Source organism: Streptomyces sp. NPDC029151 (genome assembly GCF_055564315.1).
Window position 1 is genome coordinate 113,432 of record NZ_JBVHWQ010000010.1, and the last position, 113,945, is coordinate 227,376.

100 protein-coding genes, 2 pseudogenes and 1 riboswitch (2 of these 103 running past the window's edge) are annotated in these 113,945 nt (G+C 74.4%); of the genes and pseudogenes, 52 read left to right on the forward strand and 50 right to left on the reverse strand.

The annotated features are described in order from the left end of the window. From ACZ4VF_RS31175 to ACZ4VF_RS31195, 5 genes are all read right to left on the reverse strand, one after another. Positions 1-1,071, reverse strand: partial view of a FecCD family ABC transporter permease gene (locus ACZ4VF_RS31175; RefSeq protein ID WP_467930170.1) — the 5' portion only. 6 nt of this gene lie to the left of the window's left edge; only the first 1,071 of its 1,077 coding nucleotides appear in the window; its start codon is at positions 1,069-1,071; its stop codon lies off the left edge, out of view. Positions 1,072-1,160: 89 nt separating this feature from the next. Continuing rightward, a riboswitch (cobalamin riboswitch) is annotated at positions 1,161-1,306 on the reverse strand. A 10-nt stretch (positions 1,307-1,316) separates the two neighbouring features. Then, positions 1,317-2,459: an XdhC family protein gene (locus tag ACZ4VF_RS31180; protein WP_467930172.1), complete on the reverse strand. Its 1,143-nt coding sequence runs from the start codon at positions 2,457-2,459 to the stop codon at positions 1,317-1,319. Next, positions 2,452-4,599: a xanthine dehydrogenase family protein molybdopterin-binding subunit gene (locus ACZ4VF_RS31185; protein ID WP_467930173.1), complete on the reverse strand. Its 2,148-nt coding sequence runs from the start codon at positions 4,597-4,599 to the stop codon at positions 2,452-2,454. The genes ACZ4VF_RS31180 and ACZ4VF_RS31185 overlap by 8 nt, the downstream gene beginning before the upstream one ends. Further along, the gene (locus ACZ4VF_RS31190; protein WP_467930174.1) at positions 4,596-5,588 is read right to left on the reverse strand and encodes an FAD binding domain-containing protein; all 993 of its coding nucleotides are present in this window, start codon (positions 5,586-5,588) and stop codon (positions 4,596-4,598) included. Before ACZ4VF_RS31190 ends, ACZ4VF_RS31185 begins: the two co-directional genes overlap by 4 nt. Continuing rightward, the gene (locus tag ACZ4VF_RS31195) at positions 5,585-6,166 is read right to left on the reverse strand and encodes a (2Fe-2S)-binding protein (protein ID WP_467930175.1); all 582 of its coding nucleotides are present in this window, start codon (positions 6,164-6,166) and stop codon (positions 5,585-5,587) included. The genes ACZ4VF_RS31190 and ACZ4VF_RS31195 overlap by 4 nt, the downstream gene beginning before the upstream one ends. Before the next feature lie 265 nt (positions 6,167-6,431). On the opposite strand from ACZ4VF_RS31195, the gene ACZ4VF_RS31200 reads away from it, so the two are divergent. The 3 genes from ACZ4VF_RS31200 (at position 6,432) to ACZ4VF_RS31210 (ending at position 8,825) form a co-directional block, all read left to right on the forward strand. Continuing rightward, positions 6,432-7,010, forward strand: coding sequence for a TetR/AcrR family transcriptional regulator (locus tag ACZ4VF_RS31200; protein WP_467930177.1), 579 nt, complete (start codon positions 6,432-6,434; stop codon positions 7,008-7,010). Further along, positions 6,914-7,483, forward strand: a complete 570-nt coding sequence (locus ACZ4VF_RS31205) for a YgaP-like transmembrane domain (RefSeq protein ID WP_467930178.1) — start codon at positions 6,914-6,916, stop codon at positions 7,481-7,483. The genes ACZ4VF_RS31200 and ACZ4VF_RS31205 overlap by 97 nt, the downstream gene beginning before the upstream one ends. Before the next feature lie 328 nt (positions 7,484-7,811). Next, positions 7,812-8,825 carry a sporulation protein gene (locus tag ACZ4VF_RS31210; protein ID WP_467930179.1) on the forward strand — a complete coding sequence of 338 codons (1,014 nt, stop codon included), beginning with the start codon at positions 7,812-7,814 and terminating at the stop codon, positions 8,823-8,825. Positions 8,826-8,847: 22 nt separating this feature from the next. Here ACZ4VF_RS31210 and ACZ4VF_RS31215 read toward each other — a convergent pair whose 3' ends face one another. The 3 genes from ACZ4VF_RS31215 to ACZ4VF_RS31225 all read right to left on the reverse strand — a co-directional run bounded on the left by ACZ4VF_RS31215 (position 8,848) and on the right by ACZ4VF_RS31225 (position 11,113). Continuing rightward, positions 8,848-9,501, reverse strand: coding sequence for a hypothetical protein (locus tag ACZ4VF_RS31215; RefSeq protein WP_467930181.1), 654 nt, complete (start codon positions 9,499-9,501; stop codon positions 8,848-8,850). Positions 9,502-9,737: 236 nt separating this feature from the next. Next, positions 9,738-10,661, reverse strand: coding sequence for a phosphotransferase (locus tag ACZ4VF_RS31220; protein ID WP_467930182.1), 924 nt, complete (start codon positions 10,659-10,661; stop codon positions 9,738-9,740). A gap of 161 nt (positions 10,662-10,822) precedes the next feature. Beyond that, positions 10,823-11,113: a DUF6355 family natural product biosynthesis protein gene (locus ACZ4VF_RS31225; RefSeq protein ID WP_467930183.1), complete on the reverse strand. Its 291-nt coding sequence runs from the start codon at positions 11,111-11,113 to the stop codon at positions 10,823-10,825. A gap of 314 nt (positions 11,114-11,427) precedes the next feature. Here ACZ4VF_RS31225 and ACZ4VF_RS31230 point away from each other — a divergent pair, with 314 nt between their 5' ends. From ACZ4VF_RS31230 to mctP, 4 genes are read left to right on the forward strand one after another with little or no spacing between them, the layout of a single operon-like run. Beyond that, entirely contained in the window at positions 11,428-13,425 is a 1,998-nt protein-coding gene (locus tag ACZ4VF_RS31230) for an FAD/NAD(P)-binding protein (protein WP_467930184.1), read from the forward strand. Then, the gene (locus ACZ4VF_RS31235) at positions 13,425-15,089 is read left to right on the forward strand and encodes a histidine phosphatase family protein (protein ID WP_467930186.1); all 1,665 of its coding nucleotides are present in this window, start codon (positions 13,425-13,427) and stop codon (positions 15,087-15,089) included. Before ACZ4VF_RS31230 ends, ACZ4VF_RS31235 begins: the two co-directional genes overlap by 1 nt. A gap of 2 nt (positions 15,090-15,091) precedes the next feature. Continuing rightward, positions 15,092-16,651, forward strand: a complete 1,560-nt coding sequence (locus ACZ4VF_RS31240) for an MFS transporter (RefSeq protein ID WP_467930187.1) — start codon at positions 15,092-15,094, stop codon at positions 16,649-16,651. Beyond that, entirely contained in the window at positions 16,648-18,270 is a 1,623-nt protein-coding gene (gene mctP / locus ACZ4VF_RS31245) for a monocarboxylate uptake permease MctP (protein ID WP_467930188.1), read from the forward strand. The genes ACZ4VF_RS31240 and mctP overlap by 4 nt, the downstream gene beginning before the upstream one ends. Before the next feature lie 43 nt (positions 18,271-18,313). On the opposite strand, the gene ACZ4VF_RS31250 is transcribed toward mctP, so the two are convergent. Next, entirely contained in the window at positions 18,314-19,114 is an 801-nt protein-coding gene (locus ACZ4VF_RS31250) for a GNAT family N-acetyltransferase (protein ID WP_467930190.1), read from the reverse strand. Between the two features lie 554 nt (positions 19,115-19,668). On the opposite strand from ACZ4VF_RS31250, the gene ACZ4VF_RS31255 reads away from it, so the two are divergent. Together ACZ4VF_RS31255 and ACZ4VF_RS31260 are read left to right on the forward strand one after the other, a co-directional pair. After that, positions 19,669-20,838 carry a carboxylate-amine ligase gene (locus ACZ4VF_RS31255; RefSeq protein WP_467930191.1) on the forward strand — a complete coding sequence of 390 codons (1,170 nt, stop codon included), beginning with the start codon at positions 19,669-19,671 and terminating at the stop codon, positions 20,836-20,838. A gap of 149 nt (positions 20,839-20,987) precedes the next feature. After that, positions 20,988-21,839 (forward strand): maleylpyruvate isomerase family mycothiol-dependent enzyme, encoded by an 852-nt coding sequence (locus ACZ4VF_RS31260; protein WP_467930192.1) that lies wholly within the window; start codon positions 20,988-20,990, stop codon positions 21,837-21,839. A gap of 55 nt (positions 21,840-21,894) precedes the next feature. Here the strand turns inward: ACZ4VF_RS31260 and ACZ4VF_RS31265 are convergent, their stop codons facing one another. After that, positions 21,895-22,995, reverse strand: a complete 1,101-nt coding sequence (locus ACZ4VF_RS31265; RefSeq protein WP_467930351.1) for a PP2C family protein-serine/threonine phosphatase — start codon at positions 22,993-22,995, stop codon at positions 21,895-21,897. 564 nt (positions 22,996-23,559) lie between these two features. Here ACZ4VF_RS31265 and ACZ4VF_RS31270 point away from each other — a divergent pair. The 6 genes from ACZ4VF_RS31270 (at position 23,560) to ACZ4VF_RS31295 (ending at position 32,616) form a co-directional block, all read left to right on the forward strand. Beyond that, entirely contained in the window at positions 23,560-26,178 is a 2,619-nt protein-coding gene (locus ACZ4VF_RS31270) for a SpoIIE family protein phosphatase (protein WP_467930194.1), read from the forward strand. A gap of 179 nt (positions 26,179-26,357) precedes the next feature. After that, entirely contained in the window at positions 26,358-27,380 is a 1,023-nt protein-coding gene (locus tag ACZ4VF_RS31275; RefSeq protein ID WP_467930195.1) for a LacI family DNA-binding transcriptional regulator, read from the forward strand. Between the two features lie 216 nt (positions 27,381-27,596). Beyond that, a complete protein-coding gene (locus tag ACZ4VF_RS31280; RefSeq protein ID WP_467930196.1) occupies positions 27,597-28,712 on the forward strand; it encodes a glycoside hydrolase family 12 protein in 1,116 nt (371 codons plus the stop codon). Between the two features lie 173 nt (positions 28,713-28,885). Then, the gene (locus ACZ4VF_RS31285; RefSeq protein ID WP_467930198.1) at positions 28,886-31,069 is read left to right on the forward strand and encodes a glycoside hydrolase family 3 N-terminal domain-containing protein; all 2,184 of its coding nucleotides are present in this window, start codon (positions 28,886-28,888) and stop codon (positions 31,067-31,069) included. A 54-nt stretch (positions 31,070-31,123) separates the two neighbouring features. Continuing rightward, positions 31,124-31,396 (forward strand): hypothetical protein, encoded by a 273-nt coding sequence (locus tag ACZ4VF_RS31290; RefSeq protein WP_467930199.1) that lies wholly within the window; start codon positions 31,124-31,126, stop codon positions 31,394-31,396. 113 nt (positions 31,397-31,509) lie between these two features. Beyond that, complete coding sequence (locus tag ACZ4VF_RS31295; protein ID WP_467930200.1) at positions 31,510-32,616, forward strand: lytic polysaccharide monooxygenase; 1,107 nt, start codon at positions 31,510-31,512, stop codon at positions 32,614-32,616. A gap of 97 nt (positions 32,617-32,713) precedes the next feature. On the opposite strand, the gene ACZ4VF_RS31300 is transcribed toward ACZ4VF_RS31295, so the two are convergent. Beyond that, on the reverse strand, positions 32,714-33,100 hold the full coding sequence (locus tag ACZ4VF_RS31300) for a nuclear transport factor 2 family protein (RefSeq protein WP_467930201.1): 387 nt from the start codon (positions 33,098-33,100) through the stop codon (positions 32,714-32,716). Between the two features lie 135 nt (positions 33,101-33,235). On the opposite strand from ACZ4VF_RS31300, the gene ACZ4VF_RS31305 reads away from it, so the two are divergent. Further along, a complete protein-coding gene (locus tag ACZ4VF_RS31305; RefSeq protein WP_467930203.1) occupies positions 33,236-33,811 on the forward strand; it encodes a PadR family transcriptional regulator in 576 nt (191 codons plus the stop codon). Positions 33,812-33,837: 26 nt separating this feature from the next. Here ACZ4VF_RS31305 and ACZ4VF_RS31310 read toward each other — a convergent pair whose 3' ends face one another. Next, the gene (locus tag ACZ4VF_RS31310) at positions 33,838-34,647 is read right to left on the reverse strand and encodes an SGNH/GDSL hydrolase family protein (RefSeq protein WP_467930205.1); all 810 of its coding nucleotides are present in this window, start codon (positions 34,645-34,647) and stop codon (positions 33,838-33,840) included. Between the two features lie 1,087 nt (positions 34,648-35,734). After that, the gene (locus ACZ4VF_RS31315; protein ID WP_467930206.1) at positions 35,735-37,885 is read right to left on the reverse strand and encodes an FUSC family protein; all 2,151 of its coding nucleotides are present in this window, start codon (positions 37,883-37,885) and stop codon (positions 35,735-35,737) included. 269 nt (positions 37,886-38,154) lie between these two features. Between ACZ4VF_RS31315 and ACZ4VF_RS31320 the strand changes: the two genes are divergently transcribed. Both ACZ4VF_RS31320 and helR read left to right on the forward strand, forming a co-directional pair. Next, complete coding sequence (locus tag ACZ4VF_RS31320; protein ID WP_467930207.1) at positions 38,155-39,366, forward strand: glycosyltransferase; 1,212 nt, start codon at positions 38,155-38,157, stop codon at positions 39,364-39,366. An 80-nt stretch (positions 39,367-39,446) separates the two neighbouring features. Next, positions 39,447-41,630, forward strand: coding sequence for an RNA polymerase recycling motor ATPase HelR (gene helR / locus ACZ4VF_RS31325; protein WP_467930208.1), 2,184 nt, complete (start codon positions 39,447-39,449; stop codon positions 41,628-41,630). A gap of 21 nt (positions 41,631-41,651) precedes the next feature. On the opposite strand, the gene ACZ4VF_RS31330 is transcribed toward helR, so the two are convergent. From ACZ4VF_RS31330 to ACZ4VF_RS31340, 3 genes are all read right to left on the reverse strand, one after another. Next, positions 41,652-42,512: an NlpC/P60 family protein gene (locus ACZ4VF_RS31330; RefSeq protein WP_467930210.1), complete on the reverse strand. Its 861-nt coding sequence runs from the start codon at positions 42,510-42,512 to the stop codon at positions 41,652-41,654. Positions 42,513-42,653: 141 nt separating this feature from the next. Beyond that, on the reverse strand, positions 42,654-46,541 hold the full coding sequence (locus ACZ4VF_RS31335) for an nSTAND1 domain-containing NTPase (protein WP_467930211.1): 3,888 nt from the start codon (positions 46,539-46,541) through the stop codon (positions 42,654-42,656). Between the two features lie 214 nt (positions 46,542-46,755). Further along, entirely contained in the window at positions 46,756-47,124 is a 369-nt protein-coding gene (locus ACZ4VF_RS31340; protein WP_467930212.1) for a hypothetical protein, read from the reverse strand. Between the two features lie 310 nt (positions 47,125-47,434). Here ACZ4VF_RS31340 and ACZ4VF_RS31345 point away from each other — a divergent pair, with 310 nt between their 5' ends. After that, on the forward strand, positions 47,435-48,229 hold the full coding sequence (locus tag ACZ4VF_RS31345; RefSeq protein ID WP_467930213.1) for an SDR family NAD(P)-dependent oxidoreductase: 795 nt from the start codon (positions 47,435-47,437) through the stop codon (positions 48,227-48,229). Positions 48,230-48,266: 37 nt separating this feature from the next. Here ACZ4VF_RS31345 and ACZ4VF_RS31350 read toward each other — a convergent pair whose 3' ends face one another. From ACZ4VF_RS31350 to ACZ4VF_RS31360, 3 genes are all read right to left on the reverse strand, one after another. Then, positions 48,267-49,496, reverse strand: a complete 1,230-nt coding sequence (locus ACZ4VF_RS31350) for a glycoside hydrolase family 88 protein (RefSeq protein WP_467930215.1) — start codon at positions 49,494-49,496, stop codon at positions 48,267-48,269. Positions 49,497-49,583: 87 nt separating this feature from the next. Then, positions 49,584-50,039, reverse strand: a complete 456-nt coding sequence (locus ACZ4VF_RS31355; protein ID WP_467930216.1) for an ester cyclase — start codon at positions 50,037-50,039, stop codon at positions 49,584-49,586. Positions 50,040-50,159: 120 nt separating this feature from the next. Further along, positions 50,160-50,627: a hypothetical protein gene (locus ACZ4VF_RS31360; protein ID WP_467930217.1), complete on the reverse strand. Its 468-nt coding sequence runs from the start codon at positions 50,625-50,627 to the stop codon at positions 50,160-50,162. Positions 50,628-51,077: 450 nt separating this feature from the next. Here ACZ4VF_RS31360 and ACZ4VF_RS31365 point away from each other — a divergent pair, with 450 nt between their 5' ends. The 4 genes and pseudogenes from ACZ4VF_RS31365 (at position 51,078) to ACZ4VF_RS31380 (ending at position 53,760) form a co-directional block, all read left to right on the forward strand. After that, positions 51,078-52,199, forward strand: a complete 1,122-nt coding sequence (locus tag ACZ4VF_RS31365; RefSeq protein WP_467930219.1) for a pyridoxal-phosphate dependent enzyme — start codon at positions 51,078-51,080, stop codon at positions 52,197-52,199. Between the two features lie 250 nt (positions 52,200-52,449). Continuing rightward, a pseudogene (locus ACZ4VF_RS31370) lies at positions 52,450-52,654 on the forward strand (membrane dipeptidase); the annotation flags it as partial. A 202-nt stretch (positions 52,655-52,856) separates the two neighbouring features. Next, positions 52,857-53,030: a hypothetical protein gene (locus ACZ4VF_RS31375; RefSeq protein WP_467930359.1), complete on the forward strand. Its 174-nt coding sequence runs from the start codon at positions 52,857-52,859 to the stop codon at positions 53,028-53,030. Between the two features lie 73 nt (positions 53,031-53,103). Beyond that, entirely contained in the window at positions 53,104-53,760 is a 657-nt protein-coding gene (locus tag ACZ4VF_RS31380; RefSeq protein ID WP_467930220.1) for a maleylpyruvate isomerase N-terminal domain-containing protein, read from the forward strand. A 147-nt stretch (positions 53,761-53,907) separates the two neighbouring features. On the opposite strand, the gene ACZ4VF_RS31385 is transcribed toward ACZ4VF_RS31380, so the two are convergent. Continuing rightward, complete coding sequence (locus ACZ4VF_RS31385) at positions 53,908-54,843, reverse strand: FG-GAP repeat domain-containing protein (protein ID WP_467930221.1); 936 nt, start codon at positions 54,841-54,843, stop codon at positions 53,908-53,910. A gap of 286 nt (positions 54,844-55,129) precedes the next feature. Here ACZ4VF_RS31385 and ACZ4VF_RS31390 point away from each other — a divergent pair, with 286 nt between their 5' ends. Then, positions 55,130-55,822 (forward strand): hypothetical protein, encoded by a 693-nt coding sequence (locus tag ACZ4VF_RS31390; protein ID WP_467930222.1) that lies wholly within the window; start codon positions 55,130-55,132, stop codon positions 55,820-55,822. A 16-nt stretch (positions 55,823-55,838) separates the two neighbouring features. On the opposite strand, the gene ACZ4VF_RS31395 is transcribed toward ACZ4VF_RS31390, so the two are convergent. After that, positions 55,839-56,735 carry an NAD(P)-dependent oxidoreductase gene (locus ACZ4VF_RS31395; protein WP_467930224.1) on the reverse strand — a complete coding sequence of 299 codons (897 nt, stop codon included), beginning with the start codon at positions 56,733-56,735 and terminating at the stop codon, positions 55,839-55,841. Between the two features lie 208 nt (positions 56,736-56,943). Between ACZ4VF_RS31395 and cpt the strand changes: the two genes are divergently transcribed. Further along, positions 56,944-57,477, forward strand: coding sequence for a chloramphenicol phosphotransferase CPT (gene cpt / locus ACZ4VF_RS31400; protein WP_467930225.1), 534 nt, complete (start codon positions 56,944-56,946; stop codon positions 57,475-57,477). Between the two features lie 190 nt (positions 57,478-57,667). On the opposite strand, the gene ACZ4VF_RS31405 is transcribed toward cpt, so the two are convergent. Beyond that, positions 57,668-58,939 (reverse strand): lysostaphin resistance A-like protein, encoded by a 1,272-nt coding sequence (locus tag ACZ4VF_RS31405; protein ID WP_467930226.1) that lies wholly within the window; start codon positions 58,937-58,939, stop codon positions 57,668-57,670. Positions 58,940-59,076: 137 nt separating this feature from the next. On the opposite strand from ACZ4VF_RS31405, the gene ACZ4VF_RS31410 reads away from it, so the two are divergent. From ACZ4VF_RS31410 to ACZ4VF_RS31420, 3 genes are all read left to right on the forward strand, one after another. After that, entirely contained in the window at positions 59,077-61,419 is a 2,343-nt protein-coding gene (locus tag ACZ4VF_RS31410; RefSeq protein ID WP_467930228.1) for a sensor histidine kinase, read from the forward strand. Between the two features lie 8 nt (positions 61,420-61,427). Continuing rightward, positions 61,428-62,087: a response regulator gene (locus ACZ4VF_RS31415; RefSeq protein WP_467930229.1), complete on the forward strand. Its 660-nt coding sequence runs from the start codon at positions 61,428-61,430 to the stop codon at positions 62,085-62,087. 82 nt (positions 62,088-62,169) lie between these two features. Further along, positions 62,170-62,919, forward strand: a complete 750-nt coding sequence (locus ACZ4VF_RS31420) for an SDR family oxidoreductase (RefSeq protein WP_467930230.1) — start codon at positions 62,170-62,172, stop codon at positions 62,917-62,919. Positions 62,920-62,949: 30 nt separating this feature from the next. Here the strand turns inward: ACZ4VF_RS31420 and ACZ4VF_RS31425 are convergent, their stop codons facing one another. The 6 genes from ACZ4VF_RS31425 to ACZ4VF_RS31450 all read right to left on the reverse strand — a co-directional run bounded on the left by ACZ4VF_RS31425 (position 62,950) and on the right by ACZ4VF_RS31450 (position 67,835). Then, on the reverse strand, positions 62,950-64,194 hold the full coding sequence (locus tag ACZ4VF_RS31425) for a YihY/virulence factor BrkB family protein (protein WP_467930232.1): 1,245 nt from the start codon (positions 64,192-64,194) through the stop codon (positions 62,950-62,952). A 48-nt stretch (positions 64,195-64,242) separates the two neighbouring features. Further along, entirely contained in the window at positions 64,243-64,482 is a 240-nt protein-coding gene (locus ACZ4VF_RS31430) for a hypothetical protein (RefSeq protein ID WP_467930233.1), read from the reverse strand. Between the two features lie 164 nt (positions 64,483-64,646). Further along, positions 64,647-65,102 (reverse strand): peptidoglycan-binding domain-containing protein, encoded by a 456-nt coding sequence (locus ACZ4VF_RS31435; RefSeq protein WP_467930234.1) that lies wholly within the window; start codon positions 65,100-65,102, stop codon positions 64,647-64,649. A gap of 176 nt (positions 65,103-65,278) precedes the next feature. Continuing rightward, positions 65,279-65,881 (reverse strand): Rv1733c family protein, encoded by a 603-nt coding sequence (locus tag ACZ4VF_RS31440; protein WP_467930235.1) that lies wholly within the window; start codon positions 65,879-65,881, stop codon positions 65,279-65,281. 153 nt (positions 65,882-66,034) lie between these two features. Beyond that, a complete protein-coding gene (locus ACZ4VF_RS31445) occupies positions 66,035-66,790 on the reverse strand; it encodes a TIGR03943 family putative permease subunit (RefSeq protein ID WP_467930237.1) in 756 nt (251 codons plus the stop codon). A gap of 25 nt (positions 66,791-66,815) precedes the next feature. Continuing rightward, a complete protein-coding gene (locus ACZ4VF_RS31450) occupies positions 66,816-67,835 on the reverse strand; it encodes a permease (RefSeq protein ID WP_467930238.1) in 1,020 nt (339 codons plus the stop codon). A 286-nt stretch (positions 67,836-68,121) separates the two neighbouring features. Between ACZ4VF_RS31450 and ACZ4VF_RS31455 the strand changes: the two genes are divergently transcribed. From ACZ4VF_RS31455 to hypA, 16 genes are all read left to right on the forward strand, one after another. Continuing rightward, positions 68,122-68,937: a serine hydrolase gene (locus ACZ4VF_RS31455; RefSeq protein ID WP_467930239.1), complete on the forward strand. Its 816-nt coding sequence runs from the start codon at positions 68,122-68,124 to the stop codon at positions 68,935-68,937. Between the two features lie 554 nt (positions 68,938-69,491). Further along, a complete protein-coding gene (locus ACZ4VF_RS31460; protein ID WP_059247198.1) occupies positions 69,492-69,722 on the forward strand; it encodes a response regulator transcription factor in 231 nt (76 codons plus the stop codon). Between the two features lie 76 nt (positions 69,723-69,798). Continuing rightward, positions 69,799-70,212: an SRPBCC family protein gene (locus ACZ4VF_RS31465; RefSeq protein WP_467930241.1), complete on the forward strand. Its 414-nt coding sequence runs from the start codon at positions 69,799-69,801 to the stop codon at positions 70,210-70,212. A gap of 1 nt (position 70,213) precedes the next feature. Next, positions 70,214-71,311: a class I mannose-6-phosphate isomerase gene (locus ACZ4VF_RS31470; RefSeq protein ID WP_467930242.1), complete on the forward strand. Its 1,098-nt coding sequence runs from the start codon at positions 70,214-70,216 to the stop codon at positions 71,309-71,311. Between the two features lie 686 nt (positions 71,312-71,997). Further along, positions 71,998-73,107 (forward strand): FUSC family protein, encoded by a 1,110-nt coding sequence (locus ACZ4VF_RS31475; protein WP_467930244.1) that lies wholly within the window; start codon positions 71,998-72,000, stop codon positions 73,105-73,107. Continuing rightward, positions 73,104-74,342, forward strand: a complete 1,239-nt coding sequence (locus ACZ4VF_RS31480) for a PP2C family protein-serine/threonine phosphatase (RefSeq protein WP_467930245.1) — start codon at positions 73,104-73,106, stop codon at positions 74,340-74,342. Before ACZ4VF_RS31475 ends, ACZ4VF_RS31480 begins: the two co-directional genes overlap by 4 nt. A 123-nt stretch (positions 74,343-74,465) precedes the next feature. Next, entirely contained in the window at positions 74,466-75,044 is a 579-nt protein-coding gene (locus ACZ4VF_RS31485; protein WP_467930246.1) for a hypothetical protein, read from the forward strand. 479 nt (positions 75,045-75,523) lie between these two features. Beyond that, positions 75,524-77,587, forward strand: coding sequence for a hypothetical protein (locus ACZ4VF_RS31490; protein WP_467930247.1), 2,064 nt, complete (start codon positions 75,524-75,526; stop codon positions 77,585-77,587). Beyond that, on the forward strand, positions 77,574-78,119 hold the full coding sequence (locus tag ACZ4VF_RS31495; protein WP_467930249.1) for a hemerythrin domain-containing protein: 546 nt from the start codon (positions 77,574-77,576) through the stop codon (positions 78,117-78,119). The genes ACZ4VF_RS31490 and ACZ4VF_RS31495 overlap by 14 nt, the downstream gene beginning before the upstream one ends. Beyond that, positions 78,116-79,207, forward strand: a complete 1,092-nt coding sequence (locus ACZ4VF_RS31500; RefSeq protein WP_467930250.1) for an NADH-quinone oxidoreductase subunit B family protein — start codon at positions 78,116-78,118, stop codon at positions 79,205-79,207. The genes ACZ4VF_RS31495 and ACZ4VF_RS31500 overlap by 4 nt, the downstream gene beginning before the upstream one ends. A 50-nt stretch (positions 79,208-79,257) precedes the next feature. Next, a complete protein-coding gene (locus ACZ4VF_RS31505) occupies positions 79,258-81,057 on the forward strand; it encodes a nickel-dependent hydrogenase large subunit (protein ID WP_467930251.1) in 1,800 nt (599 codons plus the stop codon). Continuing rightward, the gene (locus tag ACZ4VF_RS31510; protein ID WP_467930252.1) at positions 81,050-81,592 is read left to right on the forward strand and encodes a NifU family protein; all 543 of its coding nucleotides are present in this window, start codon (positions 81,050-81,052) and stop codon (positions 81,590-81,592) included. The genes ACZ4VF_RS31505 and ACZ4VF_RS31510 overlap by 8 nt, the downstream gene beginning before the upstream one ends. Continuing rightward, a complete protein-coding gene (locus ACZ4VF_RS31515; protein WP_467930254.1) occupies positions 81,589-82,179 on the forward strand; it encodes a DUF5947 family protein in 591 nt (196 codons plus the stop codon). Before ACZ4VF_RS31510 ends, ACZ4VF_RS31515 begins: the two co-directional genes overlap by 4 nt. 51 nt (positions 82,180-82,230) lie before the next feature. After that, positions 82,231-82,437, forward strand: coding sequence for a hypothetical protein (locus tag ACZ4VF_RS31520; RefSeq protein ID WP_467930255.1), 207 nt, complete (start codon positions 82,231-82,233; stop codon positions 82,435-82,437). 38 nt (positions 82,438-82,475) lie between these two features. Further along, positions 82,476-82,685, forward strand: a complete 210-nt coding sequence (locus tag ACZ4VF_RS31525) for a hypothetical protein (protein ID WP_467930256.1) — start codon at positions 82,476-82,478, stop codon at positions 82,683-82,685. 6 nt (positions 82,686-82,691) lie between these two features. Then, complete coding sequence (hypA, locus tag ACZ4VF_RS31530; RefSeq protein WP_467930258.1) at positions 82,692-83,048, forward strand: hydrogenase maturation nickel metallochaperone HypA; 357 nt, start codon at positions 82,692-82,694, stop codon at positions 83,046-83,048. Positions 83,049-83,068: 20 nt separating this feature from the next. Here the strand turns inward: hypA and hypE are convergent, their stop codons facing one another. The 10 genes and pseudogenes from hypE to ACZ4VF_RS31580 form a co-directional block, all read right to left on the reverse strand. Further along, the gene (hypE, locus tag ACZ4VF_RS31535; protein ID WP_467930259.1) at positions 83,069-84,151 is read right to left on the reverse strand and encodes a hydrogenase expression/formation protein HypE; all 1,083 of its coding nucleotides are present in this window, start codon (positions 84,149-84,151) and stop codon (positions 83,069-83,071) included. Continuing rightward, positions 84,144-85,280, reverse strand: a complete 1,137-nt coding sequence (gene hypD / locus ACZ4VF_RS31540) for a hydrogenase formation protein HypD (RefSeq protein ID WP_467930260.1) — start codon at positions 85,278-85,280, stop codon at positions 84,144-84,146. The genes hypE and hypD overlap by 8 nt, the downstream gene beginning before the upstream one ends. Then, positions 85,277-85,567 (reverse strand): HypC/HybG/HupF family hydrogenase formation chaperone, encoded by a 291-nt coding sequence (locus tag ACZ4VF_RS31545; protein ID WP_189301249.1) that lies wholly within the window; start codon positions 85,565-85,567, stop codon positions 85,277-85,279. The genes hypD and ACZ4VF_RS31545 overlap by 4 nt, the downstream gene beginning before the upstream one ends. Positions 85,568-85,570: 3 nt before the next feature. Continuing rightward, positions 85,571-87,910 (reverse strand): carbamoyltransferase HypF, encoded by a 2,340-nt coding sequence (gene hypF, locus ACZ4VF_RS31550; RefSeq protein WP_467930262.1) that lies wholly within the window; start codon positions 87,908-87,910, stop codon positions 85,571-85,573. Next, the gene (gene hypB / locus ACZ4VF_RS31555; protein WP_467930263.1) at positions 87,907-88,734 is read right to left on the reverse strand and encodes a hydrogenase nickel incorporation protein HypB; all 828 of its coding nucleotides are present in this window, start codon (positions 88,732-88,734) and stop codon (positions 87,907-87,909) included. Before hypB ends, hypF begins: the two co-directional genes overlap by 4 nt. Positions 88,735-88,794: 60 nt before the next feature. Then, positions 88,795-89,373 carry a hydrogenase maturation protease gene (locus ACZ4VF_RS31560; protein WP_467930264.1) on the reverse strand — a complete coding sequence of 193 codons (579 nt, stop codon included), beginning with the start codon at positions 89,371-89,373 and terminating at the stop codon, positions 88,795-88,797. After that, positions 89,370-91,109 carry a hydrogenase maturation protein gene (locus ACZ4VF_RS31565; protein ID WP_467930266.1) on the reverse strand — a complete coding sequence of 580 codons (1,740 nt, stop codon included), beginning with the start codon at positions 91,107-91,109 and terminating at the stop codon, positions 89,370-89,372. The genes ACZ4VF_RS31560 and ACZ4VF_RS31565 overlap by 4 nt, the downstream gene beginning before the upstream one ends. Before the next feature lie 66 nt (positions 91,110-91,175). Then, positions 91,176-91,544, reverse strand: a complete 369-nt coding sequence (locus tag ACZ4VF_RS31570; RefSeq protein WP_467930267.1) for a hypothetical protein — start codon at positions 91,542-91,544, stop codon at positions 91,176-91,178. Between the two features lie 320 nt (positions 91,545-91,864). Further along, a complete protein-coding gene (locus ACZ4VF_RS31575) occupies positions 91,865-92,389 on the reverse strand; it encodes a hypothetical protein (RefSeq protein WP_467930268.1) in 525 nt (174 codons plus the stop codon). A gap of 463 nt (positions 92,390-92,852) precedes the next feature. Further along, positions 92,853-94,130: pseudogene (locus ACZ4VF_RS31580) on the reverse strand (FAD-dependent oxidoreductase). A gap of 181 nt (positions 94,131-94,311) precedes the next feature. On the opposite strand from ACZ4VF_RS31580, the gene ACZ4VF_RS31585 reads away from it, so the two are divergent. Continuing rightward, positions 94,312-94,803, forward strand: coding sequence for a DUF1360 domain-containing protein (locus ACZ4VF_RS31585; protein WP_467930270.1), 492 nt, complete (start codon positions 94,312-94,314; stop codon positions 94,801-94,803). Between the two features lie 87 nt (positions 94,804-94,890). Here ACZ4VF_RS31585 and ACZ4VF_RS31590 read toward each other — a convergent pair whose 3' ends face one another. Beyond that, positions 94,891-95,628 carry an MgtC/SapB family protein gene (locus ACZ4VF_RS31590; protein ID WP_467930271.1) on the reverse strand — a complete coding sequence of 246 codons (738 nt, stop codon included), beginning with the start codon at positions 95,626-95,628 and terminating at the stop codon, positions 94,891-94,893. Between the two features lie 186 nt (positions 95,629-95,814). Between ACZ4VF_RS31590 and ACZ4VF_RS31595 the strand changes: the two genes are divergently transcribed. The 3 genes from ACZ4VF_RS31595 (at position 95,815) to ACZ4VF_RS31605 (ending at position 98,529) form a co-directional block, all read left to right on the forward strand. Further along, positions 95,815-96,243: a DUF2267 domain-containing protein gene (locus ACZ4VF_RS31595; protein WP_467930272.1), complete on the forward strand. Its 429-nt coding sequence runs from the start codon at positions 95,815-95,817 to the stop codon at positions 96,241-96,243. A gap of 258 nt (positions 96,244-96,501) precedes the next feature. Then, positions 96,502-96,906, forward strand: coding sequence for an ANTAR domain-containing protein (locus ACZ4VF_RS31600; protein WP_467930274.1), 405 nt, complete (start codon positions 96,502-96,504; stop codon positions 96,904-96,906). 417 nt (positions 96,907-97,323) lie between these two features. After that, entirely contained in the window at positions 97,324-98,529 is a 1,206-nt protein-coding gene (locus ACZ4VF_RS31605) for an AI-2E family transporter (RefSeq protein WP_467930275.1), read from the forward strand. Between the two features lie 15 nt (positions 98,530-98,544). On the opposite strand, the gene ACZ4VF_RS31610 is transcribed toward ACZ4VF_RS31605, so the two are convergent. Continuing rightward, positions 98,545-99,102, reverse strand: coding sequence for a TetR/AcrR family transcriptional regulator (locus ACZ4VF_RS31610; RefSeq protein WP_467930276.1), 558 nt, complete (start codon positions 99,100-99,102; stop codon positions 98,545-98,547). Positions 99,103-99,207: 105 nt separating this feature from the next. Here ACZ4VF_RS31610 and ACZ4VF_RS31615 point away from each other — a divergent pair, with 105 nt between their 5' ends. Beyond that, positions 99,208-100,365 (forward strand): FAD-dependent monooxygenase, encoded by a 1,158-nt coding sequence (locus ACZ4VF_RS31615; RefSeq protein ID WP_467930278.1) that lies wholly within the window; start codon positions 99,208-99,210, stop codon positions 100,363-100,365. Between the two features lie 7 nt (positions 100,366-100,372). Here ACZ4VF_RS31615 and ACZ4VF_RS31620 read toward each other — a convergent pair whose 3' ends face one another. Both ACZ4VF_RS31620 and ACZ4VF_RS31625 read right to left on the reverse strand, forming a co-directional pair. Then, positions 100,373-101,809, reverse strand: a complete 1,437-nt coding sequence (locus tag ACZ4VF_RS31620) for a Fic family protein (protein WP_467930279.1) — start codon at positions 101,807-101,809, stop codon at positions 100,373-100,375. Continuing rightward, the gene (locus ACZ4VF_RS31625) at positions 101,794-102,225 is read right to left on the reverse strand and encodes an ArsR/SmtB family transcription factor (protein WP_467930280.1); all 432 of its coding nucleotides are present in this window, start codon (positions 102,223-102,225) and stop codon (positions 101,794-101,796) included. Before ACZ4VF_RS31625 ends, ACZ4VF_RS31620 begins: the two co-directional genes overlap by 16 nt. A 318-nt stretch (positions 102,226-102,543) precedes the next feature. Here ACZ4VF_RS31625 and ACZ4VF_RS31630 point away from each other — a divergent pair, with 318 nt between their 5' ends. Then, complete coding sequence (locus ACZ4VF_RS31630) at positions 102,544-103,614, forward strand: FUSC family protein (protein ID WP_467930352.1); 1,071 nt, start codon at positions 102,544-102,546, stop codon at positions 103,612-103,614. Positions 103,615-103,627: 13 nt separating this feature from the next. Here the strand turns inward: ACZ4VF_RS31630 and ACZ4VF_RS31635 are convergent, their stop codons facing one another. The 7 genes from ACZ4VF_RS31635 to ACZ4VF_RS31665 form a co-directional block, all read right to left on the reverse strand. Further along, the gene (locus ACZ4VF_RS31635; RefSeq protein WP_467930282.1) at positions 103,628-104,311 is read right to left on the reverse strand and encodes a hypothetical protein; all 684 of its coding nucleotides are present in this window, start codon (positions 104,309-104,311) and stop codon (positions 103,628-103,630) included. Positions 104,312-104,372: 61 nt separating this feature from the next. Continuing rightward, positions 104,373-104,891: a molybdenum cofactor biosysynthesis protein gene (locus tag ACZ4VF_RS31640; RefSeq protein WP_467930283.1), complete on the reverse strand. Its 519-nt coding sequence runs from the start codon at positions 104,889-104,891 to the stop codon at positions 104,373-104,375. Between the two features lie 148 nt (positions 104,892-105,039). Further along, positions 105,040-106,233, reverse strand: coding sequence for a PP2C family protein-serine/threonine phosphatase (locus ACZ4VF_RS31645; protein ID WP_467930284.1), 1,194 nt, complete (start codon positions 106,231-106,233; stop codon positions 105,040-105,042). A gap of 190 nt (positions 106,234-106,423) precedes the next feature. Continuing rightward, positions 106,424-107,275, reverse strand: coding sequence for a lysozyme (locus tag ACZ4VF_RS31650; RefSeq protein WP_467930286.1), 852 nt, complete (start codon positions 107,273-107,275; stop codon positions 106,424-106,426). Positions 107,276-107,368: 93 nt separating this feature from the next. Beyond that, positions 107,369-109,225 carry a M1 family metallopeptidase gene (locus tag ACZ4VF_RS31655; RefSeq protein WP_467930287.1) on the reverse strand — a complete coding sequence of 619 codons (1,857 nt, stop codon included), beginning with the start codon at positions 109,223-109,225 and terminating at the stop codon, positions 107,369-107,371. 247 nt (positions 109,226-109,472) lie between these two features. Beyond that, positions 109,473-110,129 carry a maltokinase N-terminal cap-like domain-containing protein gene (locus tag ACZ4VF_RS31660; RefSeq protein WP_467930288.1) on the reverse strand — a complete coding sequence of 219 codons (657 nt, stop codon included), beginning with the start codon at positions 110,127-110,129 and terminating at the stop codon, positions 109,473-109,475. A 198-nt stretch (positions 110,130-110,327) separates the two neighbouring features. Further along, positions 110,328-111,944 carry an adenosine deaminase family protein gene (locus ACZ4VF_RS31665; RefSeq protein WP_467930290.1) on the reverse strand — a complete coding sequence of 539 codons (1,617 nt, stop codon included), beginning with the start codon at positions 111,942-111,944 and terminating at the stop codon, positions 110,328-110,330. Positions 111,945-112,287: 343 nt separating this feature from the next. Between ACZ4VF_RS31665 and ACZ4VF_RS31670 the strand changes: the two genes are divergently transcribed. After that, positions 112,288-112,524 (forward strand): DUF5133 domain-containing protein, encoded by a 237-nt coding sequence (locus ACZ4VF_RS31670; RefSeq protein WP_356162066.1) that lies wholly within the window; start codon positions 112,288-112,290, stop codon positions 112,522-112,524. A 138-nt stretch (positions 112,525-112,662) separates the two neighbouring features. After that, positions 112,663-113,580 carry an SGNH/GDSL hydrolase family protein gene (locus ACZ4VF_RS31675; RefSeq protein WP_467930291.1) on the forward strand — a complete coding sequence of 306 codons (918 nt, stop codon included), beginning with the start codon at positions 112,663-112,665 and terminating at the stop codon, positions 113,578-113,580. Between the two features lie 46 nt (positions 113,581-113,626). On the opposite strand, the gene pgm is transcribed toward ACZ4VF_RS31675, so the two are convergent. Further along, positions 113,627-113,945: the 3' end of a phosphoglucomutase (alpha-D-glucose-1,6-bisphosphate-dependent) gene (gene pgm / locus ACZ4VF_RS31680; RefSeq protein ID WP_467930292.1), read on the reverse strand. The gene runs 1,322 nt beyond the window's last position; only the last 319 of its 1,641 coding nucleotides appear in the window; its start codon lies beyond the right edge, outside the window — the gene reads right to left on this strand; the stop codon is at positions 113,627-113,629.

Consider the following 113,945-nt stretch of genomic DNA (forward strand, 5'->3'; position numbering starts at 1 on the left):
CCCCCCGAAGGCGTCGCCGCCGCGCCGCATCAGCAGGAGGAACGCGGGGACCCCGACCACCGCGGTGACCACGCCGACCGGCAGCTCGGCCGGGGCGAGCAACAGCCGGGACAGCAGGTCCGCCCATCCCAGCAGCACCGCGCCGGCGAGCGGGGCCACGGCCAGCACCCGGCGGTGTCCGGCACCGACCAGCATCCGCACGACGTGCGGCACCATCAGCCCCACGAAGCCGATGGCCCCGCTGACCGCGACGACGGTTCCCGTGACAGCGGCGGTCACCAGGAACAACTCCCGTCGTATCCGGGACGGTCGGACGCCGAGGGCGGCCGAGGTCTCGTCGCCCATGGCGAGCGCGTCGAGTGTCTCCGCCCGCATCAGCAGCCAGGCGCAGCCGGCCGCCACGGTCACCGCGGCGAGCGGTACCTGTGCCCAGGTCGCGCCGCCCAGGCTGCCCAGCAGCCACATCATGGCCGACCGGGCCGCCTCGCCGCGGGCCGCGCCGAACACCATGACGGTGGTGACGGCCTCGAAGCCGTACGCCAGCGCCGTGCCGGTGAGGATCAGCCGCAGCGGGGCCAGTCCGCGGGGCGAGCGGGCCACGGCGTACACGAGCCCCATGGCCGCGAGCGCCGAGGCGAACGCCGACACCGACAGCGCCCACACCCCGAGTCCCGCGAGTGCTCCCAGCAGGATGACGGCGTTGGCGCCGACCGCCGCGCCGGAGGAGATCCCCAGGACGAACGGGTCGGCCAGGGCATTGCGGACCATGGCCTGCACGGCGACACCGACGGCCGCGAGCCCCGCCCCGACGACCGCGCCGAGCAGGACCCGGGGCAGCCGGATCTCCCAGACGATGGTGTAGGCGGCCGCGTCGGGCGCGTGCACGGTGCCGCCGGTGAGCCCGGCCCACAGGAAGCGGAGCGAGTCCCCCCAGCCGATGCCGGCGGCCCCGAGCCCGACTCCGCACAGCAGCGACAGCACCAGCAGGGCGCCGAGCCCGAGGCCGAGGGGCAGTACGGGTATCCGGCGGAGGGCCGTTCTTCGGCGCACGGTGGGGGCCGTCCTTCGCATGGGCCGCCTGCTGGATGCCGAGCAGGGGACGGCCCGTACGGCCGTGCCGGCCGCGCGGCCCCTTCTCGCAGTCCACGGCGAGCAGTCAACGGGTCGCTCAGCCCTCCGCGGGCGACCGGACTCGCGCGACGGACCACGGGGCCGTCGCGCACACCGTTGCGGGTCAGTGCCGGACTCTCACCGGGCTTCCCCCACGGAAGGCAAGGTGAGCCTAACAAAACGATCAGCTCGCCACGAGCCCGGACTCAGGCGACCGCCGGCCTGCCGCCCTCTCCGGTCTCGTGATGGATCGGCGTGTCCGAGCCGGTCAGCGGGACGCCCGTGCCGCCCCGCCTGGCGGCGACGATCTCCGCGGCGATCGACAGGGCGGTCTCCTCCGGTGTGCGGGCGCCGAGGTCGAGGCCGATCGGTGAGCGCAGCCGGGCCAGTTCGCGTTCGGTCACGCCTTCCGACCGCAGGCGCCGGTCGCGGTCCTCGTGGGTACGGCGCGAGCCCATCGCGCCGACGAACGCGACCGGCATCCGGAGGGCCACCTTCAGCAGGGGTACGTCGAACTTGGCGTCGTGGGTGAGCACGCACAGGACCGTACGGGCGTCGGTCTCGGTGCGCCGCAGGTACCGGTGCGGCCAGTCGACCACGACCTCGTCGGCGTCCGGGAAGCGGTCGCGGGTCGTGAAGACGGGGCGGGCGTCGCAGACGGTCACGTGGTAGCCGAGGAACTTGCCGGCCCGGGCCAGCGCCGAGGCGAAGTCGACCGCACCGAACACGATCATGCGCGGGGGCGGCACGTTCGACTCGACCAGCAGCGTCAGGCCTCCGGGGCAGTGCGAACCGTCCGCGGAGAGGTCCACCGTGCCGGTGCGGCCCGCCTCCAGCAGGGCCCGGGCCTCCTGCGCCGCCGTACGGTCCAGGTCCGGATGGCCGCCGAGGCCGCCCTCGGACGTGCCGTCGGACCGGACCAGCAGGGCCTGCCCCAGGAGTTCGGCCGGGCCGTGGGCGACCCGGGCGAGGGCTGCCGGCCGGCCCCCGGCGGCGGCCGACAGAGCCGATGCGACGACCGTCCGGGCGGGCGACCCGCCGGCCACCGGCGTGATCAGCATGTCGATGGTGCCGCCGCAGGTCAGGCCCACGGCGAAGGCGTCCTCGTCGCTGTAGCCGAACCGTTCGCGGATGCTCTCTCCGGTCCGCAGCGCCTCGTGGCACAGGTCGTACACCGCGCCCTCGACGCAGCCGCCGGAGACCGAGCCGATGGCGGTGCCCTCGCGGTCGACGGCGAGGGCGGCGCCGGGGCCGCGCGGTGCGCTGCCGCCCACGGACACCACGGTGGCGACGGCGAACTCGCGTCCCTCCTCGATCCAGCGGTGCAGTTGCGCGGCCAGGTCAAGCATCCGTCGCCCCCGTGGCGGCCGACAGGACACGGTCCGGCCGGATGGGCAGACTGCGGTGGCGCACACCGGTCGCGTGCCAGACCGCGTTGGCGACGGCGGCGGCGGCGCCGACGATGCCGATCTCGCCGATGCCCTTGATCCCCACGGGGTCGTCGGGGTCGGTGTCGTCGATCCAGTCGGCCTCGACGCGGGGTACGTCGGCGTGGGTGGCGACGTGGTAGCCGGCGAGGTCGGCGCCGACGTGGCCGCCGGAGGCGCGGTCCCGGGCCGCCTCCTCGTGCAGGGCCATGGAGATGCCCCAGATCATGCCGCCCCGGAGCTGGTTGCGTGCGGTGAGCGGGTTGACGATTCGGCCGGCCGCGAAGATGCCGAGCATGCGCCGCACGCGTACCTCGCCGGTGGTGACGTCCACGGCGACCTCCGCGAACTGCGCCCCGAAGGAGTGCCGTTCGGCGGGGGTGAGGGCGCCGAGGGCCGCGGTGGTGTCGGAGTGCACGGTGAGGCCCTCTTCGGGGACGTCGGCGCCGAGGGCCAGCCGTTCGCGGAGTTCACCGGCCGCGGTCTTGACGGCCCAGGACCAGGAGCGGGTGCCCATGGAGCCGCCGGCGATCATCGCCGGGCCGAAGTCGCTGTCGCCGATACGCATCCGGATGCGCTCCGGGGCCACCTGGAGGGCGTCCGCGGCGACGAGGGTGAGCGCGGTACGGGCCCCGGTGCCGATGTCGGCCGCGGAGATCCGCACGGTGAAGGTGCCGTCCGGATGCGCGGTCGCCGTCGCGGTGGAGGGTGCGGCGCCGGCCGGGAAGGAGGCCGCCGCCGTGCCGGTGCCGAGCAGCCAGCGGCCCTCCCGGCGCAGTCCGGGCCGCCGGTCGCGGTCCGCCCAGCCGAACCTGCGGGCGCCCTCACGGAAGCAGGCGGCCAGGTCGCGGCCGGCGAACGGCAGGCCCGACACCGGGCCCGTCTCCGGTTCGTTGCGCAGGCGCAGCTCGATCGGGTCGAGCCCGCACTTCTCGGCGAGTTCGTCGAGCGCCGCCTCCAGCGCGAACGATCCGGGCGCCTCGCCCGGGGCGCGCATGAACGTCGGGGACGGCACGTCGAGCCGTACGACGTGGTTGGCGGTGTGGTGGGCGTCTGCGTCGTACATCACCCGCGCCACCCCGGCGCTCGCCTCCACGAACTCGTACACCGTGGAGGTGCGGCTGACGGAGCGGTGTTCCAGGGCGCGCAGGCGTCCGTCGGGGTCGGCGCCGAGCCGGATCCGCTGGGTGGTGGGGCTGCGGTACCCGGCCAGGGAGAACATCTGGCGCCGGGTCAGGACGACCCGCACGGGCCGCTGCAGCAGGGTCGCGGCCATCACGGCGGCCACCTGGTGGGCGCGGACGCCCTTGCTGCCGAAGCCACCGCCGACGTGTTCGGAGCGCACCCGTACGGACGCCGGGTCGAGCGAGAAGAGGTTCGCGAGTTCGCCGGCGACCCAGGTGACGCCCTGGTTGGAGTCGATCACCTCCAGCCGTCCGTCGTCCCAGCGGGCGGTCGCCGCATGGGGTTCCATCGGGTTGTGGTGTTCTTCGGGGGTGGTGTACTCGGCGTCCACGACGACGGCCGAGTCCGCCAGCCGGGCGTCGAGGTCCCCCTTCCCGGTCACCGCCGGCATGTGGCCGTCCACCGGGTGGGCGTCGGGGTGCTCGCCGGTGAACTCGACGTCGTGCGGCTCCTGTTCGTAGCGCACGACGAGGGCCTCGGCGGCTTCCCTGGCCTGCTCGGAGGTCTCCGCCACGACCAGCGCCACCGGCCAGCCCATGTGGGGCACCCGGTCGTGCTGGAAGACGGCGCAGGTGGGGTCGGGCTTGCCCAGCAGTCCGTGGTAGTCGGTGACGAGGTGCGGGGCGTTGCGGTGGTCCAGGACGGCGAGGACGCCCGGCATGGCGAGCACGGGGTCGGTGTCGAGGGCGACGATGCGTCCGCGGGTGATGGTGGACAGCACCAGCCAGCCGTGGGCGAGGTCGGCGAAGGGCACTTCCGCCGCGTAGCGGGCGGCTCCGGTGACCTTGTCCCGGCCCTCGACCCGGGTGTGGCCGGTGCCGACGGACGGCGCCCGCACGGAGGGCGCCGGGGTCGTTCCGGTGGTGACGGTGGTCATCGGGCGGTCTCCTCGGCGAGTTCGGTCAGGACGGTCACCACGAGGTTGCGGATGAGGTCCACCTTGTAGCCGTTGTCCGGCAGCGGCCGGGCCGCCGCCAGTTCGGCGTCGGCCGCGGCGGCGTAGGTCTCGGCGCCGGCCGGCGCGCCGGTCAGGACCCGCTCGGCGGCAGCGGCCCGCCACGGGCGGGAGGCGACGGCCCCGAAGGCCAGGCGGGCCTCCTGGACGACGCCGTCACGTACGTCGAGCGCGGCGGCGAGGGAGCCGATGGCGAAGGCGTAGGAGGCCCGCTCGCGCACCTTGCGGTAGCGGGAGTGTGCGGCGACCGGTGCGGGCGGCAGCGTGACGGCGGTGATCAGCGCGCCCGGCGGCAGGGCGGTCTCGCGGTGCGGAGTGTCACCGACGGGCAGGTAGAAGCCGGCGAGCGGCAACTCGCCGGATCCGCCCGCGGTTTCGAAGTGGACCACGGCGTCGAAGGCGGCCAGGGCGACGCCCATGTCCGAGGGGTGTACGGCCACACAGTGCTCGGAGGCGCCCAGGATCGCGTGGTTGCGGTGTTCGCCGGTGAGGGCGGGGCAGCCGCTGCCGGGCACCCGCTTGTTGCAGGGACGGCTGACGTCGGTGAAGTAGCCGCAGCGGGTGCGCTGGAGCAGGTTGCCGCCGACCGTGGCCATGTTGCGCAGCTGTCCTGACGCGCCGGCGAGCACCGCCTGGGCGAGCGCCGGGTAGCGGCGCCGGACCTCGGGGTGGGCGGCCAGGTCGCCGTTGGTGACGGTGGCGCCGATGCGCAGACCGCCCTCGGGTGTCGACTCGACCCGGTCGAGCGGGAGTTCGCGGATGTCGACGAGCCGTGCGGGTCGCTCGACACCGGTCTTCATGAGGTCGACGAGGTTGGTTCCGCCCCCGAGGAAGCGGGTGTCCGGGTCGGCGTCCAGCAGTGCGACGGCTCCGGCGACGTCATACGCCCGCTGGTAGTCGAACTCCCTCATGCCACGGTCTCCTTCGCGTCCGTCCCGGACTCCACGCTTGCCTCGTCCGTCCGGGCCTCGGCCGCGCGGGCCACGGCCTCGACGATCGAGACGTACGCGCCGCAGCGGCACAGGTTGCCGCTCATCCGTTCCCGGATCTCCTCGGCGCTCAGGGCCGGGGGCCCCGCCTCGGGCCGGACGTCCTCGGTGACGGCACTCGGCCAGCCCGCCGCGTGTTCCTCGATCATCCCGATCGCCGAGCAGATCTGGCCCGGGGTGCAGTAGCCGCACTGGTAACCGTCCAGATCGAGGAAGGCCTGCTGCACGGGGTGCAGCCGCTCACCGTCCGCCACGCCCTCGATGGTGGTGATCTCCCTGCCCTCGGCGGCCACGGCCAGCTGCAGGCAGGCGACGGACCTTCGGCCGTCGAGCAGGACCGTACAGGCCCCGCACTGTCCCTGGTCGCACCCCTTCTTGGTGCCGGTCAGGTCGAGCCGCTCGCGCAGGGCGTCGAGCAGGGTGGTGCGGTGATCGACGGGCAGTGTGTACTTCTCGCCGTTGATCTTCAAGGTGATGACACTGGACGTCGAAGAGGCCATGAGCAAGCTTCTTTCGCATGTCAGGACAGACGGAGGGCCTGCAGCCGGGTTCTTGGGCGGCTGGGGTGCGTCGTGCGGGCCTGTGGCGCGGGGGCTTGGCGAGGTGCAGGGGGCTGCGGCCGGACGGTGGAGCCGACGGCTGCCGCGGGGGCCCGTCCGTCGCTATGGTGGACGTGACCGGACAGCTGTCCGCTACTTGGGAAACTTAACGGACAGCTGTCCGCTTAGCAAGGGCGAGGTTTTGGCCACGCCTTGAGGAGGACGAGTGCCTCAGCAGAATGATTCACCCCGGCGCTCGGACGCGCAGCGCAACCGCGAGCGCATCCTGGACGTGGCCCTCACCGAGCTCTCGCACTGCGCGGACACCCCGCTGAGCGCGATTGCCAAGAAGGCCGGGGTCGGACAGGGCACCTTCTACCGCAACTTCCCCAACCGCGAGTCCCTCGTCCTGGAGATCTACCGCCACGAGATGCAGCAGGTGGCGGACAGCGCGCAGCGCCTGCTCGACACCCGGGCCCCCGACGAGGCCCTGCGCGCCTGGATGGACCGGCTGTCGGAGTTCGCCATGACCAAGGCCGGGCTGGCCGACGCGATCCGGCAGGTCACCGGCGCGCCGGGCGGCCCCGCCAAGCCGTCCCCCACCCCGGTGGCCCGTGCGGCGGAACTCCTGCTGCGCGCCAACGAGGAGGCCGGGACCGTACGGCCCGGTGTCACCGCGGACGACTTCCTCCTCGCCATCGCGGGCCTGTGGCAGCTCGACCCGCACGACGACTGGCGGCCACGCGCGACCCGGCTCCTCGACCTGGTGATGGACGGACTGCGCACGGGGGCCGTCGGCGCCTGAAGCGCCACGCGGCACCGGGAGCGGCGCTCCAGCCCTGCGCCAGGCTCGTACCCCAGGCACCGGCCGGCCGGGGCGAGGTCCTGCTGGTCTGCGCCTCGGGCGCGCGCTCGGAGAACGCCGGCAGGGTCCTCGCCGAGCACGGTGTCCCGACCGCCACCCTCACCGGCGGGACCACCGCGTGGGCCGCCGCCGGACACGCGCTGCGGCGGCCCGCGGCCTGCGGCACACGGGCCGGGTGGAGCATGGAGCGCCAGGTGCGCCTCACCGCGGGCACCGCGGTGCTGCTGGGCCTCGTTCTCGGCCTGCTGGTGCACCCGGCCTTCCAGGTCCTCTCCGCCGGCATCGCGGGCGGCCTCGTCCTCTCCGCGCTCACCGGCACCTGCGGCATGGCCCTGCTGCTGGCCAGGCTGCCCCACAACCGCCCCCGCCCGGCCGACCTCGCGGCGACGCTGGCCGCCCTGCGCCGACGCTGACGGGGACAGGAGGCCGAGCCGCGGGAGCGCGGCAGACGGCGCCGGGCGGAAGCCCTTGACCTTCCGCGGTTTCAGCGCTCCCTGAGGGCCGCGGCACTCCTCGGGCGGCGTTCGTCCGGCAGGGTCCCGTACACGCCGTCCGCCAGGGCCCTGGCGGGGAGTCGGACCGTGCTCTCGTGCGGGCTCCCCACGCCGAGGCTCCCGCACCGCCGTCGCGACACGCTCGGCGCGCCTATGCTTCTACTCGCTTGTAGAGAACGACTGGGGGCGCTCCCGGTCGTACTCACGGACGTGGAAGACATACGCACATGAAGGAGTGGACGCCTCGATGGTGTTCAAACGGCTGCTCGGCTCACTCGGTATCGGCGGCCCCTCGGTGGACACGGTCCTCGACCCCGGTCCCGCTCTGCCGGGCCACAGCCTGACCGGCCAGGTCCATCTACGGGGCGGGGAAGCCGACTTCGACATCGAGCACATCACGCTGGAACTGGTGGCGCGAGTCGAGGCCGAGCACGACGGCGGGGAGAGCGAAGGGGTCGTCGCCTTCGACCGGTTCACGGTCGGCGGCGGCTTCCGGCTCGAGGCGGGTGAACAGCGTGGCGTCCCGTTCAGTGTGACGCTGCCCTGGGAGACCCCGATCACCGAACTGCACGGACAGCCGCTGGGCATCGTGCTCGGCGTGCGCACCGAACTGGGTGTGGCCGGGGCCAGGGACAAGGGTGACCTGGACCAGTTGTCCGTCGGGCCGCTGCCCGCCCAGGAGGCGGTCCTGGAAGCCCTGGGCCGGCTCGGCTTCGGTTTCGGGTCAGCCGACCTGGAGTACGGCCGCATCGGGGGCACGGGCCAGCGACTGCCCTTCTACCAGGAGATCGAGCTGACTCCGGCGCCGCAGTACGCGCACCAGGTCAATGAGATCGAGCTGACGTTCCTCGCCTCCCCCGCCGGCCTGGAGGTCGTCCTGGAGGCCGACAAGCGTGCCGGCCTCTTCTCCTCCGGCCACGACGCGCTGACCCGGTTCACCGTCGGCCACCACGACACACGGGACTGGAACGTCGAAGTCGACGGCTGGATCCGGCAGTTGGTCGAGCACCGGGCCGCGTACGGCTCCCACGCCGCGTACGGGCACGGCGACCCGTACGCCGGCGGCCACGGGTATCACGGGCATGAGCACCACGAGCACCACCGCTCCGGACCGGGCATCGGCACGGCGGTCGCCGCCGGTGCGGCAGGACTGGCGGTCGGTGTCGTGGGCGGCATGGTCGCGGCCGAAGTCGTGGACGAGGTCGGCGACTTCTTCGAGGGCGACGAGGACGACGACAGCGACGAGGGCGACGAAGGCTGACGCCGCGCGAGCGGACGGCGCGTCAGGAACCGACCGTCTTCAGGAAGTGGTCGGCGTCCTCGCTGTCGGCCAGCCGCCCCAGGTTGAGCCACGAGCCGTCCGTGAAGCGCAGGAAGAAGTGGCGCCGGCCCGGCTCACGGTCGATCCGGGCCTCGCCGTGCGCGAACTCCGCGACGATGTCGAAGTCGTCGGCTTTGGTCGGTGACAGACGCCGTCCTCGCGAGGCGGCGAGGCAGATGCGGTCGGGAGTGAGCAGCAGCAGGCGCCTGAGGTTGGGCGACTGCCCGTACCAGCGCAGCAGCAGTTGGCCTGCCGTGAGGTCCCAGTCGCCGTCGAAGACGTCGTCGGACGGCTCCGGCCGGCGCCGGCGGTCGCCGTCGGTGCGCCGCGCCGCCGGTTCGCCGTCGCGTCGGCCGCGCGACTGCCGACGTCCGGGCACGGCCAGCAGGTCGTCGAGCTTGTCGATGAGGAACCACGGGATGACGACCGCCGCTGCCAGCACCAGACCGGCGTAGTACAGCCAGTGCCGTCCCGGCTTCAGCCGCTCTCTGCCCGCCGCCCGGTGGACGTCCTTGGGCGGCCGTGGAATCTCCTTGCGCAGTCCGCACCACACGAGGGCCGACGGCTCCTCGCCCAGGATCTTGCGTGCCCGCCGGTGCACCTTCCGTGTCGCCATGGAGATGATCATAGGAGTCGGGGGGGGCCTCATGACCGGGGCCGGGTCGCGGCACCACCGGCCGGGTGCTCCGCCGTCGGACGTCGACCGGACCCGGGCGCCGGCCCGCCGTCGCGGCGATGGCCGGGAGGACGGCGAGGGCGAGGACCGGAACTGGATCCTGGCCCCGGCAGGAGGTTCGGCCGGGCCCGGTGCGGCACCAAGGAGCCCCCCTCGGCCTGCGGCACAGGGACGTGTCACGTCGTGCCGAACCAGGCTTCCGCCAGCGACGGCAGCGTCGCGCCGTCCGGTACGCCGAGTTCCCGCATGTACCAGGGGAGGTCGCTGTACACGTGCAGCAGGGTGTACGCCAGCAGGTGGGACGGGTCGAAGGTGTGGCCGTACGCCTTGGTCAGGCGGGTCATGAGGGCGGGGTCGCCACGAGTGACGAACAGGCCGACCCCGACGAAGTCGTAGGCGCGGTCCCCGATCATGGCCGGCTCGAAGTCGAAGAACCCCGTCAGGCGCCATCCGCCGGGGTCGACCAGGAAGTGCTGCCGCATCACCTCCGTGTGCAGCAGGGAGCGTTCGGGGGCGCGCGGCAGCGGCACGGAGGTGAGGAAGTCCGGGATCTGTTCCAGCCACTCGGTCGGCAGTCCGCGGTCCCGCTGCTGTTCCACCGCACCGGCACGCCGGCGGTCCAGGAAGGCGCCCCAGTCCCCGGGTCCGACGACGCCGGCGAGGGGGCCGGGGTCGAGGGAGTGCAGCACCGCCAGGGTTTCACCGACCTCGGTGACGAATCGCTCACGGTGGCCGCGCGGTGCGCGGTCCCAGGCTCGGGCCAGGTTCTCGCCGGGGAGCCGGGACATCAGGACGTACTGCCAGCCGTTCTCGTACGGGCCGAAGTCGCGCACCCGCGGTGTCGGGATCGGCAGCCGTCCGTGCAGGTGGGTGAGGACGGTGCCCTCCGTGACGCCGTCCTGGGCGGCGGTGCCGGGGAACAGCTTGAGGACGTGCTCGTCACCCACCGCGTAGACCGGCTGGGACCCGTCCGGGAAACGGGTCAGCGGTGCGCCGGCCAGACCGAGACGTGCGCAGAGGTCCTCCGCGCCGGGTCGCATGACCGTCTCGTCGGGGAGGACCGCGTCCCGCTGTTCGTCTGTTTCCACCAACGGAAGCATGTCCGGGAACCTAGGCCACCGGCCGCACGCGGACAACGGAATTTCCCGGCCGGACGGAGGTCGGCTGCCGGCCCGCGACCGACCCGTCCTTCAGGGGGCCGCTGCGAGCCGGTCGGGGAGGTGCGCACGGACGCGGGCGTCCCGGGCCGGGTGGCTGCCGGTCAGCAGGTGCGGCCCGCGTAATGGGCGCCCTGGATCCTGTCGGCGGAGCCCAGCCAGGTCCGTCCCGGTGCCACGCACCGCTCGTAGTCGGGCGCCAGCGCCACCTCCACCTTGATCACCACGTGGGAGCCGTCCGAGGTGCAGTGGTTGTAGTAGGCGTCGGAGCCGGTCTCGTAGAAACCGCACGGATCGGCGGCCGCCGGGGTCGCGGTGGCCGCTCCGGCGCCGAGGAGGCCGAACGCGAGGGCGAGGGAACCGAGGGTACTGGTCAGCAGGCGACGTGCGTGCACGACGAACTCCTCAAGTGGAAGGAAGAGGGGAAGCGGTGCCGTCGGCCGCGGCGGGGCCGCCGGGCCGGGCACGGGCCCATGGTCACGGACCGCGGTCGCCCGGTCCGCCCTCCACCCGGCGGTTTCACCCGCCGAATCATTTCCTCGTTGCGCCATCCGTGGGCAGGCGGTTGCGGCCGGCCCCGGAACGGGTTCACCGGTCCCTTCGCCGCCGAGCGCGTCCAGGATCATCCACGATCTTGCCGGAAGCCTGCATTCCGTCCAGAAGCTGAGGGCGCTCTCCCCGACCAGCTCTCTTCCACGCCGAAGGAGACATGAACGTGGAAACGCACGCCCCCATGCAGTCCCCCCACGACCGGGACACGGCCCTGCGCGACGGCGTCCGGCGGGTGACCGTCGTCGGCGCCGGTTTCTCCGGCACGCTCACCGCCATCCGGCTGCTCCACTTCGCGGACACGCCGCTGGAGATATGTCTGATCGAACGGGAGGAGGGTTACCGCTACGGCGGCATCGCCTTCGGTCAGGCCTCCACCAACTGGGCGCACATGCTCAACATCCAGGCCGGCCGGATCACGCTGCGCCGGGAGCGCCCGGAGGACTTCCTGGAGTGGGCCAACGAGGAGGCGGACCGCTCCGGATGGCCGCGGAAGTGGCAGTACCACACCTTCGGCGTGGCCTGTGTCGTGCCGCGGCGGATCTTCCGGCAGTACCTGGCCGAGCGGCTGCGCGGCGCCGTCGCCGACGCGCACGCGGACGTGACGCTGCGGGAGCTGACCGGTGAGGTCTTCGACGTGCACGCGCAGGACGGCGGTTACGTCGTCAGGTACGCCGACGCCGGCCCGCAGGGCGCCGTGCACGAGCTGCCCTCGGACCAGGTGGTCCTGGCGACCGGGCACCTCTCCCCGGTGCAGGCGCCGTTCTACCACCGCGTCAGGGACTCCGACCGCTTCATCGCCGACCCCTACGCACCCGGCGCCCAGGAGCGGTTCCAGGCGGTCGGCCCCGAGGAGACCGTCCTCGTCACGGGTTCCGCCCTGTCGGCGTTCGACACGGTGATCTCGCTCGTGCACGCCGGGCACCGCGGCCGGATCCTGATCTGCTCGCGGGGCGGCCACCTGCACGGCACCTACCCCGTGGACCACGAGCACGACATCTGGCAGACCCGCCGCCCGCCCTTCCTCGACGCCGAGCGGCTCACCCCGGAGGTGGTCGTGGAGGGCATCAAGGCGGAGTACGCGCACCTGCGGGAGGAGCACGGGGTGGAGCCGGGCAGCGCGCTCGACGCCGTCTTCCCCGAGCGGGTGATGAAGGCGTGGGAGCCGTACGTCATCGAGCTGGTCTCGCGGATGGACGCGCGCGATGTGCGGATGCTGCTGGACCGGTACAAGAGCCTGATCGTCACCCGCCGCACCAGCACCGTGCGGGAGATCGGCGGTGTGGTGCGCAGCCGGATGCGCGGCTTCAACGGCGCGCCGAAGACCGTCGAGGTGCTGTCCGCCCGCATCCAGGACATGCGGCCGGTGGAGGACGGCACGAGGATCCGCGTGGTCTTCGCCGACCAGCCGGACGTCGTCGTGGACCGGGTCGTCAACTGCCTGGGCAACAACACGGACTACGAGCACCCCGGCCACCCCCTGTGGCAGGGCCTGGTCCACGGGTACGGGTACGCCCGGCCGCAGACCAGGACCCACCGCGGCATCGAGGTCGGCGCGCACGGCCAGCTCGTCACGGCCGACGGCGCGATCGCGCCGGGCCTCTTCGGCGTCGGCCCGATGCGCCAGGGCGACGAGACCACCCGGCGCGGCCGTCTCGGCGCGTTCGTGTTCAGCATCGGCACCCTGCGCAACCAGTGCTTCGACACGGCGATGGAGGTGCTGCGCCGGCTGAGGTCCGCGAGCGGCGAGGAGCAGATGGACATTCCCGACGGCATCCACCACTGCCTGATCCGCAGCAGCGACTGGATCGCCGCCGACCTGCTCACGGAGGAGGCGGACGCGGCCCGGCTGCGCGAGCGCCTGCTCGCCCACGCCCGTGAGAGCGCCTACCCCAACGCCGTCAACCACCTCCAGGCCCAGGACCGTACCGAGCGCGCCAAGTACCGCCGCATCCTGGACGACGACCTGGCCGAGTTGGGCGCCGCCCTGGCCCGCGAGTTCGGCCTCACCGCCCAGCAGGCCCGGCGGACCGTCTCGCTGCTCGCCACTCTGGTGGAGAAGCACGCGGTGCACACCCTGTGCGACATCACCAGGCTGGCCGGCTGGGACTCCGGCTACGCCGAGCAGGTCAGGTACGCACCGAAGAAGGGCGAGTGATGACCGACCAGGTCCGGCAGGAGATGCTGAGCCGGCTGTTCATGGTCCGGCACGGCGAGTCGACCTGCAACTCCGTGCACCGCATCGCCGGACAGCGCGACGCACCCCTGACGTTCCTCGGCCGCATCCAGGCCGAGAAGGTCGCCCAGGGCCACCGCGGCCGGCGCTTCGACCGCGTCTACGTCTCCCCGCTCGCCCGCGCCCACGAGACCGCCGGCCTCATCTTCGACCTGGAGGACCAGGGCCCCGGTGCCCCGGAGGTCGTGGTCGACGAGCGGCTGATGGAACGGGACTTCGGCAGCTACACCCTGGAGAGCAAGTCCATCCTCCAGCGCCGGCACGGCATCGCCGAGTACGAGCGGGCCATGAACGCCGACAGCCCCACCATGCACGGCGGGGAGACGTTCGCGCAGTTCCGGGGACGCGTCCACGCCTTCTACGAGCGGGAGTTGCTGCCCGCGCTGCGGCGCGGCGAGGTCGTCTGCGTGGTCTCGCACAAGTACGTGGTCGAGCTGATCTGCCGGTTCCTCCTGGACCGGCCGGCGAACGAGTCGTACGACCTGCGGCTGCCCAACTCCCAGATGCTGCAGGGCGACCGCATCCACGGCTACGTCAAGAACGAGAACAAGACCCTGAACATGGTCTACGACTGGATCGTCGTCAACCATCCCGTGGTCTTCTGCGCCGGTCTGGCCGTCGGCCTGCTGGCCAACCTGGCCGGGGTGCGTCTGTCGGCGTCCCCGTACGTGCTGCTCGCGCTCCTGGTGCTGGCCAGCGTCATCACCATGTGCCGCATCGAGCTGGAGAACGCACGGGGGTTCGTCACCGATCCGGGGACGCTCAGATCAGTCGCCCTGCGTTACCTGGCCCTGCCCCTGGTCCTCGCGGCGGCTCTGCGCCTCGCGGACGTCGGCGGTGACAGTACGGCGGCCATCGCGGCGGTGTTCCTCGCCACGCCCGGTTCGGTGGTGGCGATGACCGTCAGCCGCTGTCTCGGCGGGATGATCATGCCGGCGTTCGCGCAGGTGCTGCTCTCGTCACTGGCCGCCACCGTCTCCCTCTCCACGGTCCTGGCGCTGACCCTGGGCGAGGACGTCGGCCCGGCCGTCGCGATCACCGCCGCCACCTCCACGGGCGTCGTCACGGCGGCCTATCTGCTGGTGCGGCGGCTGCGGGAACGCTCGCCGATCCGTACGGCCAAGTACGGCGAGCGCAACGGCTATGTGGCGGTCCTCCTGCTCACCGCGTTCATCGTGCTGGTCTGCCTCAAGCTCGACCTCGACGGCTTCTCCCGCTACGCCCCGACGGCCGCGGGCGTCGCCGTCGGGCTGCGGCTGGTGGCCGCGCTGCTCAAGCGGCGCCGGCACGTGCAGACGCTGGACGACTACACCGCCATGACGTACCCGAACGTGTTCGCGGTCGTCATCATCGCCGCGTTCACCGGGCACACGGCGCTGGAACAGGTGGCCATCTGGACCCTGCTGCCGATGTTCGTCCTGTCCTTCTTCGACAGCTGGTACGCCCGGTTCCTCGTCGTCGCCCCCGACGACCCGCGCTGGCCCGGTGTCCTCGGCCTCCCGGAGCATGCCCCGGCCCGCGGACGTGCCGTCCCCGCCCCCTCGGTGTCCCCGGACGCCGCCTCCCGCCTGCCGACCAGGAGTTGACCTTGACCGCGCGACCACCTTCCCTGATACCCCGGCCGGTGCCGTTCTGGTCCGGCGTCGCCCTGACCTCGGCCGGTGTCGTCGAGCACCTGCGGATGTTCGCCGAGTCCGCGTCCATGGACTTCGACATGTCGATGATGGACATGTCGGGGACGATGTGGGCCGCCATGGCCGCCATCGTCGTCGGCGTGGTGATCTCCGGCTTCGCGGTGGTGCAGCCGGCCGGAACCGCTCCGGCCGTCTCCCCCGCTCCGGTGGGGACGGCCCCGGCGAGCCGGTACCGGCTCATCGCCATCCTGAGTTTCGCGCTGCTGGTGGACCAGATGAAGCCGGCCACCCTGGCGTTCATCTCGCCCGGTATGCGCAGCGAGTTCCACCTCAGCGCCGCCGAGATCTCGTGGCTGCCCACGGTGGCGCTGACCGGCACGGTTCTCGGCTCCCTCGTCTGGGGACGCGCGGCGGACCGGATCGGCCGCCGGGCCACCATCCTCATCTCGTCCCTGCTCTTCCTCGGCACGACGGTCTGCGGTGCCATGCCGAGTTTCAGCGGCAACCTCGTCATGTGCGCCCTGATGGGCATGGCGGCCGGCGGCATGCTGCCCGTCGTGTACGCCCTGATGACCGAGAGCCTGCCGCCCGGCCGGCGCGCGGCCGTCATGGTGCTCCAGGCCGGTCTCACCACCACCGGCGGCTACATGGCCGCCTCCGGGCTGGCCGCCGTCCTCATCCCGCTGGCCGGGTGGCGGGTGCTGTGGTTCGCCCAGCTGCCGCTGGTCCTGGCCCTGATCGCGCTGAACCGGTGGATCCCGGAGTCGGCCGCCTTCGCCGCGCGGCAGACGCGGCGCGCACCCATCCCGGCGTCCACCCTTTTCAAGCGTCCGCAGACGGCCAAGACCCTGGTGGTGAGCGCCTACGCGCTGGCCTGGGGCTTGGTCTACTGGGGCTTCATCACCTTCCTGCCCAGCCAGCTGGAGTCCACCGGCGGGCACGGCATGTCCGCCGCCACCCTCCTGTTCGTCTCGTCCCTGCTGTCCATCCCCACCTGCGCGGTGGCCGCCTGGCTGTACATGCGCTGGTCGGCCCGGGGCACCATGGTCGTCTACGCGGTCCTCACCGTCGGAGCCCTCCTCGCTCTGGCAGTCGTCGGCATGGACGGCAGCCGGCCCGTGCTGCTGACCGCCGTGATGCTGCTGTTCGCCGGGACCGCCGGTGTCATCGCCCTCATCGGCCCGTACACGGCCGAGATCTATCCGCTGGCCATCCGGGGCACAGCCGGCGGCTGGGCGGCGGCCGTCGGCAAGTCCGGCGGGGCCTTCGGGCCGCCCCTGATCGCCCTGGTGCTCTCGGCGCCGGGCGGCATGCGCACCGCCGCGGTGTTCGTGGCCCTCCCCATGGCCCTGGCGGCCATCGCGGTGGCCACCCGCGGCAGCGACCCGCGGGCAGCCGTCCGGCCGGCCGGGGACACCACCGCGCTGGACGCCGAACTGGACGACCTGGTGCACGGCCGGCCCGTGCCCGCCGTGGGCACGCCCACGACCGGCCAGGGAGGTACGGCGGCATGACCGGGGACGTCAACGGCGTCGCCCTCACGGTCTTCGCCCTCTTCTTCCTGGCCGTCACGGTCATGGGCTTCCTGGCCGCCCGCTGGCGCCGGACGGGCAGCGGCCACAGCCTGGACGAATGGGGCCTGGGCGGCCGGTCGTTCGGCACCTGGATCACCTGGTTCCTGCTCGGCGGCGACGTCTACACGGCGTACACCTTCGTCGCCGTACCCGCGGCGATCTACGCGGCGGGCGCGTCCGGCTTCTTCGCGGTGCCGTACACGATCCTGGTGTACCCGCTGATCTTCACCTTCCTGCCGCGCCTGTGGTCGGTCTCGCACCGGCACGGGTACGTCACCACCGCCGACTTCGTCCGCGGCCGGTTCGGCTCGAAGGGGCTGTCGCTGGCGGTGGCGTTCACCGGCATCCTCGCCACCATGCCGTACATCGCGCTCCAACTGGTCGGCATCCAGGCGGTGCTGGACGTGATGGGCGTGGGCGGTGGCGAGAACACCCACTGGTTCGTGAAGGACCTGCCGCTGCTGATCGCCTTCGGTGTGCTGGCGGCGTACACGTACTCGTCCGGCCTGCGGGCGCCGGCGATGATCGCGTTCGTCAAGGACACCCTGGTCTACGTCGTGATCACCGTGGCGATCATCTACATCCCGGTCAGGCTGGGCGGGTTCGACGAGGTCTTCGCGAGGGCGGGCGAGAAGTTCACGAGCACGGGGGCCGGCGGGCTCGTCACGGCCCCCGGGGGACAGTGGACGTACGCGACGCTGGCCCTGGGTTCCGCGATGGCGATGTTCATGTATCCGCACTCCGTCACGGCGACCCTGTCGTCCAGGAGCCGTGAGGTGATCCGGCGCAGTACGACGGTCATGCCGCTCTACACGCTCATGCTGGGTCTGCTGGCGCTGCTGGGCTTCATGGCGATCGCGGCCGGAGTGAAGGTCACCAACGGGCAGCTGGCCATCCCGCAGCTGTTCGAGGACATGTTCCCGGACTGGTTCGCGGGCGTCGCCTTCGCCGCCATCGGCATCGGCGCCCTGGTCCCGGCCGCCATCATGTCCATCGCCGCGGCCAACCTCTTCACCCGCAACATCTACAAGGACTTCCTCAAGCCCGACGCCACGGCCGAGCAGGAGACCCGCGTCTCCAAGCTGGTCTCGCTGCTGGTGAAGGTCGGCGCCCTGGTCTTCGTCCTCACCATGGACAAGACCGTCGCCATCAACTTCCAGCTGCTGGGCGGCATCTGGATCCTGCAGACCTTCCCGGCCCTGGTCGGCGGCCTGTTCACCCGCTGGTTCCACCGCTGGGCCCTGCTGGCCGGCTGGGCGGCCGGCATGGTCTACGGCACCGCCGCCGCCTACGGGGTCGCCTCACCGACGCAGCAGCACTTCGGCGGCTCGGCGAAGAAGATCCCGGGCATCGGCGAGACCGGCTACATCGGCCTCACCGCGTTCGTCCTGAACGTCGTCGTCACCGTGGTGCTCACCTGGGCGCTGAGGGCGCTGAAGGCCCCCGAGGGCGTCGACGCGACCCGCCCGGAGGACTACACGGCCGACGCCCGGGACATGCCGCCGACGGACCGGCGGGACCTGCGCCCCGGGGACTCGCCGGCGGCGTCGCTCGGTTGAGGAACCCCGGCCCGGCGCGGCGGCGCCGGGCCGGCCCGTCGTGTCATTCCTTGAGGCGGTAGAAGTGCACCGGCGAGTTCGGCCGGAAGCCGATGCGGGGATACACGGGTGCCCCGGCCTCCGTCGCGTGCAGGGTGGCCCGGGTCAGGCCGGTCGCCCGCGCCCCCTCGTACAGGGCCTTGCGGGTCACGGCTTCCCCGTAGCCCCTGCGCTGCCGTTCCGGGGCGGTGGCGACGAGCACGACGAACAGGCGGCCGTCCGCCTCCACCGTCGCCGCGCACGTCACCGGGTCGCCGTCCCGCAGCCCCAGGTAGGCGTGGACGTCGCTCTTCCACAGCGCGGACCCCAGGAGCCCGTCACGGCCGTCCTCCAGCGGGAAGCCGTAGGCGCGGGAGTTCAGGTCCGCGTAGGCCCGGAGCTGCTCGTCGGTGGTGACGCGCACGAAGGTCAGGTCCGGGTGGGACGGCTCCGGGAGGGGCGGCAGGTCGCCGGCCATGCCGGTGCCCGGGAACGCGTACTCCAGGCCCGCCTTCCCGGCCGCCGACCGCACCCCGGCGCGTGCCTCGTCACCGAGCAGGTCCTCGAACAGCCACAGGAACCCGGGGTGCCGCTTGGACCGCATGATGTCCGCCGCCTGGGCCAGCCGGTGCTCGACCAGTGCCGCGTCCGCGTCGACGTCGGTCAGCGTGACGCAGTTCCAGAACGCGAACCGGCAGTCGGCCCAGCGGACGGCGATCCCCGGAAGGTCCCGCACATCGGCACCGGGATCCCGGTCGAGCACCATGGCCCGCCAGGCCACGGCGAGTTGCTCCATCGATTCGATCGACTCCGTACGGCCCGGCATCCGGCCTCCCTGGTGGTGGATGGGTCAAGCCCTCCCAGTAATACGCCACTTCGCCGTGCCGGCGTTCGCCGGCGCGGCGCCGGAACACCGGCCGCGGTGCGGAACCCGATGGGCGCACGGCGGCGGACACCGGTGGATCTCGGTGTTGCCGGGCGGTGCCCGCGCCCTGTGCCGGTCGATTCCCGGCGCTGCCGCGACGGTGTGAGGTCGGAGTTCGGCCACGCGGGCAGGACCCTCAGGCCGCGTGTGTCGCGACGGAGCGGTGCGGCGCACCGGTGTGCCGGGGCCCGGCGCGCGTGAACCGCTGCCGGACCTGCGTCTTCTGCGGGCGGCGCGGCCCACGGCCGGGAGCCGGGCCGGGCCGCCCGGGCGCCCCGACGGTGACCGGGTAGCCGCTTGCCGTGCCCTCGGGGCCGGGACGACCATGAGGGACCCACCCGCTGTTCGCACAGGGAGTGGCCCGTGTCTCCGAGCGTGACAGCAGTGATCGAGGACCGCGCAGAGCCGGCGCCGAGCGGATGCCGGTGCCCCGTGTCTCCCCGGAAGGGCTGGTCGTGCCAGAGCCGCTTGACGCCGTGACCCCCGCCGCCGTCGGAACGCCCGTGATTCCGGCCGAGTCGACCGCGCCGCCGACGGTCGGTGTGGAGGAGGAGTTCGTCCTGGCCGATCGGCACAGCAGGGCCGCGGTGCACAGAGCCCCGGCCGTGGTGGGTGCCGCGCGCGGCCGCCTCGGCGCGCCGCACGTCACGGCGGAGGTGTCGCAGGCCCAGGTGGAGACGGTCAGCGCGGTGTGCCGCACGGCCGAGGGCCTGGCGGCGGAGATCGTCCGGCTGCGCGGCGGCGCGGCCGTGGCGGCGGCCGAGTACGGCTGCCTCCTGGTGCCCAGCGGCACCGCGGTGCTCGGCAGACCCGGCCCGCCGCCCGTCGCGGACAAGGCCCGCTACCGCGCCTTCGCCCGCCGCTTCGGGCCGCTCGCCCACGACCAGGGGGTCAACGCCTGCCACGTGCACGTCGGGGTGGACGACCGGGAGGAGGCCGTACGGGCGGTCAACCACCTGCGGGGCTGGATGCCCCTGCTGCTGGCCGTCACCTGCAACTCCCCGTTCAGCGACGGGACGGACACCAGATACGCCAGCTGGCGCTCGATGCTCTGGGGCCGGTGGCCGGTGGCGGGCCCGCCGCCCTTTCTGCACGGGGCGGCCCACCACGAACGGGTCGTCGGCCAACTCGTGGCCTCCGGGGCGGCGATGGACCCGGCGATGGTCTACTGGCACGTCCGGCCCTCACCGCACCTTCCCACCGTGGAGGTGCGCGTCGCCGACGTACTGCCGGATCCCGCGTCCACCACGGCCTACGCGCTTCTCGTCCGCGCTCTCGTGGGCTGCGCCGTGGACGCCGTACGCGCCGGTGAACCCGCGCCCGTCGTCCCCGACCTGCTGCTGCGGGCGGCGTGCTGGCAGGCCGCCCGGTACGGCACGCAGGGCACCCTGCCCGCCACCCACACCCCCGACTGCGCCCCCACGCCCGTGGGCCGGCTGGTGGACGAACTGTGGAAGCGGGTCGAACCGCACCTGACCCGCTACGGCGACGACCGGTGGGTCGGCGACTGGCTGAGCGACGTCCAGCGCGAGGGCACCGGCTCGGCGCGGCAACGGCGGATCGCGGAGGACCACGGGGGCCGCCTCCAGGCCGTCGTGGACGAACTCGCCGTCGTCCCCGGGTGAACCCGCGAGCGTGAGCCCGTCGGTCGTCGGCGCCCGCTTCGCCCTCTCGGCCCGCGCCCCGGCCGAGGCGGGCGTCCGGGCGCCCGGCCCGACTTGCCTTCGAGCGCACTCCAGCGGACACACTGGCCGTCACGAGGAGACGGGCACCAATGCCCAGGACAGAACGGCGGCAGCAGATGGAGACGACGAGCGCGGCGGGGCATCCGCTGCCCTACGACACCTACCGTGAGGCGATCGAGCGGGAGACGCGGCGGTTCGCCGAGGTGGTGGGGGGCGCGGACCCCGCGCGTGCCGTGCCCGCCTGCCCGGACTGGGCGCTGGCCGACCTCACCCGGCACGTGGGGTCCTTGCAGCGCTGGTTCTGCGCGCTGCTGACCCGGCGCGTGCAGGAGCCGCCGCGCAGCCGGGAGGTGGAGCTGGGCATGCCCGAGGACGTGCGGGACCTCGCCGACTGGGTGGCGGCCGGGGTGCCGGAGGTGGCGGCCGTACTGCGGGAGACGGATCCGGGTGCGGTGATGTGGACGTGGGGAGAGGACCGGCACGCGCGGTTCTGGGCCCGCCGGATGCTCCACGAGACGCTGGTGCACCGGGTGGACGCGGAGCGGGCCGTCGGCCGGGAACCGGACGTGGATCCCGTACTCGCGGCGGACGGGGTGGACGAGTTCCTGGTCAACCTGCCGTACGCGGGGATCTTCGCGCCCGGTGTGACGAAGCTGCGCGGCGACGGCGAGATCCTGGCGTTCCGGTGCACGGGCGGCGACGGCGCGTCCGGTGGGGAGTGGCGGGTGCGGCTGGACCCCGACGGCTTCCGGCTGCTGCCGCGCGCCGGCGGCGACGGCGACGGGGACACGGTCTCCGCGCCGGACACGGCGGCCGTGCACGGGCGTGCGGAGGACCTTCTGCTGCTGCTCTACGGCCGGCGCTCGTTCCAGGAGCCCGCCTTCGAGGTCTCGGGCGACGTCACGGTCCTCGACCGCTGGTTCGCCCACACCGCCTTCTGAGCCCCGGGCTTTCGGCCCGGACCGTCCGGGCCGCGGCCTGCCGGGCCGGCCCGGCTCAGACGGCCGGCGGCGGGGGCGGTACGGGCGGCGCGTCGGCGGTGAGGGAGACGGCGAGCGCCGCGATGTCGTCCTGCAGCCGCCCGCCGCTGTGGTCCAGCAGGTCGTGGTGGAGCCGTTCCAGCAGCTCCCGGGGCGGGAGGGAGCACCAAGACCGCAGGCGCTGCAGCAGGGGGTAGAAGGAGCCGGCCGTGTCGCGGGTCTCCGTGATGCCGTCCGTGTACAGCAGGAGCTGGTCGCCGGCCCGCAGGGGATAGGCGTCCACGTGGTACGGCTCCCGGACCAGCATGCCGAGGTTGAGCGGCGGGGCCGAGCGGCCGCTGTCCAGTTCGCGGACCTCACCGGCCCTGAGGAGGACCGGGGGCGGGTGGCCGCAGTTGACGACCCGGATCAGCGGCTCCCGCGGGGGGATCTCGGCGAAGACGGCGGTGACGAACCGTTCGCCGGCCTCGCTCCCGCCCAGCAGCATCGCCCTGCGGTTCATGCTCGTCTCCACCCGGTCGGCCAGCGCGGGCAGAGCCGGTTCGTCGAAAGCGGCCTCGCGGAACGCGCCGAGCAGGGCCGCGGCCGTCTCCACCGCGAGCAGGCCCTTGCCCCGGACGTCCCCGATGAGCAGCCGGACCCCGTACCGGGTGGGGACGGCCTCGTAGAGGTCGCCGCCGACGCGGGCCTCCGCCGAGGCCGACAGGTACAGGCTCTCCAGCTGGAGCGGGCCGATCCGGTGCGGAACCGGTCGGAGCAGGACCCGTTGGGCGATGTCGGCCACGAACCGGACGTCGGCCAGGGTGCGCTCGCGGCGCGTGCGGTGCGCGGCCAGGATCGTGCCGAGGACGCCCACCAGGGCGGTGCAGACGTAGGCGGCGACGTAGTGCCGGTCCCACAGGTAGCCCACCGCGCGGCCCGCGCAGCACGGTGTGCCGGCCAGGACGCCCTCCATGACGATGGCGAAGACCGTGGCGCCGGCGACGACGGCCGGGGCGTGGGCGAAGGCGGCCACGAGGGGAAGGGCGATCAGCGCGAAGCTCACCGGCCACTGCACCGGGGTCGCGGGCTCCAGCAGCAGCAGGACCACGACGTACAGGGCCGGCAGCCACCGCAGCCACGCCGGGGCCTCCGGCAACCGCGTCCGCGCACCGGCACCGTCCTCCGGCTCCCGACCGGTATGCCCGGGCTTCGGCCTACGTGGTCTGCGCACACGGACTCCTGTCAGAGGAACGCGACAAGACTCCCAGCCTGGTCCGCGCGGCGGCGACGCGCCGGTATTGCTCCAGTCGGCGGCATGTTCCGCCGGGCCGGGACCCACGGGTTCCGGACGACCCGCGCCCGCCTGCTCGCCGGTCCGGGCGCGCCGCCGATCCGCGCGCCGGGGGCCGTCGCCGCGTCGGCGGCGCGGCCCGGACACCCACCGCCGCCGCCCGTCCGCCGCGGACCTGCGCCACCGGTGGGTCAGCGGTCGCCGCCGACGGAGCTCCAGTGCTAGAAAAGGGAGATGAGCGGACGTTCCCGCTGGCCACGGGCAGGCGCGGCGCCGCCGCCCGGCACACGTGGGTCATCCGTTCCGTCCCGTGGACGAGGGCCCTGGCCGTCACGCGGACGGCGCTTCTCGTCGTCCCTGAGCGTCCGTACGCTCGCCGCGCAGGTCTTCCTGCTCCAGGCGCTGATCATGCTGGTGCTGGTCACGGTGGCCGCCGCCGCTCTGGTGGTCCAGGGCCGGTACGACGCCCAGCGCAACGCGGAGGACCGGGTCCTGGCGGCGGCGGAGTCCTTCGCGCACGCGCCCGGAACGGCCCTCGCGCTGCGCTCCCCCGACCCCATGGCCCGGCTCCAGCCGGCGGCGGAGCAGGCGCGCGTGGGCTCCGGCGTCGACTTCGTCACCGTCCTGGACCGCCACGGGGTCCGGCTCACCGACCCCGACCCCGCTCTGGTCGGCACCAAGGCGCAGGGCGTCGGCCGGGCCATCGCCGGCGAGACGTTCACCGAGACGTTCCACGGCCGGCCCGCCGACGCCGTACGCGCGGTCGTCCCCGTGACGGACGCGAGCAGGCGCGTCGTCGGCCTGGTCACCGCCGGGATCGAGTACGCCAACGTCAGCGAGGTGCTGAACCAGCAGATGCCGAAGCTGCTCGGCGCGGCCGCGGGGGCGCTCCTCCTCGCGACCGGCGGCGCGGCCCTGGTCAGCCGCCGCCTGATGCGCCAGACCCACGGGCTCGGCCCCGCCGAGATGACCCGGATGTACGAGCACCACGACGCCGTGCTCCACGCGGTGCGCGAGGGGGTGCTGATCCTGGACGGCGACGGGCGCGTCCTGCTCGCCAACGACGAGGCGCAGCGGCTGCTGGACCTGCCCCGGAAAGCCGACCAGCGGGAGGTGCGGGAGCTGGGCCTGGGGCCGCGTCTGACCCGCCTGCTGGAGTCGCAGGAGACCGTGACCGACGAGGTCATCCCGGCCGGGGACCGGCTGCTGGCGGTGAACATCCGGCCCACCGCCCCGTACGGCGGCGTCCAGGGACTGGTCGCCACCTTCCGTGACACCACGGAGCTGAGGGCCCTGTCCGGGCAGGCGGAGGTCGCGCGGGGCCGGCTGTCGTTCCTGTACGAGGCGGGCGTGCGGGTGGGCACCACCCTCGACGTACGGCGCACGGCGGAGGAACTGACCGAGGTGGCGGTCCCCCGTATGGCCGACGTCGTCACCGTGGAACTCCTCGACTCCGTGCTGCGCGGCCAGGAGCCCACGAGCGCGGTCCACGAGATGCGGCGCACCGCGCTGCGGGCCTCGCGCACGGGGCACCCCTTGCAGCCGGTGGGCGACGTGATCCGGTTCGTGATGGCCGACACGCCGATGGTGGCGGCGCTCCGGCAGGGCAGGGCCGTCCTGGTCTCCGACCTGCGCACCGCCCAGGACTGGCGGGCCCAGGACCCGGAGGGGGCGCGGCGGGCGCTGGACTACGGCATCAGCTCGCTGATCACGGTGCCGCTCCGGGCCCGCGGGGTGATCCTCGGCATGGTCAACTTCTGGCGCGGTGCGGTCTCCGGCCCGTTCGAGGAGGAGGACGTCGCCGTGGCCGAGGAGCTCGTGGCCCGGGCCGCCGTGGCGATCGACAACGCGCGCCGGTACTCCCGCGAGCACGAGCTGGCGGTGACGCTGCAGCGCAATCTGCTGCCGCTGGGCCTGCCGGAGCAGGCGGCGCTGGAGATCGCCTCGCGCTATCTGCCGGCGCGGTCCGGTGTGGGCGGCGACTGGTTCGACGTGATCCCGCTGCCCGGTTTCCGGGTGGCGCTGGTCGTCGGTGACATCGTGGGTCACGGGCTGCAGGCCGCGGTGACGATGGGACGGCTGCGCACGGCCGTACTGAACTTCTCCTCGCTGGACCTGGCCCCGGACGAACTGCTGGGCCACCTGGACGAGATGGTGACCCGGCTGGACGCCCAGGGCGCGGCCGACGGAGACGAGGACGACCGGGTACCGCTGACCGGGGCCACCTGCCTCTACGTCATCTACGACCCGGTCGGCGGGCACTGCACCCTGTCCCGCGCCGGGCACCTCGCGCCCGCCGTGGTGGACCCCCAGGGCAGGGTGACCTTCCCCGACCTCCCCCTGTCACCACCGCTGGGGGTGGGCGGGCACCCCTTCGAGGCCGGGGAGCTGGACCTGCCCGAGGGCAGCCGTCTCGTCCTGTTCACCGACGGACTGATCGAGAACCGGGGACGGGACATCGACGAGGGCCTGGAGCTGCTCTCCTCGGCCATCGCCCGTCCGGACCGGTCACCGGAGGAGACCTGCCAGGCCCTCGTGGAGACGATGCTGCCCGCGCACCCCAGCGACGACGTGGCGCTGCTGGTCGCGCGCACCCGGCGGCTCGCCCCCTCGTGCGTCGCGACCTGGGACGTCCCCTTCGACGTCGAGGCCGTACCCCGGGTGCGCAGGGAGGTCGGCCGGCGGCTCGCCGACTGGGGGCTGGAGGGGACGGCGTTCGCCACGGAGCTGATCCTCAGCGAACTCCTCACGAACGCGGTCCGGTACGGCGCCCCGCCCGTCCGGGTGAGACTGCTGCTGGGCCGGACCCTGGTCTGCGAGGTGTCGGACGGCAGCAACACCTCGCCCCGGCTGCGCCGCGCGGCCACGACCGACGAGGGCGGCCGCGGACTGTTCCTGGTCTCCCAGTTCGCCGACATCTGGGGCACCCGCTACGCGGCGCGCGGCAAGGTCATCTGGACCGAGCAGACCCTGGACAGCGCCGCGGAGCCGGACCCTTCGGCCCTGCTGGACGCCCTGGACATCTGACACGGCCGGTCCGGACATCCGCACGGCCGGTCCGGACATCCGCACCGCCGGTCCGGACATCCGCACCGCCGGTCCGGACGGGCGCGCGGGTGTCCGGTCCGCGCCCCCGGCACGGGAGACGCTGTGGGCCGGCTGTCGCCGGAGCCGTAATATCGGTGATCTCGTGGGGGGAGGTGGTCATGGGCAGGCGGCGCCCTGGCACGCCGACGCTGGAGGAGGTGGCCGCTCACGCCGGAGTGGGCCGGGGCACGGTCTCCCGCGTCGTCAACAACGAGGCGGGCGTGAAGGAATCGACGCGCCGGGCCGTACAGCAGGCCATCGCGGAACTGGGCTACGTGCCCAACCTCGCGGCCCGTTCGCTGGCCGGCCGGCGCGCCGACGCCGTCGCGCTCGTCATGACGGAGCCGGACTGGCGGAACTTCGCGGAGCCGTTCTTCTCCGAGATCGTCACCTCGATCGGCGACGCCCTGACGGACACCGGCATGCAGCTGCTGCTGACCCTGGTCCGCTCGGACACCGAGCGGCGGCGCTTCCTGGAGTTCGCCCGCGGCGGCCGGGTGGACGGGGTGCTGCTGATGTCCGTGCACGCCGACGACCCGCTGCCCGACATGCTCGCCGAGGCCCGGCTGCCCACCGTCCTGCTGGGCCGCCGTTCGGCCGACGAGCACGTCAGCTACGTCGACGCGGACAACGTCGGCGGCGCCCGCGACGCGGTCGCCCGGCTGCTGGGGTCGGGCCGTCGCACCATCGCGACGATCACCGGACCGCTCGACATGTACGTCACCCGGTGCCGGCTGCGCGGCTACCGGGAGGCCCTGGCGCAGGCCGGTGTGGAGGCGCGGCCGTCCTGGGTCGCCGAGGGCGACTTCACCGAGGAGAGCGGCCGGCGCGCCATGGCCCGGCTGATCGAGCGGCACCCGGAGATCGACGGTGTCCTCGCCGCCTCGGACACCACGGCCGCCGGCGCCCTGGAGGCGCTGCGCGCGGCGGGCCGGCGGGTGCCTCGGGACGTCGCCGTCATCGGCTTCGACGACTTCCCGCTGGCCGAGCGGACCGAACCGCGGCTGACGACCGTGCGGCAGCCGCTGGAGGAGATCGGGCGGGCCATGGTGCGGCTGCTCCTGGAGGAGCTTGAGGAGCCGTCCGTGGCGTGGCGGCACGTGATCCTCCGTACGGAGCTGGTGGTGCGCGACTCGGCCTGATCTCGGGAGCGCTCCCAAAGCGTCCTCGGCTCGCGTTGGCCCGCATCCTGACCTGGGGATTCGAAACTCTTTCGACACGCGTTCCCGCGCCGAGTCTTGTCAGGAACATGAACTCTCCCTACAGTCCCTGCCCAACGGGGGGAATGGGAGCGCTCCCACCCAGACGCCCTGGGAGCGCTCCCGCCCCCTCCCCCCACCGTCACGGAGAGGACCCGCATGCGACCGTCCAAGCACCATGCCCGTGGAACGCGCGGCCTGTTGGGCGCGCTCCTCACCGCCCTCGCCGCGCTCGCGGCGCTGCTCACCGTCGCCCCGGCGGCCCAGGCCGACACCACGATCTGCGAACAGTACGGGTCGACGACGATCCAGGACCGCTACGTCGTCCAGAACAACCGCTGGGGCACCGCCGACACCCAGTGCATCACCGCCACGGACTCCGGCTTCCGCGTGACCCAGGCCGACGGCTCGGTGCCGACGAACGGCGCCCCGAAGTCCTACCCGTCCGTGTACAACGGCTGCCACTACACCAACTGCTCGCCGGGGACCAGGCTCCCGGCGCGGCTCTCCAGCATCTCCGCCGCGCCCACCAGCATCTCGTACGGCTATGTGAGCAACGCGGTGTACGACGCCGCGTACGACATCTGGCTCGACCCCACGCCCCGTACCGACGGCGTGAACAGGACCGAGATCATGGTGTGGTTCAACAAGGTCGGCTCCATCCAGCCGGTGGGCTCGCAGGTCGGCACCGCCACCGTCGCCGGACGCACCTGGCAGGTGTGGTCCGGGAACAACGGCACCAACGACGTCCTGTCGTTCGTCGCCCCGTCGGCGATCACCAGCTGGAGCTTCGACGTCATGGACTTCGTCCGGCAGGCCGTCTCCCGGGGGCTCGCGCAGGACAGCTGGTACCTGACCAGCGTGCAGGCGGGCTTCGAGCCCTGGCAGAACGGCGCGGGCCTCTCCGTGAACTCCTTCTCGTCCACGGTGGAGACCGGCGGCGGCTCCGGGAACCCGGCGGTCTGCAAGGTGGCGTACGCGACGAACGTCTGGCAGGGCGGCTTCACCGCCGACGTCACCGTCACCAACACCGGATCCTCCCCCGTCAACGACTGGAAGCTGGCCTTCACCCTGCCCTCCGGGCAGCGGATCACCGGCGCCTGGGGGGCCGGCGTGACGCCGTCCTCGGGCGCGGTCACGGCGAGCGGTCTCACCTACAACGCGCAGATCGCACCCGGCGGCCAAGTGTCCTTCGGGTTCCAGGGCAGCTACACCGGGACCTTCGCCAAGCCCGCCGCCTTCAGCCTGAACGGGGCCACCTGCACCACCGCCTGACCCACACGTCCCTCGGGACGCGCCGTCGCGGCACAGCCCACCGGCTCGGCGCAGCACGGCACACCCCACCCGCCCCGGGACCCGCTCGTCCCGCCCCGCCGATCGGGCGGGTCCCGGTTCCACAGGCGCCGCCCTCCCGGCCGCCCCCAGGACTCCAGGAAAGGCCAGCCCGCATGAGCCTCCTGTCCACCCGCCGCCGTCCGCTGACGGCCCTGGCCGTGTGTGCGGCGGCCCTGGCCCTCACCGCGCCGGCCGCGGCCGCACCGGAGCCCGCGGCCGCACCGGCCGCGCTCCTCCCCTACCAGGACGCGTCCTTACCCGTGCCGGACCGCGTCACCGACCTGCTGTCGCGCATGACCCTGGACGACAAGCTCGGCCAGATGACACAGATCGAGAAGGACGCCCTCGTCCCGCAGTCCGACCTCGCCGCCTACCGCATCGGATCGGTGCTGTCCGGCGGCGACTCGACCGTCAGCCCCAACAACGCCCAGACCTGGGCCGACACCTACGACTCCCTGCAGCGCACCGCCCTGACCACACCGCTCGGCATCCCGATGATCTACGGGATCGACGCGGTGCACGGCCACAACGCGGTCCGCGGGGCCACCCTGTTCCCGCACAACATCGGCCTCGGCGCCACCCGCGATCCCGCGCTCGTCCAGCGGATCGGACGGGCGGTGGCCGAGGAGGTGTCGGGCACCGGCATCGACTGGGACTTCGCGCCGTGCCTGTGCGTCGCCCGCGACGACCGCTGGGGCCGCACCTACGAGTCGTACGGCGAGACGCCCGAACTGCCCTCCGCGCTCACCACGTTCATCACCGGCCTGCAGGGCGACACCCTGGGTGCGGGCCCGGCGTCCGTGCTGGCCACCGCCAAGCACTACCTCGGCGACGGCGGCACCGCGGGCGGCGTGGACCAGGGCGACACCCGGCTGTCCGAGGCCGACCTGCGCGCCGTCCACCTGCCGCCGTTCCGGGAGGCGGTGCGCCGCGGGGTGGGCGCGGTGATGCTGTCGTACAGCAGCTGGAACGGCGTCAGGTCGCACGCGAACAAGTACCTGGTGACCGACGTGCTGAAGGGCGAACTCGGGTTCAGCGGGTTCGTCGTGTCCGACTGGGCCGCGGTCGACCAGCTCGACGGGCAGAGCGGTTTCACCGGCGCCGAGATCACCACGGCCGTCAACGCGGGCGTCGACATGGTGATGGTCCCGCACGACTACAGGAAGTTCCTCACCCTGCTGCGCGGCGAGGTCACCGCGGGCCGGATCCCGCAGTCCCGGATCGACGACGCCAACCGCCGCATCCTCACCAAGAAGTTCCAACTGGGTCTGTTCGAGAAGCCGTTCACCGACCGCTCGTACACCGCCACGGTCGGCTCGGCCGCACACCGGGAGCTGGCCCGGCAGGCGGTGCGCGCCTCACAGGTGCTGCTGAAGAACGAGGGCGGTGTGCTGCCCCTGCCGAAGTCGGCCAAGCTGTTCGTCGCCGGCAAGTCCGCCGACGACATCGGCAACCAGAGCGGCGGCTGGACCGTCGGCTGGCAGGGCCGCAGCGGTCCCGTCACCGACGGCACCACGATCCTGCAGGGCATCCGCTCCGCCGTCACCGACCCGTCCCGGGTCACCTACGACCGCTACGGCAACGGCATCGACTCCAGCTACCGCGCCGCCGTCGCCGTGGTCGGGGAGACCCCGTACGCCGAGGGCAGGGGCGACCGGCCGGGCGGCCTCGGACTGGACCAGGAGGACCTGGGGACCCTCGCCCGGCTGAAGGCGAGCGGGGTGCCGGTCGTCGTGGTCCTGGTGTCCGGCCGTCCGCTGGACATCGCCGACCGGCTGCCCGACTGGAAGGCGCTGCTGGCCGCCTGGCTGCCCGGGACGGAGGGCGCCGGCGTGTCCGACGTCCTGTTCGGCGACCACGCCCCCACCGGGAAACTGCCGGTGAGCTGGCCGAGGACGTCCGCCCAGGAGCCCGTCAACGACGGTGACGGCAAGGACCCGCTCTTCCCCTACGGGTACGGGCTGACGTACTCCGGGACCGGTCCCGCGCCCACGCCGGCGCCGGGGGCGTGCACCGCGCGGCTGCGCACCACGTCGTCCTGGCAGGGCGGTTACCAGGCGGAGGTCACCGTCGAGAACACCGGCTCGGCCGCGCTGACGGGCTGGACGGTGGACTGGGACCTGGGTGGCTCCCGCGTCACCAGCCTGTGGAACGGTGCGCTGAGCACGGCCGACGGCCGGGCCACCGTGCGCAACGCCGCCTTCAACGGCTCCCTGCCGCCCGGCGGCACCGCCTCGTTCGGCTTCACCGCGGACGGCACCGCCGGCGCCCCCGGCCTCCACTGCGCCGGCAGCTGAGTGTCCGCCCGCCGGCAGCACCACCTCGTACCCCCGCGCCCACGAGGAGGACCCATGGCACCCGCCGTCCGCCGAGCGCCCGCACCCCCGCCGGGACCGGGGCGCCGACGGCGCCGTGCGGCCGCTGCCAGCGCGGTGCTCGCCGCCCTGGCACTGGGCCTGACCGGCCGGTTCACGGCGGACCCCGCGGCCGCCGAGCGGACCCACGTCGACACCCCGTTCGCCGGCGCCTCGTCCCACGCCGGCCCCGGCCCCACCACGACGGCCCCCCTGGCCCCGGCCACACCCTCCACGGCGAGGACACCACTGTCCCGTCCGTCGACCTGAGCGAGGCGACGGTGCCCCGACGTACACCGGCGCGCCCCGGCGGTCCCGCGTACCCCGTACGGCACCCGCCCGGGGCGCACCACCCGCCTGATCCACACCGGAAGGAGCAGAACGTGGCTCGACGCAACAGACTCGTCTCGGCGGCAGCGGCCCTCTCGACGCTGCTGGCCGCACTCGCCCTGACCCTGCTGGGGCAGACCAGCGCCCAGGCGCACGGGGTGGCGATGCTGCCCGGATCGCGCACCTACCTGTGCTATCTCGACGCGCACACGACGACGGGCGGGCTGGACCCGACCAACCCGGCGTGCCGGGACGCGCTGGCGCAGAGCGGTGCGACGGCGTTGTACAACTGGTTCGCCGTGCTCGACTCGAAGGCCGGGGGCCGCGGCGCCGGCTACGTGCCGGACGGCACGCTGTGCAGTGCGGGCGACCGGTCCCCGTACGACTTCCGCGCCTACAACGCGGCCCGGTCGGACTGGCCGCGCACCCATCTGACCAGCGGGGCCACCATCCAGGCCCAGTACAGCAACTGGGCGGCGCACCCGGGTGACTTCCGGGTCTACGTCACCAAGCAGGGCTGGTCACCCACCTCCGCGCTGCGCTGGGCCGACCTCGAACCGGTCCAGACGGTCACCAACCCTCCGCAGACGGGGTCGCCGGGCACCGACGGGGGCCACTACTACTGGGACATGAAGCTCCCGTCCGGCCGCTCCGGTGACGCGCTGCTCTTCATCCAGTGGGTCCGCTCGGACAGCCAGGAGAACTTCTTCTCCTGCTCGGACATCGTCTTCGACGGCGGCCACGGGGAGGTCACGGGCATCCGCGGCTCCGGCGGCACACCGACGCCCACGCCCACCCCGACCCCGACCCCGACCCCGACACCGACGGATCCGCACACCGGTTCCTGCATGGCCGTCTACTCCGTGGTGAACTCCTGGAACGGTGGCTTCCAGGCCTCCGTCGAGGTCATGAACCACGGCACGGAGCCGCTCGACGGCTGGGCCGTGTCCTGGCGGCCGGGAGCCGGCACCAAGATCAGCAGTCTGTGGAACGGCACGCAGTCCACCGCCGCCGACGGCACGGTCACGGTCCGCAACGTGGACCACAACCGGGTCGTTCCCGCCGACGGCAGCGTCACCTTCGGCTTCACCGCCACCTCGACCGGCAACAACGTGCCCGCCGGTTCGATCGGCTGCGTCACGGCACAGGGAACCACCTGACCCGTGCCGGGCTCACCGTCTCACCGGTCCGTTCCGGGTGGGGCGGTGAGCGTCGGACGGCTGCGGGAGTGCCCGGCGACCGCCGGGGGCACGCGGGTCAGCCGGCCTCCCGCGCGATCTGCTCGAACTGGGCGCCCATGGCCTCGGCCAGCGCCTGGGCGGCGGAGAGCGGGCGCACCATCACCGTGAACTCGTCGATCCTGCCGTCCTCGTCGAGATGCAGGAAGTCGGCACCCTGGAGCTGCTTCCCGGCGACGGTGGCGGTGAAGACGAGAACGTGGTCGCGGCCGTCGGGGTTCGCGATCTCGCGGACGTAGGTGAAGTCCTCGAAGACCCGGGACACCCCGCGCACGATCGCCGCGGTGATCGCCCTGCCCCGGTACGGCTTGAAGGCGACGGGACTGGTGAAGACGACGTCGTCGGCCAGCAGGCCGGCGACGGCGTCGAGGTCACCGCTCTCGACGGCCGCGCGGAAGGGATGCATACACCACTCCTGTCTAGTCAACGAATTGAATAGCCGAGCTGGCAGGCTATGGCCGTCGTCATGCGTTTGTCCATGGGCGGATCGCGCTACATCATCACTTCATTGACTACTCGCACTGGTGCTAGCTTGTGCCCCATGGCTTTGCGGAACGCGGTGATGGCCGCCCTCCTGGAGGGCGAGGCATCCGGCTACGACCTGGCGAAGGGCTTCGACGCGACGGTCGCCAACTTCTGGATGACGACGCCCCAGCAGCTCTACCGGGAACTGGAGCGCATGGAGGCCGAGGGGCTGGTCTCGGCGCGCGTCGTCCAGCAGGAGCGCCGCCCCAACAAGCGGCTGTTCTCCCTGACCGAGGCCGGGCGTGAGGCCGTACGCGCCTACACGGCCGAGCCCCCGGGCCGGCCGTCGGTGATCCGGGACGAGCTGCTGGTCAAGGTGCAGTGCCTGGACGCCGGCGACATCGCGGCGGTACGCGCGGCGGTCGCCGAGCGCATGGAGTGGGCCACCGCCAAGCTGGCCCGCTACGAACGGATCCGGCAGCGTCTGCTCGAAGGGCGCTCGGAGGAGGCGTACTTCGCCGAGGCCGAGCGCATCGGCCCGTACCTCACGCTGATGCGCGGGATGGCGTTCGAGCGGGAGAACCTCCACTGGGGCGACATGGTGCTCCGCAGGCTCGACCAGCGCATGGCGGTCCTGCGCGCCGACGGCTGACCCGGCCGCACGTCCGCGGCGCGCCGTCACCCCGGCGCCGAGGAGGCGTCCTCGGCGAGCGGGGTCACCGGAAGCAGGGACGGCCGTTTGGCCCGGCGGCCGTCGCCGGAGGAGCGGCCCCGCAGGCGTCGCAGCAGCCAGGGCCCGAGGAAGGTGCCGGCCCAGCGCAGCTCGGTGGCGACGGTCCGCGGCCAGGAGGACCGGGTGTCGTCCGCCGGCAGGGGCCGGGTCCAGCCGTCGTCGCTGCCGGGCAGGGCGAGGGCGTGGGCGACGGCGGCCGCGATACGGGCGTGCCCGAGCGGGCCGGCGTGCAGCCGGTCGGTGCTCCACAGCCGCGGATCGGTCACCACCGGGTGCGCGGAGGTCTCCGCCACCACGACGCCGTGGCGTGCGGCCGCCTCCCTGATGCGCTCGTTGAGCACGCGGACCCGGGTGCCGAGCGGTCGGGCGAGCGGCGTGATCCGGCCGACGTCGGGAAACGTCAGCGTGGCGACGGTGGCGCCCTGGGCGGTGAGGGCGGCGAACATCGCCTCCAGGTGGCCGGCCACGTCCTCCACGTCGTACCCCGGGCGCAGCAGGTCGTTCACCCCCGCCACCACGGTGGCGAGGTCGGGCCGCAGGGCGAGTGCCGGGGCGAGCTGCTCGGCCCGCACCTGGCCGGCCCGGCGCCCGCGCACCGCGAGGTTGGCGTAGAGCAGACCGGGGCTGTCCACCGCGATCCGCTCGGCGAGCCGGTCCGCCCAGCCCCGCAGCCCGCGCACGTCGTCACCGTCCCCGACTCCCTCGGTCTGGCTGTCCCCCAGGGCGACGTAACGCAGGTACCCACCGCTCGACACCGACCGACCGCCTCTCCACCAGGCATCCCACACCTAGGTGCATTGTTTAATAATAAGAGGTGGACATACAAGAGCGCTGGACTGTCTGCACGTGCACGAGCCGGCCGGCGACCGTCGGGCGCTCGCCGCCGAGCTGATCACCTCGGCCCACCGGCGGTTCCGCTCCCAGGGCATGACCCGGCTGCCGGACTTCCACCTCTTCTCCCGCAACGACGGGCCCCCGGCCCGGTCGGCGGCCGCGTTCGACTGGCGGATCAGGGCGGCCGCGGCGGCCGGCCTCACCGATGTGCTGCGCAGGCTCCGCCACGCGTGGACGGCCGGCCGGACACCACCACGCGCGCTCCCCGGGCGGCTGGCACTCCGGCCGGAACCGGACGACGAGGTGTTCCTCGACGCCGTCCGCCAGGTGGCCGAGGGAAGCCTCGACACCTCGACCCGGCGCGCGGTCGCCGGGCACGGCGTGGAGAGGGCCGCCCGGGACGACCTGGAGGGCTACCGGGCGATATCCGGCAACCGGGACTGGTGGCGTCTGGCCCACACCCCTGACGGCACCCTCGCCTGCCTCCTCGTCCCGTCCCGCAACGACCGGAGCTTCGTGGTCGGTTACCTCGGTGTGCTGCCGTCCCTGCGCGGCCGGGAACACGTGGACGAGCTGCCGGCGGAGACCACCCGCGTCCTGCTCGCCGCGGGCGCCCGCCGGATCACGGCCGACACCGACCTGGCCAACCGTCCCATGGCGGCCGCGTTCGAGCGCGCCGGCTACCGCCACTTCGCCTCCCGGACCGTGCTCGCCGCCCCACCGACAGCCGAACGGCCCGCCGCGCCCGCCCCAGGGACCTGCCGACCGAGGGTGGGGGACGTCCGTGGCGACGCGAGGGGATCACCTCGCCCGCCAACCGTCCTGCCTGTCAAGAGCGATCACAAGCTGGACCGCGGCACCCCACGGCTTCACGCGCCTGCGACGCGCGCCCCGTCACGCTCTGTGTTCACGCGCGCGACGTCTGTAAATTCCAGGGTGTGTCCTGTGGTGACGGGCGGCCGCGCCGGCGTGGCCGCCCGTCCGTGGGCGCGGGAGCCGGCGAGGACGTCACGGTTTCCTCGTCGCGCCGTGCGCGATCCGGGCGAGGTCGGTCATCAGCGAGTCCAGCCAGGCCACGGTCGCGTAGTAACGCCGCGGAGCACCGGGCGGTTCGGCGGTGAAACCGGCGAGGACCGGGTCGGTCAAGGAGGGGGCCGCGGCCGGAGCGTCGTCCGCCGGGTCCAGCGCGGCCGAGACGAGCAGCATGCGTCCCGCCACCCGCTCGCCCAGCGTGCCGGCCGACTCGGCGGCCTCCGGGCCGAGCGCGGTCAGCGGCGGCTCCAGCAGCCGGGCCGAGCCCCACAGGGTGTGGTGACCGGCGATGAGCGTCGCCTGCCAGTCCACCGTGCGCGGGTCCGCCCCGCGTGTACCGCCCCCGAAGGGCGTGGGTTCGCTCTGCACCTGCGCGTACGCGGACTCCGCGAGGACGACGGCCCGCTGCAGGGAACGGTGGCCGGGCACCCCCGAGGGCGTGGCCGGTGCCACGTCGGCCGCGACCGAGGCGCTGGTCGCCACGACGATCTCCGCGGCCCGGCGCAGGAGTTCCGCCGCGGCCCGGCGCAGCTCGTCATGCGCGCCCCGGGGCCAGGCCAGCACCCCGAAGACGGCGCCGATCGCGCTGCCGACCAGCACGTCCAGCATCCTGACCTCCGCCAGCCGCCACGTCGGCTGCGCCAGCTGCGCGAAGACCAGCGCGACGAGCACGGTGAACATCCCCTGCGCCCAGCCGACGCCCCGGACCGGGCCCACCGTGAAGGCGCACAGCATCCACACCGGCAGCAGGACGGCGTACACCGCGGTGTCGGACTCCACCAGGATCAGCACGCCCGCGCTGACCAGGGCCCCGGCCAGGGTGCCCGCGAGCGCCAGGCGGACGGTGCTCCACGTCGCGCCCAGGGTGGTCCGGGTGAGGGTGAGGGTCGCGAGCATGGCCCAGAACCCGTGCGGCAGCGTGTCCACTCCGGCGACGAACCGCACGGCCGTCAGGGCCAGGGCCATGCGCACCGCGTTCTGGAAGAACACCGACCGGCGTCCGGCGTGGCCGCGTGCCCGGTGCCACCACAGCAGCGGGGCCGGGGTCGTGGCGTACCAGAAGCGGCCGGGCGGCAGCGGCACCGAGGCGCGGCGGCCGCCCACCGCCAGATCGGCCGCCGCGCCCATCGCGAGCGCCGCGTCGGCGACCTCCAGCACGGCGGCGTGGCAGCGCAGGACCTCGGGCGGAAGGCAGACGCCGGTGCCGGTGGACGGGGGGCCGGCGGAGACGGCGGACAGGCGTGCGCGCGCCGTGAGCAGCTCCGCCCGCAGGGCCACCGGGGACGTCCCGGTGCGCAGGCGGCCGGCGGTGGCCCCGGCGAGGCGTGCCACCGACCGCAGAACGGCGGTCACGTGGGGTGCCGTCTCGTCGTCCCGTAGGGGGCGCAGCTGGGCGAGTCTGCCGAGCAGGGTGCGGGTGGCCAGTCCGGTGTGGGTGAGGGCGCGCTCGCGCACGCCGGGCCCCGCCGGGCGTTCGGCCTCCGGCACGTTGAGCGGGCGCAGCGCCTGGCCGGCGTCCTGGGCGGCCCGGATGTCCGTGCCGGTCAGGGCACCGCCGGCCGTGGCGAGCCGCGCCGCGCACCGCTCGGCGACCAGGGCCGCGCGGGCGGCCCGCTCCCGGTACGACGGCGGGGCGGGCTCGGGCAGGAGCAGCGCCTCGGCCGCGACGAACAGGGCGACGCCCGTGGTCGTTCCGAGCAGCCGGTCGCCGAGCGAGCCGGGATCGTACGGCGGGAACGACGGCAGGATGTACAGGAGCTGGAGGCCCGGCGCCGCGCCCGCCGGACGCGGTCCGCCCACGGCGGAGAAGGCCAGCGTGAAGCCGACCACCAGCATGCCGAGCACGGCGCTCCACGTCCGCACCGACAGACAGGTGCCGACGACGACCAGGACCCAGCACACCGGCAGCAGGCGCGCGATGAACGCGGCCCGCTGCGGGCCGGTGCCGGGGATCCTGGACAGTCCGCCCAGGGCCACCACGGTGAACAGCGCGTACGTCGCCGCCACGGGGCGGTCGAGGCCGTAGCGGAAGGCGTAGAAGCCCGCCGCCGCGACCAGCGTCACGCGCAGCGCACGACGGCCGGAGGCGGCGTAGGCCGTCGTCAGCCGGGCCGGGACACCCCACACCCCTACAGAATCGCCGACGGCCGGGGGTCCGGCACCTCACGGCCCGGCGGAACGGGCGGCTGGGAGGAGGGCGGGAAAAAAGGCGCGGAAAACAGGCGGAAAGCCGCGGAGAACGCGCAGAATTCGGCGACAAAAGGAAAGGCAAGGAGGTCACCCATTCCTTGCCACTCTTAACTTATAGCGCACTGGGGGGCTTGCGGCAAGGCCCCCGTCGTCCCGCAGAATTGCCGGCCGAGGCCAGGAAGCTGTGGAAATAGGAGATTCACCCAGTGCGTGTGCTTTTGTCGACGTTTGGTTCGCGCGGAGATGTCGAACCGATGGCCGGACTCGCGGTGCGGTTGCGGGAGCACGGCGCACGGGTGCGGGTGTGCGCGCCGCCGGACGAGGACTTCGCGCGGCGGCTGGCCGATGCCGGCGTGCCGCTGACACCGGTCGGCCCGTCGGCGCGCGCGCTCACCACGGCCCGTCCGGCGCCCGCCGCCCTGCCCGAGCGCGCGGCCCGGCTGATCGCCGGCCAGCTGGAGACGCTCCCCGCGGTGGCCGAGGGGTGTGACGTGCTGGTGGCGACCGGCCCGCTGCCCGCCGCGGCCGGCGCCCTGTCGGTGGCCGAGCGACTCGGCGTCCCCGCCGTGTCCGTGACCTTCCAGCAGCTCACCCTGCCGTCGCCGCACCACCGGCCCCTCGCCTATCCGGGCCGGCCTCTCCCGCCGGAGGTGACGGACCACCAGGCGCTGTGGGACCTGGACGTGCGGCACACGGACGCGTTGTTCGGCGAGGCACTCAACACGAACCGGGCCGCGATCGGCCTGCCGGCGGTGGACCACGTGCGCGACTACGTCATCGGCGGCCGGCCCTGGGTGGCGACGGACCCCGCACTGGACCCCCTGTACGAGCGGCCGGACCTCGACGTGGTCCAGACCGGCGCGTGGATCCTGCCCGACGAGCGCCCGCTGCCCGCCGAGCTGACGGCGTTCCTGGACGCCGGCGCCCCGCCGGTGTACGTGGGTTTCGGCAGCATGCCCCTGCACACCTCGCCCGACGCCGCCCGGGTCGTCGTCGAGGCGGTCCGCGCACAGGGCCGCCGCGTGGTCCTGTCCCGCGGCTGGGCCGGTCTGTCCCCGGTCGACGGGCAGGACGACTGCTGCGTGGTCGGGGAGGTCAACCAGCAGGCCCTGTTCGCCCGGGTGGCCGCCGTCGTGCACCACGGAGGCGCCGGCACCACGACGACCGCCGCGCGGGCCGGCGCGCCCCAGGTGGTGGTGCCGCAGGTGGCGGACCAGCCGTACTGGGCCGGCCGGGTGGCCGAGCTGGGGATCGGTGCGGCCCACGACGGTCCCACGCCGGCGGTCGGCTCCCTGTCCGCCGCGCTCGGAACGGCCCTCGCCCCCGCCACCCGCGCCCGGGCCGTCGCCCTGGCGGACCGGGTCCGCGCCGACGGGGCGGAGGTGGCGGCACGGCTGCTGCTCGACGCGCACGACTGAGACCACCAGGTTCGTCCCAGCCGTCCCGACGCCCTGCCGCACGTATGGTCGCGAGCGGCCTCGCCACGGAGCACACCGATATGACACAGTCCCTGACCACCGGCGCCTTCGACCTTCCCGAGCGCCTCGCCGCCAAGGCCGACCCGGCCCTCGTCGCCGGCGACGAGAGGCACTTCGCGGCCATCGCGGAGTGTCTCGAGCAGACGATCGCCGACCTGACCCGCCGCCTGGACGCCGAGCGCAGGGCGCCGGGTGGCATGGGCCGGCACGCGATGGACCGGGACGCGGAGATCCACCGGCTCACCGCCCGCCTGCGCACTCTGCGGCGGTTCGGCCTGGACCTGTGCCTGGGCCGCATGGTCGGTGCGGACGGCTCCGAGCCCGTGTACGTCGGACGGCTCGGCCTCACGGACAGCACGGGCCGCCGGCTGCTGGTGGACTGGCGCTCCCCCGCGGCCGAACCCTTCTTCGGCGCCACCCACGCCAACCCGATGGGGCTGGTGAGCCGCCGCAGGTACCGCTGGACCGACGGCAGGATCAGCGACTACTGGGACGAGGTGTTCACCCCGAACGGGCTGGCCGGGCACGCCGCCCTGGACGACCAGTCCGCGTTCATCGCCAGCCTCGGCGGCACCCGTTCGCCACGGATGCGGGACGTGCTCGGCACCATCCAGGCCGACCAGGACGCCGTCATCCGGGCGGGGTCCCGCGGCGCTCTGGTGGTCGACGGCGGCCCGGGGACGGGGAAGACGGTCGTCGCCCTGCACCGCTCCGCCTATCTCCTCCACTCCGACCCCCGGGTGGGCCACCGCCGGGGCGGCGTCCTCTTCGTCGGCCCGCACCGGCCGTACCTGGCCTACGTCTCCGACGTGCTGCCCAGTCTCGGCGAGGAGGGCGTGCAGACCTGCGTCCTGCGGGACCTCGTCGCCGAGGGGGCGGACGCGGTGGCCGAGACCGACCCGGAGGTGGCCCGTCTGAAGTCGTCGGCGGACATGGTGAAGGCGATCGAGAAGGCCGTGCGGTTCTACGAGGAGCCGCCGGCCGAGGGCATGGCGGTCAGCACCCCCTGGTCCGAGGTCTGGCTGAGCCCCGGCGACTGGGCCGTGGCGTTCGACGCGGCGGAGCCCGGCACCGCGCACAACGAGGCGCGCCACCAGGTCTGGGAGGAGCTGCTGACGATCCTGGTGGACAAGCAGGAAGGCGACGGCGACGGCGGTGCCTCGCCCGAGCCGCTGCGCAGGGCGCTGCGGCAGAACCGGGAGCTGCGCACGGCGTTCGACCGGGCGTGGCCGCTGCTGGAGGCGGCCGACCTCGTCGGGGACCTGTGGTCGGTGCCCGCCTACCTGCGGCTGTGCGCCCCCTGGCTGACCCGCGAGGAGGTACGGCGGCTGCAACGGACGGACCCCCACGCCTGGACGGTGTCCGACCTGCCGCTTCTGGACGCGGCGCGGCAGCGGCTCGGCGACCCGGAGACGGCCCGGCGCAAACGCCGGCAGGAAGCCGTCCTCGCCGCGCAGCGCGAGCGCATGACGCAGGTGGTCGACAACCTCGTCCAGGCGGTGGCCGACTCCGGTGCCGACGGTGACGACGGAGAGGGCCTGGTGCGGATGCTGCGCGGGGAGGACGCCAAGGTCAGCCTGGTGGACGAGTCGGAGCTGGCGGCCGTCGACCCGGACCGGCTCGCCGGCCCGTTCGCGCACGTCGTCGTGGACGAGGCGCAGGAACTGACCGACGCCGAGTGGCAGATGCTGCTGCTGCGCTGCCCGTCGCGGAGCTTCACCGTCGTCGGGGACCGCGCCCAGGCCCGGCACGGGTTCACGGAGTCCTGGCGGGAACGGCTCGAAAGGGTCGGCTTCGGCCGGATCGAACTGGCCTCGCTGAGCATCAACTACCGGACGCCCAAGGAGATCATGGCGGAGGCCGAGCCGGTCATCCGGGCGGTCCTCCCGGACGCCAACGTGCCGGTCTCCATCCGCGGCGGCGGTGTCCCCGTCGTCCACGGGTCCGTGGCGGACCTGCGCCCGCTGCTGGACACCTGGCTCGCCGAGCACGCCGACGGGATCGCCTGTGTCATCGGCGATCCCGCGTTCCGGTCGACGTCCCGGGTGCGCTCGCTGACCCCGGAGCTGGCGAAGGGACTCGAGTTCGACCTGGTCGTCCTGGTCGATCCGCGAGGGTTCGGCGACGGCGTGGAGGGCGCGGTGGACCGCTACGTCGCGATGACCCGGGCGACCCGGCAGCTCGTCGTCCTCACCAGCGCCTGAACGCCCGCGGGGCCCGGCCGCTCAGGCGGTGCAGGCCGGTACGCCGTCCAGCCAGGCCGGGCCTTTGATGTAGATGTTGGTGACCCAGGCGCGGTAGTCGGGGAGGTAGGACCAGGCGTCGTTGGTGTATCCCTCGGCGGTGACGGTCTCGGCGTGCTTCTGGCAGGCGACGCGGATCGTCGTGGGGCCGGGGAAGGCGTAGACGCGGGCGGCCCGGACGGAGGGCTGGGCCTTGGTCCACACGCCGGTGCCCCAGGTGCGGAGGACGGGGCCCTCGACGGTGCCGGTGTTGACGCGGACGGCCCCGAAGTAGTCGCCGCCGAGGCGGACGTCACTGACCATCAGCCTGGTCCCGGACTGCCGGGCCTCCACCATCCTGCCGGCGCCGAGGTAGAGGGCGATGTGGTGCAGGTCGGCCGAGGTGCCGTAGGCGAGCAGGTCCCCGGGGCGCAGCGGGGCGAGGCCCTCGGCCGCGGTGAAGCGGGCGGTGGTGCGGTGGGTGTAGTACTGGGCGCTGGCGTCCCCGTCGAGGATGTCGGCGCCGGCGGCCTGGGCGTAGGCGTAGCGGACGAGGCCCGAGCAGTCGAAGCCGAGGCGCTCGGGGTCGTGTTCGCTGGCCGGGTCGGTCGGGTCGACCTTGCCGTGGGTGGCGCCGGGCTGCGGGCCGTGGCCGCCGCCCCAGGTGTACCAGACGCCGGCCGCGACCTGTGCGCAGGCGGCGTCGACGGCCCGTTCGGCCGCGGCGGTCGCGCCCGGGGCGAGGACGGCGCAGCCGCCGTCGGCCGGCCCGGGGAGCCGGTCGGCGGCGAGCGCCGGCCGGGTGAGGAAGAGTGCTGTCAGCAGGGCGATGAGCGCGCCGATGACGCCGGTCCGCCGGAGCATGCCGGAACCCCCGTTTCCTTCTGTGGTGTGGTCGGTGCACAGCCTTCCCGGGTACGGCGTGCCGGTCGACGAGGACGCGCGGACCTTCTTCGACGGGCAACGGGAAACGTTCGGGAAACCCCTTCCGGACAGGCTGGTTGTTCAGTGCGGCGGGCACGCGGAGGCGCCGGGGGCGGGCTCGCCGGGGAGCAGGGAGCGGCGGGTCGCCGGATCCGTCTCGCGGTCCAGGCGGCAGATCTCCGCCAGCCGGGTGCCGGTGTCCAGGTTCCACAGCCGTACCGTGCCGTCGTAGCTGCTGCTCGCCACCGTCCGTCCGTCGGGGGCGAAGGCCACGCCCCACACGGCGTCGGTGTGCCCGGAGAGCGTGGCCCACGGCCGCCGTCCGGGCACGTCCCACAGCCGTACCGTACGGTCGTTGCCGCTGCTGGCCAGCAGTCGGCCGTCCGGTGAGAAGGCCAGGCCGCGCACCGAGCCGGTGTGGCCGGTCAGCGAGTCGAGGAGCCGGTGCCGGGCCACGTCCCACAGCCGTACGGTGCCGTCGTTGCCCGCACTGGCCAGGGTGCGGCCGTCCGGGCTGAACGCGACGCCCCGCACGGCGCCGGTGTGGCCGGTCAGCCTGGCCAGCGGACGGTGGGTCCGGACGTCCCACAGCCGGACCGTCAGATCGTCGCCGGCGCTGGCCAGTTGCCGTCCGTCGGGGCTGAAGGCGACGCCGTTGACGTAGTCGGTGTGGCCGGTGAGGACGGCGAGCGGGCGGCGGCCGGGGACGTCCCAGAGGCGGACGGTGCGGTCGGCGCCCGCGGAGGCGAGGGTACGGCCGTCGGGGGCGAACGCCACTGCGAACACGGCTCCGCGGTGGCCGTGCAGCACGGTGCGCGGGCGGCGGGCCGTGGTGTCCCAGAGCACCACCGTGCCGTCGGAACCGGCCGCGGCGAGCGTGTGCCCGTCCGGCGCGAACGCCACGGTGGTGACGCTGCCGGGCTGTCCTTCCAGGGTGGTGGGCGTGCCGCGCCGGCGGGCCGGGCCGGGGTCCCACAGCCGCACGGTGTGGTCGGCGTCCGCGGTGGCCAGCTGCCGTCCGTCGGGCCGGTAGGCGACGGCGGAGACCTCCGTGAACGGGCGGGCGGCCAGGGTGCGGCCGCGCAGGTCCCACAGGACCACGGACTGGTCGAACCCGCCGGTGGCGAGCAGTGTGCCGGTGGTGTCGACCGCCACGGACATCACGTAGTCGGTGTGTCCGCTCAGGACGGTGACGAGCCGTCCGCCGCGGACGTCCCACAGCCGGGTCGTGCCGTCCCCGCTCGCGCTGATCACGGTGGTGCCGTCGCGGGTGTAGGCGACCGCGTTGACGTCGTCGCTGTGCCCGCTGAGCGTCGCGGTGGCCCGGCGGCGGCCGACGTCCCACAGCCGTACGGTCCGGTCCACTCCCCCGCTGGCCAGGCCGCGGCCGTCGGGGGCGAAGGCCAGGCCGAGCACCGCGTCGGTGTGTCCGCGCAGGGCGGCCAGTTGACGGGCCCGGCCGGCGTCCCACAGCCGTACGGTCCGGTCGGCTCCGGCGGAGGCGAGCGTGCGGGCGTCCGGGCTGAAGGCGAGCGCGTCGACCTCGCCGGAGTGGCCGGTGAGGCGGGCCGTCCGCCGCGGGCCGCGGGCCGTGTCCCAGAGCTGGACGGCTCCGTCGGTGGCGGCGACGGCGAGGGTGTGCCCGCGCGGGGCGAAGGCGACCGCGCGGGCCGCCGCGGTGTCCGGCAGCAGCGTGGTGCGGGAGGGGCGGCCCGGGGACCACAGCCGTACCGGTCCGTCGGTCGAGGTGACCGCGAGGGTACGGCCGTCCGGACTGAAGGCGAGGGCACGGATGCGGCCGGGGACGGTGAGCGTCGCGGTCGTCCGGTGGTCGGTCAGGCGCCGCAGCCGGACCGTGCCGTCGGAGCCGGCGGTGGCCAGCAGACGGCCGCCCGGGGCGAAGGCGACCGCGTTGACCGGGCCGCGGTGACCGCCGAGCCGGGCCGCGAAGGGCTCGGCCTGGGTGCTCAGCAGGGCGCCGCGGGTGGTGGCGGTGGGCTGGGTGCGGTAGGCCTCGGCGGCGAGCAGCATCGAGGCCTCCGGGCGGCCCCCGGCCAGCAGGGTGGAGCGGACGGCCAGGGCCTGGGAGCGGGCGAGGCGCTCCTGGGCGAGCGCGTCGGTGCGCTGCCGGTAGGCGAGACCGCCGGCGGCCAGGGCGCAGCCGAGCAGGACGACGAGCGTGGCCGTCATCGCCTGCCGCAGCCGGTTCTGACGCCGTGTCTGCCGCTGACGGGTCTCCTCCTCGGCTTCGCTGGCGTGCAGGAACGCCTCCTCCACGGGGCCCAGCGGGCCGAGCCGGTCCGTGTCCGCCGCCCAGGAGCGCACGGTGTCGAGCCGGGTGCCGCGGTAGAGCGCCGACGGGTCGCGGCCCTCGCGTTCCCACGCGGCCGCCGCGTGGCCGAGTTGCTGGCGGACGAGCAGGCCCGCCCGGTCCGCGTCGATCCAGTCCCGCAGCCGGGGCCAGCTGTGCAGCAGGGCCTCGTGGGTGATCTCCACGCTGTCGCTGTCGACGGTGACGAGCCGGGCGCGGACGAACACGTCGAGCGCGGTGTCGGCGCCCGCCGCGTCGGACGGCTGTGCCACGAGGTCGGTGCGGCGGACCCGGCGCCGGGTCGCGCCGGTGTCGTCGGAGACCTGCACGAGCCGGGAGAGGATGCGCCGGATGGTCTGCTGCTCGGCGGGGTACAGCTGGGCGAAGGCGTCCTCGGCGGTGCGGGCCACGGCGCCCTGGATGCCGCCGGTGCTCTCGTACCCCGCGACGGTGAGGGTGTTCCCCTCGCGGCGGCGCCAGGTGGCGAGCAGGGCGTGCGAGACCAGGGGCAGCGCGCCGGAGGGCACCCCCCGCGCTCCGGGTCCGCCGGGACTGCCGGGGTCGGCGGGTTCACCGGGTTCGCCTGTGAGTCCGGCGTCCCGCAGCAGCAGCGGGACGAGCCCGGGCTCGAGGGTGACACCGGCGAGTTCGGCGGGGCGGGTGACGGACTCGATCAGCTCCGCGGTGGTCATCGGCGCCAGGACGTGCAGGCCGTCGGTGAAGGCGGGGGCGAGTCCGGGCAGGTCGAGGCAGCGCCCGGAGAAGTCGGCGCGCACACCGAGGACGACCACCGCGGGATCGTGGGCGGCAGACGGCTCGGGCGCGGCCAGCGCGCACAGCACGCGGGCGAAGGTGCGCCGTTCGTCCTCGTCGGCGCAGAGGGTGAACAGTTCCTCGAACTGGTCGACCAGCAGGACCAGTCGGGGCGGGGGCGGTGGCCGGCGCCCGGCCGGGGGTGTGTCCACGCGGGTCCGTACCGCGTCGAGGAGGGCCTCGGGCCGCTCGGCCAGCCGGGCGGTGGTGAGGTCCAGGTCGCCGCCGAGCACCTTGGCGGCGCGTTCCAGCAGCTCCCGCGACGGGTGCGCGGTGGGGGTGAGGGTGACGACCGGCCAGCGGTCGGCGCCGGCCATCGGGAAGCCGCCGGGCCGTCGGAGGGCGGGCACCAGGCCGGCGTTCAGCAGGGACGACTTGCCCGCGCCGGAGGGGGCGACGAGCAGCAGCGGCCCCTTGCCGACCCTGTCGAAGACCCGTTCCACGAGGGCGGCCGTGGCCCGTTCCCGGCCGAAGAACCGGCCTGCGTCCTGGGTGGTGAACGCCGACAGGCCCGGGTAGGGGCAGCCGGGGCCGGTGACATCGTTGCCGTCGGCGGGTCTCGCCGGGCGCGGTGGGGCGACCAGCGCCAGCAACTCGCCGTCCGCGCGCAGGATCCGGTCGCAGCGGCGGGCCACGTCGACGGTCGGGCGCTTCGCGCCGGTCTCGATCTTGCTCAGATACCCCTTGCTGTAGTGGGTCTGTCGGGCCAGGTCGGCGAGTGACAGACCGCGCTGCTGCCTCAGTCGTCGTAGGTGTGCGGGGAAGGACGGTGTGGTCGGCACCGCCCGGTCCCCGTCGTTCTCGTTCCGGTTGCCGTTGCCGGCTCCCTGTCGCGGTTCCCCCAAGGGTCCCCCATGGCAAGCGTGCCAGGCCGTGAGACGGCGGGAGCCCAGGTTACTGCCGGGGTCGGACAGGTGGCCCAGCCATGCGTGCACAGTGGCCGAAAACAAGCTTCCGGAACCGCGGTCGCGGTTCCGGAAGCTTCCCCCGTGCTGCCCCTCGGCCGGCCGTGGGTGGGGTGGGGCGGCCGAGGGTCCGTGGTCCTGTTCCGCCCCTCGCCTACGGCCGGTTGAGGGTGATGGAGTTGATCGGTGTCAGGTCGGCGTACACGCCCGTCCCCTCGGCGATGGGTCCGCCGCAGCCGACGCCGTTGTACCCCGTGCACAGGCTCGCGGTGGCCCCGCCGTACTGGTTGTTGAGGACCCAGTGCCGGCCGACCTGGTTGCTGAGGTTGTGCGGGCCGTAGCTGTAGAGGACCAGGCTCGGCGACCGGGCCGGGTCCTGGTTCTGCGGGTACACGCAGACCGCGCCGTCCGGGCAGCCGGCCCACGGGTCGGCCGCCGGCCGGGCGTGGGCCGCGCCGCTCATCGCCAGCACCGCTGCCGTGGCGGTCGCGAACGCGGCGGCCCCGCGAAGCATCGTGCGCATGGTTCCCCCTTGCCGTTCTCCTGCGTCGTCGTCGCAGGTCGTACCTGGTGTTGACGGATTGACGGTCCCGCGGCGCCTGGCCCGTGTCGACGGGTTTCCCGTCGTCCGTCCCGCCCTCGCCCGGGAAACCGCCCGTGACCAGCGGGAGGAGGAGCGGCGGGCAACGGCGTGCGGACGGGCCGGTGGCGGCCTTCCCGCGGGCGGGGCCGAACGGTCCAGCGCGGTCGCGCCGTCCGCCGTTCCCGCGCGCCCGCCCGGCACACTTGACGGACCCTTGCATCCACGCGTGTACGAAGGGACCCGTCCGCCCATGCAGATCGACCTGACAGGACGCACCGCGCTGGTCACCGGCTCGACGCAGGGAATCGGCGCCGCCATCGCCGTCGCCCTCGCCCGGGCCGGGGCCCGTGTGGGCGTCAACGGCCGCGACGAGCGGCGGGTGGCCGACAGCGTCGCCGCACTCGCACAGCAGGCCCCCGGCGCCGAACTGGTGCCGGTGGCCGCCGACGTGTCCGGCGACGAGGGCGCGGACCGGGTGGCCCGGCTGCTGCCGCAGGTGGACATCCTCGTCAACAACCTGGGCGTCTTCGGCGCCGCGGACCCGTTGGAGATCACCGACGACGAGTGGCGGCGCTACTTCGAGGTGAACGTCCTCGCCGCCGTACGGCTGACCCGGCTTTACCTGCCGGGCATGACCGAGCGCGGCTGGGGGCGCGTCCAGTACGTCGCCAGCGACTCGGCCGTGGTCGTCCCCGCCGAGATGATCCACTACGGCATGTCGAAGACCGCGCTGCTGGCGGTGAGCCGCGGCTTCGCCAAGAAGGCGGCGGGCACGGGCGTCACGGTGAACTCCGTCATCGCGGGTCCCACGCACACCGGCGGCGTGGAGGACTTCGTGTACGACCTCGTGGACCGGGAGCTGCCCTGGGACCAGGCGCAGCGCGCGTTCATGCGCGAGCACCGCCCGCAGTCCCTGCTGCAGCGGCTGATCGAGCCGGAGGAGATCGCCCACATGGTCGTCTACCTCAGTTCGGAGCAGGCGTCGGCCACGACCGGCGGGGCGCTGCGGGTGGACGGCGGGTACATCGACTCGATCCTGCCCTGACGCCGGTCGGCGGTGGTCCGGGGGACGGCGTGGGGGGTCAGCTCGGCTGCGACAGGTCGATGGCCCGGTCGACGTCGTCGGGCCGGAGCACGCGGAGGATGCCTTCGAGCAGGTAGTAGTCGGCGTAGGGCAGCGAGATCTCGATCCCGTCCTCGGCCGGGCGGTTGCGGGTGCAGCGGGCCACGACCGCGTCGGCGCGCGCCGAGTTCCTCGTCAGGCAGGTGTCCGCGAGTGCGGTGAGCAGGCGCAGCGCCACCTCCCGGTAGGTCCGGCTGCCCGTCGACGCGTGCAGGTCGAGCAGGCCGCAGGCCATGACGGCGCCGGCGGAGGCGTCCTTGACGTCGTACGGCTGCTGCGGCGCGCGGTAGTCCCAGACGGGGACGTGGTCCGGGCCCAGCGCCCCGATGGCGAAGTCGGCCAGCCTGCGTGCGGTGTCCCGGAACTCCGGGTTCCCGGTGCGCCGGTACATCGTGGTGAACCCGTAGATGCCCCAGGCCTGTCCGCGCGACCAGCAGGACGTCGGGCTGTACCCCTGCACCGTGCCGGGGCCGAGCGGTGCGCCGGTGTCCGGGTCGAAGTCGAAGACGTGCGGGGTGGATCCGTCCGGGCGGGGGAAGACGCGCTGCGCGGTCCTCGCGTGCTCCACGGCGATGTCCAGGTACCTGCCGTCGCCGGTCTCCCGGCTCGCGAACGCCAGCAGGTCGAGGTTCATCATCGTGTCCATGATGACGCGGCCCGCGTTGGCACGGTCCGTCAGCGCGCCCCAGGCGCGGATGAACCGTCCGCGCGGGTTGTACCGCCGGCTCAGGGAGTCGGCGGCCTGTATCGCGCCGGTCCGCCATGTCCCGTCGCCGGTCAGCCGCCAGGCGGTGACCCACGAGGGGGTGAAGAGGAAGCCGAGGTCGTGGGTGCTCGTGTCGTACTGACGGGGGGCGAGGCCGCGGGCCGAGTCGACCGCCCACGTGCGGAAGGAGTCGTCCTTGGTGTGGAGCCAGGCCATCCACAGCGTTCCTGGCCAGAATCCGCCCACCCAGTCCCCGGTGCGCGAGTACGTCCACTTCTCGAACTTCGTGCCGACCGGGAAGCCGGTCACGTCCGGCGCGACGGTGCGGACCTTCTCGACGGCGTAGTCCGCCGCCGCCCGGAGCGTCCGCAGGGTCGCCCCCGGGGCCTGCCGGTCCGTGGCTCCCGCGGCCGGCACCGCCGGGACTCCCGCGGCCGCCGCACCGGCCCCCGTGGCCAACAGCGCACGCCGGGACACGCTCATGGTCGCCCTCCCATTCCGCCTCGGACAAGAGAAGTCGGCCGAGCTTCGCACAGCACCGTCGGACGTGTACACCCACCTGAGTCATGTTCATCCACGTGAACGCACACCGGTGTCCGGCTCCACGCCCAGCTGCCGCAGCTGGGCCAGGACGTCCACCACACCCCAGATCTCGGCGACGCGGTCGTCCGCGAAACGGATGATGAAGATCTCGCCGTACCGGACGGGCTTCCCGGTGGGCGGCAGGCCCCGGTACTCGCCCAGGTGGGTGCCGGTGACCGTGTTGCGCAGGACCAGCCTGTCCCCTTCGGCGACGGTGTCCTCCGTGGTGACGCGCAGGTCGGGGAACGCGCGCAGCAGCACCTCCCACACCTGCTTGAGCGCCTGTGCCCCCGTCGTGCCCATCGGTACCGGCGCGTGGAACCGGACGTCAGGCGCGACCATCTCGTCGATCGTCTTCGAGACGGTCTCCAGGTCGCCGGTGTTGACGGCGTCGTGGAGACGACCGAAGGTCGCCTTGTTGCGTTCCGCCTGCGCTGTCGGCATGCGTTCCTCCCCGGGTCGGCATGAGGCCTGGGCCTCAAGGTCCGTTGTCGTCGCCTCACCCCCTACGACGGGACGGCCCACCGGTGTGTGACATGGCCGCCGCCGGCGGCCCGCCGCCTCTCACCCTCCCTCGCACGCGTCCTCCAGCCGGCGCCGCCACCACAGGTGCGCACGCCACTGGCGCCGGCGGGCGAACGGATCCGGCAGGGTGCGTGCCACGTACGCGGCGTCCAGCACCCGCACCCGGTGCCACAGCTCGACACGGGGACGGGGCGGCAACTGCCGCAGGACGTCCTCCAGTACGTCACGGGCATGCCGTACGTCACGGAAGGAGCAGCCCCGGCAGTCGCATCCCGAGGGCCGCGGGTACCGGGGGCGGCGTCCGGCGGGACCGAGGAACGCCCGGTACCGGCGCAGGGCCTGGTCGGTCGCACCGGGGTAGAGGTGGTAGTCGTCGGAGCGCCGCTCCACGTCCGCGATCGCGCGGCTGGTCCGCGGGGACAGGCCGTGGATGCGCTGGGCCGGGAGGCCTCGCGGGACTCGGGAGGGCTGTCGGGCGCGCAGCGCGCCGGGCCGCTTACGCGGCATGGGCCTTTCGGTCGGCGGTCATGACGGTGATGATGCCAGACCCGACACGGCCCGGCGCAGGCCCCCCGGCAGGCCCGTACGGCCGGGTGCCGGCTGCAGTCCTGGCGTACGGCGGGTGAGGACATGGCGGACGCGCCGGCCGCGGGGCAGTGGTCGCGGGGCGATGGGCGGAGGCTGTCCGTTCCAGGCGCGGTCGGGCGACAGGGGAGCGGCACGGGCCCCGTTGGTGAGTCCGGCGGGGGTGCGCAGGAACACCGTGGGGCCGGGCGGAACACCGACTTCCGTCTCCAGTCGGGAGATCTGCCGGGAGACGGGCCGTACGACAGGGCGGCGATGCCACGGCGGCGAGGGTGCCGCGGTGCTTCGGCTCGCACAGCAGCCGCGGTCGGTGCAGGACTGGTCGGAACCATTCGCTGGACCGGGGAAAGGGGGGCGCGGCAGGCTGAGGGGGTGCGAGAGAAGACTGTGTCGTCCACCGGGGCGCCGGCGTGGTTCGTACGGCCGGCCGCCCGCTCCTGGCGCTGTGCGCCGGCCCCCGCCGAGGTACGGGAGTTCCATGCCGCCCTGCCCGGTCACGCTCCTACTCCGTTGCGGGAACTCCCTGAGCTGGCAGACGAGTTGGAGGTGGGTCGCGTCTTCGTCAAGGACGAGTCGGCACGCCTGGGTTTGCCCGCGTTCAAGGTGCTCGGCGCGTCCTGGGCGGTGCACCTGATCCTGGCGGCACGCGCGCGGGGGCCGGTCACCCTGGTCTGCGCGACGGACGGCAACCACGGCCGGGCCGTGGCCCGGCTGGCCGGGCTGCACGGCCTGCCCGCGCACGTCTTCGTCCCGGACGGGGTTCACCCGGACGCCGTGGCGGCCATAGCGGCCGAGGGCGCGGCGGTGACGAGGGTCCCGGGCCCGTACGAGGAGGCCGTGCGACGGGCGGACGAGGCGGCCGGGGCACCGGACGCGGTGCTGGTGCAGGACACCGCGTGGGAGGGGTACGAGACGATCCCCGACTGGATCGTCCAGGGCTACTCCACCCTGTGCGCCGAGATCGACGAGCAACTGGCGGCCGCCGACGCCGGCGCGCCGGGGCTGGTGGCCGTCCCGGTGGGGGTCGGGTCGCTGGCACAGGCCGTGGTCACCCACTACCGCAGCCGTACGGCGACACCGGCCACGGCCCTGCTGGGGGTCGAACCGGAGTCCGCCGCCTGCCTCCTGACGAGCCTCGCCCAGGGCGTTCCGGTCGGCGTCACCACCGGCGAGACCGTCATGGCCGGGCTGAACTGCGGGGCGGTGTCCCGCACGGCCTGGCCCGTGCTGCGCGCCGGGCTGGACGCCGCTGTCGCCGTCACCGACGCCGACAGCACCCGCGCGGCGGCGGACCTCTCCGGGCTGGGCGTCTCCTCGGGGCCCTGCGGTGCCGCCGCGCTCGCCGGGGTCCGCGCGGCCCTCACCGGCGACGGCGCCAGGGAACGCCGGGACCTGCTGGGCCTCGGACCCGGCTCGGTGGTCGTCCTGCTGAGCACCGAGGGCACCGCCGCCAACCCGCACTTCCCCGCACCACTGTGCCGAACACCCCGCTAACCGAACGCCCCCGACAGAGACCCGCGTTGCGCGTCCCCCTCTCCGCGGCGGCCGCGGCATGTTGAGCCAGTGCGCTGCCGCCGTCGCCGTACTCGGCCTGCTCAGCCTGTGAGGCCCTGCGGACCGTCGGCGGGATCGCCGCCGGGCTGCTGGTGCGGGGCGCGCCGGCCGTCGCGGGGGCAGCCGTTCTGGCCGCGTCGCCGGCGGCACACCTGGCCGTCCGGCTGTTCGGGACCGGGAAGTGGCCGCCGTGGCCGCCCTGGACGAAGCACGCGCGCTGCTGCGCGAGTTCCCCGTGGTCGACGGGCACGACGACCTGTCCTGGGCACTGCGCGAGCACGCCGGCTACGACCTGGACGCCCTGGACATCGCCGGCGACCAGCGCACACGCCTGCACACCGACCTGGCCGCGGCTGCGCGCCGGCGGGGTCGGCGCCCAGTACTGGTCGGTGTACTACCTGGTCCTCCCGGGTGCCCAGGCGTTGTGCGGCACCGCCGAGGCCGGCCGGGGCCCGTCGCCCACGGCGAGGCCCGCTCGGCCGGCGGCGCGCCCTGGCGGACCGGTCCGATCGGCAACCTCCTCGACCCGAAGACCGCCGCGCTCCACACCGGGCTGCCGCCCGCCCCGTGCCCACCCGGCAACCCGCGGCGCGGGCCATGGCGCCGCTCGTGCCGCCGCACGCCACGCCGACCGCAGGGTGGCTGAGCGGCCGGGTGCTGCTGCTGTCCGAGGCGGGCCCGGTACCGGAACGGCCCCGCGTCCACGGGGCTCTCGGACGGGTCACCGGTGTCGCGCCCATCGGCTTCGGCGTCGCCCTCGCGGTCTCCTGAGGGAACGCGGCAGCCGTCCGTGGCCGGCGGGAACGGGCTCGAAGGAGCGGCGGTGTCCTGCTAGTTTGCGGCCGTGGATCTCTTCTCGCGCTCGTGGACGGCCCTGCGCGCGGCGGTCGCCGAGCTCCCCGCCGAGGACTTCGCGCGGCCGTCGGGCTGTGCCGGCTGGCTGGTCCGGGACCTGGTGTGCCATCTGGTCATCGACGCCCAGGACGTGCTGATCACCCTCGTGACACCGGCCGCGGCGGAGCCGACGCGGGACGCGGCGACGTACTGGAACGTCACCGGGACACCGCCGACCGGCGACGACCCACTGGACGCGCTGACCGTCCGGCTGGCCGCCGCCTACGAGGACCCGGAGCTGCTGAAGTTCCATCTGGACGACGTCGGTTCGGCCGCCGGGCGCGCGGCGCGGCTGGCCGACCCGGGGCAGCGGGTGAGCACCCAGGACATGGTCCTCACCGTGGGCGACTACCTCTCGGCGTACGTCCTGGAGTGGACCCTGCACCACCTCGACCTGATCGCCCACCTCCCCGGCGCGCCGGAACCGCCCGCCGAGAGCCTCGCCGGGGCCCGTGCCCTGCTGGAGGAGATCGCGGGAGCGCCCTTCCCGGTCTCGTGGTCCGACCAGGACGTCCTGCGCATCGGCACGGGCCGCCGCGCCCCGACCGCCCCCGAGCGGGCCGAGCTGGGCGAACTGGCCGCGAGACTCCCGCTCGTCCTCGGGTGAACGCCCGCCACCGGGACCGCCGCTACGGCGGACCGGCCGCGCCGGGACCCGACGCCCGACCCTGGCCCTACGTCGGCCACCTCGGCTCCGCAGCCGCGTTCGAGGCCCGGGCCGCGGCACGGCCGGTCGCCGGATTCGACGAACCGTTCACCTGGGGGAACGTGGAGCCCCCGGGCCACGGCCGTCTCCGGTGGCCGGTCGTCCGGCCGGCCGCCGCGCCCCGCACGTCGGGTAGAACGGTGTGAGGCCGGAGTGGGAGAGGGTGGCCGGGGGGTCGTAGCCCGTGTCCGGGGCGTCCGTGGTGTAGGCGCGGGTGCCGGGTGCGAGGCCGGTGTGCGGGTCGCCGAGGCGGGCCTGGGTCTCGTAGGTGCCGTCGCCGGAGTAGGTGTACGCCGCGAGGTCGGGGTAGCGGTCGTGGTCGTAGTCGGCCACGGCGATGTCCTTCGTGGTGCCGAGGTCGAGCCGGACGGTCCGCCGGCTGCGGCCGGTGCCGGAGAAGGGGCCGAACCTCAGCTCGGCCACGCGGGGCGGGACCGGGTCGTCGCCGCCCTGCTCCTCACCCGCCACGACGACCAGGTCGCTCCAGCCGTCCCGGTCGAAGTCCGCGACGGCGGCGCGCACGTACTGCTGCCGGCGGCCGGGGCGGTCGGCCAATCCCCGCGCGGAGACGGTCACTTCGCCGGGCGAGCCGAGGCGGAAGGTGACGGCCAGCAGGGCGCCGTGGTGGGACGGGTCGGTGATCCGGTCCGGCCGGCCGTCGTTGTCCACGTCGGCGATCAGGTCCCCGGACGTGGTCAGACACGCGGTGACGGCGGGCGGTGCGTCGGGCCGCGGCGGAGGTTCGCCCAGCGAGTCCTCGCCCCCGGCGAGCAGCAGCAGGGCCGCCGCCGTCAGGGCGGCGGGGCGGGTGAGGCGCCGGGACCGGCGAGCTCTGCTGTGTCCGCGCGCTGCCATGGGCAGGGATCGTAGTTCCTGGCCCCGCTCGGTGACACGGGCGCCCTGCGGTGCGCGGTCTCCGCGGTCGGTGACGGCGCGGAACAGCGCGTCGACGCCGGCCTGCCGGCGGCGGACCGGCGGGTGCACGTGGCCGTCACCTGCGGCTCCGGCATCACCGCGCGGTACGCCGACGGTCGCGAGGCGGGCCGGAACACCACGGCCCGCGTCGAGCCCGGTACGTCGGCAACGACTCGGCGTCTGCCCGCATCGCGCCGGTCCCGGCCCCGGGTGCGCTCCGCGCGGACGGGCGCGGACGGGCCCTTACAGGCGTCGGCCCCGCTACGCTCACCCTGCCGGTGACTGCGCCGACGGTGAAAACGGGTTGACCCGCCCGTATCATCCTGGTGTCGCACCGTCAGGAGCGGAGGGAAAGATGCCGGAAAGCGCTGGGCCCGTCACCGAGCTGGCCTCTCAGTACGTCAGCCAGGTGACCAACGACCTCGAACACAACCTCAAGGAGCAGGAGCGCATCACGGCGGAGATCGCCATCCTGCAGGAGCAGTTGACCACCCTGCAGCACGACCACGCCATCCTGCTCAGCATGCGGCAGGCCCTCGGCATCACCGCTCCGTCCGGTGGGGCGGTCGTCCCCTCCCCCCGGAAGAAGAGCGGCGGCACGCGGCGCGCCGACGCCCGGAAGCCCGCGGTGAAGAAGACGGACGTGAGGAAACCGGAGGCGAAGAAGCCGGAGGTGAGGAAGGCGGCGGCCAAGAAGCCGGCGGCGCGGAAGCCGGCGGCCGGGAAGGCGGCCTCCGAGCCGGCTCAGCCCACGCTCGTCGAACTCGTCCGCCGCCACCTGACGGAGCAGAGGGAACCGCGCTCCGCCGCCGAGGTCGCCGAGGCGCTGGTCCGGGCGCACCCCGAACGCGGCATCCAGACCAAGGTCGTACGCACCACTCTGGAGAACCTCGTGGCCAGGAACGGCGCCCAGCGCACCAAGCAGGGCTCGTCCGTCTTCTACACCGTGCCGGGGCAGGCGGCGGACGACTCGGCGGGGACGACGGCAGGGGAACCGGCGGCGGACGCGCCGGCGGAGAACGCGGAGGGTCCGCACACCTCCGCCTGACGGTACGGGGCTTCGCTCAGGCCGGCGGCCGGTCGCCGGTGTCGAAGCTGGCGAAGTAGGCCGCGGCCATGTCCTCGTCGGCATGGCCCTGTGCGGCGGCGCGCTCCAGGCGTGCGGCGCTCGCGGCGGCCACGTCCAGACGCACGCCGTGCTCCTCGCCCGCCCGGACGATGAGCCGGGCGTCCTTGACGGCCGTGGCCACCGCGAACTGCGCCGGGACGAGACGGCCCTGGAGGATGAGCTCCGACTTGGCCCGCAGGTATCCCATGTCCAGCGGGCCACCCTCGATCGCGTCGAAGAAGCCCTGGGGGTCCACGCCGAGCGCCTTGGCGAGGGCCAGCACCTCGCCGGTGGCGGCGGTGGCCGCGAGAACCCAGCTGTTGGCGACCAGCTTCAGCCGGGTCGCGGTACCGGCCGCGCCGTCCTCGCCGGTCCACACGGTGCGGGTGCCGATCGCGTCGAACACCGGGCTCACGGCGGAGCGGTGCTCGCCGGGGCCGGCGGCGATGACGAGGAGCCGGCCGGCTTCGGCGGGCTCGCGGGTGCCCAGCACCGGCGCGTCGAAGAAGACCAGGCCGTGCTCGCGGGCGAACGCGGCCAGGTCGTCGAGGGCCTCGACACCGGCGGTGCCGGCCTGCGCCCAGGCGGTGCCGGAGCGCAGGGCGGGAGCGGCCTCGCGCATGACGTCCAGGGTGACCGCGCCGTCGTGGAGCATGGTCAGGACGACGTCGGCACCCTCGACGGCCTCGGCGGGTGTGCCGGCGATCTGGGCGCCGTCGGCGGCGAGCGGTTCGGCCTTGGCACGGGTGCGGTTCCAGGCGCGGACGGTGTGTCCGGCCCGCAGCAGATTGCGGGCCATCGCGGCGCCCATGATGCCGGTACCCAGGACACTCACGGTGAGCTTGTCGGTCATGACCTCAACTTCCTTGACGTGGGGGGACTGCGCGGCCACTGGGGAGATCTTCCACCAGCCGGGCGTGCGGCGCACCGAGCCCCTCCCCCGGCGTGCCGTCCCACCGGACGAGGTCACACCTCCCCTGTCGTATTGCCGTGCAGTCGCCGCGGGAGAGGGGGAGGGACAAGGGCGGCCGCCGGCCCCGCGGTTTCCGTACAGTGGCCCGGTGACGACTCAGGTGATCCTTCTCAACGGTGGTTCCAGCGCGGGCAAGTCCGGGATCGTGCGGTGTCTGCAGACCGTCCTGCCCGATCCCTGGCTGGCGTTCGGGATCGACGCGTTCGTGGACGCGTTGCCGCCGGCCCTGCGCGAGACGGACGGCGGGATCGAGTTCGCCCCGGACGGCGGGGTGCACATCGGGGCGGGCTTCCGGGCGCTGGAGGCGGCCTGGATGGAGGGCGTCGCGGCGACGGCCCGTGCGGGCGCCCGGGTCGTCGTGGACGACGTCTTCCTCGGCGGCGCGGACTCCCAGGAACGGTGGCGGAAGGCCCTGTCCGGGCTGGCCGTGCTGTGGGTCGGAGTCAGGTGTGACGCGGAGGTCGCCGCGGCACGGGAGATCGCCCGGGGGGACCGGGCGCGGGGCATGGCGGCCGCCCAGGCCGACACGGTGCACGAAGGGGTGTCGTACGACATGGAGGTGGACACCACCCGCACCGAGTCCCTGGTGTGTGCCCGGACCATCGTGGCCCGCGTCGGGTGAGGAACGCGAAGCGGGTGCGGGTGCGGACCGGGGGTGATCAGGGACTCGGTGCCGGGCACGGTGACGGTTCCGGCTCCGGGCACGCGGAGCGGGGACCCCGGGCGGTGTGCTGTCGGATGCCGTGACGCCGGTCGGCCCGGTGCCGGATCCCGCGGCGACCAGATACCACGGCGGTGACCGCCGGCCCGCCCTAGAGACGGTCCGCGCCCTCTTCCGCGGCGCCCGGAGAGGCGGGCGGAACAGCCGTACCCGGAACCGGAACGCCCGAACCCGGAGCAGCCGAACCCGAAGCCGGAACGCCCGGAGCCCGGCCGGGCCGGTCGGTCCGCGGCGGGCCACCCGCCGTACCTGCGCCCGGCTGACCGGCCCACGGTGGGACACCACCCGTGCCGGCCCCGGGCTGGCCCGCCCACGGCACGGCACCGGCCGTACCGACCCCCGCCTGCCCCGCCCACGGCGTCGGTACGGGGGCGCCGGCCCCCGGGTGGGCCGGCCACGCGGGCGGAGTCGCGCCGGCGTACGGGTACGCCATGACCAAGGCGGGCGGCTCCGCCGGCTGCGGGGCCGGGGCCGTACGGTCCAGTCGGCGGCGGCGCAGCCACCACGCCACGGCCGCCGTGTACAGCGCGATCGCCGACACGTCGAGCGCGACCAGTTGCCAGCCGGCGTCGGCGGCGGTCTCGTCGCTGTCGAGCCCGCCCACGACGGCGGCCGAGACACCGAAGGAGAAGAGGTTGTTGACCGTGTGCAGGGCGATGGACGCCTCCAGTCCGCCCGTCCGCCAGGTCAGCCAGCCCGCGGCCAGTGCGAACACCACGAGATCGGCGAAACCCCAGGGGGTGCCCAGGCCGTGGGCGGCGGCGAACAGGACGGCCTGGGGCAGGATCGCGGCCCACGGCGAGCGCAGGAACGCCCCGGCCGTCTGCGTCAGCCAGCCGCGGAACACGTACTCCTCGGCGGCCGCCTGCACCGGCACGAGCAGCACCAGCATGGCGAGGGCCCGCGCGAAGACCGGCCAGCCCACCCACTGGGCGTCCGGCTCACCGTCCCCGGGCAGCAGGAACATCCCGGCCATCGACAGACCGAGGACGGGTACGGCGGTCAGCACGCACAGCAGCAACCAGCGCCATCTCAGCCGCCCGGTGACGGAGGAGACCGTGCCGGCCGGACGCTTGCCGATCCAGCGGACGACGAGCAGCACGACGGGTATGCCCATCGCGATCGAGAGCAGGTCGAGGGCGGTGCCCGAGACGGGGCCGAACTCCGGCCAGCCGTCGGCGTCCTCCCCGTATCCCATGGCCAGGCCCGCGACCGTGGAGAGGAGCGCGAAGGCCACCAGCGCGACCCCGTAGGTCACCGTCACGGCCAGGGTGCCCAGCAGGGGGCGCCACCACCGGTAGCGCGGGGAGAGCCTGGCCAGGCGGTGGTACGGGAGCTGCACGGCGAGCGGTGGCTGTGTCATGCGGCAAGACTGCCAAAGACGTGCGGATCCGCCGTCGCCCCGCGGCAGGAACGGCCTCTCTATCTCCGGGTGGGGACGGAACTCCTCCTCAGGTCCGGGATCCGCCGCACGGGGCGGCCTCTACGCTCGTCGGCGAGATGGAGACGATACGCAACTGGCTGCTGCCCCTGCTGCTCGCGACCGGACAGGCCGCCCTGATGTGGCCCGGGCTGGGCCCCGACAGCCCGCCCGGTGCCCCGGCCCTGTTCGGCGTGGTGGCCGCGCTGGCCCTGGAGACGGCCGCGCTGGGGTGGCGCCGTATCGCCCCGGTACGGGTGCTGGCCTGCACCCTGGGTACCACGCTGCTGGGTTCGCTCGCCTGGCCGGACGGCTATCCGTCCCTCGGTCCGCTGATCGCCCTGTACTCCGTCGCGGTCCGCTGCCCGGTGCCGGTGACGGTGCGGGCCGTGGCCGCCGGGGTGGGTGTCGAGTGGCTCCTGGCCGCCGTGCCGGCGGAGCCGCGGACCGCGCTGCTGTCCGACATGGCGATCGCCCTCGGTGTGTACCTGCTGTGCGCGGGACTCGGTGAGGCACGACGGCAGTGGCTCGCCGGCCGGCTCACCGCGGCGCGGCGGCTGGCCGGGGCCGAGCACGCCCGCCGGCTGGCGGGCGACCAGGAGCGCCGGCGACTGGCCCGCGAGCTGCACGATGTGAGCGCCCACCACCTCACCTCGGTCGTGGTGACCGTCGACGCCGCGCACCGGCTCCGGGGCGACAGGCCCGATCTGGCCGCTGAGGCACTGTCCTTCGCGGAGCGCACCGGCACCGAGACCCTGACGACGCTGCAGCGGCTGGTGGGGCTGCTGCGGGACACCGACCGGACCGACCATGGCCCGATGAGCGAGCGGATCGAGGAACTGGTCGCCGGTTTCGGCCGGCTGGGCCGTCCGGTCACCGCGCGGATCCCCGCCGGCCTGGCCGGGCCGTCGGCGGAGGCGATCCACGGCATCATCCGGGAGGCCCTCACCAACGCGTTGCGGTACGCCCCGGGCGCCGCCTGCCGGGTCCTGGTCCGGCGGGCGGACGGTCTGCTGGAACTGACCGTGGAGAACGCGCCGCCGCGCGCCGCGTCGCCGGTTGCCGGTGGTCTGGGCGCGGGGCACGGCGTGGCCGGGATGCGGGAGCGGGCCGCCGCGGCCGGAGGCGAACTGACGGCCGGGCCCACGGCGGAGGGCGGCTGGCGGGTGCGCGCGACGCTGCCCGACGGCGTCGAGTCGCGGCCGCACGAGCCGGGCCGGCGGCGTGACGTGCTGCGCGAGCAGCGGCTCGCCGATCCCACGCTGGCGCTGGCCGCGATGGTCCTGCCCGTCTCGTTCGCGCTGGCGCTCACGGAGGACTGGTCGGCCGCCGCCCGGCGCGCCGCGCTGCCGGAGCTGCTGCTCGTCTGCGGACTGCTGGTGCTGCACGCGCTGCCCCTGATGTGGCGCAGACGGGCTCCGTGGACCGTACTCGGCGCCGTGCTCGCGACGGCCTCGCCGGGGCCGGTGGCCGTCCTCGCGTGCCATGTGCCGCCCGGGGCCGCGCAGTTCCTCGTCCTGGGGACGCTCGTGGAACCGCTGGCGGTGTACGCGGTCGCCGGGTACGGCCACGGGCCCGGGCGCACCTGGCCGGCGCCCGTCGCGGCGACGCTCGTGACGGCCTGTGCCGTGACGGCGCTGGCCTGCGCGGACGGCGCGGTGGGGGACGAGCCGGTGGGCCCGGGGGGCGCCGTTCTGCTGGCCTTCCTGCTGGCCGTCCCGCTGGCGCCGGTGTTCGCCGCCGTGTGGGGTGCCGGTCTGTTCGTGCGCCGGCGCCGGCTGCGTGCCCTGGCCTACGACGACTTCGCGTTCGCCGCCTCGATGTGGCAGGCGGACCGGGCCGCCGAGGCCGAACGGCGGCGGCTGGCGGCCGTGTTGCGCGACGCCGTGCTGGAGCACACGCGGGCGCTGGTCGCCGCGGCCCGGCGCGGCGACCTGGCGGAGGTGGCGGACACGGCCAGGGCGGCGCTGGCGGCGATGCGGGAGATGCTGCACGGCCTGGGCGGTAGCGGGGGCGGCGGCGAGGGGCCCGGCGGCCGGCTCGCTCCGTCGCCGGCCGTCGCCGATCTGGACGCGCTGTGCGGCGCGCTGCGGTCCGGCGGACGTGACGTGCGGGTGCGGGGACTCGCGCGGGCCGCCCGGGAACTCCCGCCGTCCGTCCAGGTCTCGGTGTACCGGATCGTCGAGGCGGCGCTCGGCGCGGGCGACCTGGGGCCGGCCCGGGTGGCCCTGCGGCGGCGCCGCGGCGCCCTGCGGATCACGGTGACGGGGGTCCGGCTCGCCGTCGCGGGGCCGGTCGCCGAGCGTCTGCGGGTGCAGGTCGCGGCGGGTGAGGGGCGGATCCGGTGCGACCCGGCCGGTACCCTACGGGTGTCGTTGCCGGCCGGAGCCGTTCCGGCCCCCGCCCAGGAGGTGTTCCCGTAGCCGTACGCGTGATCGTCGTGGACGACCAGGCCGTGGTCCGGGCCGGATTCGCGGCCATCGTGGCCGCCGAGCCCGATCTGACCGTGGTGGCGGAGGCCGGTGACGGGGCGACGGCGGTGTCGCTCGCCGCCGGGGAGAAGCCCGACGTCGTCCTGATGGACATCCGGATGCCGGGCATGGACGGCCTCACCGCGACCCGGCTGATCACCGCGCCGGCCGACGCGCCGCGGGTGCTGGTGCTCACCACGTTCGACCTGGACGAGTTCGTCTACGAGGCGCTGCGCGCCGGGGCGTCCGGGTTCCTCCTGAAGGACGCCCGGCCCGAGGAACTGCTGTCCGCGATCCGGGTGGTCGCGGCCGGCGACGGCATCCTGGCGCCCGCCGTGACCCGCCGCCTCATCGACACCTTCGCCCGCGGCGGCCCGCCCCCGTCCCCGGCCGCCGGTCCCCTCGGCCGGCTCACCCAGCGGGAACGCGAGGTCCTGCTGAAGATCGCCTCCGGGCTGAGCAACGCCGAGATCGGCGCCGAACTCGGCGTCACCACGGGCACGGTCAAGAGCCATGTGAACGCCTTGCTGTCCAAGCTCGGGCTGCGCGACCGGGTCCAGGCCACGATCCTCGCCTACGAGACCGGCCTGATCAGCCCGGGTGGCGTCCCGCGGGGCTGACCGCGCACCGCCCCGGCCCGCCGCCGACGTCGATGTCCGTTGCCCGCCGGTGTTCGCCGCGGCCCACGGCTGGAATAAGGGCATGACTTCACGAACGGATCTGCAGGGCAGGACGGCACTGGTCACCGGCGGCAGCCGCGGCATCGGCGCGGCGACGGCACGGCGGCTGGCGCAAGAGGGCGCGGACGTGGCCCTGACCTATGTACACGGCAAGGACGCGGCCGACGACGTCGTACGGGACATCGAGGCGCTGGGGCGGCGGGCGGTGGCCCTGCGCGCCGACTCCGCTGACGCGGCGGAGGCGGCGGGCGCGGTACGGCGCGCCGCCGAGGAACTGGGCGGGCTGGACGTGCTGGTGGGCAACGCTGGCGTGGGGGTGCTGGGCCCGTTGGAGAGCCTCCCCCTCGACGACGTCGACCGGCTCCTCGCGGTGAACGTGCGCGGCGTGTTCCTGGCCGCCCAGGCCGCCGCCGCGGTCATGGGGCCCGGCGGGCGGATCATCACCGTCGGCAGCTGTGTCGCCGCACGGGTGCCGGGGCCGGGGGCGACGCTGTACGCGATGAGCAAGTCGGCCGTCATCGGCCTGACGAAGGCCCTGGCGCGGGAGCTGGGCGGGCGTGGCATCACCGCGAACGTCGTGCACCCGGGCCCGACCGACACCGACATGAACCCCGCGGACGGCCCGTACGCGTCAGGCCAGGCGGACATGACCGCACTGGGCCGCTTCGGCACGGCCGAGGAGGTGGCGTCGATGGTGGCGTTCCTCGCGGGGCCGCGGGCCGCGTACGTGACGGGCGCGGAGTTCTCGGTGGACGGCGGGCACAGCGCGTGACGGGCGGGGAGGGCCTGCGTGGCACGCCCGTCAGGGTTCGTCCAGGCGGCGCAGGTCCTCCTCGTCCCACTTCCTGGTGTCACGGGGCCGGGTGTAGGGCTCGGCGTCGGGCGGGTGGCCGCCGGCGATGGCCCGCTGCCGTACGGCTTCCGCGTCGAACTCCAGGCCCAGCAGGATGGCCAGGTTGGTGATCCAGAGCCAGACCAGGAAGACGATGACGCCGGCCATGGTGCCGTACGTCTTGTTGTAGGAGGCGAAGTTGGCGACGTAGAACGCGAAGCCGGCGGAGGCGGCCATCCAGATCAGCAGGGCGAGGACGCTTCCGGGGGTGATCCACCGGAAGCCCTTGACCTTGGCGTTCGGGGTCGCCCAGTACAGGATGGCGATCATCACGGTGACGAGCAGGACCAGCACCGGCCACTTGGCGATCGACCAGGCGGTCAGGGCGGTGTCGCCGAGCCCGATCGCCTGCCCGGCGCGGCGGGCCAGGCCGCCGGTGAAGACCACGATCAGCGCGCTCGCCACGGCGAGGATCACCAGCACGACGGTGACGCCGACCCGCACCGGCAGGATCTTCCACACCGGGCGGCCCTCGGGCATGTCGTAGACGGCGTTGGCGGCGCGCATGAACGCGGCCACGTAGCCGGACGCCGACCACACGGCGAGCACCAGGCCGACGAGGGCCACGACCGAGCCGACGCCCGCGCCGTTGCGCAGCTGCTCCACGGCCCGGGTGATGATGTCCCGGGCGGGGCCGGGGGCGAGGTTCCTCAGGTTCGCCAGCACCCGGTCCGTGGCCGAGCGGCCGGCGACGGCCAGCAGGGATACCAGTACCAACAGGGCGGGGAACAGGGACAGGACGGCGTAGTAGGTGAGCGCCGCGGCCCGGTCGGTCAGCTCGTCGTCCCGGAACTCGCGCACGGCGCCCCGGAACACCGCGGCCCACGCCCGCCGGGGCAGTTTCGTGGGGGTGTCCGGTGCCCGCCGCTCGACGTCCGGGGCGGGGCCGGCCTCGCCCGGCGTCGGGATGTGTGGTGCCCCGGTCTCGCCGGTGGCCTCGCGTGATGCCCGGCGCTCACCGGCGGTCTCGTGCGACGGCCGTGTCTCGTCGGGGTCTTTGTACGACGCCCGGGTCTCGCCGGCAGCCTCGTCCGGCACCCGGCGCTCACCGGGGGTCTCGTACGACGGCCGTGTCTCGTCGGGGTCTTTGTACGACGCCCGGGTCTCGTCGGCGGCCTGTCGGTGGTGCCGCCGGGGTACGTGCAGCTTCGCCATACCCGCCGGGTATCCCCGTCGGGCGGCCTCACGCCCCCGACCCGCGGTTCACTCCCCGCCCGTCTCACTCCCCGCCCGTCGGGGGCGCGGCCGCGGGGGCGCCGGCAGCCGCGGTGCCCGCAGCCGGGTGCCGGCAGTCACGGTGCCGGGGAGGGCGCCGGCGGCGACGGCGGTCGCGGTGGCGACGACGCCGACGGCGGCGATGGCGGTCGCGGCGGTGGATCCACGGTCGTGGGCGTGCCGCCGGCAGGTGCACGAGGCCAGGAAAGCGGAGGCTGCCGCCTCCACGGAAGCGAGCGGGGGCGCCGACGAGGGGCGGGAAGGGCCGGCGCCGCGGCCGGCAGGGCCCCGCCGACCGCCCGATGACCGGCGCGCCGCACGCCGGACGGCCCGCCCGGGCCCCTCCCCCGCGAGGAGGGAAGGCGCTCCGGACGGGCCGACGTGCCGCCGTCTCAGTGGGCGTTGGCGAACCGCTTGAACGCGGCCTTGGTGCCGGCGCCGGCGATCCCGTCGATGGGACCGCGGTAGCCGTAGCCGTCCTTCAGGAGACGCTGGAGCCCCTTGATCGTGCCCTTGCCGACGACGCCGTCGATCGGGCCGGTGTAGCCCCAGTACTTCTTCAGGCAGCGCTGGAAGGCCTTCCAGCTGTTGGTGCCGAGCTTGCCGTCGATGGAGCCCCGGTAGTTCCAGTACGTCTTCAGCCAGCGCTGGACCTTCTTCGCCTGGGAGGCGGTCAGCCCCAGGTTGTTCACCGCCTGCGGGGTGACGGCCTCGCTGACCGCGGCCGGCGGGGCCGCCGCGGGCGCGGGCGCGGCGAAGCTGGTGCCCGCGGCCGCGAGGCTGCCCGCGGCCAGCGCCACGGTGGTCGCGGCGGCGAGCAGGGTCCTGCCGAAGATGTTGTTCCGCATGTGTTTCCCCCTGGTTGACGAGTGCCTCACGGCACGTCACACAAGCTACGTGCCGGGGCACGGCGCGTCGCCAACCCGGGAGTTGACACCCGGCTCCACCGGCCGCGGTAGCTCCGGGCCGGTGTACAACCTCCGCGGTAGGTCCAAGGGGGGCGCGCGTCGGCCGCTGTGCGCCGTCAGCCCCTGCCTCCGCTGAGGTTCCCCCACCGGGGTCCGATCTGCTTCCACTCCTCGTCCCACTCGGCCATGCGCCGCCGGATGAGCCGGCCCCGGACCAGCCATCCCGTGCCCCAGACCAGCGCGGCGGCCGCCGGGGCGACGAGGGCGCCGGTGAGCGCCGACTGGAGGTCGGCCGCCGCTCCGGTGACGGGGGCGGGCACGACACGGTCCGCCTGGTTCGTCCACACCGTGACGTGGGTTCCGGCGGGGGCGCCGGGGTAGACCTTCGCCCGGTCGTTGTGCACCGAGCCGTCCGTGTCCGTCCAGCGCACGGCCGCCCACACCCGCCCGTCGTCGTAACCGGTGTCCGCCGCCGGGGTCCGCTCCGAGTCATCGGTGAGTACGGCGGACACGGGGTGCAGCTGGGCCTGCCGCGCCGTGAACGCCGCTTCGGAGGCCCGGGCCGCCACCATGCCCGCGAACACCCCGGCGACCAGGGCAAGCACCCAGCCGGCGAGGACGATCCAGGCCTCGACGACATCGCTGTGCCGCCGGAGCGGGTTGCGCCGCCATCGCCACAGCCGCACCCGGGTGACCGTCGTGGGGGGTGTCCGTGTCATCGTCACCGCCTCCTCTCGCGCACCGGCGGCCCGAAGCCGGGGCGGCCCCCGCGGTCTCCCGGACCCGGGTCGCCCGCGCGGGGGTCATGACACCATCCTGCACCTCCGCGCGCCGGACGGCCGCTGCCGGGCGTGGCCGTTCTCCGGGAGGTGCTAGGAAGGCGTGAGCGGGAGGTCGTCGGTGTAGGCGTTCACCGGCGGGGCGACGGTCCGGGCGTCCCGGACGTCGAGGGCGGCCTCCGCGGTCCTGGTGCCGAGGGTGCCTCGCGGGTGCCAGGTGCCGGTCACCGCCAGCCAGGTGTCGGCGGGCGGAGCCTCGGAGCCGTAGACCCGCACCTTGACCGTCTGCGAGTCGGCCGCGCAGCAGGAGAAGACGATGCGGGTCAGGTACCAGCCGCCGTCCTCGCCGGCCGGGGTGACGAAGCCCGTCAGCCGGACGGCGCGGTGCTCGATGGCCCGGCTGCGGTCCTGCTGGACCCGCTTGGTGAAGTCGGTCAGGGTCAGCGGCAGGGGTGAGGTCGCGGGCAGCGGCGCGAAACCCTTCTGCACCACGACGGGCTTGTCGTTCGAACGGGCCGCGGTGTAGGCGCCGAGCGCCGGCGGGGCGTGCAGGAGGAGGCTGAGCGCGGGGAGGAACAGCAGCCAGGCGATGCGCGGGGTGCCGGAGTGGTCGTGGCCGTGCGCGTCCCCGGCGGTGTCGTGGGCGCGCGCCTCCCCGGTGTCCTCGTGGGCGGGGTGACGGGTGACCGCCGCCGCCAGGCCGAGGAGCAGCAGGACCACTCCGGACGCGATCAGCAGGGGGCGCAGGCCGGCCTTGACGTAGCGCAGGTAGATGTCGGTGAAGAGGGCCGTGTGCAGCAGACCGACGCCGGTCAGTGCCAGAAGCAGGGTCTGGACGGGACGTTTCACAGCAGCGCGCCTCCGGTCGGACGTTTCACAGCAGCACGCCTCCGGTCAGGACGCTGACGGCGACCGCCACGACGGTGGTCGCCGTGGAGAACCGCCAGGCGAAGGCGCGACCGAAGGTCCCGGCCTGCAGCGCGATGAGCTTCAGGTCGACCATCGGGCCGACCACGAGGAACGCGAGCCGGGCGGTCGGCGAGAAGCCGGTGAGGGAGGCCGCGACGAACGCGTCCGCCTCCGAGCAGACGGCGAGCAGCACGGCGAGGCCGGCCAGGAACAGCACCGACAGCCACGGTGAGCCGGAGAAGGCGTCGAGGACGGACCGCGGGACGGCGATGTTGAAGGTGGCGGCGGCCATGGCACCGAGCACGAGGAAGCCGCCGGCGTGCAGGAAGTCGTGCTGGAAGCCCAGCCGGAACTCGGTCCAGCGGCTGTGGCCGTGCCGGTGGCCGGTGTGCCGGTGGCGCAGCAGGGGGCGCAGCCACTCCTCCTTGCCGAGCCAGAGCCACAGCCAGCCCATCAGGGCCGCCGTGGCGAGGGAGGCGGCGAGCCGGGCGGCGACCATCGCGGGGCTGCCGGGGAAGGCGACGGCGGTGGCCGTGAGGACGACGGGGTTGACCGCCGGGGCGGAGAGCAGGAAGGCGAAGGCGGCGGCCGGGGTGACTCCCCGGCGGATCAGGCTGCTCGCGACGGGGACGGAGGCGCACTCGCAGCCCGGCAGGACCGCGCCGGCGACACCGGCGACCGGTACGGCGAGGGCCGGCCGCTTCGGCAGCACCCTGGTGAACAGGTCGGCCGGCACGAACGCGTTGATGGCGCCGGACAGGGCGGTGCCGAGGAGCAGGAACGGCAGCGCCTGGACGGTGATGGCCAGGCAGACGGTGCGCCAGGCCTGGACGGCGGGATGGTGCAGCCACGAGGTGCCGGCGAGGAGGACTACGGCCGTGGCACCGGCCGTGAGCGCGAGGGCGGCGCCGAGCGGCCGGGGCCGGCCACGGCGCACGGGCGGGCCGAGGGCCACGGTGGCCGTGCCCTCCGCCGCACCCACCATTTCATCCGTTTTTTCCATCATCGCTCCGGATGTCGGCGTCCGGGCGACGATAGGCGAGGAGGGCGGCCCGGCCGTGCGTACACGCCGCCGTGGAGGCGAGCCGGGCGGCACAATGCACCCCTTCGGGGCGCGCCCACGGCTCCTGCGCGATGCTCTGGCACGTCCGCTGCCCGTCGCCGCCACCACGGCGACCCCGCGGTGGCACTTCTCACATTCGGGGCGATTCGGGGACGAAGGTGACCGGTGCCACGTCGCCGGGAGCGACGGGTGGCTACGTTCGTGACCCATGTCGTTCCACCGCTTCCGCCCCGCGCGGACCAAGACCGGCGTCCTGCTGGCCTCGGCCGCGGCCCTGTTCTCCGCCGGCCTGCTGCACCCGTCCCCGGCGACGGCCGCCACCGCACCCTCCGGGCATGCCCCGGCGCACGCCACGGCGGCCGTGCTCGACCTGGACGGCACCGGCCGGACCCCGGTGGTCCGCGGTGAGGACAGGGCGTACGACACCGCCAGCATCGTCAAGGTCGACATCCTCGCGGCGCTGCTGCTCCAGGCCCAGGACGCGGGCCGGCAGCTCACCGCGCGCGAGCGGGAGCGGGCCGAGCCGATGATCCGCCGCAGTGACAACGGGGCCGCCAACGCCCTGTGGCGGCAGATCGGCGGGGCCTCCGGGCTGGCCGCGGCCAACAAGCGCCTGGGACTGACGTCGACGACAGGCGGGCCCGGGGCCAAGTGGGGTCTGACCCGGACGACAGCGAGCGACCAGATCCGGCTGCTGCGGGCCGTCTTCGACACCGGCGGCACGGTACGGAAGGGCACCGGCGGGCTGGACGCGCACTCCCGCGCGTACCTTCGCACCCTGATGGGCCAGGTCGTGAGGGAACAGCGCTGGGGCGTCTCCGCGGCCGGCGCCACCGGTTCGGGGCCGGCGCTGAAGAACGGCTGGCTGCAGCGCAGCACCACGGGGCTGTGGGACGTCAACAGCGTCGGCGAGGTCACCGTCAGGGGCCACCGGTGTCTCGTGGCGGTCCTGACGAACGGCAGCACATCGATGGCGGACGGCGTGGCCCTGGTGGAGCGGACGGCTCGCGCGGCGGTGGCGTAAGGGAGTCTTCGAAGCACGGCCACACCGCCCCTCGGCGCCACAAGCGCACGGACACACCGCCTCGCGACCACTCCGGCGCACGACCGCACCACCCCTCGGCGACACCAGCGCACGGACACACCGCCTCGCGACCACTCCGGCGCACGGACACACCACGCCTCGGCGACACCAGCGCACGGACGCACCGCCTCGCGATCACTCCGGCGCACGGACACACCGCCTCGCGACCACTCCGGCGCACGACCGCACCACGCCTCGGCGACACCAGCGCACGGATGCACCGCCTCGCGATCACTCCGGCGCACGGCCGCACCGCCCCTCGGCGACTCCGGCGCGCAGGCGCGCCGCCCCTTCACGGCCCCGGCGCGCGGGCGAGTGTCGCCCCTCGGCGGATCACCTCGGCCTTTAGCGACTCAAACCGTTTTCCCCGCCCCTGTGACGCGCCTGTGACAGTTGGCGGACAGCGCCATGAAATCCGGCGAGCAGTCTGGAGGAACAAGGGCAAATCGCCCTAAACGGACAGCTCCCTCAGCCGTTCCGCCGGAGGAATCACCATGAGCGCCACTCTCGCCCCGTCGCCCACCGAAGCCCCCGCCCCCGCGCTGGCTCCGCGCGAGCGGGAGACGCTCCGGCACATCGCCGCCGGCCGCACCTACCTGCAGACGGCCCGCCACATGGGACTGTCCACCCACACCGTGGACGCCTACCTGCGCCGCATCCGGGCCAAGTTCAACATCACCAACACCGCCGAGCTGACCCGCATGGCCATCGCCCTGGGTCTGTGACCGCCGGGGCTTTTCGGCCGCCGAGGAAAGGGCACGCGGTCGGGGTACGACTTCCGACCGGAGGAGCGGTACCGCGATGGCCGAGTACGAGCGTTCCCGCACGATGCCCGCGCAGCCCGAGCAGGTCTTCGACCAGGCGGCCAACACCGCCCAGCTCGACGCCTGGCTCCCGGGCGAACTGCACGTAGACGTCCAGGACCCGCCCGCCGTGACCGTCCACGAGGACCGTTCCGGCGAGGACATGCCGGCGCTGCTGCGATCGGAGCCCGACCAGATGCGCCTGGAGTGGGGCACCCGCGAACAGGGCAGCTACGCCGGCTGGCTCCAGGTGGCCGGCATCGGCAGCGGAGCCAGCGAGGTCACCGTGCACCTGTCCTTCTTCGACGAGGGCCACGACCCGGGCGAGCGAGCGGTGTGCGACGCCCTGGACGGCAGCCTGCGCCGGCTGGAGGAACAGGTGCGGATGCGGGTCGACGACACGGCGGGCTGACATGGCGCACCCGGTGGACTGGTCCCCGCTGCGCCTGAGCACCCCCGTCAAACAGCACGTCTTCGGCGGCCGGGCCCTGGCCGACCGGCTGGGCCGTACGGGACTGCCGCACGGCCCGGTCGCCGAGACCTGGGAGGTCAGCGACGTCGACGGGGAGGGCGCCACGGTGACCGAGGGCCCGCTGGCCGGGCGGTCCCTGCGGGAACTGCTGGCGGACGACCCCCACGGCCTGCTCGGCGACCACCCGCCCGCACCCCCCTCTCCCCACCCGCCCCTCCCCCGCTTCCCCCTGCTCACCAAGTTCATCGACGGCGCGCACGCGCTGCCCGTGCATCTGCACGCCGACGACGCCACCGCCCGCCGTCTGGAGGGCGAGCCGAACGGCAAGACGGAGGCCTGGCACGTGCTGGACGCCGTACCGGGCGCCACCGCGCTGGTCGGGGTGCGGCCCGGCATCGACCGGGAGCGGCTGCGCCGGGCTCTGCTCGCGCAGGACTTCGACGCGGTCATGCGCCGCCTCCCGGTACGCGCCGGGCAGACCGTGTACGTGCCGGGCGGGACCCTGCACAGTTTCGGGCCCGGCACCCTGGTGTACGAGATCGAGCAGACCTCCGACATCCAGCAGCACGCCATGCCCTGGCGGATGGAGGACGGCGCGCCGCTGGGCGAGCGGGAGCGGGAGGCGAACATCGAGCGGCTGCTGGACGAGTGGCGGCCCGAGCCCCGCCCGGAGTTCCAGCCGGGGCTGAGCGTCCCGGTCGAGGACACGGTGGTACGCACGGTGCTGTGCGCCGGGCCGTACTTCGCCCTGGAACGCTGGACCGCCGGCCGGTCCGCCCGGATCTCCCGCAGGTTCGCCGCGGCGCAGGTGCTCAGCAACGCGGGGGCCCCGGTGACCGTCACGTGCGACGGCTGGACCGGCAGGCTCGACCGGGCACGGACCCTGTTGCTGCCGGCCGCGCTCGGTGAGGTACGGGTGGCCGGGCCCGCCGATGTCCTGTTCGGCTACGTTCCGGACCTGGAGGACGACATCCGTGCCCCGCTGACCGCAGCGGGGTACGGGCCGGCCGCGATCGCCGCCCTCGGCGAGGGCCTGTGAGCCCGGCGCACGCGAGCCCGTGAGCCCGGCCGCCGGAGGCTGGCCGGCACCGGCGGCGACAGCTGTTCGATCATCGTGCGGGTCCAGCGGACGGCCCAGCGGATCAGGCGCGGCGTCTGCCCAGGCGGCGGTCCGTGACTTCCGCCGCCTTGACGCGCAGGGTGGCGAGCGGCCCGGGGTCGGGCTGTCGGGTGCGCGTCGTCGCCCTCCCCCTGCGGATTCGCTCAGGTGCGGGCGGAGTGGACCGGGGGGCCTTCATGCACGGCGGCCCGTGCGGTCCGAAGCGGGCATTCGGCGGGCCACCGCTGCCGATGCCGCCGGACGCCGTGCGGGCCGTAGCGGTGGCCCCGCTCGACCTGGGCGGTCCCGGCGTCGGTTACGCGCTCCCGCGCGCTGGGCACTCGCCGCCGTCCGCTGGGCGGCGACCGCCGCGACTACGCTCGTCGCGCTCCCCGCGGACACCGACGGCGTTCCCGCGGCCGCGCTCGCCGGTCATGCCGTGCTCCTGCTGACGCCGGCCGTCCACGGCGCGTTCGGGCTCGCAGCCCGGCGAGGGGCGCTCGGGGCAGTCCTTCCCCACACAACCTTTATTTGCCTCACGCCCCATTTGTCCGATTATCCTGGGCGGCCGTGCCGGGCCGGCCCAGCGGCCCGCGGATCCCGACGAGGAAGGGGGCGAGGACGGCATGCGCGGCGCACGGTGGTCCGCTCTGCCGGCGCGGGTGAGACGGATCGTCCGCACCGACGGCGCCGAGGCCGCCCGGGCGACCGTGGCCGCCGGACTGACCTGGCAGATCTGTACGGCGCTGCTGCACACACCCGACCCGTACGCGGGGGCCCTGGCGGCGCTGCTCATCGTCGAGACGACGGTGGTGCGCACGGTGTCGGCGGCCCTGCGCTATGGCGCGGGCTGTCTGCTCGGCGTCGTCATCGCCGTACCCGGCGCCCTGTACGCCCGGCCCGGCATGGCGGGTCTGGCGCTGGTCGTCCTCGCGTCCGTGCTGATCGCCCGGCGCGGCTTCCTGGGGCACCACGGCATCCACGTGCCGACGACCGCGCTGATCACGTTCACCCTGGTGCGCGGCCACCACCCGGGTGAGGTGCTCTCCCACCTGGCGGAGATCGTGCTCGGCATCACCTTCGGGCTGGCGTGCAGCGCGCTGCTGCTCCCCGCCGTGCGGGTACGGTCCGCCGAGCGGGCGCTGGAGGAGCTGCGGGCGCTGGTCGCCCGGTATCTCGACGGGCTGGCCGACGCGGTCGTGGCCCGGCAGCGGCCCCGGGACGTGCTCGGCGACGCCTGGGAGCGGGACCTCGGCACGGCGCTGGAGCGGGCCCGCACGGCCGTGGAGGAGGCGCACGAGAGCATGCGCTGGAACGTGCGGCCCGCCGCCCGGCGCCGCCGCTGGCACCTGGACCGCCGGGTGCTGCGGACCCTGTCCGACGTGGCGCGCGAGCTGGCCGCGCAGGGCCGGCTCCTCGACGCGCACCCCGGCGCCGCCGCCGCTCCCGAGGCCCGTTTCGCCCAGCCGTACGCCCGGCTGCTGCGCACGACCGCTCTGTGCGCCTACTCCTGCCGGGGCGGCCGGCCGCACCCCGCCCTGCCCGCCACCCGGCAGGCCCTGCACCGGCTCGGCTCGGCCGGCTGCGATCCCCCGCCCCCACGCGCCGAGGCCGGCCGCCTGCTCCGGCACCTGGAGTCGGCCCTGTCCTGCCTGTCGGCCCCGGCCCCCGCCCCGCCCGTCCGCACCACCCGCCACCGGGCACGCAGCCCGCTACGGCCCCCCACGCGACGATGACCCAGCACACGACGCCCGAGCACACCGCCCCTCGATCCGCCACCCGCCCGAGCACCGGCCCCCGGCGACCGGCCCGCACCCCGCGCGACCGCCTCGCCCGAGCGCGCCCGCTGCCGGCGGCGGCCCCCGTCCTGCTGATGGCCGTCGTCGCCCTGACCGATCTGCTCACCCCCGACTGGCTGCACGTCTCGCCGGTCATGGCCGCCGTGCCCGTGCTGGCCTCGGTGCTGCTCCCGCTGTGGGCCACCGCGTCCCTCGCCTGCGCCGCGCTGGCGGTGACCGCCCTGCTCCAGGCGGACGCGGGTCAGTGCGGGCATCCGGACTCCGACGTCGTGCTGTTCAGCCTGTTCGTGGTCGGGCTGACCTCGATGGCCGCCTGTTCGCTGCGCGGGCGCCGGGAACGTCAGCTGCAGCAGGTCCGCTCCGTCGCGGAAACGGCGCAGCGGGCGCTCATGCACCCCCTCCCCCACCGGCTCGGCCCGCTGGCGCTGCGCGGGGTGTACCTGCCGGCCGAGTCGGAGGCGAGGATCGGCGGCGACTTCTACGAGGCCCTGCAGACGCCGTACGGCCACCGGATCCTGATCGGCGACGTCCGGGGCAAGGGGCTGCCGGCCGTCGGCGCCTCCGCCGCCCTGCTCGGCGCCTTCCGCGAACTCGCCCACCAGGAAAGGTCGTTGACCCGGGTCGCCGAGCGGCTCGACGAGCGGGCCCGGCGGCAGATCGCCGCCGTGGACTCCCTCGTCGGCGAGGAACGGCCGGACGCGTCCGGGTCGCTGTTCACCGAGCGGTTCGCGACCGCGCTCCTGGTGGAGCTCCCGCCCGGCGAACCCGTGGTCCGCCTGGTGCACTGCGGGCACCCCGAGCCGTACCTCGTCCGCGCCGGGCAGGTGCACGGCCTGCCTCCCGACCGGCCCGGCGCCCCGCTCGGCCTCGGCGACCTGCTGGAGACGGAACCCGTGGCGCATACCGTGCCGTTCGGCCCGGGCGACCGGCTGCTGCTCTACACGGACGGGTTCATCGAGGCCCGGGACCGGCGGGGCCGCTTCCTCGACCTGACCGCCCACGTCGAGGCGCACGCCGGCCGCCCCCTGGAGGCGATGGTGGCCGGTCTGCGCCGGGACCTCCTCCGCCATGTGCACGGCGACCTCGGTGACGACGCGGCACTGGTGGCGCTGGAGAGGCTGCCCGAAGCCCCGGAGTCACCGGACCCCGGCCACCGGCGCCACGGTTCGTGACCGGTCCCCGTGACGGCCGCGTGACGGTCCCCGTTTCGGGCCGTTTTTCCCGTCCGCCGTCCGGCCGGGCACGGGGTCGCCGATGATGGGCGGGACGCAGCCGGCGAGGGGAGGGAGGCGGCCGTGGGATGGACGACCGAGGAGTTCGGGGAGGCCCACGAGGGCATCGTGGGAGCCGTCCTGGCCGACGGCAGTGAGCCGAAGCCCGCGTACTTCGACATCGGCAGCGGCGCCGAGACGTACCGGACCTGCGAGTGGTGGGCGTACGACGGCCGGATGAGCCGGCCGCGCGCGGCGGCGGTCCGGGCCTCGTGCAGTTGCGGCTGGCGCGGGCCGAGCAGCCCCCTCGCCTGGGACGAGCTGGACCGGGACGGTCTGGAGGAACTGGACGTCTCGGGGCCGCGCCGGGACTGGAGCGAGCACATCCGGACGGTGGAGCGGCGGACGGTGCCCCTGCCGGACGAGCTGGCCCAGCTGCTGGACGCCCTGGAGGACAAGCTGTTCGCGCTGGCCGAGGACGCACCGGCCGCCGCGCTGCGGGCCGTCACCGCTCTGGACCGGCTGACCCGGCGGGCCGGCCGGGAAGCGGCCTGCCTGATCGACGAGGACGGCGAGCAGCGCTGGGAGGACCTCGGCCGGGCCCTCGGCGTCGACGCCCACTGTGCCCGGGCCCTGGTCACCCACTATCTGCCGTCGCACTGAGCCACGCCGTTCACCGGCCGGCCTGCGGGGAGGCGCCCGTGTCCGGGGGCGCCGTCGGCACGAGTGCCAGGGCCGCCGGCCGCCGGCACCGGGAACAGCGCCGGGCACCCGCACCGCGCGGAACACCCGCGCCCCGACAGCGGCGGCCCCCGCCCCGACGGGCAACGGCCCCGGCCCGGTACCGGTGGCGAGGCCCGGCGGACGAACGCCCCGCAGCCCGAGCAGCCGTCCCGCCGCCTTCACCGGCGCCGGCAGGGGCACCCCGCGCCGCTCGATCCCATGGTTCGCGGCCCTCACGAGATCCCATGCCCCTGGCCCGCGTCGGCGGCACCGGCCCTCCCGGCCGCCACCGTCGGATGTCCGAGCGGAGGGGTCCTCCTCCCCTGTCCGGCCCAATGACGGTGCGCCGGGGAAGCGGGCCGGACCGAGGGGTGTGACCGTGGGGAGAGGTCGGCGGACACGAGCGGCGAGGAGCGGGCATGGCGAACGGAGTCGGCGAGGGCTGTGCGCAGCTGGGTGCCGTGGCGGACGCCGTGCTCTACGAGGGCTATCTGCTCTACCCCTATCGCCGGTCCTCGGCGAAGAACCGGGTCCGCTGGCAGTTCGGGGTGCTGCTGCCGCGCACCTGGGTGGAGCGGGACGGACCGGTCACGCCCGGTGTCTCCGGCTCCGCCGACTCCTGGTACCAGCGGACCGAGTGCCTGGTGCTGGCCCGGCACGCCGACGCCACGGTGCGGGTGCGGGTGCGGTACCTGCAACTCCAGCACAAGCAGGTGGAGGCCGCGGACGCCGACCGAGGGCATCGCCCGGTCGAGTCGCTGCGGACGGCGGACGGGGTCACCCACCTGTCGTTCGAGGAGGCGGTGCCCCGCGAGACCGAGCTGGTGGTCCCGCTCGCCGAGCTGCTGCGGGGCGGGCGGACCGTCACCGTGGGGGCGCCGGCCGGCGCGGAGTACGAGCCGCTGCCGGCGGGGACGGGACGCGTCGTGCGCCGGCGCCGGGAGGTGCGGGCGGAGACCTCGGTCGTGGCCGAGCCGCTCGGTCCGCAGCTGTACCGGCTGCGGGTGCGCACCGAGAACACCGCCGCCGGGGCCGACCCGGGGGCGCCGCGCGGTGCGGTGCTGGGGCAGGCGCTGCTCGCCACGCACACCCTCCTCGAAGGCGAGGGCGCGGAGTTCGTGTCACTGATCGATCCGCCCGCGGACCTCGCCGAGCAGGCGCGCGGCTGCCGCAACGCCTTCACGTTCCCCGTGCTCGGCGGGCCGCCGCCGGATCCGGCGAGCGACGACGGGGAGACCGGCCCGCTGCTGCTGTCGGCGCCGATCATCCTCCCGGACCACCCGCAGGTGGCGCCGGAGAGTCCGGGCGACCTGCACGACGCGGCGGAGATCGACGAGATCCTCACGCTGCGCACGATGCTGCTGACCGACGAGGAGAAGGCGGAGGCCCGGGCCACCGACCCACGGGCCGCGCGGATCCTCGACCGGGTGGAGACCATGCCCCGGGAGGTCTTCGCCCGGCTGCACGGCGCCATCCGCTCCCTGACCCCCGCACACGGCCCGGCCACCCCGACCGCCGCCCGGAACCCGGCCATCCCGCCGGCCGCACACGGCCCGGCGTCCCCGGCCGCCGCACCGAACCCCGATGTTCCGCCCGCCACACACAGCCCGGCGGCCCCGACCCCCGCCCGGAACCCGGCCATCCCGCCGGCCGCACACGGCCCGGCCACCCCGGCCGCCGCACCGAACCCCGCTGTTCCGCCCGCCACACACAGCCCGGCGACCCCGACCCCCGCCCGGAACCCGGCCAACCCGCCGGCCGCACACGGCCCGGCCACCCCGGCCGCCGCACCGAACCCCGCTGTTCCACCCGCCGCACACGGCCCGGTCACCCCGGCCGCCGCCAGGAACCCGGCGGTCCCGCCGGCCACGCAAAGCCCGATCACCCCGGCCGCTGCCCGGAACCCGACTGTTCCGCATGCCGCACAAGGCCCGGTCACCCCCACCCCCGCACCAAACCCCAGCGTCCCGCCCGCCGCACACGGCCCGGCAGTCCCGACCCCCGCACACAGCCTGGCGGTTCCGGCCCCCGAGCAGAGCCCCGACCCCCTGGCCTCCGTACTCGGCCCCGCCGACGGGCGGCCCGTCTGGTGGCGGGAGGGCGGGGACGACGGGCTGTCCCCGTCGACGGACACCGTGCTGGTGGACGGGGTGCCCGTGGGCGGCGGCAGCCGGGTGCGGCTGTGTCCGCGCGGCCGGGGTGCCGACGCCCAGGACATGTTCCTGGACGGGCGGACCGCGCGGGTGGCCGCGGTCCTCCCCGACGTGGACGGCGGCGTCCACCTGGCCGTCACCGTGGACGACGATCCCGCCGCCGAACTGCACGGCTGGTACGGCCGGTTCCACTACTTCCGGCCCGACGAGGTCGCACCGCTCGGCGGGGCGGACACACCGGGTCCGGCCCAACCACCCCGGCCGCAGTCCCCGCGGCCCGCGCGTCCGGCCGACCGGCCGGAGGAGGGACGGTTCGATGGATGCCCTTGAGGTGCTGGCGCACGACCACCGCATGGTCGAGCAGCTGTTCCGCGACTACCACGCGGCGGCCTCCGACCGGCAGCGGCGCGGCGTCGCCGAGCTGCTGGTCCGTGAGCTGTCCAAGCACGCCGCGCTGGAGGAGATGCTCCTCTACCCGCTGGCCAGGACGGCACTGCCGGACGGCGAACGGGAGGTGGACGAGCATCTGAGCGAGCACATGGCGGTGAAGAGGATCCTCCTCGAACTGGACCGGCTCGGGGAGGGCGACCCGCACGCCGACGAACTCGTGGACCAGCTGCGCCGGGAGGTCGAGGAACACATCCGCGAGGAGGAGGGCGTCATGATGCCCCGCCTGCGCGAGGCCGTCTCCCGGCAGGAGCTGGACGAGCTGGGCCGGACGATCGCCCGGGCCAGGCAGGGCGCGCCGACCCGGCCGCACCCGAACGCCCCCGAGAAGCCCCCGGCCCTGAACCTGGCGGCCCCGCTGGCCGCGGCCTATGACCGACTCCGAGACCGACTGCAGCGGAGGCCCACGACATGACCACACAGAGCGGTACCACCGAGGTGAGCCGTGAGCCCGACCGCGCGGAAGCGCGAGGAGGGCTGGAGGAGATCTACATCCTGTGGATCTCGGAAGGCATGAGCTGCGACGGGGACACCGTCTCGCTGACCGCCGCCGGCCAGCCGTCCATCGAGGACGTGGTGCTCGGACTGATCCCCGGTCTGCCGAAGGTGAACCTCGTCAACAAGGTCCTCTCCCCGAGCCTGGGCGGCGAGGACTTCTTGGCCCCCTACCGGGCGGCCGCACGCGGCGAGCTGCCCGCCCCGTTCATCCTCGTCATCGAGGGTTCCATCCCGAACCAGAACATCATCGAGGGCGACGGCTACTGGACGTCGTTCGGCAACGACCCGGAGACCGGGGAGCCGCAGACCCTGAACTGGTGGATCGACCAGCTCGCGCCGAAGGCCTGGGCGGTGGTGGCCGCCGGGACGTGCGCGGCGTACGGCGGCATCCACGCCATGGCCGGCAACCCGACCGGCTGCATGGGTCTCGCCGACTACCTCGGCTGGGACTTCATGTCCCAGGGCGCCCTGCCCGTGGTGAACGTGCCCGGCTGCCCCATCCAGCCGGAGAACTTCATGGAGACCCTGATCTGGGTGCTCTACCACGCGGCCGGGGCCGCGCCGCCGCCCCCGCTGGACCACATGCTGCGTCCGCAGTGGCTGTTCGGCAAGACCGTGCACGAGGGCTGCGACCGGGCCGCGTACTACGAGCAGGCCGACTTCGCCAAGGACTACAACTCCCCCAAGTGCCTCGTGAAGTCGGGGTGCTGGGGCCCGGTGGTCAACTGCAACGTGCCCAAGCGGGGCTGGATGGCCGGGATCGGCGGCTGCCCGAACGTCGGCGGCATCTGCATCGGCTGCACCATGCCCGGGTTCCCGGACGCGTTCATGCCCTTCATGGACGAGCCGACCGGCGGAGCCCTGTCGTCGATGCTGATCAAGCCCTACGGCGCCGTCATCCGCCGGCTGCGCGGACTGACCAGCGTCGCCGTCAACCGCGAACCCAAGTGGCACCACAACGGCCCGGAACTGACCACCGGCTACGACCCGTACTGGCGTGCCTGAACGGCACCCCAGCGACCCGTGCGTACAAGGAACGAGGGGCAGGAAAAGACATGACGACAACCGAGGACCGGCGCCGGGCCCCGGGACGCAAGCCCGCGCAGATCGTGGACATGTCCTGGGACCCGATCACCCGGATCATCGGCAACCTCGGCATCTACACGAAGATCGACTTCGCCAACCAGGAAGTGGTGGACTGCCGCAGCACCTCCTCGCTCTTCCGCGGCTACTCGGTCTTCATGAAGGGCAAGGACCCGCGCGACGCCGGGTTCATCACGTCCCGGATCTGCGGCATCTGCGGCGACAACCACACCACGTGCTCCAACTACGCCCAGCAGATGGCCTACGGCGTCAAGCCGCCGAAGATGGCCGAGCACATCACCAACCTCGGCGAGGCCGCCGAGTACATGTTCGATCACACGATCTTCCAGGACAACCTGGTGTTCGTGGACTTCTGCGAGGCGATGGTCAAGGCCACCAACCCCGGTGTCCTCGCTCGCGCCGAGCGCACGGACGCGCCGCGCGGCGACATCCACGGCTACCGGACCATCGCCGACATCATGAAGGCCTTCAACCCCTTCGAGGGCGAGGTCTACAAGGAGGCGCTGAAGGTCTCCCGGGTCACCCGGGAGATGTTCTGCCTGATGGAGGGGCGGCATGTGCACCCCTCCACGCTCTACCCGGGCGGTGTCGGCACGATGCCGCAGCCGAACACCTTCACCGACTACCTCAGCCGTCTGATCCACGTCGTCGACTTCATCAAGAAGGCGGTGGCGATGAACGACGACGTCTTCGACTTCTTCTACGAGGCCCTGCCCGGCTACGAGGAGGTCGGCAGGCGCCGGATCATGCTCGGCTGCTGGGGCGCGTTCCAGAACCCGGACGTCGTGGACTACCGGTACGCCACGATGAACGAGTGGGGCCGGGCGATGTACGTGACCCCCGGCATCGTGGTCGACGGCAAGCTGGTCACCAACGACCTCGTCGACATCAACCTCGGTCTGCGCATCATGCTGGGCAGCTCCTACTACGAGGACTGGGTGAACGAGGAGCCGTTCGTCACCCACGACCCGCTCGGCAACCCCGTCGACATGCGCCACCCGTGGAACCAGACGACCGTCCCGGTGCCGCAGAAGCGGGACTTCGACGGCAAGTACAGCTGGGTGATGAGCCCGCGCTGGTACCACCCGGAGAGCGGTCAGCACCTCGCCCTCGACACCGGCGGCGGGCCGCTGGCCCGGCTGTGGTCGACCGCGCTGAGCGGCCTGGTCGACACCCCGTACGTCAAGGCCACCGGCAGCAGCGTGCGCATCTCGCTGCCCCAGGGCGACACCCTGCCGGAGACGACCCTGGAGTGGCACATCCCGAAGTGGAGCAACACCATCGAACGGGACCGCGCCCGGCCGTACTTCGTCGCCTACGCCGCCGCCATGGCCCTGCAGTTCCTGGAGGAGGCGATGGGGATGCTGCGGGCCGGCGAGACGAAGGTCTTCCAGGACTTCGAGGTACCGGAGGAGGCGATCGGCTGCGGTTTCCACGAGGCGGTGCGCGGCGTCCTCTCCCACCACCTGGTGATCCGGGACAAGAAGATCGCCAACTACCACCCGTACCCGCCCACCCCGTGGAACGCCAGCCCCCGGGACATCTACGGCACCCCGGGCCCCTACGAGGACGCCGTCCAGGGCCAGCCGATCTTCGAGGAGAACGGGCCCGACGACTTCAAGGGCGTCGACATCATGCGGACCGTGCGCAGCTTCGACCCCTGTCTGCCGTGCGGGGTGCACATGTACATGGGCAAGGGGAAGACGCTGACGACGGTGCACTCGCCGACGTACGGGGCGAACCATGGCTGACGCCGGGCGGCTCGCCGACACGGACGTGGAGGGACGGCTGGCACGGCTGGACGAGCTGCTGGGCCGTCTGGAGACCGCGCCCGGCCCGATGGGCGCCACGGCCGTCGAGGCGGTACGGGTGCTGACCGAGGTCTACGGCGAGGCGCTGGCCCGGGTCCTCGACCTCGCGGGGCGGCAGCTGACCGCCCGGCTGGCCGAGGACGAGCTGCTGGACCATCTGCTGGTGCTGCACCAGCTCCACCCCGAACCGGCGCGGCGCCGGGCCGAGCGCGCGGTCGACCGGCTCCGCCCGGCGGTGCGCGAGCGGGGCGGCGACGTGGAGCTGGTCGGCGTCGAGGGCCAGGTGGCCCGGGTGCGGGTGAGCGAGGCCGGTGGCTGCGGGGCCGGCTGCGGCGGCGGGCCCTCGGTCGCGGACGCGGTGCGTGAGGCGGTGCTCGCCGCCGCACCCGAACTCACCGAGGTCGAACAGCTGCCCACACCGGCGGCACCGGCCTTCGTACCGCTGGACTCCCTGCTGGTACGGGAGGCGCGGTGAGCGTGGACGGGGCGCTGGCCCGGGTCATCCGCTCGGCCGCCGCCGACCGGGACGACGGCGAGCGGTGCGACCTGTGCGCCGAGCCCGTACCGGAGGAACACCGCCATCTGTACGCCGCCGAGCGCGAGGAGCTGCTGTGCGCCTGCGGCGCGTGCACGGTCCTGTTCACCGGGGACGGCGCGGGCGGCGGGCGGTACCTGCCGGTGCCACGGCGGCGGGTGCGCCTGGAGCCGGTGGACACCGGGCCGCTCGGGGTGCCGGTGGGCCTGGTCTTCTTCGTGCCGCACACCGACGGCACGGTCACGGCGCAGGGGCCGAGCCCGGCCGGGGCGATGCGCTGGGAGGTCGAGGCGGACCGCTGGGCCCGGATGCGCGCCGTGTGCCCCCCGCTGGTGACCATGGCTGCGGAGGTGGAGGCTCTGTTGGTGAACACCGTGCGCGGCCTGGACCACCACTGGATCGTGCCGGTGGACGACTGCTTCCGCATGGTCGCGCTGGTCCGCCGGGAGTGGCGGGGCCTCGCCGGAGGCGGCCGGGTGTGGCCGGCCGTCGAGCGGTTCTTCGAGGAGCTGACCGAGCGGGGTTGAGGACGTGAGCGTCGCGGACGGTCTGACGTGAGGACCTGAGAGGAGATCGAGATGGGCACCATCCGAGTGGGCCGCCCCCACGTGAAACCGGACACGCCCCGGCACGTGTTCGGGCTGCACCAGGGCAACAAGGGCCCGAGCGGGCACCAGGCCGGACACCACGGGGACGGCACGTCCGACGCGCGCCGTTCCACCGGGATCCACTGGAAGCGGCACGACGCCATCATGAAGACCATGCCGAACATCTCGCCGGGATGAGCGGGGTGAGCGGGATGCGGAAACGGAGAGGTACCGGGATGAGGCTGTACCGAGCAGGAGCGGGCGGCGCTGCCGCGGCGGCCCGGATGCGGACCGGGCGGACCGCTCGTCGGGTCCTGGTCGCCGAGGCCGCCGTGGTGGGTGGCGTGGCGCTCGCGCTGTTCGTCCGGGAGATCCCGGGCATCCGGCGCGAGGTGCGCATCTGGCGCATGATCAGCCTGCGCTCCGGCGCCAGGCGCCCGCACTGAACCGCCGTGCACGAGCTGTCGATCGCGACCGCGATCGTGGAGCAGGCGGCCGAGATCGCCCGCGCGGACGGCGTGGACGGGGTGTCGTCGGTGACGGTGAGGGTCGGCGAGCTGGCCGGTGTCGTCCCGGACGCCCTGTGCTTCGCGTTCGAGGTGGCCCGCGACGGCACGGCCCTGGCCGCGGCCCGGCTGGTCGTGGAGGAGGTGCCGGCGCGGGCCTGGTGCGGCGGGTGTGCCGAGGAGTTCGCGCTCGGCATGCCGCCGTTCTTCTGGTGCCCGCGCTGCGACCGGCCGTCGCAGGAGCTGCGCGGCGGACGCGAGTTGGAGATCACGGGGGTCGAGGCGGCCCCGGCCCCGGCCTGACGGCGGGGGCCGGGGGTGGTTCAGCAGATGCGGGGCAGCTGCTCGCCCAGCGGGAGGTCCAGCACCCGGGTGCCGCCGAGGGCGGTGGCGACGACCACCATCCCCGGGTGGTCGGCCACGCACTCGCCGATCAGGGCCGCGCCGGTGCCCTGTGGATGCGCGCGCATGGCCGCCAGGACGGCTTCGGCGTGCTCCGGGGGGACGAAGGCGACGAGCCGGCCCTCGTTGGCGACGTACAGCGGGTCCAGGCCGAGGAAGCCGCAGGCGTTCGCGACCTCGTCCGGGACGGGTACGGCCCGCTCGCGCAGCCGGACACCGGTGCCGGAGGCGCGGGCGATCTCGTTCAGGGACGCGCCGAGGCCGCCCCGGGTGGGGTCGCGCAGGACGTGGATGTCCGGGGTGACCGCGAGCATGGCCGCCACCAGGTCCGCGAGCGGCGCGGTGTCGGAGGTGATCTCCACGCCGAACTCCAGGCCCTCCCGGACGCTCATCACGGCCACCCCGTGCAGGCCGATCGGGCCGCTGACGAGGACGGCGTCGCCCGGCCGGGCGCGCTGCGGGCGGATGTCGACGCCCGCGGGGACGAGGCCGACGCCGGCGGTGGTGACGTAGACGCCGTCGCCGTGCCCCGACTCGACCACCTTGGTGTCGCCGGTGGCGACGGTGACGCCGGCCGCCTCGGCCGCGGCCCCCAGGGCGCGTGCGACGCGTGCGAGCACGGCCAGTTCCACCCCCTCCTCCAGGATGAAGGCCGCGGACAGGTGGGTGGGCCGGGCGCCGCTCATCGCCAGGTCGTTGACGGTGCCGTTGACGGCGAGGTCACCGAGGCTGCCGCCGGGGAAGAACAGCGGCCGTACGACGTAGGAGTCGGTGGAGAAGGCCAGCCGGGCCCCGCCCAGGTCCAGGACGGCCGAGTCGGTGAGGGCCGCGAGCGTGGGGTTGCCGTAGGCGGGGGCGAAGACCTCCTGGACCAGCTCCGCCGACAGGGCGCCGCCTCCGCCGTGGCCCATGACGACGACCGGCTGGTCGCGCAGGGGGGCGGGGCAGGTCCAGTTCGCGGGGTCGACGGCAGCTTCGGGGGCTTCGGTGGCGAGGTCAGCCAACGGGGTTCATCTCCTGTGCGGGACTCTTCGGTGCCGGGCTGTCGGTCATCCTGCGGTACAGGTAGTAGGCGGCGCAGGCGCCCTCGCTGGAGACCATGGTGGCGCCGAGCGGGGTGCGCGGGGTGCAGGTGGTGCCGAAGGCCGCGCACTCGGTGGGCTTGATGAGGCCCTGCAGGACCTCGCCCGCGCGGCACTCGGCGGGTTCCTCGGTGCGGATGCCGGTGACGTCGAAGCGGTGTTCGGCGTCGTAGGCGCGGAAGGCGTCGGCGAGCCGCCAGCCGCTGTCCGGGATGCGGCCGATGCCCCGCCAGTTGCGGTCGGTGACCTCGAAGACCTCCTCGATCATGCGGACGGCCGCCGGGTTGCCCTGCTCGCGCACGGCGCGGGGGTAGGCGTTCTCCACCCGGTGCTCGCCGCGTTCCAGCTGGTGGACGGCGCGGCGGATGCCTTCGAGGACGTCCAGCGGTTCAAAGCCGGTGACGACGATCGGGACGCGGTGCCGCTCGGCGAGGTCCGGGTACTCGTCGGTGCCCATCACGCTGCACACGTGCCCGGCGGCGAGGAAGCCCCGCACCCGGCAGTCCGGGGCGGTCATGATGGCCTCGATCGCCGGAGGGACCCGGACGTGGGACACCAGCAGGCTGAAGTTGGCGAGGCCGAGCCGGCGGGCCTGGTGGACGGCCATCGCGTTGGCGGGGGCGGTCGTCTCGAAGCCGATGGCGAAGAACACCACCTGCCGGTCGGGGTGCCTGCGGGCCAGGTCCACGGCGTCCAGCGGCGAGTAGACGACGCGTACGTCACCGCCCTCGCCCTTGACGCGGAACAGGTCCCGGCCGGTGCCGGGGACGCGCAGCATGTCCCCGAAGGAACAGAAGATCACCTCGGGGCGCGCGGCGATCTCCAGGGCCTTGTCGATGACGTCGAGCGGGGTGACACACACCGGGCAGCCCGGGCCGTGGATCAACTCCACGTTCTCCGGCAGGAGTTGGTCGATGCCGTGACGGATGATGGAGTGGGTCTGGCCGCCGCAGACCTCCATCAGGGCCCAGGGCCGGGTGGCCGTGGCCCGGATCTCGTCCAGCAGCCGGCGCGCCAGCTCCGGGTCGTTGAACTCGTCGATGTACCTCACCGGGCCTCACTTCCGCTCTCCTGCCGCGCCGCCTGCTCCCAGGCGTCGCCGAACTCCTCCTCCAGCAGGCCCAGTTGTCCGAACAGCTCCAGGGAGGCCCGGGCCGACTCCTCGTCCAGCCGCTGCAGCGCGAAGCCGACGTGGACGATGACGTACTCCCCCACCCGGACGTCGGGCAGGTACTCCAGGCAGGCCTGTTTGCGTACGCCGCCGAAGTCGATCAGGCCGGTGAGCGGGTCGGCACGGTGGTCGATGGACACGACCTTGCCGGGCACTGCCAGACACATGGGTCACTCCGTCTCGTGGTGGGCTGCTGTTCCCGCGACCATCAGCTGGCCGAGTGCCAGACCGCCGTCGTTCGGGGGGACTTCGCCGTGCCGGAGGACGCGGAAGCCGGCCGTGGTGAGCAGCGCGGCGGTCTCCTCCTCCAGCAGGGCGTTGGCGAAGACACCGCCGGTGAGAGCGACGGTGGTGAGACCGGTCTCCGCGCGGGCCCGGTGGCAGGCCTCCGCCACCGCGCGGGCGACGCCCCGGTGGAAGCGGGCGGCCATGACCGGTACGGGCGTGCGGCGGGACCGGTCGTCCAGCAGGGCGCGGAGGGTGGGGGCCGGGTCCATGTCCCGGCCGCCGCCGGTGGACCCGAACGGGTAGGCCACCGCGTCCGCGTCCCGCGCCTCCAGCGCCGCCGCCTCCAGTTCCAGCGCCGCCTGTGCCTCGTACCCGGCGCGCTGGCACAGCCCCACGAGGGAGGACACCGCGTCGAAGAGCCGGCCCATGCTGGAGGTCGGAACGCAGGCCAGTTGTCGGCTCAACTGCTGCCGCAGCACGGTACGTTCGGTCTCCGTGCAGGCGTCGACGCTGGGCAGGCCCGGTGTCCAGGGCAGTCCCGCCGCCCACAGCCGGGCCAGGGCCAGCCGGCAGGGGTTGGCCACGCCGGCGTCGCCGCCGGGCAGCGGGGCGGGCGCCAGGCGGGCGAGGCGCCGGTAGCCGGTGTAGTCGGCGAGGAGGATCTCGCCGCCCCAGACGGTGCCGTCGTCGCCGTATCCGGTGCCGTCGAAGGCGACGCCGATCACGGGGGTGCCGCCGTCGAGGCCGTGTTCGGCCATCGCCGAGGCGATGTGGGCGTGGTGGTGCTGGACCCGCACCGGTTCGCCGAGGCCGAGCCGGGCGGCCCGGCGGGTCGAGTGGTACCCGGGGTGGCGGTCCGCTGCCACCCGCCGGGGGACGACTCCGGTGAGGCGGGCGAGGTGCCGTACGGCCCGCTCGGCGGCGTCCAGGGCGGCCAGTTCCCCCATGTCCCCGATGTGCGGGCCGAACCAGGCGTGGTCGCCCTCGCCGAGGCAGGGGGCGTTCTTCAGGTCGCCGCCGACCGCGAGCGTGGGCCGCACCGGGAGCGGGAGGCGCAGCGGGCGGGGGACGTGGCCGCGGGAGCGCCGCAGGACCTGTTCGGTGCCGTCGGGGCGGACGCGCAGCAGGGAGTCGTCGCACGGGCAGGCGATGGGCCGGTCGTGGGTGAGCCAGGCGTCGGCGAGTCCCGCCAGCCGGGTCAGCGCCTCGGTGTCGTCGGTGACGATGGGCTCGCCGGAGCGGTTGCCGCTGGTCATGACCAGCGCCCGCGGGCCGGGTGGATCGCCTGGCAGCCCGAACAGCAGGGTGTGCACGGGCGTGTAGGGCAGCAGCAGACCGACGTGCGGGCTGCCCGGGCACACCTGGCCGGCGAGGCGCAGGCGGTCCGGGGATGTGCGGCGGCGCAGCAGGACGATGGGGCGGCGGACGCCGGCGAGCGCGTCCCGTTCGGCGGCGGAGAGCACCGCCACGCGCTCCGCCGTGGCGAGGTCGGCGCACATCACCGCGAAGGCCTTGCCGCCGCGTTCCTTGCGGACGCGCAGGGTGGCCACGGCCCGGTCGTCGGTCGCGTCGCAGGCCAGGTGGTAGCCGCCGACGCCCTTGACGGCGACGATCCGCCCGGCGGCGAGCAGCGCCCGTGCCGTGGCCAGGGCCTCCGCGTCCCGGGCCGGGCGGACTCCGAGGCCGGCGGCCGGGAGGAGGGCGAGCCGGGGTCCGCAGTCGGGGCAGGCGACGGGCTGGGCGTGGAAGCGGCGGTCGGCGGGGTCGTCGTACTCGCGGGCGCAGGCGGGGCACATCGGGAAGCCGGCCATGGTGGTGGCCGGGCGGTCGTACGGCATCGCGGTGGCGATGGTGAACCGGGGGCCGCAGTGGGTGCAGGTGACGAAGGGGTGGCGGTGCCGGCGGTCGCGGGGGTCGGCCAGCTCGCGCAGGCAGTCGGCGCAGGTCGCGGTGTCGGGCGGGAGCTGGGTGCGGCCCGCGGACCGCTCGGTGGGACGGATGGCGAAGGGGCCGGTGGCACCGGTGGGGGGCACGTCCTCGCTGCCGACGCCGGTCACGGTCGCGAGCGGGGGCGGCTGCTCGGCGAGCCGGCCCGCGAACCGGTCCACCTCCTCCGCCGGGCCCTCGACCTCGATGAGCACGCCGTCCGCGGTGTTGCTCACGAATCCGGCGAGTGCGAAGCCGGCGGCGAGCCGGTGGACGTAGGGCCGGAAACCGACGCCCTGCACCGTGCCCCGCACGGTGATCCGACGCCGGACCGGTCCGGTGGCGGGCGCGGTCACGAGAGGGGGGCGGACGCGGGGGTGTGGTGCGGGTCCTGGGCGGGGGCGGGCGCCGGGGAGTGGTGCGGGTGCGGGGCCGGACCGGGGGCCGACGAGTGGTGAGGGTGCGGCGCGGGGGCGGGCGCCGGGTGGTGGTGCGGGTGGGGGGCGAGGGGTGGGTGGTGGGGTGGGACGCCGTCGCGGGCGGCGAGGGCGCGGTCGAGTACGGTGCCGACGCCGGTGCCGGTGCGGGCGCAGGAGCGGATGATCTCCACTCCGGGGTTGACCCGGTGCACGTTCTCGTGGAAGAGGCTCTCGTCGAAGCCGGCCGGTCCGGCCAGGTCGGTCTTGGTGATCACGACGAGGTGGGCGGAGCCGAACGCGGTCGGGTACTTCAGCGGCTTGTCCTCGCCTTCCGTGACCGCCATCAGCACGATCCGCAGCGTCTCCCCGAGGTCGTACGCGGCCGGGCAGACCAGGTTGCCGACGTTCTCCACGAAGAGCACGGAGGTGTCCGGCGGCAGCCAGTCCGCGAGCCGGGCGCGGACCTGGCGGGCCTCCAGGTGGCACAGCCCGTCGGTGAGCAGCTGCTGCACGGGCGCCCCGGACCGGGCCAGCCGCTCGGCGTCGTTCTCGGTCGCGAGGTCCGCGGTGAGCGCGGCCACCGGCACGCCCCGCTCCACCGCCCGGGCCAGCACCCGGGCGAGGAGTTCGGTCTTGCCGCTGCCCGGGCTGGACAGCAGGTTGACCAGGGTGACGCCCTGCCGGGCGAGGTCGTCGCGCAGGCCTTCGGCCAGGCCGTCGTTCTTGGCCAGGACGGCCTGTCTGAGGTCGGACCGGCACATGGGCGCTGCTCCTCGGATGCGGTGACGGGGCCCGGGCCGCATCGGGTGCGGCCCGGGATCTCACCGATCTTCGGCCGCGTGGGCCGCCATGCCGGGCAGCGCAGCCGCGTGCGCGGTCCCGGATTCCATCGGGCGGCCCAACGGGGGCGGGGGCCCGGCGGGGTCGGCGAGCAGCGCGGGAACGAGCGTGTGCAGGGCGTCCACGGCCCGGCCGACGGCGTCGCGCACCGGTGTGCTGAGTCCCGGCAGGATGTCGTCGTCGCCGGGGAGCACGCCGGGTTCGCAGGCCAGGACGAGGATCCGGGGCAGCGGCTCGTCGCCCAGGTGGGTGGCCAGGGCCAGCACCTTCGCCGGGTCCATGCCGTGGGCTTCGGGCGGGACGGTGCCGTCCGGGGGGTCGGCCTCGACGAGGGAGAGGGTGCCGGGGCGGTGGCCGCGGGGGGCGGCGTCGACCAGGACGGCGGTGGTGTAGCCGGACAGCAGGTCGTAGGCGAGGTCCAGGCCGCGGATGCCGTAGTCGTGGACCCGTGCGGCCCGTGGCAGCGGGCGCCGTTCCAGAGCGCGGATCACCTCCGGTCCGAAGGCGTCGTCGGCGAGGAAGATGTTGCCGACGCCGGCCACCAGGAGCGACGGCGTCACCGGAGGTCTCCGGCGGCCGGGGCGAGGCCGGCGGGAGCGGGGCCGGCCGGGGCGAGGGGCCGGGGGGAGCCGCCCGGGGTCTTGCGGACGAAGGCCGAGCGCAGGGCGTGGTACGGGGCCTCGGGGTCGAAGAAGACGGCGTGCATGCGGGCCAGTTCGTCCTCCCGGTAGCGGGAGAGGGGCCGTGCCCGCTCGTCGGCGGCGCGGGCCGCGGCCTTCACCGCGAGCCGCCGGTCCAGGTCCGGGGCGGAGGCGAGTTGGTGCGCGAGCCGTTCCACCTCGGCGGGGAACTCCGCGGGTGCGGTCGGCACCAGGCGGTCCACGAGGCCGAGCCGCTCGGCGGACGCGGCGCTGACCGGCAGGGCCTCGGTGGTCAGCCGGCCGGCCTGCTCCGGGCCGACGCGGCGCGGCAGGGTGTACGTCCAGAACTCGGAGCCGTACAGGCCCATGCGGCGGTAGTGCGGGTTGAGGACGACGCCGGTACGGCACCACACCTCGTCGGCGGCGAGGGCCAGCATGGCGCCGCCCGCCGCCGCGTTGCCGCCGAGGGCGGCCACCACCAGCCGGTCGGTGGTGCGCAGCACGGCCTCCACGAGGTCGTCCATGGCGTTGAGGTTGGCCCAGGACTCCCGGGCCGGGTCGGGAGCCGCCTCGATCACGTTGAGGTGGATGCCGTTGGAGAAGAAGTCTCGGCTGCCGCCCAGGACGAGGACGCGGGTGGGGCGGGTGAGCGCGTGCTCGTAGGCGGCGAGCAGCCTGCGGCACTGGTCGGTGCTCATCGCGCCGCCCGGGAAGGAGAAGGCGAGGAAACCGACGTCGCCGCGCTGTTGGTAGCGGATGTCCGTCCAGGTGCGCCGGCCGGGCGGCAGCTCCAGCGGTGCGGGGTCCTCCGGGAGGCGGAGTGGGGGCTCGCAGGCGGCGAGGACGGAGGCGGCCGGCCGGCGGAAGGGCGCCGGGTCGCCGGAGTTCCGGCGGGGGCGCAGCTCCGGGATCCAGACGGCGCCGTCGCGGGTGGCCCGGCAGACGGCGCCCGCGCGCTGGGCCAGCAGGGTGCCGGGGCGGCCGCGCAGCCGGTCCTCGGGGTGGCCGCCGTGGAGGAACACCTCGCGGCCGAGGAGTTCGTCGAGGACGCCCGGCTGGGAGTCGGCGCCGCGGAGTCTCCTCAGCACCGTTGCGGTGTCGTCGTGCTCCCAGTCGATCCGGCGCCGCTCCTGCCGGAAGAAGTCGCGCCAGACGACGGTGACCGACTCGTCCGTCTGCGGGAGCGGCTTGTGGGCGCCTTCGGCGTAGCGCCGTACGGCGGTCAGGACGGCGGTGACGGCCGCGTCGGAGGCCTCGTTGCGGTAGAGGTCGCTCTTGCCGACGGGCGGCACGGGGAACGGCTCGGCCGCCCAGACGGGGCCCGCGTCCATCCCGGCCTCCGCCTGCAGGACGGTCACGCCCCACTGCTCCGCCCCGTCGGCGATGGCCCAGTCCAGGGAGGAGGGACCGCGGTCACCGGGCGGGCCGGGGTGCACGATCAGGCAGGTGTGCTCCCGCCACACGTCCTCGGGCAGGGCCGTGCGCAGCATCGGTGCCACGACGAGGTCCGGGCGCGTCTCCCGCACGGCGGCCCGGACCGGGTCGGGGCCGTGCGCGGCGAGGACGACGTCGACCTGGTGCCCGTGGTCCGACAGTTCGGCGTACAGGCGCTGGGAGAGGCTGTTGAACGCGCTGGCAACGAGCAGAATGTCCATGACACGGCATGGTCGTCGCTCGCGGGGGCGCCGGGAAGAACCCCCGCGGCGTTTCGCCGGCCTCGCTCAGGTCTCTTCCTCCATCCGGATCGCATTGCGCAGGTCCTCGTAGGCCTGGGCCCGGTCGTCCCGGTGCGCCTCCAGCAGGGCACCGGCGATCGCGTCGAGCTTGCGCTGGATCGCGTGCTCGGCGCGCATCTCGGCGTTCTTCAGCAGCGCCAGGAGCAGCAGGGTGACCGCCGTCATGGACTCGCCCGCGAGCAGCAGCAGTTCGGTTGGCAGACGGGCGATGTGGGCGGCGACGAAGAAGCCGACCAGCAGCAGGCAGAACAGGAAGAACAACGGCGAGCTGGTGAAGTTCGAGGCGTATTCGGCGAGCTGGTCGAACCGGCTGCGGCGTGGTCCGCCGCGGTGGACGGGATTCTTGAAGGTCATGGCCGAGCCTTTCCCCATGACGGGCGGAGACCGGCCACGGGCCCCGTCCGTCAGGTCCGCAGTACCCGTACGAGGGCGTACGACACCGGGGGCGGGGGGCTCGTCATGCGGGCCGGAGCGGGCCGGGTCATGCGGGGCCGGGGGCGCGAGGGGGTGCACCGGCGGACGGCCCGCTCCAGCCCGGAAGGCCGGTCCCGCGCAGGAATCCAGCGCGCCCTCGGCCGGCCGCGCCGTCGGTGCCGCCCCGCGCAGGCTCCGTCGGTCCTCCGCCCCCGGCGGACGCACGAGGACGTCCCCCGACGGCCCCGGGCACGTCGGTCTCAGGCCGCGAGCGAGCTGCCGGGGTCCAGGCGGGTGAGGAGCTGATCGCGGTGCAGTCCGGCGACGGGCGCCAGCAGGTCGGGGTGGCGGAGCAGGGACGCCGCGCTGCGGTCGGCGTCGTCCGGGGTGAGCAGCCGGCGGAACTCGGCCGGTCCGGCGGTGTGCTCGCTGTCGGCCAGCCCGGCGACGGCCAGCCCGGCCAGCCCGGCGTCGGTGAGCAGCGCGGCGGCCCAGCTGGCCACCACCTCGTCCACCCAGGTCCGCCAGGCCCACTCCTCGGCCGCGTGGTCGCCGGCCGTCTCGGCACCGGTGATCCAGTCGAGGCGTGCCGTGCCGCCGGGGCCCGCCAGGGTGACCAGACCGGCGTCGATCTCGGTCGGATAGCGCAGCCAGGCGGCGACCGTCACCGCCTGCCGTGCCTGCGCCTCGCACAGCGCGGAGGCCAGCGCGCCACCGGACGGCGGGTAGGCCACCGTCAGCCAGCGAGCCGTCGCGGCGATCAGGGGGGACAGGTCAGTGAGCACAGCCGGGCCGTCCGATGCGAAGGGGTACAGGGGCTCGACGCAACGGTAGCCCGGCGCCGGGCGCGGCCGGGAGGGAGTGCGAACCAGGTCATATGTGACCTGACCCACGCCCCGCGGCCGACGGGAGCGCCCCCCGGCGCGCCGGCCACGGCTGGTCACCGGTCCCCCACCGCCGCCCGGGCCCGTCGCCTGCCGCTGCTCCGGCCCGTCTCACCTGCGGCGGGCCGCGGCGGGTGGTCCGTACGGCCGATCGCCGACGTCGCCGTGCGGCCGCGATGGCCTCCTCGACACGACCCGCTGAGCAGAGGGCGGGGCCCGGGACAGGCCGATGTCGTTCCAGACGGCCGGCTCGTCGGAGCGGCGCCCCGTATCAGGTGACGTCCCCGATCTCCCTCAACCACTCCCGCACCCGACGCGCCTCCTTCCGGCCCGTCGGCCGGGTCGCAGGCGCGCAGGGCCCGGGTCACGCGTGCGGTGCACCCTTGGTGGTCTCCGCGTCCGGTGCCGGCCGGCGGACCGCTTCGGCGGGGGGCCGTTCGCGGAGGGCGCCGTATGCGACGAAGTACGCGGGCAGGCGGCGCAGCCGGGGCGAGCCGGCGACCAGGCCCGCGACGCGCCGGGCCCGGTCGGCGCTGCCCAGAGGCGGCCGGCCGCGCAGGACCGGGGCGATGAAGCGGGCGTGGGCCGCGCGCTGCAGCGCCTGGGTCGCGACCGTGGTGGGCCGGCGACGGCGCTGCACCGCGCGTACGTCGCGCAGGCCCACGGTTCCGCCGCGCAGGGGCCCGGCGAGGAGGCGGGCGGCCGCCACGGCGTCCTGCACGGCGAGGTTGATGCCGATACCGAAGACCGGGGACATGGCGTGCGCGGCGTCGCCGATGCACAGCAGGCCGGGACGGTGCCAGCGGCGCAGCCGGTCCAGGTGCACGTCGAGGAGCTTGACGTCGTCCCACGAGCGCAGGGCGTGGGTGCGGTCGGCGATCCAGGGGACGGCGGCGGCGTAGCCGGCCAGGAACCGGCCGAGGCCGGCGGTGCGGCGCTCGGCGTCGGTGCCCTTGGGGATGAGCGCGGCGCACTGCCAGTAGTCGCCCCGGTCGATCATCGCGGTGAGGAAGCCCTCTCCGGCGCCGCCGACGAGCCCGCTCGGGTCGCCGTCCCGCCGGGGCAGGCGGAACCACCAGGCGTCCATGGGGCAGCCGAAGCGGCGCAGACGTAGCTCCGGCAGGGAGCGGGCGAGGGAGCCGCGGCCGTCGCAGGCGACGGTGAGGAGGGCGCGCAGCTCGCCGGTGCGGCCGTCGGAGGTGCGGTAGCGCACGCCGGTGACCCGCCCGGACTCGGTCAGGAAGGAGGTCGCCTCGGTGTTCATCCGCAGCCGGAAGGACGGCTCGCGCCGGGCCTCGTCGGCGAGCAGGTCCAGCAGGTCTCACTGGGGCACCATCGCCACGTAGTTGTGGGGGCCGGGCAGGGCCGAGAGGTCGGCGACGGTGACCGCCGAGCGACCGGGGCCCACCGGCAGCTGGACGGTGCGGACCCGGCGCTGCGGCAGCCGGGCGAAGCGCTCGGCCAGCCCCAGGTCGTCCAGCAGGGCCAGGGTCGAGGGGTGGACCGTGTCGCCGCGGAAGTCACGCAGGAAGTCGGCGTGTTTCTCCAGGACCGTCACCTCGATCCCGGCGCGTGCCAGCAGCAGGGCGAGCACCATGCCCGCCGGACCGCCTCCCACGACACAGCAGGTGGTCTTCTCCATCACGGTCCCGCCCTTCTCCGGAGCAGCGGATCAACCTGAATCAGCGGATCACGCTAAATTCATCAGTTGATGAATACTATACGCGGCGCGGGCGGGAAGGTCACGTGTCGCCCCTGCGCCGAGGGGAACCCGGTGCGCCTGTGACAGGTTCGGACACGCACCGGGAGGTCGGGTAAGCCTCATGAACGCCGACGTCGAACGCTACGACGAGCAGGACGACGTTCCGCTGGGCGGTTACGCCGCCCTCGCCTCCGTGTTCGCGACCGGGGTCGGCGCCTTCGCGCTGGTGGCCCGGCGGCGCGGCGTACAGCTGCCGCGGCAGGTGCCGCCGTGGGACGTGGTGCTGCTCGGCGCGGCGGCGTACAAGACGTCCCGGCTGCTGACCAAGGACAAGGTCACCAGCTTCCTCCGGGCGCCGTTCACCCGCCGCGCGGGCCAGGGAAAGGGCAACGAGGTCATCGACCAGCCCCGGGGCAGCGGGCTGCGGCGGGCCACCGGCGACCTGCTGGCCTGCCCGTTCTGCACCGCCGCCTGGACCACCGGCGCCCTGGTGTGCTCCTACGCGGCGGCGCCTCGGCTCACCCGGCTGGTGTGCGGCGGCTTCGGTGCGCTGGCCGTGGCGGACTGGCTCCAGTACGCCTGGACCTGGACCCAGGACGCGGCCGAGGGCTGAGCGCCGGGCGAGCGGAGCCCGCCGTGCGTGGTGCGGGGGGCCGCCCTTGCTCGTCCACGGCGGCGGCTATTCGTCGTCCGTGGGCGGCTATTCGTCGTCCGTGGCGGCGGTCAGCTCGACGTCCAGCACTCCGTCGTCCAGGAACAGCTCCGAGGCGAGCCGCGAGGGGTCTTCCGTGCCCTCCAGCTGCAGCAGCACCCGCGCCGCGTCGTCGGTGCGGCCGGGCAGCCGCTCCACCTTGACCCGCACGATGCGGAAGCCGCGCCGGGTGCAGGCCTGCATCAGCCGCGGCAGCAGCGCCGAACCGGTCCGGTAGGTCAGGCGGGCCTCGAAGGCGGCGGTCGCCGTGCCGGGTACCAGGCGGGAGGTGAGCCGCGGGTAGCCCCGCACCACCAGGAAGTGCAGCGCCGTCACCGCCACCGCGAGCACGGGCAGTCCACCGCCGCAGGCCATGCCGACGGCGCAGGTCAGCCAGACCGTGGCAGCGGTGGTCAGGCCCCGTACGGCGTCCCGTCGTACGAAGATGAGCCCGCCGCCGATGAAGCCGATCCCGGAGACGATCTGCGCCGCGACGCGGGAGGGGTCGAAGGAGACGTTCTCCAGGCCGAGCACCGCGGTGAAGCCGTGCTGGGACACCTCCATCATCAAGGCGCTGGCGATACCGACCAGGGTGTGGGTGCGCAGCCCGGCGCTCTTCTGCTGCGCCGCGCGCTCCCAGCCGATCAGGCTCGACAGCAGCAGCGCCAGGCCCAGTTCGGCCAGCTGTCTCGGTCCCTGTCCGTTGTGGACGTCCCACAACGATGCCGCCAGTGCCGCCTCCGCCATGCGCGCCTCGCTCGTCGGATCCGTCGGTCTCCGCTGCCGACGCGTACCCAGCGACGGGCGGCCGACGCGGGCGGGCCCGGTCTCCTGTCCCCGGTGACCGGGCGCGGCCGCGGGGTACTCGACGAGTGCCGCTACGCCCGGGTGACGGGCGTACCGTCAGCACTTCGTGCGGAAGGGACCGGTCTCATGCGGCACGACGAGATGATCGGAAAGGTGCAGGCGCTGGCCCAGCTCCCCGACCGGGGCACGGCCGAGCGGGCCGCGCACGCGGTCGTGAGCACGCTGTCGGAGAGGCTGCCGTCCGGGCTCGCCCGGCACGTGGCCGCCCAGCTGCCGCCGGACATGGCGGCGGCCATGCGGGAGGCCGCCGACGCGTCCGCCGCCCCGGACTCGGGTACGGCCGGGGAGCGGTTCGGGCTGACCGCCTTCGCCGGGCGCATAGCCGTCCGGGCGGCCACCGACGAGGACACGGCCCTGCGGGAGGCCGCGGCCGTGATGGAGGTACTGGACGCCGCCCTCGCCCCGGAACTGACGGAGCGGATGGCCCACGCGCTGCCCGCGGACATCCGCGAGCTGCTGCCGGTGGAGCGGGCGGCGCAGGACGTCGAAGGCTGAGGACCAGGACGTCGGAGGCTGAGGACCGGCGGACGGACGGGAGACGGACGGAAAGCGAAGAGCGAGACGGGACGGAGAGCGGGACGAGAGGAAAGCCGAGAAGGAAAGCAGGGCGGAAGGCGAGGGGTGCCGGGCGCGACGCGGACCCGGCAGCGCGGCCGGAGCGTGACCGGCATCCGTGACGGCTGATTCACTTCGTGTGCATGCGCTCACCGGGGGCAGGCGGGACAGTGACGCCCCCACTGGAAAAGGTGCTCCATGGCCTTCTTCGCCCTCTCCCGGCACCAGCCGCTGGTCCTGCTCTCGGCCACCGACCTGGCGACGGAATACCACCGGTTGCAGGAGGAAAACCGGCAGCTGCAGCGCGCCGTGACCTCGCACGCCCTCATCGACCAGGCCATCGGCGCCGTCGTCGTGCTGGGACGGATAGCTCCGGAGGAGGCCTGGCGGGCGCTGCGGGACGTCTCCCAGCGCACCAACGTCAAGCTGCGGACTGTCGCCGAGCACATCCTGGACTACGCGCGGGGCGGCACTCTTCCCGAGCCCGAACGGGTCGAACTCGGGACGGCGATCATCCGTTACCGCCGGTGCGGCGAGACGCCCGCGGTGCTCAGTGACGACGGCGTAACCGGGCCGGGCGGCGGTGCCGGGGCCGACGGATAGCCGTCGGCCGCAACAGCCACCGGTCCTCGACCCGGTCCAGCCCGTACAGCAGCAAACCGAGCCCCGGGAGCAACACGAGTGCGACGGTGATCACTGGAGGCTTCCTCCCTGCCGACGACACCTGGCGAGTGCCCCTGACCCGGTGACCGATCCGCGGCGCGCGTGAAGGTCCTGTGAGCGGATGGCACCGCCGCTCCCCGGGCGGCACCCCCCGCTCCCGCCCGCCCGAGCCCGGCCGGCAGGCCCCTTGGCCGGAAGCCGCTCGCCGTCCCGCCGCCAGGGCCGCCCGGGTCCCGCGGAGACCCGCCTGGTCGCACGCGGGTGCGCTGGGCGCGCCGCATCGCCGTCGCGCGCTTACGGTGCTGTGGAGGTGACCGGCCGCCACGCGGGCGGGCGCGGGCGGAGAGGAGGCGGGGCGTGGTGGGCGATGCGCGCCGGCCGACGGCCGGACGGCGTGGCCGGCGCCGGGCCGCGGGTGTGGTGCTGGGCAGTCGGCCGGCGTACTCCGTGCGACTGCCGGCACCGCCCCGTCCGGAGCCGCCCGCGGAACCGGTGGCGGTGCCGCCGGCCGAGCGGACGGTGCCGTGGTTGCGGGTCGCGGCCGCCTACGCCTGGCGGCTGATCGTGGTCGGCGTCGGCGTCTACGGCGTCTTCGTCGTCCTCGGCAGCTTCCAGCTCATCGCCGTCGCCCTGTTCCTCGCGCTGGTCGTGACATCCGTGCTGCGCCCGCTGACCGATCTGCTCGCCCGGTTCCTGCCACGGCCACTGAGCGTGGCGGTGGCCCTGGTGGGCAGCCTGGTGCTGCTGCTGGGCCTGCTCGCGCTGGTCGGCAGCGAGGTGGCGGGCGAGTCGACCCGGCTCGCCGGTGAGTTCCAGGGCGGCGTCCGCCGTATCGAGAAGTGGCTGCGCCGACCGCCGTTCCGGCTCGGACCGGGGGCGCTCTCCGCGCTGGAGGGCCAGGTGACGAAGTACGTCGCCGCGCACCGCGAGGCGCTGCTGAGCAGTGCGGTCAGCCAGCTGGGCCGGGTGGTGGAACTGGTGACCGGCGCCGCGCTGGCGCTGTTCGCCTCCGTCTTCTTCCTGTATTCCGGCGAGCACCTGTGGGGATGGGTGAGCGAGCGGTTGCTGCCGAGCGGGGCCCGGCCGGTGTGGGACCGGACGGGGCGGGCGGCGTGGCGGACGTTCTCCGGATACACCCGCGGCATCATCATCGTGGCCGGCACCAACGCCGTACTGGTCGGCGTGGTCCTGCTGGTACTGCGGGTGCCGCTCGCGCTGCCGCTGACGCTGCTGGAGTTCTTCGCCGCGTTCGTCCCGCTGGTGGGTTCCCCGGTCGCGCTCGGGGTGGCCACGCTGGTCGCGCTGGCCGGGAGGGGGCCGCTGACGGCGGCGGGTGTGCTGATCCTGATCGTGGTGATCGGCCAGCTGGAGGGGCACGTGCTGCATCCGCTGGTGATGAGCTGGGCGGTCCGGCTGCATCCGCTGGTGGTGGCGGTGTCGGTCATCGCGGGCAGCATCGTCGCGGGTGTGATCGGTGCCGTCGTGGCGGTCCCGCTGGTCTCGGTCGTCTGGGCGGTGCTCGGCGCGGTGCGCTCGATGCCGCCGCCGGCGGCCGAACCCTGACCCCCTGACGCCGGCTCAGCGCAACGCGGCGGCGACGAGACCGCGGATCTCCTCCTCCCGGACGTCCCCACCGTGCACCAGACGGTCGAAGACCAGCCCGTCCACGCAGGTCAGCAGGGTCACCGTACGGTCCTCCGGATCCGCCACCCCCTGCGCGGCGAGGAACGCGCGCACCACCCGCCGCCCCTGGTTGTCGCGCGGTACGAGGATCTCGCGCAGCTCGGGGAGGTGGGCGCTCTCGACGGCGCAGGCGTAGCGGGCGAGGGACCGCCGGCGGCCTTCGCCGGTGAGCCGCGTCCGGATCAGCTCGGCGATGCCCGCCGCGAGTTCGTCGGCGCTGCGGGGCACCGGCGTGCGGGCCCCGGTCTGCTCCAGCTCCTCCTGGTCGAGCGCCACCAGCCGCCGGACCAGCGCGGTCAGCAGCGCCTGCCGGGTGCGGTAGTAGGCGGAGGTGGTGCCGGGCGGCAGCTGCGCGGCCCGGTCCACGGCGCGGTGTGTCAGTCCCCGCATGCCGCTGTCGGCGAGCACGGCGATCGCCGTGTCGGCGAGGAGAGTACGTCGGTCTGTGGCCACCCCCTCTTTCTACACCCGGCTTCTACGTCTGTAGAACGCCGCGCTAGGGTGTTTCTACAGGTGTAGAAGCCAGGTGTGAACCGCAGAGGGACGAAGGGGGCCGGCATGGGTGGTACGGCGGTGGTGGTCGGGGGCGGTATCGGCGGGCTGGCCGCGGCCCTGGGGCTGCGGCGGATCGGCTGGGAGGTCCGGGTGGTGGAGCGGGCCGCCGTCCTGGCCGACGCGGGCGCGGGCATCTCCCTGCACGCCAACGGGCTGCGCGCGCTGGACGCCGTGGGCGTGGGCACCGAGGTCCGGGCGGCGGCACGGCCGCAGTACACGGGCGGCACCCGCACCCCGAACGGGCGGTGGTTGGCGCGGATGGACGGCAGGCTGCTCGAACGGGAGCTGGGCTCGCCCATCGTCGGCATCCCGCGCGCGGTCCTGCACCGTCTGCTGCGGACGGCGCTGCCCGCCGAGTCCCTGCTCGTCGGCGCGACCGTGGACACGCTCGACCTGTCGGCCCCGGACCGGGTGGGCGTGCCCGTCGGGGACGGCGTCCTGGACGCGGACCTGGTCGTCGCGGCGGACGGGGTGAACAGCCGGCTGCGCGGGCTGCTCTTCCCGGACCATCCGGGTCCGGTGTACGGCGGTTCGACGGTGCTGCGGGGTATCACGGACGGCCCGGTGGAGGTGCGCACCGACTTCGAGCTGACCTGGGGGCCGGGGGCGGAGTTCGGGCACATCGGGTTCGCCGACGGCCGCGCCGAGTGGCACGCGGTGCTCAACGCGCCGCCCGGGGTACGCCACACCGACCCGCTCGGCGTGCTGCGCGAGCGCTTCCGCGACTGGCACGAGCTGATTCCCACGCTGCTCGCCGCCACCCGTCCCGAGGCGGTCCTGCACCACGACATCCACGAACTGGTCACACCCCTGCCGGCGTTCTCGGCCGGACGGGTCGCGCTCCTCGGCGACGCGGCCCATGCCATGACACCGCACCTCGGACAGGGTGCCTGTCAGGCCCTGGAGGACGCCGCCACGCTGGCGGCCGCGCTCGCCGGGGAGCCGTCGGTCGGCGCGGCACTGGCCCGGTACGACGCCGAGCGCCGCCCCCGGGCCCAGTCGGTCGCCCGCGCCGCCCGGCAGGCCGGCCGGATGGGCCAGCGGCTGTCCCACCCACTGGCCGTCGCCCTGCGCGACACCGGTCTGCGCCTCGCCCCGTCCCGGGTGACGGTGCGGGCGATCCTGCGGCACGCCGACTGGACCCCGCCGAGCCTGGTGTGACCGGCTGCTAGGAGCCGCCTGCGGCGCTGCGGCGGGTCTCCGTGAGGTGGAGGTCGACGTACCGGGCGAGGGCCGGTCCGTCCCCGGGCTCGTCGGCCTGGAAGGTGACGCGCCGCAGCAGGCCGACGTCGTCGAGGGCGACACCCTCACGGGCGAGGACGAAGACCAGGGTGAGGAAGGCGGACCGGGCGTTGCCGTCGGCGAAGGGGTGGAAGAAGCAGACGTCCAGGTAGGCGCGGGCGGCCCGGGCGGTCAGCGGGAGGGGCCGTCCGGTGCCGCGGGCGCTCTCGGCCAGGCAGGCGTCGAGGCGGACGCGGGTGTCCGGCCCGATGCCGTAGCGTTCCCGGCCGCGCTTGGCGAAGGCGGGCAAGGTGCGCAGCGGCGGCGGCTGCGGGGTGCCCAGGACGTGCTGCTGCCAGCCCTGGATCAAGGCGAAGTCGAGCGGGGCGCCGCGCCTGGCGTCGGTGCGCAGCCGCTCCAGGGCGGCGAGCAGGCCCTGGGCGCGGGCGGGGTCGAGGGCGCCGTCGAAGGCGCGGATGTCCTCGGCCGCTCCGTCCCGGGCCGGGATCACCGGCCCGTCGCCCCCGCCGTCCGGGGCCTCGTGCCACGGCACGGCCGCGCGCACGGCGAGCCAGCGCCGCAGGTGGTCCGGGACCGGCCCCCCGGCCGCCACGCCACCGCCCCCGCCATCACCGTCGTTGCCGTGGCCGTCGGTTCCACCGCCGTCGCCACCACCGTCGTTGCCGTCGCCGTCACCGTCCGGCGGCAGTGAGCGGGCGAGCCGTTCGGCGACGTCCTCGACCAGCTCCGCATCGGGCCCGGTCCAGCTCGCGAACCGGCCGCCGATCGCCTCCTCGACCAGCTCGCCGGCGATAGCGGGTACCACGCCCCGGCGGGCGAGGAACCAGGTGAGGACCTGACGGCAGTGCCGGTACCAGCCGCTGCCGCAGCCCGTGCGGTCGGCGACGTACAGGATCAGGTCGTGCGCGGCACGCCTCCCAAGGGCTCCCCGCTCCCCGGTGTCCAGCGGGTGGGCGTCGAACCTGACGGCCAGGCTCTCCAGCCACTCCCGCCACTCGCACAGCGCCGCCACGACCCGGTCGAGTGTCTCCTCCGGGGTGGTGACCGAGTCCTCGGGGCAGCACCAGCCGCCGATCGGCCCACCGTCGAAGTCCCCTTCGTCGCGCGCCCAACGCCAGCCGGCGGCCCAGGGACCGTAGTGCTCCACGAGGGCCTGCGTCATGGCGTGGGTCCAGGGTGCGGCCTCGTGCCAGCTCCAGTCGCCCAGGGCCGGGTCGCCGTCGGGGACGCCGGGGCGGCGTGGCACCCGGCGGGCCGGTCCGAGCGACCGCACCACCGCCCCCGCCGACACGCTGTCGAAGGCATGCCGGGCGGGATCCACCTCGTCCCAGGTCAGCAGGGCCGGGGTCAGGTCGACTCGCACCGCGTGCACCTTCCCTGCCGCGAGGCCGTGCCGGACGGGGTCTCGTCCGGGAGGCCGGCGTCCGCGCCGTCGCTCAGGCCGAGGCGCAGGTGCTCGATGTGGTGGACGGCCTGGTCGAGGAGTGCGGCGGCATGGCCGTCGTAGAGGGCGTAGATCACCGAACGGCCCTGGCGGCGGCCGACGACCAGGCCGAGATCGCGCAGCAGCCGCAGCTGGTGCGAGCACGCGGACTGCTCCATGCCCACCTCGGCGGCGAGTTCCGTGGACGGGCACGGACCCTCGCGCAGCCGGGCCAGGATGAGGAGCCGCGACGGGGCGGCGAGGGCCTGGAGGGTGGCCGCCACGCGCGTGGCGCCGGCCGCGTCCAGACGCGCGCGACGAACCGCTGTCCGTGCGGGAGTTGCTCCATGACCCATGTCGGTCATCATATAGATGACACTTGAACAGTTCTTCATATATGTCTGCACGCTGCCACCGTCTCCCGGCGTCCTCGGCCCCGAGGCCTCCGCCGGTCCTCGCCGGCCCGAACGGGCTGCGGCCGCCACGCGAGGCCGCCTGGACGCGGGCGGCAGTCGGCGGGCACCCGGCAGCCCGGACCCGCGCGGCGAGCTGCCGGACAGGTGGCATGAACCGGTGCCGGAAGTGGCACCCGGGTCGCCGTGCGTGTAATACGACTGACCTGGGAGGCCGTCCGGCGGGACCTGTCGGCCGGGGTGGAAGCGGCGCGGCGGGCCATGGCGGGGCCGGGCCGGGAACGAGACATGGCCGTCCAAGCGGTGAAGGCGGCGCTGGCCGCGTGGGTGGCCTGGGCGGTGGCCGGCTGGTGGCTGGGGGCGCCGGTGGCGTTCGTCGCGCCGTGGGTGGCCGTCGTCCTGGTGGAGTCGACGGTGTACCGGTCCATCGCGCACGGGCTGCAGCAGCTCGGCGCGATCGCGGCGGGCACCGTCGCGGCCACCGCGGTCGGACTGGTGCTGCACGGCACGGTGGCCGCGATGGCGGTGGTGCTGCCCCTCGTGATGCTGCTGGGGCAGTGGCGGCGGCTGGGCAGTCAGGGCATCTACGCGGCCACCGGCGCCCTGTTCGTCCTGACCAACGGCTCCGTCACCATCGCCACCTCCGCGGCGCGGCTCGCCGAGGCCCTGTTCGGGGCGGTGGTCGGCATCGCCGTGAACGCGCTGGTCCGGCCGCCGCTGTATCTGCGCGACACCCGTGCCGTGCTGCGGGACGCGACCGAGGAGGCCCACGACATCCTGCACGCCGTGGCCGACGGTCTCGCCGCGGGACGCTGGGACGCCGAGGAAGCCGGCGACTGGCACCAGCGCGCCCTGCGTCTGCACGGGCTCGTGGAACAGGCCCGCTCGACGATCGAGTGGGGCCGGGAGAGCCTGCGCGCCAACCCGCGTCGCCGTACCGGCCCCTTGCCGGAGCCGGGCAAGGGGTACGACGACGCCCTCCTGGTGCTGGACTACGCGGCCGTGCACACCGCGGAGGTGACCCGGACGGTGCTGGAGGCCGCCGCCGAGGACCGCCCGGCGCCCCGGCCGCATCCCGCCCTCGCCCGCCGGTACGCGGAGTTCCTGTGCCGGACCGCCCGCGCACTGCGGCTGTACAGCCACAGCCGGTTCGGCGACGAGTGCGAGGACGAGCTGCGCGAGGCCGTGGCGGAACTGCGCGGCACGCTGGGCGAGCTGCGCCGGGACCTGGTCCGCTCCACGACGGACGATCCGGACCAGGTCGCCACCTTCGGTGCGCTGCTCACCCAGGCGCACCGGCTGACCGACCAGCTGGCCGCCTCGGGCGGGTGAGCGCGGCCGGGGGTCAGTCGACGGTGGCGCCGGCGAGGACCGCGTCGACGTCCCGGTCGAGCGACGGGTCCGCCTCGCCGGTGGTGAGCCCGAGCAGGAAGGAGGTGCGCGCGCCGTGGATCGTGACCACGGTCATCTCCAGGCGGGCTGTGCCGTCCTCGCCCTCGATCCGCAGCACGGCTGTGTGCGCCGGCTGGCCGTCCAGGGTGGTGGCGTGCGACTCCTCCAGGGTGGCGGGCCTGTCGGGGAAGAAGAACTCGGCGTTGGAGCGGGCGGCGGACTCCGTCGTCCGCTTCAGGCCCGCGCGGGGCACGGTCTGCCCGGCACGGCCCGCCAGGACGGTGCCGCCGCTCTTGCTCGCGGTGGGGGTGTTGCGGATCTGCGAGGAGAAGGCGCCGATCAGTTCCCTGTCGTCGGCGGCGTCGTGCTTCCAGCCGTCGGGGACGCCGTAGGAGAGGCCGGCGCGGGTGTCCGTCACCCGGGGACGGCCGGCGAGCGGCCCGTCCTCCCCGCCGCGCACCCACCACACGGCCGCCGCCACGCCCGCGACGACCAGCAGCAGCGCGATCACCCCGGCCACCACCGCCCGCCGCCGGGACCGGCCCGGCGCTGGCTGCGGCTGCGGCTGCGGCTGCGGCTGCGGGTCGGGGTACGGGTGGGCGGAGTACGGCGTCGGAGAGGGTGTCGGCGTTGTCATGCCCTCAGCCTTCACGATCTCCGGGGTGCGGCGCCTGAGTCGTCGTACTCATGCGTCGCACTCATGTGGTGCCGTGCGCGCCGTCCCCTGCCTCCCGCACCCCGAACACGGCGGGCCCCACCGCGAGGACGCCGTCGGTCAGCGGCCGGCAGCGCACTCCCCCGCCGCCGCGCAGGGCACGCTGGGCGCCGGGGCCGAGAGTGGTGTCCATCCAGGCGCAGGGCCGGGCGGCGCTGCGGACCTCCAGGTCCACCGGTCCGGTTCCGCAGTCGAGGAAGACGGTCCGGCCGATGTAGGCGTCGATGTCGACGCCGCGCAGCAGCACGGTGCGCCGGGTCCGCAGCAGGTCGGCCGGGTACGGGCCGGCCTGCGGGAGCCGCTCGGCCGCCATGAGGGTGATCGAGGCGTTGCGGTGGGCGGGGTGGTTGAAGTACCGGTCGCCGACTATGCCGAGGCCCGCCCGCACCTCGGCCGTCGTCACCAGTTCGCCGGGCGGCAGTTCGGGCAGGCCGTCACCCGGCCGGCCGGCGAGCCGGTGCACCGGGGACACCAGCAGCTGGAGGATCTCGACGTGCGGCACGCGTCGAGCCTAACCGGCGCTGCCCGCCGGCTCGCCGCGGGTGCAGCGCGACGACCGTGGGAACCCGCCCACGAGCAGACTGACGACCGCGGCCACGAGGGCTGGCAGGGCCGCCCCGCCGACAGCGGCCGGCCGGGGACGGGGCGGTTCAGCGGTCCGGCTGCCACTCGAACATCAGGATCGTGGCGTCGTCGCGGAGCCGGCTGTCCTGGGAGTCCAGCAGGGAGTGGATCAGGCGTCTGAGGGTCTCGGGCGCGATCTCGCCGGTGGTGCTGGCCCGGATGACGTGGTCCGCGAACCGCTCCAGGCCCAGCATCCGGCCGTCGGCCGTCCGGGACTCGGTGACCCCGTCGGTGTAGAGCAGCACCCGGTCGCCGGGCTGGAGCCGCGTCTCGTGCACCCGGCGGTCCCGTGCGGACAGCAGGGAGCGCAGGCCCATGGGCGGGTCGGCCTCGCGGGTCAGCGCGTCGCCGATCAGCCGCTGGTCGCGGATCAGCAGCGGCGCCGGGTGCCCGCAGTTGCTCCATTGCAGGACCCCGCTGGTGAAGTCGAGCTGGGCGAGGACGCCGGTGCAGAACTGGTCCGGCAGCCACCGGCTGAGCGCCTCGTCCACGCCGTCGACGAGCGAGCGCAGGTCGGCGTCGGTGCGCCGGGCGTTGCGGCAGGCCGCGAGGGCCACCGCGCTGGTCAGCCCGGAGAGCAGGTTGTGCCCCATGGCGTCCAGGACGACGGCGTGCAGGGCATGGGTGGTGAGGGAGTGGTCGAAGGCGTCGCCGCCGATGTCGTAGGCCGGTTCCAGGACGGCGGTGGAGACGACCTGGCCGTTGCCGATGGTGCGGGGCGGCAGGAAGGCCCTCAGCATCTCGGCGGGCAGGCGCATGGCCTCGGTACGGGTGCGCCGTACGAAGGAGTCCATGTAGGTGCGCTTCGAGGTGGTCATCATCGCCAGGAGGGCGGCGAGGGCCCGGCCCTGCCGCAGGGAGGTGGCGGTGATCACCTGTGCGTGGACGGCGAGCACACCGAGCCGTTCGGCGCCGTCCAGCAGCGGGAACCAGGCGGTCATGCCGTCCCGGTCGGACTCCTCCACGCGCAAGGACTGGGTGCGGTAGCACCACCCGGCGAGCGAGTCGTCGATGGGCAGGCTGGCGGCCACGTCGGTGAGCGGGACGAGGTGGCGCTGCTGGAGGTCGGCGAGGTAGACCACGGCGTGCGACAGGCCCAGCGACTTCGCGCAGTGGGCCACGGCGGTCGTCAGGTCCAGGATGCAGTTGGCGGGATCGGCGAGGAACTCCTCCAGCGGGGCCCCGCTCTGCTCTGCCGTCACCTGGCCATCACCACCCATCGTCCTGCTCGCAGTCTCCCCGCCCGGCCCGCACCACGCAGTCCGGGCGGACCCGGACGGGCGGCGCGGGCGCGCCACCGCGCCGGCCCGCCCCACCGTCCGCGGTGCCGTGGTCACGGCCGCTACGGCACCCTCACGCCGCCGTGCACACGCTGACGGTCGCGGGCGGACAGGCCGGGCTGACCGCCCGTCACCCGTCGACCGTGGCGGAGGGGTCGCCGGCGAACTCCCGCAGGCCGTTCTGGGAGCCGTTGAAGCGGTCGTGGTCGCCGACCGTCGGCCCGCTGGAGGTGTACTGCCACATCGTGTACGAGGTCCAGCCCGAGGGAAGCGGTCCGGCGGTGGAGGCGTAGCGCGCGATCCACAGCGGGTTGTCCTGGGCGAAACCGGCGTAGTCGCCGGTGCACTCGGTCCACCAGCTGGTGGCCGTGTAGATGACCGCGTCCCGGCCGGTACGGTCCTTGTAGCGGTCGAGGAAGGCGCGGATCCAGTCGACCATGCCGCTCTGCGACTTGCCGTAGCAGTCGTCGCCGTACGGGTTCCACTCGACGTCGAGGGCGCCGGGCAGGGTCTTGCCGTCGCTGGACCAGCCGCCGCCGTGGTCGACGAAGTAGTCGGCCTGGGCCGCACCGCCGGTCGTGTCCGGGGTGGCGAAGTGGTAGGCGCCGCGGACCATGCCGATGCCGTACGAGCCGTCGTACTGCTGGGCGAAGTAGGGGTTGGTGTAGTAGGTCCCCTCGGTGGCCTTGGTGTACGCCCACTGGGTGCCGCTGTCCCACAGCGTCTGCCAGTCGACGTCGCCCTGGTGGCTGGAGACGTCGACGCCCTCGGTCTGGGAGGCGCGGGCGTCCGGAGGTCGGGTGCCGGTGTCGCCGTCGTGGGCGAGGACGCCGATGCCCATGTAGGCGCTGCCGCGCTCGGGTGCGCCCCCGGCCGGCCGGGGCGCGGCCGGGGGGCTGGACAGGAACAGGAGCAGGCCGGTCAGGACGCCGGTGAGACAGAGGCGGGACCGGCCGCGGGAACGGGATATGGGGATTCGCACGTTCCCATCTCACCCGGGGCCGGGTCGTCCCGCACCCCGGGTACCGCCCAACGAAGCCGTCCGCGGCCGGTGGTTGACCCATGTGGGTGTCGCTCAGCCCTCGATGCGGTGCTGCGTCCAGAAGGAGGTCAGGTCCGTGGTCGTGGCCGCCTGGGCGGCCGCCTTGAACTCGGCCGTGGTGGACACGCCGTACCAGTGGGCGCTCGCGTAGTCCTTCAGCAGCTTGGCCATGGCGGTGTCCCCGAGGACGCGCCTGAGGTCGTGCAGGGCGCACTTGCCGTAGCCGTAGACCACGGTGGAGTACCGGGAGGAGTGCGCGTCCCAGTACGCCATCGGGTTGCTGATCTTCTCGGCGCTGGAGGCCCAGGAGACGCCGCTCCAGCAGTTGCTGCCGGTCTTGCCGAGGGCGAGGTCGGTCGCGTAGTCGGTGAACGCCTCGTCCAGCCAGGGGCTGGCGTACTCGTCGTCGCCGACGATGCCGTACCACCACTGGTGGCCGATCTCGTGGGTGAGCGCGGTGGTGCTGACCAGGTCCAGGACGAAGCCGGGGTACTCCATGCCGCCGAACCAGTAGTTGTTGTCGATGACGGCGTCCAGTTCGCCGTACGGATAGGCGCCGAACCGGGCGGCGTGGGCGTCGACCGCGGTTTTGGCGGTGGAGAGCATCGACTGGGCGCTGGAGGAGCTGATCCCCGAGACGGAGTAGACGTTCACCGGGACGCCGGCGGCCGAGGTGCCGGAGATCTTGGTGAAGGGTCCGGCGGCCCAGGCGAAGTCACGGACCTTGGCGGCGGTGGCCGTGGTGACGGTACGGCCGCTGGAGCCGGGGGTGTCGGTGGAGGTGCCGGTGGCCGGGACCAGCAGGGTGCTGGGGTGGTCGAGGGTGACCTTGAAGTCGGCGGCGAGGGAGTAGAAGGACTCGCCGTTGTTCGTGTACGGGTCCAGGTGCCAGCCGGCGCCGTCGCGTACGGCGAGGACGGGCAGGGCGTTGCCGAGGAAGCTGAACGCGCCGTCGTGGCCGAAGCGGTCGGCGCCGCTGGGCACGGTGATGCCGAGGTCGAAGCCGATGGTGGCGCTCTGGCCCTGGGCGAGCGGGCCGGGCAGGTCGATCCTCAGCGCGGTGCAGGCCACGGAGAGGGCGCCGGCGGTGCCTCCGGTGACGTTGCCGACCTTGACCGGCATCGCGTCGCAGCTGCCGTGGTAGTTGTCCCACAGCCGCAGGTACACCTCGCCGAGCGCGGTGGCGGAGGCGTTGGTGAAGGTCACGCTCTCGTGCCCGGTCCAGGCAGTGCCGCTCGTGTCGCTGCTGAGGTTCACGGTGTACGCCGGAGCGGCCGGGGTGCGGGTCGCGTCGGTGCCGGGCGGCGTGGAGCCGCCGGAGGTGTCGAGGGCGATGTCGTCCAGGACGAAGCTGGTCTGGAGGCTGGAGTCCTCGGTGCCGGTGAAGGACAGGGTCACCGTCTGCCCTGCGAAGGCGGAGACGTCGATCGACTTCTGGACGTAGCCGGTGTTGTCGTCCAGGTTCGAGTAGGTGGCGAGCGTGGTGCCGCCGATCTTCGCCGTGAGCTTGTCGTAGGCGATGGACGAGGTCGTCTCGGCGGTGTCGGTGTGCAGCCAGAAGGTGAGGGTGGCGGCGGCGCAGCCGGAGGGGATGGTCACGCTCTGGCTGAGGCTGTCGGTGCGGGTGGTGCCGGCGCCGTCCAGCCAGGCGTAGGAGCTGCCGCCGTGGGGGGTCTGCCCGGAGCGGCTGGTGATGACGGTGGACGAGGAGGCGGTCCAGGGTGAAGTGCCGCTCTCGAAGCCGCCGTTGGTGACCACCTGGGCCGGAGTGCAGGCGGCGGGGGCCGTGGCCGGCGCGGCGGTGGCGGGGGTACCGGGGAGCACCAGGGCGGCCACCGCGGCGACGGTCAGCGCGCCGGCGCCGAGGGCCTTGTGGGGGATCGGTCTCACACGCTACTCCTTCGTGGCGGCCGGGATCCCGGCCTGCTCGAAAGGCCGCCGGTCCGGCCGGGGTGCGCCGGGACGGCCGCGGACGGGGCCCCCGCGACCTCGGTGCGGGGATGCCCGTCGCCCCCTCATGGGGTCAGGGCGGCGACTGCCGAAAGAGTGACAGATTTGACCGGTCCATGCCAGGCCGCGGAGCGGGGTGACGCCGCCCCCGCACCGCTCCTGCCGGTGCGCGGGGCGGCGCCCCCGGTCAGGCGGCGCGCAGCGTCATGAACACGGCCCGCAGCCGGGTGCCGTCCGGACCCTGCCAGCCGCTCGCGACGTGTCCGAGGGCGTCGCGCGACGGCAGCGGCGGGTCGTCGGTGACGGGCGTGAGCACCCGGTGGACGTGCAGGACCGCGCCCCCGGGCACGACGAGGCGGGTGCCGTCGCGGTCGTCGGCCGGCTCGGGCGTGAAGCCGGCCAGGTCGAGGGGGGCACCGCCGTGGGAACGGGTCACCTCGTGGTCGGGGGTGTCCGTGACGCTCTGGGCCATCGCCTGCGCCCTGCCCTCGATCAGCGCCAGCAACTCGGCGGCCAGCACCGGGTCGTGGAAGCCGTCGTAGACCCAGCGGCTGCCCAGCACCCCGTGCTCCATCGTGCCGACGAGGGCGTCCTCGGCGCCCTCCAGCGGCGCACCGCGGTAGGTGAGCGGCGCGAGGTAGGCCGTGCGCTGCGGGGCCGACGTGTCGGTGGCCACCATGAACTCGATGCCCACCTCGCCCTCGGGGTCGTCCAGCCGGAACCCGCCGGACTTCTCCAGCACGGGGGCGTCCGGGCCGCCGCGGTACCAGGGGCGGGTGGGCAGCCAGTCGGTGAGCAGTTCGAGCTTGGTGGGCTTGAGGGTGGTCTGGTGGATGACGGCCATGCCGGCGGGTGCCTCCCCGTGCTGCGGATGCGGACCCCGCCCAGCCTTCCACACCACCGGCTCCGGGCCCCGCCCCGGGGCCGGGGGCCGGACGCCGGGACGGGCCGAAAGAGGCGGTCCCGGCGTCGGCCTGGGGGTTTCATCCGGACCGGCCGAGGTCCGCCGCACCCGACGCGGCACCTCGCCGCGTCAGGGGCGTCAGCTCCTGTGGGTCGCCTCGAAGGCGAGGAACGCGGCCTCCTGACGCCATTCCAGGCGAGCCTTCGCGCTCCGGGTGAGCAGGTGGCGGCAGGCCGCGCCGCGGACGGGGAGGCCGGGGTGCTCGGAACGGCAGGACGCGACCCTCTGGTAGCCCTTGGCGGTGGGGTTGCCCTGCCACAGGCTGGCGCCGGGCAGGAAGCCGTACTCCAGGGAGGCGCGGGCCAGGTCCTTCAGTTCGGGGTAGCGCAGGCCGTAGGTCGCGGCCGCGTACTGGTACTCGTGGCTGATGTCGATCCGGGAGACCCCGGGGTCGTCCGTGGCGAGGACGACCGGGACGCCGTAGCGGCGGTAGGTGCTGAAGGGGTGGTCGGCGCCCTTGACGCCGAGGATCTGGGCGTTGCTGGAGAAGGGCACTTCCACGGCCACCTCCCGGTCCGCCATGGTGCGGGCAGTGCGCCGCCAGTGGTCCTCGTGGACGAGGTCGACGCCGTGCCCGACCCGCTCGGTCCGCGCCACCTCCACCGCCTGCCTGATGTGGAACTTCAGGTCCTTGGGCTTGACCAGCCCGGGCCGCAGCTCCCCGGCGTGCAGGGTGACATGAGCCTTCGGGTACTTCGTGCGCAGGTAACCGATCATGCGCATCTGCAGGCTGTAGTCGCGCAGAGAGCCGTCCCCGTCCTCGGGCTGGACGAGGTTGACGGCGACGAACCGCGGGTCGGCCTCGGCCAGCCGCATCCCGAGGGCCAGCTGGGTGAAGACCCGCTCCGGCGAACCGCTCCGCGACGCCTGGGAGATCCAGCGGACGGTGAGCCCGCAGGCGGGCCTGGCCCTCGGGGTGCCGCAGTGCTCGGTGGCGCGGAACTCGGCGTCGCCGTCGTCGGCCTCCTCGCGGGCCTCGGCGACCAGCCTGTCCAGCTTGCCGCCCGCGACCAGCCTGCGGTGCAGGGTGGCGAGGTCGTCGTCCCAGCCCACCTGCGCGGCCAGCTTCTTCGCGCCGTCGGAGGCGGGGGTGACCATCGTCTCCAGGTAGAACTGGTTGTTGCGTACGACGGTGTCGGCGACCTCGGCGAGCAGCCTGCCCCGGTGCCGCCAGGTGACCTCGCCGAACTTGCCGAAGGTGTCGAAGAAGTGGTCGTGCCCGTTCTCGCCGGGCGGGAAGTCCTCCATGGACCAGGCGCGGACCAGCGCGGCACGGAACGCGCGGTCGGTGCGCGCGTCGGCGGCGGGCCGGGTGCCGGGGCCGCAGGGCGGGGCGACAGCGGTCAGCGTGGCGGTGTCGACGCACAGCCCGTCCTCGGCGGCCGCCTCGATCAGGTACTCCGTGGACACCGCCCCGGAGAGGTGGTTGTGCAGGTCTCCGCCCTTGGGGAGCTGCCGGAAGAACGCGCGCAGGGCCTGGGGCCGGTCGTGCAGGGAGCGGAGGCGGGCGTCCGTACGCGCCTCGGCCTCCGTGACCGGCCGGGGCGGCGGCGCGGCGGACCGGTGCTCCCGCTGCGCCGGCTGGGCGGCGGCGGGCAGGGCGGACAGCAGGGACAGAACACCGAGAACACTGAGGGTGCCGAGCGCGGCCGGAACGACCCGGCGGCGCACGGCACTTCGACGTGGAAGGCTCACAGGGGCATGATCACGGAAGGATCACGGCGGCAGGCCCCGATCCGCCCGATCACGGCCGGAGAACACCCGACCGGGTGATGCCCCCGACCGGCGACGCCCCCGCCCGCCGCCCCGGCCCGCCGCCGACCCGGCTCACCGCCCCGTGCCCCGGCCCGGCCGCCACCCGTGGTTCACCCCCGTCACCCCCAGCCCGCCACCACGTGCCCCGGCGCACGCCGCCCACCCCGTCCCACGACCCTGAACCCCCGCCGCGCCACGTGCCCGAGGCGGAACGCATGCGCGGCCACTCCGCGGGTATTCGGGCCTGCGTCTTCGTCCATCGGCGCCCCCAGGGAGCGGAAACATGCTCATGGCACACCCCGCGGTACTGCAGGACCTCATCGCCCAGTACGAGGCTCTCGTACTGCTCGGGGCGGAGGACAGCACGCCCCAGGCCCGGCAGCGGCTCGCCGACGTGTCGTACACGCTGTGCGTGGCCACCGGCACGCGGGATGTCGACATGGCGCTGATCGCCGCCCGCCACCGCCTCTCCGGGGCCCGCCCGGAGGACGACTCGCTGCTCCAGGCGTCCGGCGCCTGAACCGGCCCGGCCGGCACACCGGTTGCCTCCCCCCTCCCCTGAACTCATCGCGTCCCGCTTCTGGTCGGCGCGGCCTACCGGACGGTATACAGGCCCGGTCGGCCGCGCGAGGGCCGCGCGGGACCAGGGGGAGGATGCATGGCGCACGACACGCGTCCGGCGGACGGGGCGAGGGGCCGGCGGCGGGCCGCCGCGCTCGGGGCGGCACTGGGCGGCTGCGCCCTCGTGGCCGCCGGCACGGCTCCGGCCACGGCACACCCGGGCGGCCCCGGCCCCACGACCGCCTATGCGGCGCTCGGCGACTCCTACACCTCCGGCCCCGGCATCCCGGCACAGGTGGACGCCGCCTGCGGGCGCTCGGACCACAACTACCCCTCGCTGGTGGCCGCCAGGCGGCAGGTGTCCGCGTTCACGGACGTCAGCTGCGGCGGGGCCACGACCGCCGAGATGTGGCGGACGCAGGGCACCCACCCGCCCCAGCTCGACGCCCTGGACCGGCACACCGACCTGGTGACGCTGCAGATCGGCGGCAACGACGTCGGTTTCGGGACCATCATCGGCACCTGCGCCCGGCTCGCCGCGCAGGACCCGGCGGGCAACCCCTGCGAGCGCTCGTACCGCGCCTCGGGCCACGACGAGTTGACCCTGACGATCGCGCGGACCGCGCCGAAGGTCGACCGGGTCCTGCGGGCCGTGCACGCCAGGGCGCCGCACGCGCGGGTGGTCGTCGTCGGCTACCCGGACCTGCTGCCCGACGACGGCAGCGGCTGCTCCCCTCAGGTCCCCTTCGCGCAGGGGGACTTCCCCTATCTGCGGGACACCGAGAAACGGCTGAACCTGATGCTGCGGCTGGTGGCCGCCGTGAACCGGGCCGAGTTCGTGGACACCTACGGCCCCACGGTCGGTCACGACATGTGCAAGGCGCCCGCCGACCGCTGGATCGAGCCGCTCCAGCCCGCCTCGCCCGCGGCACCGGCCCATCCCAACGCCAAGGGGGAAGAGGCCATGGCGCGGGCCGTAGTGGGCCGGCTGGACCGCGGGCGCGGACGGGGCTGATCCGTGGGGGGCGGCCCCGTGACGGAGGCCGCCCCGCGCGGTGCGCTCAGCCGCCGAGCGCCCCCAGCACCACCGCCTGGGCCTCCTCCTGCACCCGGGCGAGGTGGTCCGCGCCGAGGAAGGACTCGGCGTACACCTTGTACACGTCCTCGGTGCCCGAGGGGCGGGCGGCGAACCAGGCGTTCTCCGTGGTGACCTTGATGCCGCCGATCGCGGCGCCGTTGCCGGGCGCCTCGGTGAGGACGGCCGTGACCGCCTCCCCGGCCAGCGTGTCCGCGGTGACCTGGGCCGGTGACAGCTTGCCGAGCAGCGCCTTCTGCTCGCGGGTCGCGGGGGCGTCGATGCGGGCGTAGGCGGGGGCGCCG

Coding starts and splice junctions, on each gene's coding strand:
- ACZ4VF_RS31180 (WP_467930172.1), bottom strand. CDS start 2,459: ATGCTTGACCTGGCCGCGCAACTGCACCGCTGGATCGAGGAGGGACGC.
- ACZ4VF_RS31185 (WP_467930173.1), bottom strand. CDS start 4,599: ATGACCACCGTCACCACCGGAACGACCCCGGCGCCCTCCGTGCGGGCG.
- ACZ4VF_RS31190 (WP_467930174.1), bottom strand. CDS start 5,588: ATGAGGGAGTTCGACTACCAGCGGGCGTATGACGTCGCCGGAGCCGTC.
- ACZ4VF_RS31195 (WP_467930175.1), bottom strand. CDS start 6,166: ATGGCCTCTTCGACGTCCAGTGTCATCACCTTGAAGATCAACGGCGAG.
- ACZ4VF_RS31210 (WP_467930179.1), top strand. CDS start 7,812: ATGGTGTTCAAACGGCTGCTCGGCTCACTCGGTATCGGCGGCCCCTCG.
- ACZ4VF_RS31215 (WP_467930181.1), bottom strand. CDS start 9,501: ATGGCGACACGGAAGGTGCACCGGCGGGCACGCAAGATCCTGGGCGAG.
- ACZ4VF_RS31220 (WP_467930182.1), bottom strand. CDS start 10,661: ATGCTTCCGTTGGTGGAAACAGACGAACAGCGGGACGCGGTCCTCCCC.
- ACZ4VF_RS31230 (WP_467930184.1), top strand. CDS start 11,428: ATGAACGTGGAAACGCACGCCCCCATGCAGTCCCCCCACGACCGGGAC.
- ACZ4VF_RS31235 (WP_467930186.1), top strand. CDS start 13,425: ATGACCGACCAGGTCCGGCAGGAGATGCTGAGCCGGCTGTTCATGGTC.
- mctP (WP_467930188.1), top strand. CDS start 16,648: ATGACCGGGGACGTCAACGGCGTCGCCCTCACGGTCTTCGCCCTCTTC.
- ACZ4VF_RS31250 (WP_467930190.1), bottom strand. CDS start 19,114: ATGCCGGGCCGTACGGAGTCGATCGAATCGATGGAGCAACTCGCCGTG.
- ACZ4VF_RS31260 (WP_467930192.1), top strand. CDS start 20,988: ATGCCCAGGACAGAACGGCGGCAGCAGATGGAGACGACGAGCGCGGCG.
- ACZ4VF_RS31270 (WP_467930194.1), top strand. CDS start 23,560: ATGCTGGTGCTGGTCACGGTGGCCGCCGCCGCTCTGGTGGTCCAGGGC.
- ACZ4VF_RS31275 (WP_467930195.1), top strand. CDS start 26,358: ATGGGCAGGCGGCGCCCTGGCACGCCGACGCTGGAGGAGGTGGCCGCT.
- ACZ4VF_RS31280 (WP_467930196.1), top strand. CDS start 27,597: ATGCGACCGTCCAAGCACCATGCCCGTGGAACGCGCGGCCTGTTGGGC.
- ACZ4VF_RS31285 (WP_467930198.1), top strand. CDS start 28,886: ATGAGCCTCCTGTCCACCCGCCGCCGTCCGCTGACGGCCCTGGCCGTG.
- ACZ4VF_RS31290 (WP_467930199.1), top strand. CDS start 31,124: ATGGCACCCGCCGTCCGCCGAGCGCCCGCACCCCCGCCGGGACCGGGG.
- ACZ4VF_RS31300 (WP_467930201.1), bottom strand. CDS start 33,100: ATGCATCCCTTCCGCGCGGCCGTCGAGAGCGGTGACCTCGACGCCGTC.
- ACZ4VF_RS31305 (WP_467930203.1), top strand. CDS start 33,236: ATGGCTTTGCGGAACGCGGTGATGGCCGCCCTCCTGGAGGGCGAGGCA.
- helR (WP_467930208.1), top strand. CDS start 39,447: ATGACACAGTCCCTGACCACCGGCGCCTTCGACCTTCCCGAGCGCCTC.
- ACZ4VF_RS31330 (WP_467930210.1), bottom strand. CDS start 42,512: ATGCTCCGGCGGACCGGCGTCATCGGCGCGCTCATCGCCCTGCTGACA.
- ACZ4VF_RS31340 (WP_467930212.1), bottom strand. CDS start 47,124: ATGCGCACGATGCTTCGCGGGGCCGCCGCGTTCGCGACCGCCACGGCA.
- ACZ4VF_RS31345 (WP_467930213.1), top strand. CDS start 47,435: ATGCAGATCGACCTGACAGGACGCACCGCGCTGGTCACCGGCTCGACG.
- ACZ4VF_RS31350 (WP_467930215.1), bottom strand. CDS start 49,496: ATGAGCGTGTCCCGGCGTGCGCTGTTGGCCACGGGGGCCGGTGCGGCG.
- ACZ4VF_RS31355 (WP_467930216.1), bottom strand. CDS start 50,039: ATGCCGACAGCGCAGGCGGAACGCAACAAGGCGACCTTCGGTCGTCTC.
- ACZ4VF_RS31360 (WP_467930217.1), bottom strand. CDS start 50,627: ATGCCGCGTAAGCGGCCCGGCGCGCTGCGCGCCCGACAGCCCTCCCGA.
- ACZ4VF_RS31375 (WP_467930359.1), top strand. CDS start 52,857: ATGGCGCCGCTCGTGCCGCCGCACGCCACGCCGACCGCAGGGTGGCTG.
- ACZ4VF_RS31390 (WP_467930222.1), top strand. CDS start 55,130: ATGCCGGAAAGCGCTGGGCCCGTCACCGAGCTGGCCTCTCAGTACGTC.
- ACZ4VF_RS31395 (WP_467930224.1), bottom strand. CDS start 56,735: ATGACCGACAAGCTCACCGTGAGTGTCCTGGGTACCGGCATCATGGGC.
- ACZ4VF_RS31405 (WP_467930226.1), bottom strand. CDS start 58,939: ATGACACAGCCACCGCTCGCCGTGCAGCTCCCGTACCACCGCCTGGCC.
- ACZ4VF_RS31410 (WP_467930228.1), top strand. CDS start 59,077: ATGGAGACGATACGCAACTGGCTGCTGCCCCTGCTGCTCGCGACCGGA.
- ACZ4VF_RS31420 (WP_467930230.1), top strand. CDS start 62,170: ATGACTTCACGAACGGATCTGCAGGGCAGGACGGCACTGGTCACCGGC.
- ACZ4VF_RS31425 (WP_467930232.1), bottom strand. CDS start 64,194: ATGGCGAAGCTGCACGTACCCCGGCGGCACCACCGACAGGCCGCCGAC.
- ACZ4VF_RS31435 (WP_467930234.1), bottom strand. CDS start 65,102: ATGCGGAACAACATCTTCGGCAGGACCCTGCTCGCCGCCGCGACCACC.
- ACZ4VF_RS31440 (WP_467930235.1), bottom strand. CDS start 65,881: ATGACACGGACACCCCCCACGACGGTCACCCGGGTGCGGCTGTGGCGA.
- ACZ4VF_RS31450 (WP_467930238.1), bottom strand. CDS start 67,835: ATGGTGGGTGCGGCGGAGGGCACGGCCACCGTGGCCCTCGGCCCGCCC.
- ACZ4VF_RS31455 (WP_467930239.1), top strand. CDS start 68,122: ATGTCGTTCCACCGCTTCCGCCCCGCGCGGACCAAGACCGGCGTCCTG.
- ACZ4VF_RS31460 (WP_059247198.1), top strand. CDS start 69,492: ATGAGCGCCACTCTCGCCCCGTCGCCCACCGAAGCCCCCGCCCCCGCG.
- ACZ4VF_RS31465 (WP_467930241.1), top strand. CDS start 69,799: ATGGCCGAGTACGAGCGTTCCCGCACGATGCCCGCGCAGCCCGAGCAG.
- ACZ4VF_RS31470 (WP_467930242.1), top strand. CDS start 70,214: ATGGCGCACCCGGTGGACTGGTCCCCGCTGCGCCTGAGCACCCCCGTC.
- ACZ4VF_RS31475 (WP_467930244.1), top strand. CDS start 71,998: ATGCGCGGCGCACGGTGGTCCGCTCTGCCGGCGCGGGTGAGACGGATC.
- ACZ4VF_RS31480 (WP_467930245.1), top strand. CDS start 73,104: ATGACCCAGCACACGACGCCCGAGCACACCGCCCCTCGATCCGCCACC.
- ACZ4VF_RS31490 (WP_467930247.1), top strand. CDS start 75,524: ATGGCGAACGGAGTCGGCGAGGGCTGTGCGCAGCTGGGTGCCGTGGCG.
- ACZ4VF_RS31495 (WP_467930249.1), top strand. CDS start 77,574: ATGGATGCCCTTGAGGTGCTGGCGCACGACCACCGCATGGTCGAGCAG.
- ACZ4VF_RS31500 (WP_467930250.1), top strand. CDS start 78,116: ATGACCACACAGAGCGGTACCACCGAGGTGAGCCGTGAGCCCGACCGC.
- ACZ4VF_RS31505 (WP_467930251.1), top strand. CDS start 79,258: ATGACGACAACCGAGGACCGGCGCCGGGCCCCGGGACGCAAGCCCGCG.
- ACZ4VF_RS31510 (WP_467930252.1), top strand. CDS start 81,050: ATGGCTGACGCCGGGCGGCTCGCCGACACGGACGTGGAGGGACGGCTG.
- ACZ4VF_RS31520 (WP_467930255.1), top strand. CDS start 82,231: ATGGGCACCATCCGAGTGGGCCGCCCCCACGTGAAACCGGACACGCCC.
- ACZ4VF_RS31525 (WP_467930256.1), top strand. CDS start 82,476: ATGAGGCTGTACCGAGCAGGAGCGGGCGGCGCTGCCGCGGCGGCCCGG.
- ACZ4VF_RS31545 (WP_189301249.1), bottom strand. CDS start 85,567: ATGTGTCTGGCAGTGCCCGGCAAGGTCGTGTCCATCGACCACCGTGCC.
- hypB (WP_467930263.1), bottom strand. CDS start 88,734: ATGTGCCGGTCCGACCTCAGACAGGCCGTCCTGGCCAAGAACGACGGC.
- ACZ4VF_RS31565 (WP_467930266.1), bottom strand. CDS start 91,109: ATGGACATTCTGCTCGTTGCCAGCGCGTTCAACAGCCTCTCCCAGCGC.
- ACZ4VF_RS31570 (WP_467930267.1), bottom strand. CDS start 91,544: ATGACCTTCAAGAATCCCGTCCACCGCGGCGGACCACGCCGCAGCCGG.
- ACZ4VF_RS31585 (WP_467930270.1), top strand. CDS start 94,312: ATGAACGCCGACGTCGAACGCTACGACGAGCAGGACGACGTTCCGCTG.
- ACZ4VF_RS31590 (WP_467930271.1), bottom strand. CDS start 95,628: ATGGCGGAGGCGGCACTGGCGGCATCGTTGTGGGACGTCCACAACGGA.
- ACZ4VF_RS31595 (WP_467930272.1), top strand. CDS start 95,815: ATGCGGCACGACGAGATGATCGGAAAGGTGCAGGCGCTGGCCCAGCTC.
- ACZ4VF_RS31600 (WP_467930274.1), top strand. CDS start 96,502: ATGGCCTTCTTCGCCCTCTCCCGGCACCAGCCGCTGGTCCTGCTCTCG.
- ACZ4VF_RS31615 (WP_467930278.1), top strand. CDS start 99,208: ATGGGTGGTACGGCGGTGGTGGTCGGGGGCGGTATCGGCGGGCTGGCC.
- ACZ4VF_RS31625 (WP_467930280.1), bottom strand. CDS start 102,225: ATGGGTCATGGAGCAACTCCCGCACGGACAGCGGTTCGTCGCGCGCGT.
- ACZ4VF_RS31630 (WP_467930352.1), top strand. CDS start 102,544: ATGGCGGGGCCGGGCCGGGAACGAGACATGGCCGTCCAAGCGGTGAAG.
- ACZ4VF_RS31635 (WP_467930282.1), bottom strand. CDS start 104,311: ATGACAACGCCGACACCCTCTCCGACGCCGTACTCCGCCCACCCGTAC.
- ACZ4VF_RS31645 (WP_467930284.1), bottom strand. CDS start 106,233: ATGGGTGGTGATGGCCAGGTGACGGCAGAGCAGAGCGGGGCCCCGCTG.
- ACZ4VF_RS31660 (WP_467930288.1), bottom strand. CDS start 110,129: ATGGCCGTCATCCACCAGACCACCCTCAAGCCCACCAAGCTCGAACTG.
- ACZ4VF_RS31670 (WP_356162066.1), top strand. CDS start 112,288: ATGCTCATGGCACACCCCGCGGTACTGCAGGACCTCATCGCCCAGTAC.
- ACZ4VF_RS31675 (WP_467930291.1), top strand. CDS start 112,663: ATGGCGCACGACACGCGTCCGGCGGACGGGGCGAGGGGCCGGCGGCGG.